The 111,424-nt window shown below is 73.2% G+C and carries 103 protein-coding genes, 4 tRNA genes, 1 other RNA gene and 3 pseudogenes (2 of these 111 cut by a window edge); 61 read left to right on the top strand and 50 right to left on the bottom strand.

All coding sequences use genetic code 11. The features are described from left to right. Nucleotides 1-1,351 carry the 3' portion of an FG-GAP repeat protein gene (locus AB0M28_RS00835; protein WP_365395471.1) on the top strand. 20 nt of this gene lie to the left of the window's left edge, so the window shows 1,351 of its 1,371 coding nt (coding positions 21-1,371); the start codon falls outside the window, past its left edge; it ends in the stop codon at nt 1,349-1,351. 20 nt (nt 1,352-1,371) lie between these two features. After that, on the top strand, nt 1,372-2,106 hold the full coding sequence (locus AB0M28_RS00830) for a hypothetical protein (RefSeq protein ID WP_365395468.1): 735 nt from the start codon (nt 1,372-1,374) through the stop codon (nt 2,104-2,106). Nucleotides 2,107-2,174: 68 nt separating this feature from the next. Here AB0M28_RS00830 and AB0M28_RS00825 read toward each other — a convergent pair whose 3' ends face one another. After that, nucleotides 2,175-2,927, bottom strand: a complete 753-nt coding sequence (locus tag AB0M28_RS00825) for an SDR family oxidoreductase (RefSeq protein ID WP_365395465.1) — start codon at nt 2,925-2,927, stop codon at nt 2,175-2,177. 79 nt (nt 2,928-3,006) lie between these two features. Here AB0M28_RS00825 and AB0M28_RS00820 point away from each other — a divergent pair, with 79 nt between their 5' ends. Further along, entirely contained in the window at nt 3,007-3,597 is a 591-nt protein-coding gene (locus AB0M28_RS00820) for a TetR/AcrR family transcriptional regulator (RefSeq protein WP_365395462.1), read from the top strand. A gap of 16 nt (nt 3,598-3,613) precedes the next feature. On the opposite strand, the gene AB0M28_RS00815 is transcribed toward AB0M28_RS00820, so the two are convergent. After that, nucleotides 3,614-4,564 carry a bifunctional DNA primase/polymerase gene (locus tag AB0M28_RS00815; protein WP_365395459.1) on the bottom strand — a complete coding sequence of 317 codons (951 nt, stop codon included), beginning with the start codon at nt 4,562-4,564 and terminating at the stop codon, nt 3,614-3,616. Nucleotides 4,565-4,782: 218 nt separating this feature from the next. On the opposite strand from AB0M28_RS00815, the gene AB0M28_RS00810 reads away from it, so the two are divergent. The 7 genes and pseudogenes from AB0M28_RS00810 to AB0M28_RS00780 all read left to right on the top strand — a co-directional run bounded on the left by AB0M28_RS00810 (nt 4,783) and on the right by AB0M28_RS00780 (nt 12,418). Further along, the gene (locus AB0M28_RS00810; RefSeq protein WP_365395456.1) at nt 4,783-5,079 is read left to right on the top strand and encodes a hypothetical protein; all 297 of its coding nucleotides are present in this window, start codon (nt 4,783-4,785) and stop codon (nt 5,077-5,079) included. A 147-nt stretch (nt 5,080-5,226) separates the two neighbouring features. Further along, nucleotides 5,227-6,135: pseudogene (locus tag AB0M28_RS00805) on the top strand (OB-fold domain-containing protein); the annotation flags it as partial. 590 nt (nt 6,136-6,725) lie between these two features. Further along, nucleotides 6,726-7,898 (top strand): lipid-transfer protein, encoded by a 1,173-nt coding sequence (locus tag AB0M28_RS00800; RefSeq protein WP_365395454.1) that lies wholly within the window; start codon nt 6,726-6,728, stop codon nt 7,896-7,898. Between the two features lie 36 nt (nt 7,899-7,934). Continuing rightward, nucleotides 7,935-8,852: a DUF1906 domain-containing protein gene (locus AB0M28_RS00795; RefSeq protein ID WP_365395451.1), complete on the top strand. Its 918-nt coding sequence runs from the start codon at nt 7,935-7,937 to the stop codon at nt 8,850-8,852. 148 nt (nt 8,853-9,000) lie between these two features. Then, nucleotides 9,001-9,549 (top strand): SigE family RNA polymerase sigma factor, encoded by a 549-nt coding sequence (locus AB0M28_RS00790; protein ID WP_365395448.1) that lies wholly within the window; start codon nt 9,001-9,003, stop codon nt 9,547-9,549. A 126-nt stretch (nt 9,550-9,675) separates the two neighbouring features. Beyond that, nucleotides 9,676-10,503 (top strand): DUF1906 domain-containing protein, encoded by an 828-nt coding sequence (locus AB0M28_RS00785; protein ID WP_365395445.1) that lies wholly within the window; start codon nt 9,676-9,678, stop codon nt 10,501-10,503. 265 nt (nt 10,504-10,768) lie between these two features. Next, nucleotides 10,769-12,418, top strand: a complete 1,650-nt coding sequence (locus AB0M28_RS00780; protein ID WP_365395442.1) for a long-chain fatty acid--CoA ligase — start codon at nt 10,769-10,771, stop codon at nt 12,416-12,418. A gap of 170 nt (nt 12,419-12,588) precedes the next feature. On the opposite strand, the gene AB0M28_RS00775 is transcribed toward AB0M28_RS00780, so the two are convergent. Then, nucleotides 12,589-13,566 (bottom strand): GNAT family N-acetyltransferase, encoded by a 978-nt coding sequence (locus tag AB0M28_RS00775; protein WP_365395439.1) that lies wholly within the window; start codon nt 13,564-13,566, stop codon nt 12,589-12,591. Between the two features lie 97 nt (nt 13,567-13,663). Between AB0M28_RS00775 and AB0M28_RS00770 the strand changes: the two genes are divergently transcribed. Then, nucleotides 13,664-14,596 carry a LysR family transcriptional regulator gene (locus tag AB0M28_RS00770; protein ID WP_365395436.1) on the top strand — a complete coding sequence of 311 codons (933 nt, stop codon included), beginning with the start codon at nt 13,664-13,666 and terminating at the stop codon, nt 14,594-14,596. Between the two features lie 18 nt (nt 14,597-14,614). Here the strand turns inward: AB0M28_RS00770 and AB0M28_RS00765 are convergent, their stop codons facing one another. Beyond that, entirely contained in the window at nt 14,615-14,863 is a 249-nt protein-coding gene (locus tag AB0M28_RS00765) for a hypothetical protein (RefSeq protein WP_365395434.1), read from the bottom strand. 717 nt (nt 14,864-15,580) lie between these two features. Here AB0M28_RS00765 and AB0M28_RS00760 point away from each other — a divergent pair. The 3 genes from AB0M28_RS00760 to AB0M28_RS00750 all read left to right on the top strand — a co-directional run bounded on the left by AB0M28_RS00760 (nt 15,581) and on the right by AB0M28_RS00750 (nt 18,308). Beyond that, nucleotides 15,581-16,495, top strand: coding sequence for an RNA polymerase sigma factor SigF (locus tag AB0M28_RS00760; protein ID WP_365395431.1), 915 nt, complete (start codon nt 15,581-15,583; stop codon nt 16,493-16,495). 223 nt (nt 16,496-16,718) lie between these two features. Next, nucleotides 16,719-17,588 carry an RNA polymerase sigma factor SigF gene (locus AB0M28_RS00755; RefSeq protein WP_365395428.1) on the top strand — a complete coding sequence of 290 codons (870 nt, stop codon included), beginning with the start codon at nt 16,719-16,721 and terminating at the stop codon, nt 17,586-17,588. A gap of 60 nt (nt 17,589-17,648) precedes the next feature. Continuing rightward, on the top strand, nt 17,649-18,308 hold the full coding sequence (locus tag AB0M28_RS00750; protein WP_365395426.1) for a hypothetical protein: 660 nt from the start codon (nt 17,649-17,651) through the stop codon (nt 18,306-18,308). Between the two features lie 36 nt (nt 18,309-18,344). Here AB0M28_RS00750 and AB0M28_RS00745 read toward each other — a convergent pair whose 3' ends face one another. Beyond that, nucleotides 18,345-18,581: a hypothetical protein gene (locus AB0M28_RS00745; RefSeq protein WP_365395423.1), complete on the bottom strand. Its 237-nt coding sequence runs from the start codon at nt 18,579-18,581 to the stop codon at nt 18,345-18,347. A 106-nt stretch (nt 18,582-18,687) separates the two neighbouring features. Here AB0M28_RS00745 and AB0M28_RS00740 point away from each other — a divergent pair, with 106 nt between their 5' ends. Continuing rightward, entirely contained in the window at nt 18,688-20,223 is a 1,536-nt protein-coding gene (locus AB0M28_RS00740; RefSeq protein ID WP_365395420.1) for an MDR family MFS transporter, read from the top strand. Nucleotides 20,224-20,311: 88 nt separating this feature from the next. Beyond that, nucleotides 20,312-20,968, top strand: a complete 657-nt coding sequence (locus tag AB0M28_RS00735; protein WP_365395417.1) for a response regulator transcription factor — start codon at nt 20,312-20,314, stop codon at nt 20,966-20,968. 18 nt (nt 20,969-20,986) lie between these two features. Here the strand turns inward: AB0M28_RS00735 and AB0M28_RS00730 are convergent, their stop codons facing one another. From AB0M28_RS00730 to AB0M28_RS00720, 3 genes are read right to left on the bottom strand one after another with little or no spacing between them, the layout of a single operon-like run. Further along, a complete protein-coding gene (locus AB0M28_RS00730; RefSeq protein ID WP_365395414.1) occupies nt 20,987-21,739 on the bottom strand; it encodes an ABC transporter permease in 753 nt (250 codons plus the stop codon). Then, nucleotides 21,736-22,620, bottom strand: a complete 885-nt coding sequence (locus AB0M28_RS00725) for an ABC transporter ATP-binding protein (protein ID WP_365395411.1) — start codon at nt 22,618-22,620, stop codon at nt 21,736-21,738. The genes AB0M28_RS00730 and AB0M28_RS00725 overlap by 4 nt, the downstream gene beginning before the upstream one ends. Then, a complete protein-coding gene (locus AB0M28_RS00720) occupies nt 22,617-23,138 on the bottom strand; it encodes a VTT domain-containing protein (RefSeq protein ID WP_365395408.1) in 522 nt (173 codons plus the stop codon). Before AB0M28_RS00720 ends, AB0M28_RS00725 begins: the two co-directional genes overlap by 4 nt. Nucleotides 23,139-23,393: 255 nt before the next feature. Between AB0M28_RS00720 and AB0M28_RS00715 the strand changes: the two genes are divergently transcribed. Further along, on the top strand, nt 23,394-25,016 hold the full coding sequence (locus AB0M28_RS00715; protein ID WP_365395405.1) for a histidine kinase: 1,623 nt from the start codon (nt 23,394-23,396) through the stop codon (nt 25,014-25,016). Between the two features lie 12 nt (nt 25,017-25,028). Here the strand turns inward: AB0M28_RS00715 and AB0M28_RS00710 are convergent, their stop codons facing one another. Further along, on the bottom strand, nt 25,029-25,793 hold the full coding sequence (locus tag AB0M28_RS00710) for a TetR/AcrR family transcriptional regulator (RefSeq protein ID WP_365395402.1): 765 nt from the start codon (nt 25,791-25,793) through the stop codon (nt 25,029-25,031). A 295-nt stretch (nt 25,794-26,088) separates the two neighbouring features. Between AB0M28_RS00710 and AB0M28_RS00705 the strand changes: the two genes are divergently transcribed. The 5 genes from AB0M28_RS00705 (at nt 26,089) to AB0M28_RS00685 (ending at nt 29,330) form a co-directional block, all read left to right on the top strand. After that, nucleotides 26,089-26,964 carry an LLM class F420-dependent oxidoreductase gene (locus AB0M28_RS00705; protein ID WP_365395399.1) on the top strand — a complete coding sequence of 292 codons (876 nt, stop codon included), beginning with the start codon at nt 26,089-26,091 and terminating at the stop codon, nt 26,962-26,964. A 163-nt stretch (nt 26,965-27,127) separates the two neighbouring features. Continuing rightward, nucleotides 27,128-27,221: transfer RNA gene (locus AB0M28_RS00700), tRNA-Ser, on the top strand. A gap of 250 nt (nt 27,222-27,471) precedes the next feature. Beyond that, nucleotides 27,472-27,544 (top strand) — tRNA-Arg (locus tag AB0M28_RS00695). A gap of 515 nt (nt 27,545-28,059) precedes the next feature. Further along, a complete protein-coding gene (locus AB0M28_RS00690; RefSeq protein ID WP_365395396.1) occupies nt 28,060-28,434 on the top strand; it encodes a hypothetical protein in 375 nt (124 codons plus the stop codon). Next, nucleotides 28,431-29,330: a UTP--glucose-1-phosphate uridylyltransferase gene (locus AB0M28_RS00685; RefSeq protein ID WP_365395393.1), complete on the top strand. Its 900-nt coding sequence runs from the start codon at nt 28,431-28,433 to the stop codon at nt 29,328-29,330. The genes AB0M28_RS00690 and AB0M28_RS00685 overlap by 4 nt, the downstream gene beginning before the upstream one ends. Nucleotides 29,331-29,365: 35 nt before the next feature. Here AB0M28_RS00685 and AB0M28_RS00680 read toward each other — a convergent pair whose 3' ends face one another. After that, entirely contained in the window at nt 29,366-30,514 is a 1,149-nt protein-coding gene (locus tag AB0M28_RS00680; protein WP_365395390.1) for an epoxide hydrolase family protein, read from the bottom strand. Nucleotides 30,515-30,793: 279 nt separating this feature from the next. Between AB0M28_RS00680 and AB0M28_RS00675 the strand changes: the two genes are divergently transcribed. Continuing rightward, on the top strand, nt 30,794-34,537 hold the full coding sequence (locus AB0M28_RS00675) for a PAS domain-containing protein (protein ID WP_365395387.1): 3,744 nt from the start codon (nt 30,794-30,796) through the stop codon (nt 34,535-34,537). 119 nt (nt 34,538-34,656) lie between these two features. Here AB0M28_RS00675 and AB0M28_RS00670 read toward each other — a convergent pair. From AB0M28_RS00670 to AB0M28_RS00655, 4 genes are all read right to left on the bottom strand, one after another. Then, nucleotides 34,657-34,743, bottom strand: a tRNA-Ser gene (locus AB0M28_RS00670). 10 nt (nt 34,744-34,753) lie between these two features. Then, nucleotides 34,754-35,317 (bottom strand): tRNA adenosine(34) deaminase TadA, encoded by a 564-nt coding sequence (tadA, locus tag AB0M28_RS00665; RefSeq protein WP_365395650.1) that lies wholly within the window; start codon nt 35,315-35,317, stop codon nt 34,754-34,756. Next, nucleotides 35,314-35,871: a hypothetical protein gene (locus AB0M28_RS00660; RefSeq protein WP_365395384.1), complete on the bottom strand. Its 558-nt coding sequence runs from the start codon at nt 35,869-35,871 to the stop codon at nt 35,314-35,316. Before AB0M28_RS00660 ends, tadA begins: the two co-directional genes overlap by 4 nt. Before the next feature lie 234 nt (nt 35,872-36,105). After that, nucleotides 36,106-36,300, bottom strand: coding sequence for a hypothetical protein (locus AB0M28_RS00655; RefSeq protein WP_365395381.1), 195 nt, complete (start codon nt 36,298-36,300; stop codon nt 36,106-36,108). 209 nt (nt 36,301-36,509) lie between these two features. On the opposite strand from AB0M28_RS00655, the gene upp reads away from it, so the two are divergent. Further along, complete coding sequence (upp, locus tag AB0M28_RS00650) at nt 36,510-37,145, top strand: uracil phosphoribosyltransferase (protein ID WP_365395378.1); 636 nt, start codon at nt 36,510-36,512, stop codon at nt 37,143-37,145. A 37-nt stretch (nt 37,146-37,182) separates the two neighbouring features. Here the strand turns inward: upp and AB0M28_RS00645 are convergent, their stop codons facing one another. Both AB0M28_RS00645 and AB0M28_RS00640 read right to left on the bottom strand, forming a co-directional pair. After that, nucleotides 37,183-37,845: a LytR C-terminal domain-containing protein gene (locus AB0M28_RS00645; protein WP_365395375.1), complete on the bottom strand. Its 663-nt coding sequence runs from the start codon at nt 37,843-37,845 to the stop codon at nt 37,183-37,185. Nucleotides 37,846-37,933: 88 nt separating this feature from the next. Next, nucleotides 37,934-38,230, bottom strand: a complete 297-nt coding sequence (locus tag AB0M28_RS00640; RefSeq protein WP_323378157.1) for a type II toxin-antitoxin system VapB family antitoxin — start codon at nt 38,228-38,230, stop codon at nt 37,934-37,936. 279 nt (nt 38,231-38,509) lie between these two features. On the opposite strand from AB0M28_RS00640, the gene AB0M28_RS00635 reads away from it, so the two are divergent. Beyond that, nucleotides 38,510-40,075: a helicase HerA-like domain-containing protein gene (locus AB0M28_RS00635; protein WP_365395370.1), complete on the top strand. Its 1,566-nt coding sequence runs from the start codon at nt 38,510-38,512 to the stop codon at nt 40,073-40,075. Nucleotides 40,076-40,131: 56 nt separating this feature from the next. On the opposite strand, the gene AB0M28_RS00630 is transcribed toward AB0M28_RS00635, so the two are convergent. Continuing rightward, complete coding sequence (locus AB0M28_RS00630; protein ID WP_365395367.1) at nt 40,132-41,673, bottom strand: M28 family metallopeptidase; 1,542 nt, start codon at nt 41,671-41,673, stop codon at nt 40,132-40,134. Nucleotides 41,674-41,845: 172 nt separating this feature from the next. Further along, the gene (locus AB0M28_RS00625; protein WP_365395364.1) at nt 41,846-42,457 is read right to left on the bottom strand and encodes an HhH-GPD-type base excision DNA repair protein; all 612 of its coding nucleotides are present in this window, start codon (nt 42,455-42,457) and stop codon (nt 41,846-41,848) included. A gap of 165 nt (nt 42,458-42,622) precedes the next feature. Here AB0M28_RS00625 and AB0M28_RS00620 point away from each other — a divergent pair, with 165 nt between their 5' ends. From AB0M28_RS00620 to AB0M28_RS00590, 7 genes are all read left to right on the top strand, one after another. After that, on the top strand, nt 42,623-43,174 hold the full coding sequence (locus AB0M28_RS00620; protein ID WP_365395361.1) for a histidine phosphatase family protein: 552 nt from the start codon (nt 42,623-42,625) through the stop codon (nt 43,172-43,174). Nucleotides 43,175-43,284: 110 nt separating this feature from the next. Continuing rightward, nucleotides 43,285-44,904 carry a peptide-N4-asparagine amidase gene (locus tag AB0M28_RS00615; RefSeq protein WP_365395358.1) on the top strand — a complete coding sequence of 540 codons (1,620 nt, stop codon included), beginning with the start codon at nt 43,285-43,287 and terminating at the stop codon, nt 44,902-44,904. A gap of 207 nt (nt 44,905-45,111) precedes the next feature. After that, nucleotides 45,112-45,627 carry a SigE family RNA polymerase sigma factor gene (locus tag AB0M28_RS00610; protein WP_365395355.1) on the top strand — a complete coding sequence of 172 codons (516 nt, stop codon included), beginning with the start codon at nt 45,112-45,114 and terminating at the stop codon, nt 45,625-45,627. Continuing rightward, on the top strand, nt 45,624-46,610 hold the full coding sequence (locus tag AB0M28_RS00605; RefSeq protein ID WP_365395352.1) for a hypothetical protein: 987 nt from the start codon (nt 45,624-45,626) through the stop codon (nt 46,608-46,610). Before AB0M28_RS00610 ends, AB0M28_RS00605 begins: the two co-directional genes overlap by 4 nt. 150 nt (nt 46,611-46,760) lie before the next feature. Further along, a complete protein-coding gene (locus AB0M28_RS00600) occupies nt 46,761-48,023 on the top strand; it encodes a histidine kinase (RefSeq protein WP_365395349.1) in 1,263 nt (420 codons plus the stop codon). Next, entirely contained in the window at nt 48,020-48,703 is a 684-nt protein-coding gene (locus tag AB0M28_RS00595) for a response regulator transcription factor (RefSeq protein ID WP_365395346.1), read from the top strand. Before AB0M28_RS00600 ends, AB0M28_RS00595 begins: the two co-directional genes overlap by 4 nt. 146 nt (nt 48,704-48,849) lie before the next feature. Next, the gene (locus AB0M28_RS00590) at nt 48,850-50,952 is read left to right on the top strand and encodes an MMPL family transporter (protein WP_365395343.1); all 2,103 of its coding nucleotides are present in this window, start codon (nt 48,850-48,852) and stop codon (nt 50,950-50,952) included. Here the strand turns inward: AB0M28_RS00590 and AB0M28_RS00585 are convergent. The 3 genes from AB0M28_RS00585 to AB0M28_RS00575 all read right to left on the bottom strand — a co-directional run bounded on the left by AB0M28_RS00585 (nt 50,931) and on the right by AB0M28_RS00575 (nt 53,004). Next, a complete protein-coding gene (locus AB0M28_RS00585; protein WP_365395340.1) occupies nt 50,931-51,431 on the bottom strand; it encodes an HPP family protein in 501 nt (166 codons plus the stop codon). The two genes, AB0M28_RS00590 and AB0M28_RS00585, sit on opposite strands and share 22 nt — an antisense overlap. 107 nt (nt 51,432-51,538) lie before the next feature. Continuing rightward, on the bottom strand, nt 51,539-52,399 hold the full coding sequence (locus AB0M28_RS00580; RefSeq protein ID WP_365395337.1) for an alpha/beta hydrolase: 861 nt from the start codon (nt 52,397-52,399) through the stop codon (nt 51,539-51,541). A 146-nt stretch (nt 52,400-52,545) separates the two neighbouring features. Then, complete coding sequence (locus tag AB0M28_RS00575) at nt 52,546-53,004, bottom strand: GNAT family N-acetyltransferase (protein WP_365395334.1); 459 nt, start codon at nt 53,002-53,004, stop codon at nt 52,546-52,548. A gap of 139 nt (nt 53,005-53,143) precedes the next feature. Here AB0M28_RS00575 and AB0M28_RS00570 point away from each other — a divergent pair, with 139 nt between their 5' ends. The 6 genes from AB0M28_RS00570 to AB0M28_RS00545 all read left to right on the top strand — a co-directional run bounded on the left by AB0M28_RS00570 (nt 53,144) and on the right by AB0M28_RS00545 (nt 61,159). After that, nucleotides 53,144-54,487 carry a radical SAM protein gene (locus AB0M28_RS00570; protein WP_365395331.1) on the top strand — a complete coding sequence of 448 codons (1,344 nt, stop codon included), beginning with the start codon at nt 53,144-53,146 and terminating at the stop codon, nt 54,485-54,487. 82 nt (nt 54,488-54,569) lie between these two features. Then, nucleotides 54,570-55,208, top strand: coding sequence for a hypothetical protein (locus AB0M28_RS00565; protein ID WP_365395329.1), 639 nt, complete (start codon nt 54,570-54,572; stop codon nt 55,206-55,208). A gap of 44 nt (nt 55,209-55,252) precedes the next feature. Further along, nucleotides 55,253-56,416: an AAA family ATPase gene (locus AB0M28_RS00560; protein ID WP_365395326.1), complete on the top strand. Its 1,164-nt coding sequence runs from the start codon at nt 55,253-55,255 to the stop codon at nt 56,414-56,416. Further along, nucleotides 56,413-57,093 (top strand): hypothetical protein, encoded by a 681-nt coding sequence (locus AB0M28_RS00555; RefSeq protein WP_365395323.1) that lies wholly within the window; start codon nt 56,413-56,415, stop codon nt 57,091-57,093. The genes AB0M28_RS00560 and AB0M28_RS00555 overlap by 4 nt, the downstream gene beginning before the upstream one ends. Then, the gene (locus tag AB0M28_RS00550) at nt 57,090-58,733 is read left to right on the top strand and encodes a hypothetical protein (RefSeq protein WP_365395320.1); all 1,644 of its coding nucleotides are present in this window, start codon (nt 57,090-57,092) and stop codon (nt 58,731-58,733) included. Before AB0M28_RS00555 ends, AB0M28_RS00550 begins: the two co-directional genes overlap by 4 nt. Further along, nucleotides 58,730-61,159, top strand: a complete 2,430-nt coding sequence (locus tag AB0M28_RS00545; protein WP_365395317.1) for a bpX6 domain-containing protein — start codon at nt 58,730-58,732, stop codon at nt 61,157-61,159. The genes AB0M28_RS00550 and AB0M28_RS00545 overlap by 4 nt, the downstream gene beginning before the upstream one ends. Here AB0M28_RS00545 and AB0M28_RS00540 read toward each other — a convergent pair. Beyond that, on the bottom strand, nt 61,134-61,706 hold the full coding sequence (locus AB0M28_RS00540; RefSeq protein WP_365395314.1) for a TetR/AcrR family transcriptional regulator: 573 nt from the start codon (nt 61,704-61,706) through the stop codon (nt 61,134-61,136). The genes AB0M28_RS00545 and AB0M28_RS00540 overlap by 26 nt on opposite strands. 117 nt (nt 61,707-61,823) lie before the next feature. On the opposite strand from AB0M28_RS00540, the gene AB0M28_RS00535 reads away from it, so the two are divergent. After that, complete coding sequence (locus tag AB0M28_RS00535; RefSeq protein ID WP_365395311.1) at nt 61,824-62,237, top strand: organic hydroperoxide resistance protein; 414 nt, start codon at nt 61,824-61,826, stop codon at nt 62,235-62,237. Here the strand turns inward: AB0M28_RS00535 and AB0M28_RS00530 are convergent. After that, nucleotides 62,186-63,289, bottom strand: coding sequence for a PP2C family protein-serine/threonine phosphatase (locus AB0M28_RS00530; protein ID WP_365395308.1), 1,104 nt, complete (start codon nt 63,287-63,289; stop codon nt 62,186-62,188). The genes AB0M28_RS00535 and AB0M28_RS00530 overlap by 52 nt on opposite strands. A 233-nt stretch (nt 63,290-63,522) precedes the next feature. Continuing rightward, on the bottom strand, nt 63,523-64,005 hold the full coding sequence (locus AB0M28_RS00525; RefSeq protein ID WP_365395305.1) for a VOC family protein: 483 nt from the start codon (nt 64,003-64,005) through the stop codon (nt 63,523-63,525). A 175-nt stretch (nt 64,006-64,180) separates the two neighbouring features. Between AB0M28_RS00525 and AB0M28_RS00520 the strand changes: the two genes are divergently transcribed. Further along, on the top strand, nt 64,181-64,849 hold the full coding sequence (locus AB0M28_RS00520) for a pyridoxamine 5'-phosphate oxidase family protein (protein ID WP_365395302.1): 669 nt from the start codon (nt 64,181-64,183) through the stop codon (nt 64,847-64,849). Between the two features lie 39 nt (nt 64,850-64,888). Then, complete coding sequence (lpdA, locus tag AB0M28_RS00515) at nt 64,889-66,292, top strand: dihydrolipoyl dehydrogenase (RefSeq protein ID WP_365395299.1); 1,404 nt, start codon at nt 64,889-64,891, stop codon at nt 66,290-66,292. Between the two features lie 408 nt (nt 66,293-66,700). Here lpdA and AB0M28_RS00510 read toward each other — a convergent pair whose 3' ends face one another. Beyond that, a complete protein-coding gene (locus tag AB0M28_RS00510; RefSeq protein ID WP_365395296.1) occupies nt 66,701-67,015 on the bottom strand; it encodes a hypothetical protein in 315 nt (104 codons plus the stop codon). A 718-nt stretch (nt 67,016-67,733) separates the two neighbouring features. Then, nucleotides 67,734-68,435, bottom strand: coding sequence for a winged helix-turn-helix domain-containing protein (locus AB0M28_RS00505; RefSeq protein WP_365395293.1), 702 nt, complete (start codon nt 68,433-68,435; stop codon nt 67,734-67,736). A gap of 64 nt (nt 68,436-68,499) precedes the next feature. Between AB0M28_RS00505 and AB0M28_RS00500 the strand changes: the two genes are divergently transcribed. Beyond that, nucleotides 68,500-69,303 carry an isocitrate lyase/phosphoenolpyruvate mutase family protein gene (locus tag AB0M28_RS00500; RefSeq protein ID WP_365395290.1) on the top strand — a complete coding sequence of 268 codons (804 nt, stop codon included), beginning with the start codon at nt 68,500-68,502 and terminating at the stop codon, nt 69,301-69,303. Here the strand turns inward: AB0M28_RS00500 and AB0M28_RS00495 are convergent. The 4 genes from AB0M28_RS00495 to AB0M28_RS00480 all read right to left on the bottom strand — a co-directional run bounded on the left by AB0M28_RS00495 (nt 69,246) and on the right by AB0M28_RS00480 (nt 72,873). Beyond that, nucleotides 69,246-70,337: an MFS transporter gene (locus AB0M28_RS00495; RefSeq protein ID WP_365395287.1), complete on the bottom strand. Its 1,092-nt coding sequence runs from the start codon at nt 70,335-70,337 to the stop codon at nt 69,246-69,248. The genes AB0M28_RS00500 and AB0M28_RS00495 overlap by 58 nt on opposite strands. A gap of 175 nt (nt 70,338-70,512) precedes the next feature. Beyond that, nucleotides 70,513-71,775 (bottom strand): ATP-dependent Clp protease ATP-binding subunit ClpX, encoded by a 1,263-nt coding sequence (clpX, locus tag AB0M28_RS00490; RefSeq protein WP_365395284.1) that lies wholly within the window; start codon nt 71,773-71,775, stop codon nt 70,513-70,515. A gap of 108 nt (nt 71,776-71,883) precedes the next feature. Further along, complete coding sequence (locus AB0M28_RS00485; RefSeq protein ID WP_365395281.1) at nt 71,884-72,468, bottom strand: YdeI/OmpD-associated family protein; 585 nt, start codon at nt 72,466-72,468, stop codon at nt 71,884-71,886. A gap of 36 nt (nt 72,469-72,504) precedes the next feature. Further along, nucleotides 72,505-72,873 carry a MerR family transcriptional regulator gene (locus AB0M28_RS00480; RefSeq protein ID WP_365395278.1) on the bottom strand — a complete coding sequence of 123 codons (369 nt, stop codon included), beginning with the start codon at nt 72,871-72,873 and terminating at the stop codon, nt 72,505-72,507. Between the two features lie 72 nt (nt 72,874-72,945). On the opposite strand from AB0M28_RS00480, the gene AB0M28_RS00475 reads away from it, so the two are divergent. Both AB0M28_RS00475 and AB0M28_RS00470 read left to right on the top strand, forming a co-directional pair. Then, nucleotides 72,946-73,695, top strand: a complete 750-nt coding sequence (locus AB0M28_RS00475) for an aldo/keto reductase (RefSeq protein WP_365395275.1) — start codon at nt 72,946-72,948, stop codon at nt 73,693-73,695. Nucleotides 73,696-73,797: 102 nt separating this feature from the next. Then, nucleotides 73,798-74,721, top strand: a complete 924-nt coding sequence (locus tag AB0M28_RS00470) for an NADP-dependent oxidoreductase (protein ID WP_365395272.1) — start codon at nt 73,798-73,800, stop codon at nt 74,719-74,721. An 11-nt stretch (nt 74,722-74,732) separates the two neighbouring features. Here AB0M28_RS00470 and AB0M28_RS00465 read toward each other — a convergent pair whose 3' ends face one another. Next, nucleotides 74,733-75,731: a DUF5937 family protein gene (locus AB0M28_RS00465; protein ID WP_365395269.1), complete on the bottom strand. Its 999-nt coding sequence runs from the start codon at nt 75,729-75,731 to the stop codon at nt 74,733-74,735. Nucleotides 75,732-75,806: 75 nt separating this feature from the next. Here AB0M28_RS00465 and AB0M28_RS00460 point away from each other — a divergent pair, with 75 nt between their 5' ends. Then, nucleotides 75,807-76,991: an MFS transporter gene (locus AB0M28_RS00460; RefSeq protein WP_365395266.1), complete on the top strand. Its 1,185-nt coding sequence runs from the start codon at nt 75,807-75,809 to the stop codon at nt 76,989-76,991. A 52-nt stretch (nt 76,992-77,043) separates the two neighbouring features. Here the strand turns inward: AB0M28_RS00460 and AB0M28_RS00455 are convergent, their stop codons facing one another. The 5 genes and pseudogenes from AB0M28_RS00455 to AB0M28_RS00435 all read right to left on the bottom strand — a co-directional run bounded on the left by AB0M28_RS00455 (nt 77,044) and on the right by AB0M28_RS00435 (nt 83,389). Further along, the gene (locus tag AB0M28_RS00455) at nt 77,044-77,952 is read right to left on the bottom strand and encodes an SGNH/GDSL hydrolase family protein (protein WP_365395263.1); all 909 of its coding nucleotides are present in this window, start codon (nt 77,950-77,952) and stop codon (nt 77,044-77,046) included. Nucleotides 77,953-78,149: 197 nt separating this feature from the next. After that, nucleotides 78,150-80,693 (bottom strand): hypothetical protein, encoded by a 2,544-nt coding sequence (locus tag AB0M28_RS00450; RefSeq protein ID WP_365395260.1) that lies wholly within the window; start codon nt 80,691-80,693, stop codon nt 78,150-78,152. Nucleotides 80,694-80,937: 244 nt separating this feature from the next. Continuing rightward, a pseudogene (locus tag AB0M28_RS00445) lies at nt 80,938-81,205 on the bottom strand (MMPL family transporter); the annotation flags it as partial. A 133-nt stretch (nt 81,206-81,338) separates the two neighbouring features. After that, entirely contained in the window at nt 81,339-81,863 is a 525-nt protein-coding gene (locus AB0M28_RS00440; protein ID WP_365395258.1) for an ATP-binding protein, read from the bottom strand. A gap of 74 nt (nt 81,864-81,937) precedes the next feature. Further along, nucleotides 81,938-83,389 carry an alpha/beta fold hydrolase gene (locus AB0M28_RS00435; protein WP_365395256.1) on the bottom strand — a complete coding sequence of 484 codons (1,452 nt, stop codon included), beginning with the start codon at nt 83,387-83,389 and terminating at the stop codon, nt 81,938-81,940. Between the two features lie 164 nt (nt 83,390-83,553). Here AB0M28_RS00435 and AB0M28_RS00430 point away from each other — a divergent pair, with 164 nt between their 5' ends. Next, complete coding sequence (locus AB0M28_RS00430) at nt 83,554-84,540, top strand: winged helix-turn-helix domain-containing protein (RefSeq protein ID WP_365395253.1); 987 nt, start codon at nt 83,554-83,556, stop codon at nt 84,538-84,540. Between the two features lie 36 nt (nt 84,541-84,576). On the opposite strand, the gene AB0M28_RS00425 is transcribed toward AB0M28_RS00430, so the two are convergent. Together AB0M28_RS00425 and AB0M28_RS00420 are read right to left on the bottom strand one after the other, a co-directional pair. Continuing rightward, nucleotides 84,577-85,485, bottom strand: coding sequence for an NAD(P)-dependent oxidoreductase (locus AB0M28_RS00425; protein WP_365395250.1), 909 nt, complete (start codon nt 85,483-85,485; stop codon nt 84,577-84,579). 52 nt (nt 85,486-85,537) lie between these two features. Further along, nucleotides 85,538-85,984 carry a nucleoside deaminase gene (locus tag AB0M28_RS00420; protein ID WP_365395247.1) on the bottom strand — a complete coding sequence of 149 codons (447 nt, stop codon included), beginning with the start codon at nt 85,982-85,984 and terminating at the stop codon, nt 85,538-85,540. A 94-nt stretch (nt 85,985-86,078) separates the two neighbouring features. Between AB0M28_RS00420 and AB0M28_RS00415 the strand changes: the two genes are divergently transcribed. Then, entirely contained in the window at nt 86,079-86,528 is a 450-nt protein-coding gene (locus tag AB0M28_RS00415; RefSeq protein ID WP_365395244.1) for an Lrp/AsnC family transcriptional regulator, read from the top strand. A gap of 9 nt (nt 86,529-86,537) precedes the next feature. Here AB0M28_RS00415 and AB0M28_RS00410 read toward each other — a convergent pair whose 3' ends face one another. Next, nucleotides 86,538-87,176 carry a dihydrofolate reductase family protein gene (locus AB0M28_RS00410; RefSeq protein WP_365395241.1) on the bottom strand — a complete coding sequence of 213 codons (639 nt, stop codon included), beginning with the start codon at nt 87,174-87,176 and terminating at the stop codon, nt 86,538-86,540. 175 nt (nt 87,177-87,351) lie between these two features. On the opposite strand from AB0M28_RS00410, the gene AB0M28_RS00405 reads away from it, so the two are divergent. Next, nucleotides 87,352-88,608 (top strand): serine/threonine-protein kinase, encoded by a 1,257-nt coding sequence (locus tag AB0M28_RS00405; RefSeq protein WP_365395648.1) that lies wholly within the window; start codon nt 87,352-87,354, stop codon nt 88,606-88,608. A 30-nt stretch (nt 88,609-88,638) separates the two neighbouring features. Here the strand turns inward: AB0M28_RS00405 and AB0M28_RS00400 are convergent, their stop codons facing one another. From AB0M28_RS00400 to AB0M28_RS00385, 4 genes are all read right to left on the bottom strand, one after another. Further along, the gene (locus tag AB0M28_RS00400) at nt 88,639-89,223 is read right to left on the bottom strand and encodes a TMEM165/GDT1 family protein (protein WP_365395238.1); all 585 of its coding nucleotides are present in this window, start codon (nt 89,221-89,223) and stop codon (nt 88,639-88,641) included. A gap of 291 nt (nt 89,224-89,514) precedes the next feature. Beyond that, nucleotides 89,515-92,055: a polysaccharide lyase family 8 super-sandwich domain-containing protein gene (locus AB0M28_RS00395; RefSeq protein ID WP_365395235.1), complete on the bottom strand. Its 2,541-nt coding sequence runs from the start codon at nt 92,053-92,055 to the stop codon at nt 89,515-89,517. 175 nt (nt 92,056-92,230) lie between these two features. After that, a complete protein-coding gene (locus AB0M28_RS00390) occupies nt 92,231-92,527 on the bottom strand; it encodes a hypothetical protein (RefSeq protein ID WP_365395232.1) in 297 nt (98 codons plus the stop codon). Nucleotides 92,528-92,620: 93 nt separating this feature from the next. After that, nucleotides 92,621-93,163: a GNAT family protein gene (locus tag AB0M28_RS00385; RefSeq protein ID WP_365395229.1), complete on the bottom strand. Its 543-nt coding sequence runs from the start codon at nt 93,161-93,163 to the stop codon at nt 92,621-92,623. Nucleotides 93,164-93,353: 190 nt separating this feature from the next. On the opposite strand from AB0M28_RS00385, the gene AB0M28_RS00380 reads away from it, so the two are divergent. Further along, nucleotides 93,354-94,325 carry a pyridoxal-phosphate dependent enzyme gene (locus AB0M28_RS00380; RefSeq protein ID WP_365395227.1) on the top strand — a complete coding sequence of 324 codons (972 nt, stop codon included), beginning with the start codon at nt 93,354-93,356 and terminating at the stop codon, nt 94,323-94,325. 16 nt (nt 94,326-94,341) lie between these two features. On the opposite strand, the gene AB0M28_RS00375 is transcribed toward AB0M28_RS00380, so the two are convergent. From AB0M28_RS00375 to modA, 3 genes are read right to left on the bottom strand one after another with little or no spacing between them, the layout of a single operon-like run. Next, nucleotides 94,342-95,430 (bottom strand): ABC transporter ATP-binding protein, encoded by a 1,089-nt coding sequence (locus AB0M28_RS00375; protein ID WP_365395224.1) that lies wholly within the window; start codon nt 95,428-95,430, stop codon nt 94,342-94,344. Then, on the bottom strand, nt 95,427-96,287 hold the full coding sequence (modB, locus tag AB0M28_RS00370) for a molybdate ABC transporter permease subunit (protein ID WP_365395221.1): 861 nt from the start codon (nt 96,285-96,287) through the stop codon (nt 95,427-95,429). Before modB ends, AB0M28_RS00375 begins: the two co-directional genes overlap by 4 nt. Then, the gene (modA, locus tag AB0M28_RS00365; RefSeq protein WP_365395219.1) at nt 96,284-97,108 is read right to left on the bottom strand and encodes a molybdate ABC transporter substrate-binding protein; all 825 of its coding nucleotides are present in this window, start codon (nt 97,106-97,108) and stop codon (nt 96,284-96,286) included. Before modA ends, modB begins: the two co-directional genes overlap by 4 nt. Nucleotides 97,109-97,415: 307 nt before the next feature. On the opposite strand from modA, the pseudogene AB0M28_RS00360 reads away from it, so the two are divergent. Continuing rightward, nucleotides 97,416-97,658 (top strand): annotated as a pseudogene (locus AB0M28_RS00360) (hypothetical protein); the annotation flags it as partial. A 40-nt stretch (nt 97,659-97,698) separates the two neighbouring features. Here AB0M28_RS00360 and AB0M28_RS00355 read toward each other — a convergent pair. Together AB0M28_RS00355 and AB0M28_RS00350 are read right to left on the bottom strand one after the other, a co-directional pair. Continuing rightward, entirely contained in the window at nt 97,699-98,094 is a 396-nt protein-coding gene (locus AB0M28_RS00355) for a helix-turn-helix transcriptional regulator (RefSeq protein WP_365395216.1), read from the bottom strand. A 342-nt stretch (nt 98,095-98,436) separates the two neighbouring features. Continuing rightward, nucleotides 98,437-98,521 (bottom strand) — tRNA-Ser (locus AB0M28_RS00350). 108 nt (nt 98,522-98,629) lie between these two features. Here AB0M28_RS00350 and ffs point away from each other — a divergent pair. The 9 genes from ffs to AB0M28_RS00305 all read left to right on the top strand — a co-directional run bounded on the left by ffs (nt 98,630) and on the right by AB0M28_RS00305 (nt 107,810). Next, nucleotides 98,630-98,726, top strand: an RNA gene (ffs, locus tag AB0M28_RS00345) — signal recognition particle sRNA small type. 98 nt (nt 98,727-98,824) lie between these two features. Then, nucleotides 98,825-101,140: a DNA polymerase III subunit gamma and tau gene (locus AB0M28_RS00340; RefSeq protein ID WP_365395213.1), complete on the top strand. Its 2,316-nt coding sequence runs from the start codon at nt 98,825-98,827 to the stop codon at nt 101,138-101,140. A 210-nt stretch (nt 101,141-101,350) separates the two neighbouring features. After that, the gene (locus tag AB0M28_RS00335; RefSeq protein WP_365395210.1) at nt 101,351-101,689 is read left to right on the top strand and encodes a YbaB/EbfC family nucleoid-associated protein; all 339 of its coding nucleotides are present in this window, start codon (nt 101,351-101,353) and stop codon (nt 101,687-101,689) included. Between the two features lie 115 nt (nt 101,690-101,804). Next, on the top strand, nt 101,805-102,404 hold the full coding sequence (gene recR / locus AB0M28_RS00330; RefSeq protein ID WP_365395207.1) for a recombination mediator RecR: 600 nt from the start codon (nt 101,805-101,807) through the stop codon (nt 102,402-102,404). Further along, nucleotides 102,397-103,059: a DUF5063 domain-containing protein gene (locus AB0M28_RS00325; protein ID WP_365395204.1), complete on the top strand. Its 663-nt coding sequence runs from the start codon at nt 102,397-102,399 to the stop codon at nt 103,057-103,059. Before recR ends, AB0M28_RS00325 begins: the two co-directional genes overlap by 8 nt. 204 nt (nt 103,060-103,263) lie before the next feature. Next, entirely contained in the window at nt 103,264-104,538 is a 1,275-nt protein-coding gene (locus tag AB0M28_RS00320; RefSeq protein ID WP_365395201.1) for an aspartate kinase, read from the top strand. Between the two features lie 436 nt (nt 104,539-104,974). Next, a complete protein-coding gene (locus AB0M28_RS00315) occupies nt 104,975-105,574 on the top strand; it encodes a SigE family RNA polymerase sigma factor (protein WP_365395645.1) in 600 nt (199 codons plus the stop codon). Next, nucleotides 105,571-106,653, top strand: coding sequence for a hypothetical protein (locus AB0M28_RS00310; protein ID WP_365395198.1), 1,083 nt, complete (start codon nt 105,571-105,573; stop codon nt 106,651-106,653). The genes AB0M28_RS00315 and AB0M28_RS00310 overlap by 4 nt, the downstream gene beginning before the upstream one ends. Before the next feature lie 335 nt (nt 106,654-106,988). Then, a complete protein-coding gene (locus tag AB0M28_RS00305) occupies nt 106,989-107,810 on the top strand; it encodes an SURF1 family protein (protein ID WP_365395195.1) in 822 nt (273 codons plus the stop codon). Here the strand turns inward: AB0M28_RS00305 and AB0M28_RS00300 are convergent. Further along, nucleotides 107,740-109,563 (bottom strand): prolyl oligopeptidase family serine peptidase, encoded by a 1,824-nt coding sequence (locus AB0M28_RS00300; protein ID WP_365395192.1) that lies wholly within the window; start codon nt 109,561-109,563, stop codon nt 107,740-107,742. The two genes, AB0M28_RS00305 and AB0M28_RS00300, sit on opposite strands and share 71 nt — an antisense overlap. Before the next feature lie 62 nt (nt 109,564-109,625). Between AB0M28_RS00300 and AB0M28_RS00295 the strand changes: the two genes are divergently transcribed. Both AB0M28_RS00295 and AB0M28_RS00290 read left to right on the top strand, forming a co-directional pair. Then, entirely contained in the window at nt 109,626-110,456 is an 831-nt protein-coding gene (locus AB0M28_RS00295; RefSeq protein ID WP_365395189.1) for a class I SAM-dependent methyltransferase, read from the top strand. 50 nt (nt 110,457-110,506) lie between these two features. Next, the gene (locus AB0M28_RS00290; RefSeq protein WP_365395187.1) at nt 110,507-111,121 is read left to right on the top strand and encodes a hypothetical protein; all 615 of its coding nucleotides are present in this window, start codon (nt 110,507-110,509) and stop codon (nt 111,119-111,121) included. A 9-nt stretch (nt 111,122-111,130) separates the two neighbouring features. On the opposite strand, the gene AB0M28_RS00285 is transcribed toward AB0M28_RS00290, so the two are convergent. Beyond that, nucleotides 111,131-111,424, bottom strand: the 3' portion of a protein-coding gene (locus AB0M28_RS00285) for a TetR/AcrR family transcriptional regulator (RefSeq protein ID WP_365395184.1). 363 nt of this gene lie beyond the right edge of the window; 294 of the gene's 657 nt are visible here — the last part of the coding sequence; its start codon lies beyond the right edge, outside the window; its stop codon occupies nt 111,131-111,133.

Raw genomic sequence — 111,424 nt, 5'->3', positions numbered from 1 at the left:
AGTGCTCGTGTCCCTTCTGATCGCCGGGGCCGGTCCGGTGCTCGCCTCGCCTGCCGGTGCTGTCGGGGCGCGGTACGCCGACGACTTCAACGGTGACGGCTATCACGACCTCGCCATCGGGACCCAGTACGGCTTTCCGAGCGGCGTCGACCGGGCCGGCTTCGTCAGCGTGGTCTACGGGTCGGCGACCGGGCCCGGCCCTTCCGAGCCCGCCGCGATCAGCCAGAACAGCGTCGGCGTCCCCGGCGCCGCGGAGCCGGGCGACGAGTTCGGGGCAGCCTTCACCAGCGGCGACCTGGACGCGGACGGTTACGCCGACCTCGTGGTCGGCGCCCCGTACGAGGACGTCGGGAGCGTCCGGGACCAGGGCATGACGACCATCCTGTGGGGCAGCCCGACCGGACTGAGCGGTGGCGCCGGCGTGGCCGACAAGGCCCCCGTCATCGACGGCTATTTCGGCGACGTGCTGGCCGCGGGGGACTTCACGGGCGACGGCTACGCGGATCCCGCCGTGGTGCAGCGGGGGTTCACCCTGCGCCTGTACAAGGGGCCGTTCGCCCGCACCGGCGTACCCAAGGCCGTCATCACCAAGAAGCTCACCATCGGTGCGAACAGGGCGGTCGCCGGAAGGATCAACAGGACCGGGGGTGTTGATCTGGTGACGGTGAACGCGAAGACCACGCAGGTCCTCCTCGGCACCTCGACCGGCTTCAGCGCCACCGCCAAGACCGCGACCGGTGGTCAATCCGTCACGGTCGGGGACTTCGACAAGGACGGCTACGGCGATGTGGCGGTCGGGAGCAGCTGGGCCGCCGTGGGGAGCACCGCCGGGGCCGGCCGGGTCGGGATCGCCTACGGCTCCTCCTCCGGACTGAGTACGACGCGCAGCCCCTGGAGTGTCAGCCAGTCGTCGAGCGGAGTGCCCGGGACGCCGGAGCAGAACGATCACTTCGGCTCCGACGTCTCCGCCGGTGACGTCACCGGCGACGGATACGCGGACCTGCTGATCGGTGTCAGCTCGGAGGACAACCGGGGCGGGGCGACCGTCCTGAAGGGATCGGCGGCCGGGCTGAGCGGATCCGGAGCCTCATGGATCTCGCCGGACGCGGCGGGTATGCCGTACGCCTACGGCACCGACTTCGGCAACAGCGTGCGGGTCCGCGACACCAACGGCGACGGCAGGCCGGACGCGGCGATCGGCGACTACAGCGCCTACGGGTGGCGCGGCGCCGTCTGGTCGCTGCCCTCGAACGCCACTGGTCCCTCCACCACGGGCTCGGAGATCATCCACGCGCCCGGTGCCGCTGCCGGCAGCGACCTGTCCATGGAGTTCGGCATCCTGCTCGGCTGAGTGGGGCAGAGGGAGGGCTGATGAAGGCATGGGTCGTGTTCCGGGATTCCGCCGGGCGCGTGCTCACCACGGAGGACCTCAAAGGGTTCACCGGCACCGTGAACTGGGAGGTCACGGGCGGCGAGGCGGTGCCGGCGCAGGCGCGCGGGCTGCATCAGCAGGCGCGGGAGGCCGGCGGGCGCGGTGACTACGAGCGTGCCCTCGTGCTGCTCGAGCAGGCGCAGCGCCTCGCTCCGCGCTGGCCCTATCCGTCGTACGACGCGGCCTTCACGGCGCTGCTGCAGGGCGACGCGGCGAAGGCCGAGGAGCTGTACGGGCAGGTGGACCGTCTCGCGCCGCGCGGGTTCTTCACCTGCAAGGCCACGCTCGACCTGCTCCGGCGGGAGCGGGCCGGTGAGCTCTTCGACGGCTTCACCCGTGCCTTCGTCCAGCTCGAGTGGATCGGTGATCCCGCCGAGAAGCTGGCGATACTGCAGGGCATCGCGACCCGCTTCCCCGGGCTCCCGCAGGTGTGGAAGGAGCTCGCGTCGCTGACCACCGACCCGGACGACCAGCGCCGCGCGATCGAGAACGGGCTGGCGGGCGGTCCCGACGCCGACACCCGGGGCACGCTGCTGATCAGCAGGGCGCTGCTGCTCGACCGGAGCGGTGACCGGGACGGCGCGATACGGCTGTTGGGCCGGATCGCTCTCGATCCCTCGTCGACCCTGGGGACGGAGAGCCTGTCCAAGGCCGTGCTGGCTCGCTTCTTCTGACCCCGAGGGGTGAAGTCCCTCTGGAGGGGGGCCAGGTGTGTCCGCGCGCCGTGATCCCCGCGACAGCCCTACAGGAGTGCCCCTCCCGTGGCGTCGAGCCGCTGACCGGTGAGCCAGCCCGCGTCGTCGGAGGTGAGGAACGCGACCACGCCGGCCACGTCGTCGGGCGCCCCGACGCGGGCCAACGGCGAGCGGGCGGCGGTGGCTTCGCGCGCCGCCTCGTCGCCGCGCAGCCACCAGGCGTTGAGATCGGTGTCGATCGCGCCGGGGTTGACGGCGTTGACGGTGATGCCGCGGGGGCCGAGTTCCTTGGCCAGGGTCGTGGTGAACACGTCGACTCCGGCCTTCGACATCGCGTACGCGATCAGCTGGGGCTCGGTCTTGCCGAGGGTGTAGCTGGTGGAGATGTTGATGACGCGGCCACCGTCGCGCAGCCGGCCGAGCCCGAGCTGCGTGATGAAGAACGGCGCCCTGGTGTTGACCGCGAACGCCCGGTCGTACGTCTCCGGCGACGTGTCGGCGATACCGCCGATGTCCGCGATACCCGCGTTGTTGACCAGGATGTCCAGCCCGTCCGCGTGTGAGTCGAAGGCCGACCACAGCGCCTCGACGTCGCCCGGGACGCCGAGTTCGGCCTGGATGAGGAAGGCCGACCCGCCCGCGTCCTCGATCGCGGCGGCGGTCTGCTTGGCCGCGGCGGCGTTCGCGGCGTAGTGCACTCCCACCCGCGCGCCGTCCCGCGCCAGCCGTTCGGCGATCGCCCGTCCGATGCCCCGGCTGCCCCCTGTGACCAGAGCGACCTTGCCTGTCAGCGCACCCACCACGCCACATCCATTCTCTAGCGATCGTTAGAGAATTGACTGTAGCGGCAATCTCTAGCGATTGCTCTAGAATTCGGGGATGGCGAGTGCGAAGCGCGGCCGACCCCGCTCGTTCGACCGGGAGGCGGCCCTGGACCAGGCTGTGCGGCTGTTCTGGTCGCAGGGCTACGAGGCGACCTCGATCAGCGATCTGACGAAGGCGCTGGGCATCGGTGCGCCGAGCCTGTACGCCGCGTTCGGCGACAAGAAGGCGCTGTTCGACGAGGTGGTCGAGGCGTACGGCATCCGTTACGGCGGGTTCATGGCCCGTGCGCTGACCCAGGAGCCCACCGCGAAGCGGGCCGTCGCGCGGCTGCTGCACGAGGCGGCCGACGAGCACACCCGGGACGGCCGCCCGCGCGGCTGCATGCTGCTGTGCGCGGGCGAGAACACCAACACCGCGGACGTGGCCGAACGGCTTCGGCGGCTCCGCGCCCGCAACGCGGCGGTGTTCGAGCAGCGCATCCGGGTCGACGTCGAGGCGGGCGAACTGCCCGCGGACACCGACCCGGTGGCGCTGGCCATGTACACGGTGTCGGTGATGCAGGGCATGTCGCAGTCGGCCCGCGACGGCGCGAGCCGGCAGGAGCTGGAGCGGGTGGCCGCGCTGGCCATGAACGCCTGGCCCTGATCCGCCCCGCGAACGGTCACCGGTGATACCGCGCTGCCGAGGTCACCGTTGCCGTCGCCTCGCGCGGCGTGAGCCCCGTCGTCACCGCCGCGGCTATCAGGGCCTGCGCCGTGTCCTCGCCGTGGCCCGATTCGTAGGCGCGGCAGGCTGCCCAGAAGAGGCGGGCGTTGCGTTCGCCGGGACGGGAGTCCTTGACGAACCGGATCAGGGCGTCGGCGCGGTTGTCCCAGGCGCCCGTGACCGGGGGCGGGGGGTCGGGGCGGCTTAACGGTTCCGTGAGGAGGGCGAGGAGCGGGGCGGGGGCCGGCGCGGGGTGCTGGGCCGAGCCGGGGGCCAGGCGGTAGGAGCCCGCGAGGGTCAGGGAACCCGGGCCGACCAGGTAGCCGCCCGTGCCGCGGACGTCGATGCCGGGGGCCAGCCGGGACGCCGAGTTGGGGACCCGGGCCGTGGAGGGGTTCGTCAGCCAGAGATGGCGGCCGCCGCTCGGGGTGAGGACCGTGACCGTGGCCGGGACGCGGAAGCCGTGGTCGTCGGCCAGGGTCTGGAACGCCGCGAGGCTGTCGTTCCCTGTCTTGACGTCCAGGTCGATGCCGATGACGAGCAGCGGCGGCCGGCAGCAGGCGATGCCGTAACCCGTGGCCCAGGGGGCCGCGGCGAAGAGGGTGCGGATGGCGTCGGGGTCGGTGGTCGCGTCGTGGACCCCGTGGCCGATCAGACCGCACTCGCCCCGGCAGGGGATGCGCGGCCACTCGGAGCGGTGGGGGGAGGGGACCGCGGGCTGCTTGGCCCGGGACAGCGGGAAGACCGGGAGGCCGCGGGCCGCGGCGATCAGCGCGTTGGTGCGCGCTTGGGTGTGCGCGTCGGTGTGCGGGTGCGCCTGCGCGTCGGTGTGCGCGTGCGCACGCGTCTCAGGGTGCGGGTGCGCGTCGGGACGCGCCGGGTCGTGGGCAGAGGCGGATCCGTCCATGCTTCTATATTCGTACGGATGTTCGATGACCGGAAGTGGTGAGGACCCGCTGGGTTTACCGGGTTTCGCTCACGCTTGCGGGGGATTCGAGTCGTCTGGGCCGATAAGACTCGGATCCAGGGGCAGGGATGTGTCCGCGACGTCGTCCACAGCACCGGGGAACGGTCGGCCACCGGCCCCGGACCAGCACCGACTTCCGTCCTTGGGAAGGAATTACCATGGCAAGCATCCGCACCGCCCGTGTCATCGCCGCCGTAGCCTCGATCCCCCTCGCAGCCGCGATGTTCACCGGTGTTGCCCAGGCGGACAACGGCTCCTTCGCCGACGAGTTCTCCAACGCGGCCAACGTCGGCCAGTTCGGCGGCGTCGGCGGCAACAACAGCGGCAACAGCTCGCAGTCGCAGCAGGTGGCCCAGGGCGGCGGCTCCAATGAGAGCAACTCCGCGAACATCCAGGGCTGGGGCAACTCGGTCGACCAGAGCGACACGACCGTCTCCTTCGGCTACCTCTGGTAGGCCGGGAGCCGGAGCTCACTCTTCGGGTCTTGTGCGCTCAGTGCGGCCGCGTCCCCCTCGGGGGGCGCGGCCGCGCCGCGTTCGCCCCGGGCGTGCCGGTCGCGGGGCATTGACAGTTGACCGCATCTGACGGACAGTCAGATTTCGATGAGCCAGGACCAGGAGTACGACAAGCTGTACGAGCGGCTGAAGGCGTTCGAGGGCCTGCCCGCCACCGTGGCCGGCGTCGGCCCCGACCCCGTCAACGCGCCCATGATCCGGCACTGGTGCGAGGCCCTCGGTCATCCGCTGCCGGCCGACGGGAGCGCGCCGGAGACCATGCTCCAGGTGTGGACGATGGGCGGACTGCGGGGCAACACCAGCCGGTCGGCGCCCTGGGAGGAGCTGCTGCGGCTGGCCGAGGACGAGGGCTTCACGTCCGTCGTGGCGACCGACTGCGAGCAGGAGTACGTGCGGGCGCTGCGGCCGGGGGACAGCGTCACCTTCGACTCGGTGATCGAGTCGGTCTCGCCCCGGAAGAACACCCGGCTCGGCACCGGGTACTTCCTCACCACGCGCATGGAGATCCAGGTGGACGGCGAGCCGGCCGGTGTCCACCGGCTACGCGTCTTCAAGTACGCGCCGAAGGGGGCCGCCACGGGGCGGCGGCCGGCGGCCACCCGCCCCCGGCCCGTGGTCAACCGGGACAACGCCGGCTACTGGGAGGGCGTCACCCGGCACGAGCTGCTCATCCAGCGCTGCACGGCCTGCGGCCGCCTCCGCTTCCCGTGGCTGCCCGGGTGCAACGGCTGCGGGTCAGCGGAGTGGGACACGGTACGGGCCCAGGGGACGGGGACGGTCTATTCGTACGTCGTGATGCACCATCCGTCGTTCCCGGCGTTCGCCGCGGGCGGTACGGGGGGTCCGTACGCGGTGGCGCTGGTGGAGCTCGCGGAGGGCGTGCGGGTGATCAGCAGCGTGGTCGGTGTGCCGTACGACGCCGTACGCATTGGGATGCCGGTACGGCTGGAGTTCGCGGAGGTGGAGCGGGGGTTGGTGCTGCCCGTGTTCCGGGCGGAAACCGCGGAGGCGGGGTCCGATGCAGGGGCAGAGGGAGAAGCGGGGGCTGCCGGCGCAGGGGAGCCGCGCGACGCACCGGAGCCCGGGCGGCGGCGGAGCGAAAACGCCGGCCCGGGGGTCCCTCCCCCCCTCCCCCCAGGAGTCCTCGAACCGCTCTCCCTCCCCGTCACCCGCACCCTGATCATCTCCGGCGCCCTCGCCACCCGGGACTACCAGGACGTTCACCACGATCCCGAAGCCGCCCGGGACCGCGGCTCCCCGGACATCTTCCTGAACATCCTCACCACCACCGGCCTCGTCGGCCGCTACGTCAAGGAACGCCTCGGCCCCCGCGCCCTCCTGCGCTCGGTCCGCATCCGGCTCGGCGTACCCGCCCACCCGGACGACGACCTGACCCTGACCGGCACCGTCACCCAGGACCCACCCGGCACCCTGCCCCACGCCCCCACGACCACCCCCCTCCGAACACTCCACATCACCGGCACCAACTCCCTCGGCACCCACGTCACCGCCGAGGTGACCGCCCACCTCACCCCCGAAGCGAACCCCGCAGCGCCCCCCGAAGCGACCCCCCAGGAGCCCCGCCCATGACCCTCCGCCGCCCCGACTCCCTCGGCGGGCGGGCCGCCATCGCCGGGATCGGCGCCACCGAGTTCTCCAAGGACTCCGGGCGCAGCGAGCTGAAGCTGGCCGTCGAGGCCGTGCACGCGGCCCTCGACGACGCCGGGCTCACCCCGGGGGACGTCGACGGCATGGTCACGTTCACCATGGACACCAACCCGGAGATCACCGTCGCCCAGGCCGCCGGCATCGGCGAACTCAGCTACTTCTCCCGGGTCCACTACGGCGGCGGCGCCGCCTGCGCGACCGTCCAGCAGGCGGCCCTGGCCGTCGCGAACGGGCTCGCCGACACCGTCGTCTGCTACCGCGCCTTCAACGAACGCAGCGGCCGCCGCTTCGGCTCCGGCGTCACCCACCGCGAACCCTCCGCCGAGGGCGTGGCGCTCGGCTGGGGCCTGCCCTACGGCCTGCTCACGCCCGCCTCATGGGTGGCGATGGCGGCCCAGCGCTATCTCCACGTCCACGGGCTCACCCCCGACGACTTCGCCCCCGTCGCCGTGACCGCACGACGCTATGCGGCGACCAACCCCGCCGCGTACTTCTACAACCGCCCCATCACTCCGCACGATCACGCCTCCTCCCGCTGGATCGTCGAACCCCTGCGCCTCCTGGACTGCTGCCAGGAGACCGACGGCGCCCAGGCCCTCGTCGTCACCACCCCCGAGCGCGCCCGGCAGCTGCGCCGTCCCCCCGCCGTCGTCACGGCCGCGGCCCAGGGCGCCGGGCGCGCCCAGGAGCAGATGACCTCTTTCTATCGCGAGGGTCTGACAACTCTCCCCGAGATGGGCGTCGTCGCAGGTCAGCTATGGCGGACCAGTGGCCTGACGCCCCGCGACATCGATGTGGCGGTCCTCTACGACCACTTCACGCCGTACGTGCTGATGCAGCTGGAGGAGTTCGGGTTCTGCGCGCCCGGCGAGGCGGCGGACTTCGTACGGGCCGACGCGCTGCCCCTCAACACCCACGGCGGCCAGCTCGGCGAGGCGTACCTGCACGGCATGAACGGCATCGCCGAAGCCGTCCGCCAGCTCCGCGGCACCGCCGTGAACCAGGTCGAGGGCGCCGCGCAGGTGCTGGTCACAGCGGGTACGGGCGTTCCGACGTCCGGGTTGGTCCTGTCCGCGGACGGCGTGTCGTAGCGGGCGCCGGGATGCGGCCTGCCTTGACTCTGCACCATGCCGCGACCTGCTCCGCTCGCCCGAAGATGCCTGCCCGCCCTGATCGCGGTCATCGTCACCCTCCTCACCGGAGCGGCGCCCGCCCCACCGCTCCCGTCTGGGGCCCCCGCCCTCGCCGACCCCCGCGCCCAGGGCGCCCACGTCCACCAGGGCCTGGCCTTCGACACCTGTCTCACCCCGCCGCTGTCCACCATGCGCGCGTGGCGGGCATCCCCGTACGGCGGCCGCGGCCGGGGCTGCCCCCGCCAGCCGCATCTCACCGCCGGCTGGCTGCGTCAGGTGCACGCGATGGGCTGGCGCGTCCTGCCGGTCTACGTCGGCACCCAGTCGCCGTGCGTCCAGGCGCCGTACAAGCGGCGCTACCGGCTCACGGGCGACCCCGTGCAGACCGGGGCGCGCGAGGGGGAGGACGCGGTGCTGCGCGCCCAGCGGCTGGGGATGCGTGAGGGCAGCGCGCTCTATCTGGACATCGAGAGCTTCGCGCCGGTCGACGGCGTGTGCGGCCGGCGGACGCTCGACTTCGTACGGGCCTGGAGCGCCGCCGTGCGTGAGCGCGGCTGGCTCCCGGGGATGTACAGCAGCGCCGAGTCGGGCGTGGCGATGATCGAACAGGCGCGGCGCGACGGGGTGTCGGGGCTGCCGGAGGTCGTGTGGTTCGCGCGCTGGCACGACCGGGGGCCGGCGCTCGAGGCCGAACCGGTCCTCGCCCGCCGGGCGTGGTGGCCGCACCGCCGGATCCATCAGTACGCGGGGGAGGTCACCGAGAAGTACGGCGGCGTCGAACTGACCGTCGACCGCAACGCCGTGGACGCCCCGGTCGCCATCGTGCGGGCCGCGCGGGCGCCCGTCTGGGAGGAGCTGCGGAAGGAGCCACGGAAGGAGCCGCGGAAGGATCTCCGGCGGGGGAGGAGATAGCCCTCCAGGGCACGCCCTGAGGGGATCCCTCATCCGCTGCTCCGACTCCAGAAGGTGTAGTGGACCGGTGGTCTAGTCCCTGAGGGGGACGTCGTATCACGACCTCCGGCCGATCCGCCGCCCCCGGTCCGCTCCTAGCGTGGTGTTCATGACCGTCACCACCATGCGCAGGGCCAGCACCGCCGAACCCGCCCAGCCGACGTTCACCTCGTACGTGGCCGAGCGGGGCCCCGTGCTGCTGCGCACCGCGCGCTCCCTGACGGCCAACCCGGCGGACGCCGAGGACCTGCTGCAGACCGCCCTCACCAAGACGTATCTCGCCTGGGACCGGATCGAGGACCCACGTGCCGTGGACGGCTACGTCCGGCGCGCGCTGCTCAACACCCGCACCTCGGAGTGGCGCCGGCGCCGGGTGGACGAGTTCGCGGCCGGCGACGAGCTGCCCGAGCCCGATCCCCTGCCGGTCGTGGACCCCGCCGAGCGGCAGGCGACGCACGACGCGATGTGGCGGGCGGTGCTGAAGCTGCCGGCGCGGCAGCGGGCGATGGTGGTGCTGCGCTATTACGAGGACCTCACCGAGGTGCAGACCGCCGAGGTCCTCGGGGTCTCGGTGGGCACGGTGAAGAGCGCCGTCTCCCGCGCCCTGGCCAAGCTCCGCGAGGACGCGGCGCTGGAGGAGCTGGTGACGGCCGCGTAAGGGCCCAGGCCAAGGGCACGCCGCGCAGCGCCCCGCGCCGAGCGACCGGACCGACCCGCGGGCCATCCGGGGGACCGCCCCGCGCGCCTCCGCGGACGCGCCGGAGGCGGACCGTTGACTGCCCCCATGCGTGATGAAAGGCAGTTCATCGGAAAAATCGCCCCCGCGCTCCTCACCGCCCTCGCCCTGATCGGCGTCACGGCGGCAGCGGCCAGCGCGCACGAGGGCCCCCGCGCCGCCTCGGCCCGGATCTTCGACGGCAAGGCCTTCGACACCTGCGAAGCCCCCTCCCGCGGCGCCATGCGCGCCTGGGCGCAGAGCTCCCCGTACCGGGCGGTCGGCATCTACGTCGGCGGCGTGAACCGCGCCTGCAAGACGCAGCCGAACCTCACCCGGGGGTGGATCCGCGACACCGCCCGGATGGGCTGGCACCACCTGCCCCTGTACGTCGGCTCCCAGGCCCCCTGCATCGCCACCCCCCACCACCGCATCGGCTCCGAGCCGCGGGCCCTGGGCAGGCGCGAGGGACGCGACGCCGTGGACCGTGCGGCGGCGCTGGGCATCGCCACGCACTCACCGCTCTACCTGGACGTCGAGGCGTACGACATCGGCGACCGCGCCTGCGCCCGGGCCACGCTGTCCTTCGTACGGGCCTGGAACCGCGAGGTGCGCAGTCACGGCTACATCCCGGGCTTCTACTCCAGCTCCGGCTCCGGCGTCGCCGCCATGGAGCGCGCCCGCCTGGCCGGTGTGACGGACCTGCCGACGGTGATGTGGTTCGCGCGCTGGGGCACACCGCCGGCGCTCGCCGCCGAACCCGCGCTGCGGGCCGAGGCGTGGCGCCACCGGCTGCACCAGTACGCCGGGGATGTCCGCGAGTCGCACGGCGGCGTGACGCTGACGATCGACCGCAACGTGGTCCGCGCGCCGGTGGCGGTCTTCGCGGGCGGCTGACGGGGGTGGCTGACGCGGGCGGCTTACCGGGATGGCTGACGCGGCGGCTGACGCGGCCCGCGAGGAGGGGCACGGCGTGCGCCGCCCTGTGTGAATGCCCCGCTCCCCCTGTGCGCACGCCAAGCATCTGCCGCCGGGTGGGCCGAGGGGTAGTGACAAGCCTTCCGCAGGTCAGCAGAATCAGCGCCATCGATTACCGGTGCGTAACCGCCCGGTGAACCCTCGCGCTCGACCTGACGCCCGACCTCGCCCCAGGGAGGCCCCCGTGCTGAGCACGATGCAGGACGTACCCCTGACCGTCTCGCGGATACTGACCCACGGATCGACCGTCCACGGCCGCTCCCGTGTGATCACCTGGACCGGGGAGGGCGAGCCGCACATCCGTAGCTACGCCGAGGTGGGCGCCCGTTCCGCCCAGCTCGCGCACGCGCTCCGCGACGAGCTGGGCGTCCAGCCGGAGGAGCCGGTCGGCACGCTGATGTGGAACAACGCCGAGCACCTCGAGGCGTACATGGCGATCCCGTCCATGGGCGCCGTGCTGCACACCCTCAACCTCCGGCTGCCCCCGGCCCAGCTCGCGTGGATCGTGGGCCACGCCGCCGACCGCGTGGTCATCGCCAACGGCACCCTGATCCCGCTGCTCGCGCCGCTGCTGCCGCATCTGAAGTCCGTCGAGCACGTCGTCGTCGCCGGCCCCGGCAACCGTACGCCGCTCGAGGGCGCGGCGGTCCAGGTCCACGACTACGAGGAGCTGATCGCCGGCCGCCCGGAGAGCTACGACTGGCCGCAGATCGACGAACGCGAAGCCGCCGCTCTGTGCTACACCTCCGGCACCACCGGCGACCCCAAGGGCGTGCTGTACAGCCACCGCTCCGTCTATCTGCACTGCATGCAGGTGAACTCGTCCGAGTCCTTCGCCCTGACGGCCGCCGACATCGCGCTGCCCGTGGTGCCGATGTTCCACGTCAACGCCTGGGGGCTGCCGCACGCCGCGTTCATGGCGGGCACCTCGCTGCTGATGCCCGACCGCTTCCTGCAGCCGGCCCCGCTGGCCGAGATGATCGAGCGGATCCGGCCGACGATCAGCGGCGCCGTCCCCACCATCTGGCAGGGCCTGCTCGCCGAGCTCGACGCCCGGCCGCGCGACGCCTCCTCCCTCTCCCGCGTGATCATCGGCGGTTCGGCCTGTCCGCCCGCCCTGATGGCCGCCTTCGAGGAGCGCCACGGCATCCGCCTGGTGCACGCCTGGGGCATGACGGAGACCTCGCCGCTGGGCTGTGTCTCGCATCCGCCGGCGGGCCTGTCCGCCGAGGAGGAGATGGGCTACCGGATCACCCAGGGCCGCTTCCCCGCCTCCGTCGAGGCGCGGCTGGCCGGCCCGGACGGCACGTTCCAGCCGTGGGACGGGGAGTCGGCCGGTGAGCTGGAGGTGCGCGGGCCGTGGATCGCGGGCGCGTACTACGGCGGCGCGCAGGGCGAGGCGTTCCGCCCCGAGGACAAGTTCAGCGAGGACGGCTGGCTGCGTACGGGCGACGTCGGCACGATCACGCCGGACGGCTATCTGACGCTCACCGACCGGGCCAAGGACGTGATCAAGTCCGGCGGCGAGTGGATCTCCTCGGTGGAGCTGGAGAACGCGCTGATGGCCCACCCGCAGGTCGCGGAGGCCGCGGTGATCGCCGTACCGGACGAGAAGTGGGGCGAGCGCCCGCTGGCGGCCGTGGTGACGGTCGAGGGCGCGGCGCCCGGGTTCGAGGAGCTGCGGTCCTTCCTCGGCGAGCGGATCGCCAGGTGGCAGCTGCCGGAGCGGTGGACGGTGATCGAGGCGGTGCCGAAGACGAGCGTGGGGAAGTTCGACAAGAAGACCCTGCGCGCGCAGTACGCCGAGGGGGAGCTGGACGTCACCACCCTCTGAGAGCGGCGGGAAAAGCGAAGCGCCGGCCGGCACCCCCACGCGCCGGCCGGCGCCTCTGTCACCCGGGCGTCCCCACACCCGGGCCGTCTTCTCACCCCCCGTGAGCTCCTCACCCCCGTGAGGTCCTCACCCCCGCGAGCTCTCCCCCCGGCAGCCCCCCGCCGCGACGCTCACAGCCGCAGCTGGTACTCGTGCGTGTCCCGTTCGTGCCGCAGCCCCAGCTGCTCGTTGACCGCCAGCATCGGGCCGTTCTGCTCGGCGTTGTCCGCCTCGACCTCGCGTACGCCCGGATAGGCGTCGTGCAGCCAGCGCAGCATCTCCGCCTTGACCCACACCCCGAGGCCGTGGCCGCGGTGCGCCGGCACGACCGCCGTGTCGTACTGCCGGGCGCGCGGCTGCGACCCCCCGGGGATCACGACCTCCGTGTACCCGGCGATCTCCGCCCCGTGTACGGCGGCGGCCGTGAGCAGTACGTCGCCGCGCCGGGCGATCACCTCGGCCATCTCCCGTACCCGCGCGGCGCTCCAGCCCTGGGTGCCCAGGTCCAGCTCGCCCAGCGGCATGTCGGCCATCGCGGCCTTGGCCCGCGCGAGGGCGGCGGCGTGCCGGTCGGGGACCGTCCCCCGCCAGCGGACCAGCTCGTAGCCGTCCCGGCCGGCGCCCACCAGCTCCTCCAGCCACGCCCGGTGCACCCCGTCCATGGCGAGCACCAGATGGCGTACGGTCAGCACCTGCTTGAAGCCGTGCCGCAGGAAGAACGCCTCCGCCGCGGTCCCCGCCGGTACGGCGCACAGCAGCGTCCGCCGCCCCCCGTCCCGGCACGCCCCGGCCGCGGCCGCCAGCAGCGCCCCGCCGAGCCCCCGGTCCCGGTCCGCGGGACGTACGTGCAGCGCCAGCTCCGCCACGTCCTCCATGCCGGGAGAGGTGAACAGCCGCACCCCCGCGACGGCTGCCACCTCCCCGTCCGCCCCCCTGGCCTGCCAGCAGCGCAGCACGCTGTCCAGACCCGGATGAGCGAGCCGGCCGCGGATCTCGCCCACGGAGGGCGGCGGCACCTGCGGCAGATCGTGAAGCAGGGAGGCTGTGATCACGCCGTGCCAGGCCTCAGCCTTGGCTTCGGATGCGGAGATCTCGGCCGGTGCGCTCATGATCTCTACCATTTCCGCAGATCAGGGCTGGATCAAGGGCGAATCGCGGATGGTTGAATAACCGCCTGGTTATCAGTCGGGTCGAGGGGTTACGGCAATGGAGCTGCGGGACATCGAGATCTTCCTGACCCTCGCCGAGGAACTGCACTTCGGCCGCACGGCGGAGCGGCTGCACGTCTCCCAGGCGCGGGTCAGCCAGGCGATCGCGAAGCAGGAGCGGCAGATCGGCGCGGCCCTGTTCGAACGCACCAGCCGCCGTGTCGCCCTCACCCCCATCGGCACCCGCCTGTACGCGGACCTGGGCGCCGGCTACCGGCAGATCACGGACGCCCTGCAGACCGCCGCCGACGCCGCCCGCGGTGCGACCGGGGCGCTGCGGCTGGGCATCATGGGCCCCATCGCCCATGACATCGCGCAGGTCACGGCGCTGTTCCGGGCCCGCCACCCGGGCTGTGAGCTGAGCTTCCGCGAGGCGCACTTCTCCGACCCGTTCGGGCCCCTGCGGGCCGGCGACGTCGATGTCCAGGTGACGTGGCTGCCGGTGCGCGAGCCGGATCTCACCGTGGGCCCGGAGGTGCTCGTCGAACCGGTCGCCCTCGCCGTCGCGGTGGACCACCTCTTCGCCGGCCGGGAGTACGTGGAGCTGGAGGATCTGGGCGACTGCGTGCTGATGCAGCCGACGTATTCCGTACCCGACTACTGGCTGCGCACCCTGCGCCCGGAGCGGACGCCGTCCGGACGTCCGATCAGGTTCGGCCCGCGGGCGGGGACCATCCAGGAGGCGTTCGCCGCGGTGGCCGCGGGGCTGTGCGCCACCCCGGTCTTCGCGCCCGCGACGCGGCACTATCCGAGGGCGGACATCGACTTCATCCCGCTGCGCGGGGCGGAGCACTCCCACTGGGCGCTGGTGTGGCGTACGGCGCACGAGACGGAGCTGGTCCGGGCGCTGGCCCGCACCGCCGAGGACGCCTGCCCGGTGCCGCTGACCCCGGGGGCGTACGGGCCGCGGGCGGTGCCGCCCGCGGGCTGAGGGGGCGCTGGGAGGGGCTCAGGCGGCCTTCCCGAGCCGCAGCACCAGCTCGCGCTCGCGGGCGCGCAGGCGCTCCATCTCCGCCTGCTGCTCCGTCGTCCAGGCGGGGCTGGCGACCAGCTCGGCGCGGAGCCAGCCGATGTCGTCCGTACGGCCGGGTGAGGGGTCGGTGGACCAGGGGAGGGTGCGCCACAGCGCGGCCAAGTCGGCTCGTACGCGGGCGAGTTCCGCCTCCGTGGGCTGAGGGTCCTGCGTTGGTTCGACCACGCGCCCAATGATACTGCTGTTCGAATTTGAGGCGCAGGCGAATAGCCCTGAGACGGAGCCGGAGGGCGGGGAGGGCAGGGCCGGGGGGAGCGGCATCGGGGGGACAAGCCGCTCCCCCCGATGGGGACGGCCTTCCAGGCCCTCACGCGCCACTCGGGGGGAAGTGCGGCGCGCGCCGGCCACGCAGGGGAGGCCGTCCCGGCCCGCCGGAGTTCCTGCCAGACCCGGTGGGCACGTATCCATGGTGGCCCCCGCTCGGCCGTTTGTGGGGCTACGAAAGGCCTGTGCCGAGGGGACTTTGGTCCATAAATTCCAGGTCAGTCGTTAGACTCACTCGCGGCGCGGGGACGGTGCTGTAAGGCCGCCGGGGAGGATGGGGAGCACGCCATGGACGTGAAGAAGGTAGCGACATACATACTGGTGGTGTTTGTCGTGTACACCATTATCACCTCGCCCCAACGCTCGGCGGAGCTGGTCGGCATGGGCTTCGAGGGTGTCGCGGACGCCGCGGAGGGCATCGGCGACTTCATGTCGGAGCTGGTCAACTGACCCCGCCCGGAGCGTCCGGCGGCAGCCGGTCCCGGCCCCGTATCAGACACACCCGGTCAGCCCAGCCTTGACGACCGGCGCGCGGCATGCACGCCGAACGCGCCCTCAACTAGCCGTCAACACGGTGATTTACGGTGCTTGCACACAGTGCACATCTCTTGTGATGCTATGACCGCTTTTCCCGTTTTGCCCGAGAGGTCGCACGGTCATGCCGTGATACCCGGGCCGAGGCTAGAAGAAGGGGTGGTCCGGTCCGTGTCGACCAGCGCCGCGCCGCCCGCCCCCGGGCCCCGTACGCCGGATCCAGCCGGTTCGAGGCAGCGGCCCACGGACACCCGGGCGCTGACCCAGGTCCTCTTCCAGGAGCTGGGCCTGCTGGAGCCGGGCACCCCCGAGCACAGCCGGGTGCGCGCCGCGCTGATCGAGGCCAACCTCCCGATGGTCCGGTACGCGGCGGCCCGCTTCCGCAGCCGCAACGAGCCGATGGAGGACGTGGTCCAGGTCGGCACCATCGGCCTGATCAACGCCATCGACCGCTTCGATCCCGGCCGGGGCGTGCAGTTCCCCACCTTCGCCATGCCCACCGTGGTCGGCGAGATCAAGCGCTACTTCCGCGACAACGTCCGCACCGTCCACGTGCCGCGCCGGCTGCACGAGCTGTGGGTGCAGGTGAACGGCGCCACCGAGGACCTCACCACCCAGCACGGCCGCAACCCCACCTCCGCGGAGATCGCCGAGCGTCTCGGCGTACCGGAGGAGGAGGTGCTCGCGTGCCGGGAGGCGGGGCGGGCGTACCACGCCGCCTCGCTCGAAGCCGCACAGGAGGGCGAGAGTTCACCCGGTCTGCTCGATCGCCTCGGCTACGAGGATCCGAACCTCGCGAGCGTGGAGCACCGGGACCTCGTACGGCATCTGCTGGTGCAGCTGCCGGAGCGCGAGCAGCGCATCCTGGTGCTGCGTTACTACAGCAACCTCACGCAGTCCCAGATCAGCGCCGAACTGGGCGTTTCCCAGATGCACGTGTCCCGTTTGCTGTCCCGGAGCTTTGCGCGACTGCGATCCGCAAACAAGATCGAGCTGTAACCGGGACGGGTGGAGACGGGTGGACCCGTCCGGACCGGGGGGCCTCTCCAGCTGCGCAGATATGTCGACTTGGCGCTACAGCGTGTTGCCGACTTGTGACATTCTGCTGGAACCGTGTTTGCCGCGACCCAGCCTCCGGTATTCAGGATGAGGCTGGACTGATGGGGCGGTTGCCCGCCCGCATCGGCCGGCTGCGAACCGACCGCGACCTCAAGGGGGTGGCATGTCCGTAGAACTGGGCAGCTCCAAGGTGCTCACCGATGTCGAGACGACGGCGCCGGTGCTGGGTCCCCAAGACCTCCCGGCCGTCTCCGCCTCCGGGCGGACCGACGCCATCGACACCCGCACGCTCTCGCGCTCCCTGTTCCTGCGGCTCGCCGAGCTCGACAAGGACAGCCCGGAGCGCGGCTATGTCCGCGACACCCTCATCGAACTCAACCTCCCGCTGGTCCGGTACGCGGCGGCGCGCTTCCGCAGCCGCAACGAGCCGATGGAGGACATCGTCCAGGTCGGCACCATCGGCCTGATCAAGGCGATCGACCGCTTCGACTGCGGCCGGGGCACAGAGTTCCCAACCTTCGCGATGCCGACGGTCATCGGCGAGATCAAGCGGTACTTCCGTGACACCAGCTGGTCGGTGCGCGTGCCGCGCCGGCTGCAGGAGCTGCGGCTGGCCCTGACCAAGGCGTCCGACGAGCTCTCCCAGAAGCTCGACCGCTCGCCGACCGTGCCCGAACTCGCCCGCTATCTCGGGGTGTCGGACGAGGACGTGGTCGACGGCCTGGCGGTCGGCAACGCGTACACGGCCAGCTCGCTGGACTCGCCGTCCCCGGAGGACGACGGCGGCGAGGGCTCCCTCGCGGACCGTCTGGGGTACGAGGACACCGCGCTGGAGGGCGTGGAGTACCGCGAGTCGCTGAAGCCGCTGCTGGCGCGCCTGCCGGCGCGGGAGCGGCAGATCATCATGCTCCGGTTCTTCGCCAACATGACGCAGTCCCAGATCGGCGAGGCGGTCGGCATCTCGCAGATGCACGTGTCGCGACTGCTCACCCGCACGCTGGCGCAGCTGCGGGAGGGGCTGATCTCGGACTGAGCCAGGGCGGGGCATCGGACCCCTGGTCATTGCTGACGGTCCGTCAGTACAGTGGCCCGCATGGCTGGTATACGACCTGACCGCCGCGGAGCGCATCCCCGCTCGGCGGCGGTCCGTCGTGCGGCGGCCGTATGCGTCCTGCTGGGCGGAATGCTGCTGGCCGGCTGCAGTGCGTCCGACAGCCCCGGTTACGCGGCCGTCGGCGCCGGTACGCCGCCGGAGACGGGTGTGGGCGGGGCCGTACGCCCCACCGACCCGGTGCGGATGGTGCCGCTGGAGACCCCGGCCGCGCGCAGCCCCGAGGCCCGGGAGTCCGGGGAGGATGACGCCGGGGAAGGGCCGGGCGGCGGCGAACCCTCGGCCCCGGAAGCCTCGGGCACCCCGGCCCCCAGCGCCTCTGCCGCGACCGCGCCCGCCGAACTCACCTGGACCGCACCGAAGCTCGCCGACACCGAGGAACGCTGGTGCGAGCAGGTCACGATGACCTTCACCAACTCCGGCGGAGCACCGGTCATCGAGGGCACCGTCACCTTCGGCACCCACATCATCGGCGCGCTGGGCGTCGACTGGGCGACCGTCGAATCCGCACACGCGCTGCCCGCGCCGATCGCCGGCGGGGCGACGGTGTCGAAGACCTGGACCGTCTGCGTCGACTCCTGGCGGGTGCCGCTCGGCATGCGGGTGGAGACCCGGGACGCCGACGTCGTGTGGAAGGGCTGAGCCGCGTCAGGCCTCAGGCGTCACGCCCAGAACGCTTCAGGAGAGCGCGAACCAGGCCGCGCCCGCCAGCACCGCGAGTACGACGATCACGCCGACGATCAGCCCGACGCGCGAGCCGCCACTGCTGCTGGTGGTGCCGCCCTGCACCCGCCCGCCGCCGCCCGCCGCCGGGCGCTGCGGGGCACCCTCGTCGACGAAGGCGCGGAACATCTGCGTGTTGCCGGCCGGGTCGTAGTTCGGGTCCGGAGTCTGACCATGGGGATTGTGAGCCATGGGCCCGCACCCTAGCGAACGGGTGTGGTGGCTGGCCAGGCCAGTGGTTGCCAAAGGCAACCAAAACGGATATCGTTGCTTAGTGCAACAAACAAACTCCTCCCCCATGACCCACCGTCAGATCATGGAGGCGCTCTCCGGCCTCCTGCTCGGCATGTTCGTCGCGATCCTGTCGTCCACGATCGTCACCAACGCCCTGCCCGAGATCATCGCCGATCTGCACGGCACGCAGAGCTCGTACACCTGGGTGGTCACCGCCTCCCTGCTGGCGATGACCGCGACCACCCCGCTGTGGGGCAAGCTCGCCGACCTCACCAGCAAGAAGCTGCTGGTCCAGCTCGCGCTCGTGGTCTACGTCACCGGCTCCGTGATCGCCGGCCTCAGCCAGAACACCGCGATGCTGATCACCTGCCGCGTCGTGCAGGGCATAGGCGTGGGCGGTCTCACCGCCCTGTCCCAGGTGATCCTCGCCGCGATGATCTCCCCGCGCGAGCGCGGCCGCTACAGCGGCTACCTCGGCGCCACCTTCGCCGTCGCCACCGTCGGCGGCCCGCTGCTCGGCGGTGTCATCACCGACACCGAGTGGCTGGGCTGGCGCTGGTGCTTCTACGTCGGCGTGCCCTTCGCCGTGATCGCCCTGATCGTGCTGCAGAAGACCCTGAAGCTGCCGGTGGTCCGGCGCGAGAACGTCCGCATCGACTGGTTCGGCGCCGTGCTGATGAGCGGCGCCGTGTCGCTGCTGCTGATCTGGGTGACGCTCGCGGGCGACTCGTACGACTGGCTGTCCTGGCAGACGGGCGCCATGGTCGGCGGGGCCGTCGTGCTCGCGCTGCTCTTCCTGTACGTGGAGTCCCGTGCCGCGGAGCCGATCATCCCGCTGCGGCTGTTCCGCAACCGCACCATCTCGCTGGCGTCCGCCGCGAGCCTCTTCGTCGGTATCGCGATGTTCGGCGTCACCGTCTTCCTCAGTCAGTACTTCCAGCTGGCGCGCGGCGAGTCGCCGACCATGTCCGGCGTGCTGACCATCCCGATGATCGCCGGCCTGTTCATCTCCTCCACCGTCTCCGGGCAGGTCATCACCCGCACCGGCCGCTGGAAGGCGTGGCTGGTCGTCGGCGGCGTGCTGCTCACCGGCGGGCTCGGGCTGCTCGGCACCATGCGGTACGACACCCCGTACTGGCATCTCGCCGTCTCCATGGCGACCGTCGGCCTCGGCGTCGGCATGATGATGCAGAACCTCGTCCTCGCCACGCAGAACCAGGTCGCCCCGCAGGACCTCGGCGCCGCGAGCTCCGTCGTCGCGTTCTTCCGCTCGCTGGGCGGCGCGGTGGGTGTGTCGATGCTGGGCGCGCTGCTGAGCAACCACATCGCGGACTACGTGCGCGACGGCATGCTCCGGATCGGCGCGCGGCCGAGCGGCGGTTCGTCCGCCATCCCGGACCTGGACACGCTGCCGCATCCGGTGCGGATCGTGGTGGAGAGCGCGTACGGGCACGGTGTCGGCGACGTGTTCCTGTACTCGGCGCCGGCCGCGCTGCTGGCGCTGGTGCTGGTGGTGTTCATCAAGGAGGTCGCCCTCGGCACGCGCAGCGCGCTGCAGCAGACGGCCGACCAGAAGACCCCGGTGGGCCAGGCGGGATGACGCGCTGCCGATGACGTCCGCCGGACCGCCACCGGCGGACGTCCACCGGATCACGCCTTCGGCCCGACCGAGGAGTACGGTCGAAGGCGTGATCAAGGTGCTGCTCGCGGACGACGAGGCCATGGTGCGGGCGGGGGTGCGGGCCATCCTCGCCACCGCGCCGGACATCGAGGTGGTCGCCGAGGCGGGCGACGGGCGCGAGGCGCTCGAACTCGCCCGCGCCCACCGGCCGGACGTCGCCCTGCTCGACATCCGCATGCCCGGCCTGGACGGGCTCGGCGCGGCGGCGGAGATCCGGCGGGCCGTGCCGCAGACGGCCGTGGTGATGCTGACGACGTTCTCCGAGGACGAGTACATCACCGGCGCCCTCGACGGCGGTGCGAGCGGTTTCCTGCTCAAGTCCGGTGATCCGTACGAGCTGATGGCCGCCGTCCGGGCGGTGCACGGCGGGGCGTCGTACCTCTCGCCGAAGGTCGCGCACCGGGTGATCCAGCAGATGAGCGGCGGCCGGCTGAGCCGGCAGACCGCGGCCAGGGAGCGCCTCGCGCAGCTCACGCCGCGCGAGCGCGACGTCCTCGCGCTGGTGGGGGCGGGGCTGTCCAACGCGGAGATCGGGGAACGGCTGTTCCTCGTCGAGGGGACGGTCAAGGCGTACGTGAGCGCCGTGCTCGGCCGCCTGGAGCTGAGGAACCGCGTCCAGGCGGCCGTGCTGGCGTACGAGGCGGGGCTGGTGCCCGAGGAGTGATCCGCCGCGGCGTCGCGCTCAGGCGTCGCGGGACCTCAGGGCCCGTACGCCCGCCGCGAGTCCGCCGGCCGCCCAGGCCAGCAGGACCAGTACGTACAGCACGTCGCCCGTCATGAAGCGCTCGCCGGCCGCCGTAGGGGTGAAGTCGGCGGCGGTGGCGAGAAATTCGGCCTCCAGCGAGTCGGCGAGCATCAGCAGCACCGACGGCAGCACCATCAGCAGCCCGAACAGCACCGCCACCGTCCCCGCCGACCGCCGGATCACCGTGCCCAGGCCCAGGGCCAGGACGGCCACCAGCGCCGTGTGCACCCCCATGGCCAGCACCGCCCCGGCCGTCGGCGCCGCCTCGAAGTGCCCGTACTCCTCCAGCATCGGCGCGCTGGTCGCCACCCCGAGCGCCCCGACCGGCAGTCCTACGGCGAACCCGGCCGCCGCCACCACGGCCGCCTTGGCCGCCAGCAGCCGCTCCCGCGACGGGGTGCACGCGAGCGTCACGCCGATGCCGCGGGTGGCGAACTCGCTCGTCACGGACAGCATGCCGAGCGCCCCCAGCACGAACTGCGTGCCGTACGCCGTGGCCGCCACGGCCATCGAGTACGCGGCGATCGACCCGGGTTCGGTGCCCAGCCCCTCCGCGTTGTTGGCGGCGGTCAGCGCGCTCATCGGGGCGATGACCAGCATGGTCAGCACGGCGCCGCCGGCGAACCACCAGGTGGAGCGGACCGAGCGGAGCTTCAGCCACTCGGAGGCGACGGTGTGGGTCAGGCTCATGCTTCGGCTCCGTACTCGACGCTGTGGGCGGTCAGTTGCATGTACGACTCCTCCAGCGAGGACTCCACCGGCCGCAGTTCGTACAGCGGCAGCCCCAGGTCGTACGCCAGGGACCCGACCTGCTCCGGGGTCGGGCCGGTCACCGTCAGCTCGTCGGGGCCGGTCCAGCGGGCGTCCAGCAGGACGTCGGCGAGCGGCTGCAGCCGGGGGCCGCGGACCCGGACACCGGCGCCCGTGACCAGGTGCTCCATCGGTTCGTCGGCGATGAGCCGGCCCCTGCCCAGCACGATCAGCCGGTCGGCGGTGCGCTCCATCTCGCTCATCAGATGGGACGAGACGAAGACCGTCCGCCCCTCCGCGGCTAGGTCCCGCAGCAGCGTGCGGATCCACCGCACGCCGTCCGGGTCGAGGCCGTTGACCGGCTCGTCCAGCATCAGCACCCGCGGATCGCCCAGCAGCGCGCCCGCGATGCCCAGCCGCTGGCTCATGCCCAGGGAGTACGTCCCGGCGCGCCGCCCCGCCGCCTGGGTCATCCCGGTGATCGCGAGGACCTCCTCCACCCGGGCGTACGGGATGCCCTGGCTCAGCGCCATCGCCCGCAGATGGTCGCGTCCGGTGCGCGCCGGGTGGACGGCCCGGGCGTCGAGCAGGGCGCCGATCGTGCGCAGGGGGTGGCGGAGTTCGGCGTACGGGCGGCCGTCGACGAGGGCCGTGCCGGAGGTGGGGGTGTCCAAACCCAGGATCATGCGCATCGTGGTGGACTTGCCGGCGCCGTTGGGGCCGAGGAAGCCGGTGACGGTGCCGGGGCGGAGCTCCAGGGTGAGGCCGTCCACGGCGGTCTGGTCGCCGTAGCGCTTGGTCAGGGCGGTCAGGGTGATCATCGGGCTCCCTCGGGGGTGTGCTTGCGGCGGCGGACATGGCGTACGACGACCTCGTGCCCGACGGTGATCGAGAAGGCGAGGCCCAGGCCCAGGGCGACGCCCTTGAGCGGCTCGTGTTCGAAGGCGGCGCCGCCGAGGTAGCCGAGGCCCGCCGAGTAGCCGGCCCAGGTGGCGGCGGCGACCGTCGCGTACGCCGTGAAGGTGCGGCGGGGGAAGCCCGTCGCACCGGTGGTGAGCGTGGCGGCGGTGCGCCCGCCCGGGATGTAGCGCGCCACGACGAGCACGAGCCCGCCGCGGTCGTCGAGCAGCCGGCCGATCCGCTCGTACGCCCGGTGCGTCCGGCTGCCGGGCCTCAGCCGGCGGAAGACCCTCGGCCCGGCCCGGCGGCCGATGGCGTACGAGATGTGGTCGCCGGTCAGCGCGCCGAGGGCGGCGACTGGGACGACCAGGGCGAGCTGCGAATCGCCGGTCGAGGCGGCGAAGACCCCCAGGGTGATCACGAGGGTCTCGCTCGGCACGACCGGGAAGAACCCTCCCCCAAGCTCTCGGCTCCGCTCGAGCAGGGGGTGCCCCCATGCGCGGCGATGCCGAAGAGCGCGAGGTAGACCCAGGGGGTCGTGACGATGCCCTCGACGGCCTGGAGGATGGCGTCGTTCATGGTCCCGAACGTAGGAATCCGGGGGCGGCGCGGGCTGCGGACGATCGTCATCGGAAGGTACTGACTTTCGTCAGGTGTCCCGGCGGTGCGGGCGGCGTAGCGTGATCGTCATGCGGTGGCACGGACGTACGCGATGACCTGGCGGGACCGGCCGGCCTGGGCCAGGTCGCCCGTCGCGGCGGACGTGCTGCTGTGGATGGTGATCACCGCGCCGGTGTTCACCTCCGACGGGCTGCCGGGGGCCGCGCAGGCGGCCGGCCTGCCGATGCGGTGGGTGCAGCTCGCCGCGGTGCCGCTGCTCGCGCTGGCCGTGGCGGCAGCCCGGCGGCATCCGGTGGGGGCGGCGGCGGTGCCGGCGGGGCTGGGGCTGGCGGCGACGCCGGAGCTGTTCACCAACAACTACCTCCTCGCCCAGCTGGTGCTGGCGTTCCTGATGGGGCGGCGCACCGCCGGGATGCGGCCGGGGCTGGTGTTCGCCGGGGCGGTCTGCCTGGCGGGGCTGGTGCTGTCCCTCGCGGTGCCGGGACTGGGCCTGGCGACGTGGTTCACGGTCGTCGCCACGGTGCTGATGACGATCGTGCTGCCGTGGCTGGCGGGGCGCTACGTACGCCAGCACGACGAGCTGGTCCGTACGGGCTGGGAGCTGGCCGAGCGGCTGGAGCGCGAGCAGGACCTGATCGGCGACCGGGTACGGCTGCTGGAGCGCTCGCGTATCGCCGGGGACATGCACGACTCGCTCGGCCACGAGCTGAGCCTCATCGCGCTGCGGGCCGCGGCCCTGCAGGTGGACCCGGGGCTGTCGGGCGGGGCCCGGGACTCGGCGGGGGAGCTGCGGGAGTCCGCCGCTGCGGCCACGGAACGGCTGCGCGAGATCATCGGCGTCCTGCGCGAGGACGGGGCCGCGGCGCCCGTCCTGCCGTCGGGCGACACGGTGGCGGACCTCGTCAGACGGGCCGCGGCCTCGGGGATGGAGGTCTCGCTGGCCGGATCCTTCGGGGGACCGGCCGGCTCATCGGGGGAGCGGCTGCCGCCGATGGCGGACCGCGCGGTGTACCGGGTGGTGCAGGAGGCCCTGACGAACGCCACGAAGTACGCGCCGGGCGCCGCCGTCACGGTGACCCTGTCCCGGGACGAGACGGCGGACGAGGCGCTGGTGACCGTCGTCAACGCCGCACCACCCGCTGGCCCGCTGCCGTCGGCGGCCGGCTCCGGCTACGGGCTGGTCGGCCTCGACGAACGGGTACGGCTGGCGGGCGGCCGCCTCGCCGCCCACCCGGTGCCCGGCGAAGGCTTCACGGTCACCGCCCGCCTGCCCCTCACGGCGGGCGCGGCGGTGGCACCGCCCGGCCCCCGGCGCTCCCAGCAGGAGCTGGCGCGGGCGCGGCGCCGGGTACGGCGGAGCATGCTCGACGCGATCTGGGTGCCCCTCGCGGCGGCGGTGGCGCTGCTGCTGCTGATGTTCGGCTTCAACACGTACACGTCGTACCGCTCGGTGCTGCCGGAGTCGGTGTACGCCGATCTGCGCGTCGGGCAGCCCCTCTCGTCGTTCGAGGACCGCCTCCCCCGCTACGAGGCGGACGACAACGAACGCCCCACGGGCGCGCCCCCCGACCCGCGGGGGGCGGACGAGTGCCGCTTCTACCGGACCCGGACGTTCTCGCTGGATCCGGCGTACCGGCTGTGCCTCAGGGATGGGCGGCTGGCGAGCAAGGACGTGGTCCGGATCGTGGTGCGGTGATCGCCGGGGGGCCTACCGACCTCCCACACTCCCCGTCCCCGACCTGCCCATTTCCGTGATCCCCGCAATCGCGCAGTCGAGCGCGAACTCGAAATCCCGCTCCCGCAGCACCCCGACCGCGCCCTCCCCCCGCGCCTGGACGGTCGCGAGCGACACCGCGTACTCCGAGCGGCCCGCGAGCCGGGCCATCACCTCGCCGTGGAGCTCGTCCTCGCTCACCCCCAGCGAACGGCACCGCTCGCGCCAGCGCCCCTCGACCGTCCCGAACCCGTACGAGAACTGGAACAGCAGCGACAACGCCCCCAGCCACGACCGCGCCGGCAGCCCGGAGTCCCGGATCGCCTCCTGCGCGCACTCCGCGAACGCCAGCGCCCGCGGACCGATGTTGAGGTACTCACCGGCCAGCGGCGACACCCACGGATGGGTGACGAGCATCCGCCGGTGCTCGCGCGCCAGCTGCCGCAGCCGCTCGCGCCAGTCGACGTCGTCCGCGGGCAGCCGGATCTCCTCGTGGACGTGGTCCAGGGCCAGTTCGAGCAGCTCGTCCTTGGTGTCGACGTACCAGTACACGGACATCGCCGTAACCCCGAGCTCGCCGGCGAGCCGCCGCATGGAGACCTTCGCCAGCCCCTCAGCGTCCAGCAGCCGGACCGTGGCCTCCACGATCTTGTCCAGCCCCAGCCCGTGCGGCTGCCCGCCGCTCGCGTGCCGGGCGGGCGGGCCGCTGAGCCAGACACTCGAACCGGAGTCGCGGGCCTTGCGGCGGTCGGACGCCATGATGCGCCTCCTCGGGGTGGTACAGGACCGTCGGACGGCCGCCGGCACCGGCGCCCGTTCCCCCCATATCCGATGCTATGCCCGGTACGGCGGGCGCCTTCCCCAGGCGGAGGCAGAGAGACCGAAGGCTGCCCGAACGATGGACGCGAACGCATGGGCTTGACGAGGGACGCGAACGTATCGGCCTGACGAGGGACGCGAACGCATCGGCTTCACGAGGGACGCGAACGTATCGGTCTGACGATTACCCTCGTGCGCAAGGAACAACCGACCACACCCCACAGGTTGCACCGACATGAGCGACGAGCGATTCGGCCGTATCGGCCTCTGGAGCAGCGCCCTCCGCCAGGACGATCCCGCCCTCCGCGGCGAGATCCTCGAGACCGCCGCCGAGCTGGAGGAGCTCGGCTACGGCACGCTCTGGCTGGGCAGCAGCCCCGGCGTCGAGCACGCGGACCGCATCCTGAAGGCCACCCGGCGGATCCGGGTGGCCACGGGCATCCTCAGCATCTGGCAGCACGAGGCGGCGGCGGTGGCCGCCCAGTACGACACGGTGAACGCCGAGTACGACGGCCGCTTCACCCTGGGCCTGGGCGTCAGCCACGCCCCGCTGACCTCCGCCTACAACCGCCCGTACTCCGCGATGCGCGACTACCTCACCGTGCTGGACGAGGCCCCCGTACCCGTGCCCGCCTCGGGGCGGGTGCTGGCGGCCCTCGGCCCGAAGATGCTGGAGCTGGCCCGCGACCGGGCGGCCGGCGCGCACCCGTACCTGGTGACGCCGGAGTACGTGGCCGAGGCCCGCGAGATCCTCGGCGAGGGCCCGCTGCTCGCCCCCGAGCTGAAGGTGGTCCTGGCCGCCGACCTCGGCGAGGCCCGCGCCACGGCCCGCGCGTACCTGCGCTACTACCTGACCCTGCCGAACTACACCGACAACCTCACCCGCCTCGGCTTCACCGACGACGACTACGCCGGCCACGGCAGCGACCGCCTGATCGACGCGGTCTTCGCCCTGGGCACACCGGAGTCGATCGCCGCGCGCGCCGAGTCGTACTTCCGGGCCGGCGCCGACCACCTGGCCCTGCAGGTGGTGACGGCCACGCCGTCCAAGGACCTTCCGCGCGCAGAGTGGCGCACGCTGGCGAAGGTGCTCCCGCTCGCCGTGGAGTAGGCCGAGGTACCCACCGCGGTGTAACCCGGTGGTGCCGCCGCAGGGCTTTGCCCCGGCGCCCTTCCCCCGGGTACGGTAGGGGCGATTGGCAGCAGCCCGTGGTGCTGTGCCATCATCTGCTCACACCTCCGAGTCGCCCCCGGGCGACACCAGGCGGTGTGCTGGAGGCGTCGCCTAGTCCGGTCTATGGCGCCGCACTGCTAATGCGGTTTGGGCTTTACCGCCCATCGAGGGTTCAAATCCCTCCGCCTCCGCCACCAGGTCAATGAGACCGCGAAGCCCCGGCCACTCGGCCGGGGCTTCTTCGCGCTCAGCACCATGACACCGCACCGCCGCACCCACGCCCGCGAACCCGGTCCGCGCCCCCGCCGACCCACCCCGCCCGAAGGCCCCCATCCGGGCATTTGCGCAGGTCAGACCGGCTGCAGTAATCGGATTTCGCCTCCGGCCGCAGGTCATGTAATGTTGTTCCCGCAACGCCGACCGGCCAACAAGCCGGGAAGTAAAGCGCTCGTAGCTTAACGGATAGAGCACTTGACTACGGATCAAGAGGTTGCAGGTTCGAATCCTGCCGAGCGCGCACAGTTCAGAGACCCCCCGGGATCATCCCGGGGGGTCTCTGGCGTCTGTCCTGTCATCAACGCGGATGCTCCGGCAGCTGCGGATCGCTCAGCTCGGGCGGCCTCGCCCCGGGAGGGTTGCCGAGCCGGTTGAGGGCCAGATAGCCCTGAGCCAGGATCATGCGGACCTCACTCGCCGGTGCCCTCTTGGCCCACCTGTAGGACAAACGGGCAAGTCGGAAGTCCACGCGCTCCGTCACTGTGCTTGTGCGCGGGTCGCAACCGCTCCCGGTACGACGATCCATGCCAGGGGTGATCCCGGCCTGGCCCCGGCCGCTCCGGCCGCCGCCTGGGGCGCCCCCATGCCGAACGCGCCCGTTCCCAACTATCCATGTCATGGTGTCGATCCGCTCCGACCGCAGGAGTCCAGGAACGCGAGTCGCGACCGGCCCGAGGATGCCCGCATTGTCGATGGGCCTGGTGATGCCTGACCATGCCGGGATCGGGCAAACCTCTGCACGACTTCAGGAGGACCGTGGACGTGCACGACCACTGCTGCGAGTCGATGGCGCGACGGCTGGAGTGGAGTTGCACCCTCCACGATGACGCCTTCGCCTGCCCGGACGCGCTGATCAGCTTCAGCTCGAGGTACCAGGAGTACGGGATCATCGTCCATGACGGCGGCACCGCGGTCATCGGAATCGGGTACTGCCCGTGGTGTGGTCGGCGTCTTCCGGAGTCGCAGCGGGACAGGTGGTTCGACGAGCTGGAGAAGCGCGGGATCGACCCCTGGGAAGACGACATCCCCGAGGAGTTCCAGAGCGACAGCTGGCTCAGGCTGCCGGACGGAGAAACCGGGGCCGTCCCGGGAGGGGCGGGTTGCGGTGGGCCGGTAGGGTGCCCCGCATGAGCGCCACCATCAGGCGGGCTGTGATTCCCGCTGCGGGGCTTGGGTCGCGGTTGTTGCCGTTGACCAAGGCCACGCCCAAGGAGATGCTGCCCGTCGGGGACAAGCCCGTGATCGAGCACACCGTGCGCGAGCTCGTGGCCTCCGGGATCACCGACATCACCATCGTGGTGTCCGGTGGCAAGTCGCTGATCCAGGAGCACTTCCGGCCCAACCCCGCGCTCGTCGCCCAGCTGCGCGCGGACGGCAAGACGGCGTACGCCGACGCCGTGGAGGAGGTCGGCGAGCTGTCCCGGCTCGGCCACATCACCTACCTCGACCAGCACGGGCCGTACGGCAACGGCACCCCCGTGCTGAACGCCGCCCGCAACTTCGGCGACGAGCCGATGCTCGTGCTGTGGCCCGACGACGTCTTCGTCGCCGACGTGCCGCGCGCCCAGCAGCTGATCCGGGCGTACGAGGCCACCAGCTGCCCCGTGCTGGCGCTGATGCCCATGGAGCCCACCGACTCGCAGCGCTACGGCGTGCCCGTGGTCCGCGAGGACCTCGGCGAGGGGCTGCTGCGCATCAGCGGTCTGGTGGAGAAGCCCAAGCCCGCCGACGCCCCCTCGGCGTACGCCGCGATCGGCGGGTACGTGATCACGCCGGGGATCGTCGACGAGCTGCGGGAGCAGACCAAGCGCTGGTACGAGCACCGCACCGGCGAGATCTACCTCACCGACGCCATCAACGCCTACGCCGGCACCCGTGCCGTCTACGGCCAGGTCATCCAGGGCCGCTGGTTCGACACGGGCAACCCGCAGGCGTACCTCACCGCCCAGTTCGCCGCGGCCCTGGCCGACCCGGAGTACGGCCCGCCCCTGCGCCGCCTAGCGCAGGAGCTCGGCGACGGCGCTTAGGGCGGCGCGCACCCGGCAAGACCCGAGAACAGGCCCTAACCGCGCAGTTCCCGGAAGAACCGGCGTATGTCGGACACCAGCAGATCGGGTGCGTCGTGGGCCGCCCAGTGGCTGCCGCGGTCGAACTCCGACCAGGAGACGATGTTCGCGTGGTCCCGCTCCGCGAACTTGCGGACCGGGCGGAAGTCGTACGCGAAGCTCGCCAGGCCCGTCGGGGCCGTCGTGGGCCCGGTGGGGTGCTCCGCGTGCCGGTCCTCGTAGTAGAAGCGGGCCGACGACGCGCCCGTGTTGGTCAGCCAGTAGATCGTCGCGATCGTCAGCACCGTGTCCGGGTCCACCGCCGTGCCCAGCAGCTGGCCGATCCAGGCGAGCTGCCCGGCGGGGGAGTCCGCCAGGGCGTGCGCCAGGTTCTGCGGCTTGGTCCCCTGCAGCTCGGCGTACGCGGACATCTCGGAGTTGAACGTCTGCAGGAACTGCAGCAGGCCCATCTCCTGCTCGGTCAGCCCCTCGAACTCGCCCGGCGTGCCGTCGGGGAAGGAGAACAGCTGGTCGACGTGCACGCCCAGCACGCTCTCCGGGTTCTGCCGGCCCTGCTCGGGGGCGATCAGCGCGCCCGCGTCGTTCCCGTGCACCCCGTACCGCTCGTAGCCCAGGCGCCGCATCAGCTCGGCCCAGGCGGCCGCCACGCGGTGCCTGTTCCAGCCGGCCTCGCGGGTGGGGCCGGAGAAGCCGAAGCCGGGGATGTCCGGGATGACGACGTGGAAGGCGTCCGCCGGGTCGCCGCCGTGTGAGGCGGGGTCGGTCAGCTCGTCGATCAGCCCGGTGAACTCCACGAACGTGTTGGGCCAGCCATGGGTGAGGATCAGCGGCGTGGCGTCCGGCTGCGGGGAGCGGACGTGGACGAAATGGATGGTCTGGCCGTCTATCTCCGTCGTGAAGTGCGGCAGCTTGTTGAGCCGGGCCTCGTGCTCGCGCCAGTCGTACGCGGTACGCCACCGCTCGACGAGGTCCTTGACGTACGACAGGGGCACACCGCGCTCCCAGCCCGGCGGGACGGGCCCGGTCTGGACCGCCGCGGGGTCGGGAGGCAGCTCGTCCGCCCAGCGGGTCCGGGCGAGACGTTCACGCAGGTCGTCGAGATCGGCCTGCGGGATGTCGATCTGGAACTGCTTGATCTCGGACATGTCTCTACCCTCCCGCGCCCGGCAACCTCCGGCAACATCCTGTGGATAAGTGCGAGGACGGGCTCCGGACCTGGGCATATGCCAGCGCCGAAGGACGGCACCGGGGTGCGGCGGAGTAAGCCGTGCGCCCGCGCGCGCCTGCCGGGCGAGTGACGATTGTCATCCGCCGTCCCGCCCGCAACCCATGGCCGTAGAATCCTCTCCAGACACGGCACGGGGCCGCGGGCGGGTTGAGCGCGCGGGTGTCGGTGGGATGCGGTCACAAGGAGGAAGTTCGTCGTGAGCAGCCGGCCATCCCGAGGCGCTGCTCGCCTCGCAGCCATACTCGACGCCCTCCCCGACGCGCTGCTGCTCGTGAACACGAACGGCACCGTGGTCGCCGCGAACCCGGTCGCGCTCGAGACCTTCGAGACCCCGGGTACGGCGCTGGTGGGGCGGGGGCTTCTCGATCTGCTGCCCGATTTCGACCCGAAGCGCATCCCCGGTTCGATGCGCCGTCCCGAGACCGAGGGCGAGGGCCGCACCCCGCCGACCCGGATGACCGCCCGCCGCACCGACGGCGAGACCTTCATGGCGGAGGTCACCAGCAAGAACCTCGAGGACGGCGAGTCCCCGTACGCCGGCGAGCAGCACTACACCGGTGACGAGTTGCTGATGCTCGTCGTCCGCGACCTCACCGGCACCCTTGACACCGAGGCCGAGCTCGCCCGCCAGCGCCGGCAGACGGAGATGATCCTGCGCGCGGCGGCCGAGGGCGTCATAGGCGTCGACACCGAGGGCCGCATCGTCCTGGTGAACCCGTCCGCCGCGCAGATCCTCGGCTACCGGGCCGGCGAGCTCGGCGGCCAGGAGCTGCACCCGCTGGTCCACCACTCCCGTACCGACGGCAGCGACCTGCCGTACGAGGAGACGCCGCTCGCCGACACCCTGCGCTCCGGCCGCAAGCACCGGGTGCGGGGCCAGGTGCTGTGGGCGAAGGACGGCAGGCCGGTGCCCGTCGACATGACGAGCGCCCCCGTGCGCGACGGCGACCAGCTGGTCGGCGCGGTGCTCGCCTTCACCGACCGGCGGGCGCTGGACGCGCTGGCCGCCCGCGAGGCGCAGCTGCGCGCCGTACTCGACGAGGGGCTGCGCGGCCCGCTGGAGCAGCTGCGCGCCGAACTCGGGGCGCTGGCCGCGGACTCCGCCGGCCAGCTGTGGCCCGAGGCCAATCAGGTGCTGCACCATCTGGCCGCCGGCTACGGCCGGATGACCACCCTGATCGAGAGCGTGCTCGGCTACCAGCTCGTCGACGCGGGCAAGAAGAAGCTGAAGCTCGGCGACGTCTCGCTGGACGGCGTCGTCAACGACGCCATGGAGCGCGCGGTCGAGCTGATCGGCCCCGGACGCGCCCAGTTCGTCGTCCACGCGCCCGCCATCGCCGTACGGGTCGACGAGGACCGGCTGGCGCAGGCCCTCGCCCATCTGGTCGCGGACGTCGCCGGCGTGGACGCCACCGGCCGCGCCCCGGTGACGGGCGGGACGGGCGACTCGACGATCGTGGTCGCCGCCGCCCAGCGCGGTGATGTCGTACGCATCGAGGTGCGCGGCCCCTTCAGCGGCGGCAACCCGGTGCACGAGCCGCTGGCGCGGGGGATCGTACGGCTGCACGGCGGCGTCCTGCAGACGCACGACATGCCGGGGGTCGGCGGCAGCGGTTACGTCGTGGAGGTGCCGGTCGGCGGGGTGACCGGGCCGGTGGCGCCGCCGCGGCAGCGGGACCGGGGCGGTGAGACGACCGTGATGCCGGAGCCCGCGCAGCATCAGCGGGGGGCGGCTTCCTCGTCTCCCTCTTCCTCTCTCCCTTCCTCTTCTTCTCCTTCTGTTCCTTCCGCTTCTTCCGTCTCCTCCGATACGCAGTCGGGTGGGCGGCGGCGTCGTACGGCGGTGCCCCAGGACGCGTCGGAGAGCGGCGAGGTGCTCATGCCGGCCGCCTCTTCGGACGGCGAAGCGCCGTCCGGTGGGCGGCGTCGGCGGGCGGCGGGTGAGTCGCACGAGGAGGCATCGGACCAGGCGGGGCGCGGACGCCGACGGCGGGCGGCCGCTTCGGCGGAGACACCGGCGGGCGGGACGCTCCTCGACGGGACGCCCGTACAGGAGGCGGAGGCCGCTCCGGCAACCCCGTTGCCGGGCCCTGCGGATGACGCCGGGACGCCCCCGCAGGGCGTGCCCGCCGGGACCCCGCCGCACGGTGTGCCCACCGGCACGCCGCCCCATGGCGTACCCGCCGGGACGCCCCCGCACGGAACGAGCAGCGGACGGCGTCGGCGGCCCGTGGGCACCGGTCCGGCGACCGTGGCGCAGCCGCAGGCCGCCGCCGCGACACCGCCGCCGCCCGCTGGACGCAGGCGGCGGGGCGAGGGCGGTCAGGCAGGGGAGCCGTCGGCCCCTGCGACGGCCACGGCGCTGGCCGACAACGGTCCCGAGGGCGACGACTGGTGGGCCGAGGACCCGGCGAACAGCGCGGCCGCGCTGGACCTGCAGGGCGGTTCCGCTCCCGCTCCCGCCGCCGCCCGTCCGGCCCCGAACCGGCGCACCCGCCGGGCGCTGTCGACGGACGTCGCCGAGCGGCGCGTACCGGAGCAGGCGACCGCGCCGGAGGACGACGAGCAGCCGGTCGCGCGTACGCCGATCGCGATGCCGGCCGCCGCGGAGGAGTCCGCGCGGCCGCAGCTCGCGGAGCCGTCCCGCACCTTCGCCATGGAGCCGGTGCCGCCCGCGCCCCCCGCGGAGCCGGAGCCTGAGGCGCAGGAAGAGGGCGAGGCGGAGCAGCCCGAGGCGGGTGCCCAACCGGACCCGCAGCCGCCCGTCCAGGCCGTACAGCCGGTCCAGGCCGTACAGCCCGTCCAGCCGGAGCCCGACACCGAAGAAGAGACCGACGCGACCGGCGCCCGCCGTTTCGCGCGGGCGGTGCCCCGCCCGACGCCGCCGCCGCTGCCGCAGGCGCACCCGGGCTCCATCAGCGTCCGCACGCTGGGGCACGGTGTGTCGTTCACCGACCAGATGTCGGGCCGTACGGAGGGCGCCGGCCGCCGCCGGCTGGGCACGCCCCCGCACGGCACCCCCGTACCGCAGGCCCGCCCGCATCCGCAGCAGCCGGACGAGCGCAGCCAGCGCAGGGACGCCATAGGGCGGGCGTTCTCCATCGAGACGACGGACAGCTCCCCGGTCGAGGGACCGGAGCCGCTCGACGCCCCGCACGGGGTGGTCGAGGTGGCGCCGGAGAACGGCGCGCCGCCCGTACCCCTGGACGACGAGCTGCCCCCGGAGCCGCTGGACAACCCGCGCCGCCTGCTGGTCTGGCCGGAGCCCGACGGGGCGACGGCCGAGGCGCTGACAGGCCGCGGCTACCGTCCGGTCGTCGTCCGCTCCCGCGAGGAAGTGGACGCGCAGATCGAGGCGTACCCGGCGGCGCTCTTCGTCGACCCGCTGACCGGTCCGATCACGCGTACGGCGCTGCAGTCGCTGCGTACGGCGGCGGTGGCCGCCTCCGTGCCCGTGCTGGTGACGGCGGGCCTGGGCCAGGCGACGCGGGAGGCGGCGTACGGGGCGGACCCGGCGGTGCTGCTGAAGGCGCTGGCCCCGCGGGACAGCGACCAGCACCCGCCGCGGGTGCTGCTGTTCGAGGAGAACCCGGACATCACGGCGGCCCTGTCGGCGGCCCTGGAGCGGCGCGGCATGCAGGTCGGCCACGCGGCCGAGGACGAGGCGGCGGTCGAGCTGGCGACCCAGATGCGGCCGAACCTGGTGGTGATGGACCTGATGCAGGTGCGCCGCCGCCGGGCGGGCCTGGTCGACTGGCTGAGCGCGAACGGCCTGCTGGCCCGTACGCCGATGGTGGTCTACACGTCGGTCGACATCGACCCGCACGAACTGCCCCGGCTGCGCTCCGGCGAGACGGTGCTGTTCCTGGCGGAGCGCTCCACGAGCGCGGAGGTCCAGGGCCGGATCGTGGACCTGCTGTCGAAGATCGGCACCAACTGAGCACGTTGTGCCGTACGCCGATGGGCGCCCCGGTCCGCTGCGACCGGGGCGCCCATCGGCATACGGCACGGAGAACGACGAAGGGCCCGGCTCGTGTGAGCCGGGCCCTTCGCGAAGAGCGGTAGCGGAGGGATTTGAACCCTCGGTGGAGTTGCCCCCACACTCGCTTTCGAGGCGAGCTCCTTCGGCCGCTCGGACACGCTACCGCCGGAGAGCTTAGCTCACCTGGGGGGCAGAACCGAAATCGGGGGTCTGGGGGGAGGCCGGGGAGCGGAAGAACGTGCGCAGGAGTGTGGCCGACTCCGGGGCCAGGACGTCGCCGATCACCTCCGGGCGGTGGTTGAGGCGGCGGTCGCGCAGGACGTCCCAGAGGGAGCCCGCCGCGCCCGTCTTCTCCTCCACGGCGCCGTAGACCACCCGGTCCAGGCGCGCCAGGACCGCGGCGCCCGCGCACATCGTGCACGGTTCGAGTGTGACGACCAGGGTGCAGCCCGTCAGGCGCCAGCTGCCGAGCGCCGTCGCGGCGCGGCGGATCGCCAGGACCTCCGCGTGCGCGGTCGGGTCGGCGGTGGCCTCGCGGGCGTTGCGGCCGGCTGCCAGGACCGAGCCGTCGGGGCCCAGAACGACCGCTCCGACCGGCACGTCGCCGGTCTCGAGCGCCGCCCGGGCCTCGGCGAGGGCGAGCCGCATCGGCGCCGCCCAGGGGGCGCGTACCGGGTCCGCCGCGGTGTCGTGCGGCTCGGCGGACCCGGGTCCGCCCGCGGGGTCGGGGGGCGTCAGCGGACCGTCTCCAGTACGTCGGCCGCCCCGAGCGCCTCGGCGATCTCGCCCAGCGCGTCGTCGGTGAGGGCGAGCAGCTCCTTCTCGCTCACCCCCAGGTCGTCCAGCAGACCCGCGTCGCCGGCCGGACCCGCCGGTACGGCGGCCGCGGCGGCGTCCGTGGTCTCCTCGTCCTCCTCCTCGTCGTCGACCTCCGCGGGATCGTCGTCCTCGATGTCCAGTTCGACCAGATCGTCGAGGGCGGCGTCCTCGGCCGCGGCGGCCTCCGGGTCGCGGCCCAGCAGTTCGTCGGTGAGCAGCAGCTCCCCGTACGAGCTGCGGCTGGCGGCGGCGGCGTCCGAGACGAAGATGCGAGGGTCGTCCTCGCCGTCGACCCGGACGATGCCGAACCAGGCATCCTCCTGCTCGATGAAGACCAGCACCGTCTCGTCGTCGTCGGCCGCGGACTCCCGGGCCAGATCGGCCAGATCGGCCAGCGTCTCCACGTCATCGAGCTCTGTGTCGCTCGCTTCCCACCCGTCTTCGGTGCGCGCGAGCAGTGCGGCGAAGTACACCGTGACTCTCCCACTGGTCCTAGGTGTGCTGGGCCGGGCGGCTGGAAACGGGTTGTCTCGCTCCTCCGGGATCGCAACGCTGCAGCCCCCGGCAGGCCCGCCCACCTCCGCATCGTGGCAGAAAGTTCCCGCTCGCGCGGGGTCTTCGGCGTTGCGTCGTGAAGGAGAAAGGTTGCGAATCAGTAGCCGTGGCCTGGGGGATGCCTGTGGCGGGCGGGGCCGGACGGCTCCCGGTCACCAGCGGAACGTGCGCATCCGCATCTGGTGCCTCATCCGTTCCGCCCGGGCCCGGCGGGGCTGGACGCGTGCCCGCAGCTCCCGCGCCTCGTGCAGTTCGCGCAGGAACACCGCCCGCCGGCGCAGCCGCTCGCTGCGCGTCTCGGGGAGCGGGCGACCGCTTCGCAGATCGACGGACGGCACGGACGGCATGCGGGCACCGCCTTCACAACGGACACGGGTCCGGAAGGGCGCGGACCTACGGGTGGACACAAGCCTTCCCTCCACTGTCCCCCCGTACACGTGTCCGATGCCAGCGGGCGGCCGGGACCTCCCGTGCCGTCTGATGCCACCGCGGCGGACGGCGGTCCGCACCCGGTGCTGGGGAGCGCTCCCGCCCGTGCCTCGGCTACTGTCATGGCATGCGGATTCACGTCGTCGACCACCCTCTCGTCGCTCACAAGCTGACCACGCTGCGTGACGAGCGCACCGACTCCCCCACCTTCCGCCGGCTCGCCGACGAGCTGGTGACCCTGCTGGCGTACGAGGCCACCCGGGACGTGCGGACCGAGCAGGTCGACATCGTCACCCCGGTGACGGCGACCACCGGCGTGCGGCTGGCCCGTCCGCGTCCCCTCGTGGTGCCGATCCTGCGCGCCGGTCTCGGCATGCTGGAGGGGCTGGTACGGCTGCTGCCGACCGCCGAGGTGGGCTTCATGGGCATGATCCGCAACGAGGAGACCCTGGAGGCCAGTACGTACGCCACCCGCATGCCCGAGGACCTCTCCGGGCGGCAGGTGTACGTCGTGGACCCGATGCTCGCCACCGGCGGCACGCTCATCGCGGCGATCCAGGAGCTGATGAAGCGCGGCGCCGACGACGTGACCGCGATCTGCCTGCTGGCCGCCCCGGAGGGCGTGGAGGCCATGGAGCGGGCCCTGGCGGGCACGCCGGTCACCGTCGTCACGGCGGCGCTGGACGAGCGGCTCAACGAGCACGGCTACATCGTCCCGGGCCTCGGCGACGCGGGGGACCGGATGTACGGCGTGGTCGACTGACGTACCGCCGCCGACCGGCGGGGCGGTCGTCCAGTCCTCAGCAGCCCGACGGTTTCGGCGCCGGCTTCGCGAGCGCCGCCAGCGCCGCGTCCGCCGTCGACTTCGGGGCGAGCCTGGCGAAGGCGTCGCCCAGGATCAGGTCGATGACCTGTTCCTTCCGGTCGTCCGCCTTCACCTCGGCGGCCGGCAGCTGTACGGCGACGACCTTCAGGGCCGTCTGGAGCGCGCTCTGCGGGCCGAGGACCACGCCCGCGCCCTTGACCCGCTTGTCGTACGCGGGCGGCGCGTTGTCGACCTCGCCGATCTTGAAGCCGCGCTTCTTCAGCTCCGCGGCGGTCTGGTCCGCCAGCCCCGAACGGGTGGTGGCGTTGAGCACGTTGACGGTGATCGTCCTGGGCTCGGGCAGCGGCCGGGCGCTCTTGTCCCCCGCGGCGTCCGTCCCGCCCGCCTTCCCCGCGGCGGCGGTCGTACGGGCGGCCGGGCACACGGTCTTCTTCGCCGCCTGGTCGCCCCGTCCGTCCGTACCGCCGCCGAACGCGTCGACCAGCTGCACCGCGCCCACGCCGACGAGGGCGAGCAGGGCGACGGCGGCGGTCAGCAGCAGCACCGTGCGGCGGCGCCGGGTGCGGCGCATCCGGGGGTACTTGGTGCCCTTGATCCGGTACTCGCCGCCCATGCCGGGGGGCGTCAGCATGCTCATGGGGCGCAGCGTAGTGCGCCCTGACAGACATGCCTACTAAACGATCAAAGGGTTGGCGCGATGCCCCCCGAACGGGGCAACGGCGTGGTCAGTCCAGCTCAAGCACGCGTGCGTGCAGCACCTGGCGCTGCTGCAGCGCGGCGCGCACCGCCCGGTGCAGACCGTCCTCCAGATAGAGGTCGCCCCGCCACTTCACGACATGGGCGAAGAGGTCGCCGTAGAACGTGGAGTCCTCCGCGAGCAGCGTCTCGAGATCCAGCTGCTGTTTCGTGGTCACCAGCTGGTCCAGGCGGACCGGGCGCGGTGCCACGTCCGCCCACTGCCGGGTGCCCTCCCGGCCGTGGTCGGGGTACGGCCTCCCGTTTCCGATGCGCTTGAAGATCACACGGAAAGCCTACCGGGAGCGGGGCCCGGGGCGCAGCAGTGGTGCAGGGATGGGAAGGTGACGAAACGGGCGTAGTGGTCCGCGTTCCGGAATTCGGCGCCCGGTTCGCGGGGCGCCGCGGGGTGTCAGTGGAGGACGGTCATGACGCAGAACGCAGGGCCGGCACCGGATGCCGGGGACGGCGCCACCCCTTCGGGGGACGCGGCGCGGGTTGACGGGGCGCCGGTTGACGGGGCGCCGGTTGACGGGGCGCCGTCCGGCGCGGGTGCCCCAGTCGCTATGGCGGCCCCGGACGTGGACGCCCCCGCCGCCGAGATCGCCGCCGGTTACGCCTTCGACGGTCCGGCCCTCGACCTCGGCGCCCTGCTCTGGGACGGGCAGTGCCTGCCCGGCGTACAGATCCGCGTCCCGCTGTCCATGCTCAACCGGCACGGGCTGGTCGCGGGCGCCACCGGCACCGGCAAGACCAAGACCCTGCAGCTCCTCGCCGAGCAGCTCAGCGCCAACGGCGTCCCCGTCTTCCTCGCCGACGTCAAGGGCGACGTGTCGGGCGTCTCCCGCCCCGGCACCCCCGACCCGAACGTCGACAAGCGCGCCGCCGAGGTCGGCCAGAGCTGGGAGCCGCAGGACTTCCCGACCGAGTTCTACGCCCTCGGCGGACTCGGCCCCGGCATCCCCGTACGCGCCACGGTCACCGGTTTCGGCCCCACCCTGCTGGCCAAGGTCCTGGGACTCAACCAGACCCAGGAGCAGTCCCTGGGCCTGGTCTTCCACTACGCCGACACCAAGGGCCTGGAGCTCGTCGACCTGAAGGACCTGCGCGCCGTCATCGCGTACCTCACCTCCGAGCAGGGCAAGGCGGAGCTGAAGGAGATCGGCGGGATCTCCACGGCCACCGCAGGGGTGCTGCTGCGCACGCTCACCGCCTTCGAGGCGCAGGGCGCCGCGGTGTTCTTCGGGGAACCGGAGTTCGACACCAGCGAGTTCCTGCGTACGGCGGCCGACGGGCGCGGCGTGATGCACGTGCTGGAGCTGCCCGCCGTACAGGACAAGCCGGCGCTGTTCTCGACCTTCCTGATGTGGCTGCTGGCGCGGCTGTTCCAGGATCTGCCGGAGGTCGGCGACGTCGAGCAGCCGAAGCTGGTGTTCTTCTTCGACGAGGCGCATCTGCTGTTCAAGGACGCCTCGAAGGCGTTCCGCGAGTCGATCGTGCAGACGGTGCGGCTGATCCGGTCCAAGGGGATCGGCGTGTTCTTCGTGACGCAGACGCCGAAGGACGTGCCCGAGGACGTGCTCGCCCAGCTCGGCAACCGGGTGCAGCACGCGCTGCGCGCCCATACGCCGCTGGACCAGCGGGCGTTGAAGGCGGCGGTGAAGACGTTCCCCGTCTCGCCGTACGACCTGGAGGAGGTGCTCACCACGGTCGGCACCGGTGAGGCGGTGGTGTCCGTGCTGGGTGAGAAGGGCGCTCCGACGCCGGTGGCCGTGACGCGGCTGCGGGCGCCGCAGTCGCTCATGGACACCGTCGGGGACGCGGCGATCGACCAGGCGGCGCGGGAGTCGTCGCTGTACGCGCGGTACGCGGAGGCGGTCGACCGGGAGTCGGCGTACGAGAAGCTGGAGGCCGCCGAGCGGGCGGCGCAGGATGAGGCGGAGCGGGCGGAGGCGGAGGCCGCGGCGCAGAAGGCGGCCGAGAAGGCCGCGCGGGAGGCGAAGGCGGCGGCGCCGGACGGGCTGGTCGACCAGGTGGTGAGCAGCGGGATCTTCCGGTCCATCGCCCGGTCGATGGGCACCCAGATCGGGCGGGAGATCACCCGGACGCTGTTCGGTACGCGGAGGCGGTGAGGGCCCGGGCGAATCCGCCCGGGCCCTCACCCTGTCACCTTGTCACTGCCGTGCGGTTACTGCGTGACCTCGTGCTCGTCGTCGTGCAGCCCGCCGCCGCTGCCCGCCGTGCCGTTGGTGGGGACGAAGTCCACCGGCTCGGTGAGGGAGCTCAGGTCGTGGGCGTACAGGCCGGTGCTGTTGGCGATGACGTCGATGTTCGCGTCGAACGCGGTCATGTTGATGTTGGCGATCGTGTCGCACGCCTGGTGGTAGCAGTGGTCGTACGAGACGTCCGCCGTACCGCCGAACTTCTGCGCCTGGGCCGCCGTCTTCACGCCCTCCGCGCCGGTGAACGTGCCGCCCGACGGGATGCCGGCGATGTTGATGAACGGGCCGTAGTCCGAGCGGCCGGTGAAGTCCGTGCCCTCGTGCGGGTAGCCCTTGCCGTCCATGAAGTCCGTGATCGTCCGCTCCAGCTGCGCCGAGCCCTCCGGGCCGGCGCCCGCGCCGACGCCGTCGGAGTTGTCGCCGTCGTAGACGAACAGGCCGTAGTTCGGCGACGCGATCATGTCGAAGTTCAGATAGAGCTTGATCTTCGCGCGTTCCGCGGCCGAGGCATTGTTCACGTAGTACGTCGAGCCGACGAGGTTCAGCTCCTCGGCGGACCACCAGGCGAAGCGCACCTTGTTGCGGGGGCTCTTCTCGCTCTCGGCGAGCTTGCGGGCGACCTCGATCAGGCCGGCGGAGCCGGAGCCGTTGTCGTTGATGCCGGGGCCGGCGTTCACGGAGTCGAGGTGCGCGCCGAGCATGACGACGTTGTTGGGGTCGCCGCCCTTCGTCTCGGCGATCACGTTGTTGGTGACCGACCGTTCCACGGTCACCTGCAGGTCCAGGTTGACGGTGACGGTGCCCTGTGCGGCGGCCGCGGCCAGCGCCTCGCCGTCCGCCGTGCTGATGCCGCCGGTGGGCAGCTGGACGGCGGGGGCGTCGCCGAGGGTGCCGTTCAGCGGGCCGGGGGCGTTGTTGTAGATCAGGGCGCCGGCGGCGCCGGCCGCGGCGGCGTTGGCCTGCTTGATGAGGAAGGTGCAGCCGCCGCGCTTGATGAGCGCGATCTTCCCCGTGTAGTCGCCGTCCGCGAAGTCGTCGGGGTCGCAGCCGTGGCGACCGTCGTCCTCGAGCGGGTTGACGGTGATCGGGGCGGTCAGGCCGCCCGCGGGGGTGGACTTCGAGAAGGTCATCGCGAAGATGGGCACGCTGCGCGGGTCGGGCGAGACGACGGAGAGGGTCTCCTTCGTCGTCACCGAGGTGTAGAACTCGAAGGGCTGGTACGTGACGTCGTAACCGGCCTTCTTCAGCTGGCCGTAGACGTACGCGGCGGAGGCGTCGTGGCCCGGCGTGCCCGCGGCGCGGGTGCCGCCGTTGGCGTCGGCGATCTCCTGGAACTTCTGCAGGTGCTTGTACGCGTTCTTGGCCGTGGACTCGCTGACGAGCCTGGCGGCGAGCCGTCGGGCGTCCTTACCGGGGTCCGCGGCGGTAGCGGAGCCGGCACTGGCGACGAGCAGGGGCGTGGCCAGCGCGGCGACCGCCAGCGCGGCGGTGATTCTTCGAGAGCTCAACGGATGTCCTTCCGGGCAAAAGGGCAGCAGAACCTGTCCGGCGTGCGGGAGGGCCTGTCCGAGAAGCGAACAGTGAGGGGGAACCTAGCGACTCGTGCGGCTGTGCGGAAGGGTTCGGGTGGGTCACTTGTCGTGTTTCTGGACCCCGCCGGCCTACTTCGCCCCCGCTCGTCTACTTCGCTTCCTTGGCCGCCTTCGTTTCCTTCGCCTCCTTGGCCGCCCGCTTCGCCTCCTGTTTGAAGGCCCGCACCTTCGTCAGCGACTCCGGCCCCGTGATGTCGGCGACCGAGCGGAAGGACCCGCGGTCGCCGTACGCGCCGGCGGCCTCCCGCCAGCCGGGCGGCTGTACGCCGAGCTGCTTGCCCAGCAGGGCGAGGAAGATCTGCGCCTTCTGCTTGCCGAAACCGGGCAGGGCGGTGAGGTTCTTCAGCAGCTCCGCGCCCGTCTTCGCGTCCCGCCACACGCCTTCGGGGTCACCGCCGTAGTGCTCGACCAGGTACTGGCACAGCTGCTGGACCCGTTTGGCCATCGAGCCCGGATAGCGGTGCACGGCCGGCTTCTCCTGCAGCACCGCCGCGAACGCCTCGGGGTCCATGGCGGCGATCTCGTGCGCGTCGAGGTCGTCGGCGCCCATCCGGGCGGCGATCGTGTGGGGCCCGGAGAACGCCCACTCCATCGGGATCTGCTGGTCGAGGAGCATGCCCACGAGGGCGGCGAGCGGGCTGCGGCCGAGCAGCTCGTCCGCTTCGGGATTCTGGGCGAGATGGAGGTCGGTGCGCTTCATGGGGGCATCCTCCCGGACGGGGGTCCGGGTGCCCGGCAGGCCCCTTCGGCCCAGGCGTGTTGTCGGTGACGCTCCGTGTCGGACACCCGGGTGACCCGGCATGTTGTCCTGATCTAGGTCCACCCGGCCGCTGCGCATCCAGCCGTACGCCCGTAGCCTGAACGCATGGTCGACAAGGAGGCGTTGCCCCCGCCCCGAGCAGGGCGCCGGCGGCTCGTGGTGCTGAGGCATGCCAAGTCCGCCTGGCCCGAGGGCGTGCCCGACCCGCAGCGGCCCCTGGCCGACCGCGGCCGGCGGGACGCCCCCGCGGCGGGGAGGTGGCTGCGCGCGGCGGGATTCCGGCCCGACCTGGTGCTGGTATCGCCCGCCCGGCGGACCCGGCAGACCTGGAACCTCGTCGCGGACCAGCTCGACGAGCCGCCGGAGGCGGTCCTCGAGCCGCGGCTGTACCACGCGGAGGCCGAGGCGCTGCTGGAGGTCCTGCACGAGCTTCCGTCCGGGGCGGGCTCGGTGCTGCTCGTCGGCCACAACCCGGAGCTGCAGGAGCTGGTGCTGGGACTGGCCGGCAAGGGGGGCGGGAAGTCGCTCGCGCTGGCCCGGGAGAAGTTCCCGACGTCGGCGATCGCCGTGCTGGACTGGAAGGGCGGCTGGCGCGATCTGGCGTGGGGCGGGGCGCGGCTGCGGAGGATGGCGGTGCCGCGGGGGTTGCCGGGGTAGGTGGTCCTGTCCCGTGTCGGTTCTGCGGTGGTCGCGCGCCGATCCCGCGTCGGTTCGGCCCGTTTTCGTCGTCTCCCCGAATGATCCAACTGGCAGTAGGCTCCGCCCGCATGAGACGACACATCATGTCCATGCTTGCCCCCTTGGCGGCTGCGGGACTGCTCCTGACCGGGGGCCCCTCGGCGGCCGCCGCCACCGCGCCCCCGGCGGAGTTCGGGACCGACTGGCACGACCCGGTCACCGCGGCACCGCCGGTCGACAGGCCGTCCGGCCGGTCCTGCACGGTGACCCTCGCCGAGGCGCAGTTCCGGAACTTCACGCCGTACAAGGGGACGTACACGCCCCCGGCGGACTGCGGCAGCGACTGGAGCAAGGTCGTGCTGCGGATGGACGGCAAGGTGAAGGGGCGGCAGTACGACCGGCTGGGCTATCTGACGGTGGGCGGGGTGGAGGTCTTCAAGACCTCGACGCCCGAGCCGTCGGCGGACGGTATCGAGTGGAGCGTGGAGAAGGACGTCACGCGCTACGCCGCCACCTTCGCCGGTCCGCAGCCGGTGGAGATGCTGATCGGGAACGTCGTCAACGAGACGTACACCGGCGTCCTCGACGTCAAGGTCACCCTCACCTTCTACGCGGGGCAGAAGGCCGACGCCCCGGACCGGGTGCTCACCCTCGCGGGTGCCCGCAACGAGGGCACCACCTACAGCGGCGACCTGACGACCCCGCGCAACAGCGAGCGGATCGTCGCCGAGGTGTACGCCACCGGGTCGGGCGGCGGCTGCGAGGAGTTCTGGTACACGACGGTGCCCGACGCGCACCCCTACTCCTGCAAGGCGTCCGACGGCCCGTACCGCGAGGTGCAGATCCGGGTGGACGGGGAGCTGGCCGGCATCGCCGCGCCGTATCCGCACATCTACACGGGCGGCTGGTCGAACCCCTTCCTCTGGTACGTCATACCCGCGCCGCGCGCCTTCGACATCCAGCCGGTGCGCTACGACCTGACGCCGTTCGCCGGGCTGCTGAACGACGGGCGCCCGCACCGGGTGGAGGTCTCCGTCCTCGGCGTGCCGCAGGGCCAGTCCGGCTGGAGCCTGCCGACGAACGTGCTGGTGTGGCAGGACGCCGGATCGTCCGTGGTGACGGGCGGTCTGACCGCTCACCGGACCGCGCAGCCGGAGGTCTCCGACGAGTTCACGTCCGGTGACCCCGAGCTGACTCTCGAGGCGAAGGGTTCGCATGCCCTGACCGTCTCCGGGTACGTCGACACCTCCCACGGGCGGGTCTCGACGACCGTCGACCGCACCCTGTGGAACGCCTCCGACCACACCTGGACCGAGGGCGAGAACTACGACGAGCTGTCCGCGCTGTGGCGGGACACGGAGAAGGTGACCGTGGCGGCCGGCGGCCGCACGACGGTGACCTCGACGGCCCGTACGTACAGCATGGACGGGACGATCACGGTCGACTCCGCCGACCGGCTGCGGACCGTGATGGAGCTCGCCGACCGCGCGGCCACCTCGGTGGTACGGGACGGGGTGACCGTCTCCTCGTCGCGGCTCGACGACACCTATGACGGCGACGCGTCGTGGACGCTGGGCGTGCCGCGGGAGGAGCGGCACGCGGTGGGGACGTCGCGGGAGCACTACCGGCTGACGGGCACGGACGGGTGCTACGACCGGGTGGTCGCGACCGTGCAGGGGTTCCTGACGGAGGACCGGGCGGGGTGCTGAGGCGCTCGGTGGTGTGACGGGGGCATGAGGCCCTCGGTGGTGTGACGGGGGCGTGAGGCCCTCGGTGGTGTGACGGGGCATGAGGCCCCACGTGACGGGGCGGCTCCGGGAGTCCGGGGCCGCCTCTCGCGTTTCTCTCCGGAGAGTTTTGCTTGGCGGGCAACCTGATCGGCGAAAAAGGTGGTCTGGAGGGCGAGGGGGTGCTGAATGCGATCTGAGGATGAGGCGCACTTCCAGGAATTCGTCCGGGCCAGATGGCCCCGCCTGGTGCGCACGGCCTATCTCCTGACCGGTGACGTGCACGACGCCGAGGACCTGGCGCAGATGGCGCTGGCCAAGGCGTACCGCTCGTGGCCGCGGGTGCGGCGCAGCGACAACGTGGACGCGTACGTCCGGCGGATGCTGGTGAGCTGCAACAGCGACCGCTTCCGCAAGCGGCGCGTGCGTGAGCGGCTCACGGACATACCGCCGGACGGGCCGGCGCGGCAGGACACCGAGTCGCGGACCGAGGAACGGCAGCTGCTCATGGCCGCGCTCGCCGAACTGCCGCCGCGGCAGCGGGCGGTGGTCGTGCTGCGCTACTGGGACGACTACTCGGAGGGGGAAGTGGCGGAGATCCTCGGCTGCTCGCCCGGCACCGTCAAGAGCCAGGCCGCCAAGGGCCTGGCGAGACTACGTACCGTTCCCGGCCTGGCGGCCGCACGCGGGGGAGGTGTGCTGTGAGCAACGATCCGATCGACGGGACGCCGGGACGCGGGGACACCGGCGGCGGCGATGAGTCCTCGGCCCTGGAGGAGCTGCTGCGCCGCGAACTGGCGCGGAGCGCGGGCGGTATGACGCCGGGGCCGACCCCGTACGGTGCGATCGTCCGCCGGGGGCGGGCCGGGCGTCGCCGCCGGAGGGCGGCGCTGGGGGCGGGGCTGGCGCTGCTGGCAGCGGCGCCGGGGGTGGCCATCGCCCTGCAGCACGGGCCTGGGCGCGGGGCGCCTTCGCCGAAGCCGCCGGCTGCGTCGAGTAGTCCGACAGTGCCGGCCCTGGGCTTCCGGGGTCCTGCCTCGCCGGGGCAACTGGTCGACGGTGTGAGCCTGGAGGAGGCGCGGCGGGTGGCATCGACGTGCTGGGCATCGCAGTCCCACGAGAACCCCGACGGAGGCGAGTACACCCCTGCCGACCTGCGCATCCTCTTCGCGATGCCGAGTGACTACCTTCACAACTCCGCCAGACGACTGGTGATGCCGCACCCCGAGGCGTATCCCGAACGCCGACCGGCCGTGACCGTCGTCCTGGTCGATGACAACTGGTCGGTCCAGGAGGTGTGCACACTGCCAGGCGGCGACATCAGATGGGCGGGCAGTACCAAAGGAAGCCTGACCAAACCCGGGACACTGCGTCCGGTGGGCGGACCGGTCGAGCCTGAAATGAATGGCTTCGGGCAAATCGCTCGATTTTCGGATCCCGCGGCGGATCGTCCCGGCCGGTGGGTCGGCACGGGCGCTGTCGACGACTCCGTGGCCCGGGTGACGGTCACCTATGGCAGCGACACCCGGGAGGCGATCCTGGATCACGGGTGGTACGTCGCCACCGGGGAGTTCGTGGAAGAGGCGGACAGGTGGCCCCGGGTCAGGGGATACGACGCCGCCGGCAAGCTCATATACGACTCCGCGGACGACCCCGAGGTCCGCAAGTGGGGGACGGGGGAGGGGTGACACCCCGCATGTCCGGTGGTGTTGGCGCTCCCTCGCCCGGCCATGGGGCTCCCTCTCACGGCCGAGGGATATCCCTCGCACCGGTGAGGACTGGTGACCCGCGGTGAGCTGATACTGGCGGCGCACGCCTCCCGTCCCGAGGAGTCGCTCATGGTCACTCCCTCCCCATCCCACCAGTCCGCCTCGTCCCTCCAGGGAGCCTGGTCTCCCTGGGTGCGGCGGCTGAGGGGTGCCAACCCCTACGTCTTCGACGGGGCGTTGGCCGCCCTCGTGCTGGCCGCCGCCTCCGTGCAGTTCCTGTTTCCGGAGAAGGACGACGACTCGCCCGTCACCTGGGCCGGCTGGCTGCTGGTGCTGGGTACGGCGCTCCCCCTGGCGTGGCGGCGGCGCGCTCCGTACGCGGTGACCTGGGCGGTGACCGTGTGCACGGTCGCCATGGCGCTGCACCACGCGCCGCCGCCGGATGTGAGTTACGGCGGGCTCGTCGCCCTGTACACGCTGGCCGCGCTGGGGCGGCCGTGGCAGCGGCGGTCGATGGTGGCGGGCTGGCTGGCGGGGGCGTCGTTGACGCTGTGGCATATGGAGCACGCGGAGACGTTCGAGTACGCCTTTCATCTGCTGACCATCGCCAGCGCGTACGGGCTCGGGGTGCTGGCCCGGCTGCAGCGGGCGTACACCTCCGCCCTGGAGGACCGGGCGCGCCGGCTGGAACGGGAGCGGGAGAGCGAGCGGGCCCGGGCCGCGGCCGAGGAACGGGCCCGGATCGCCCGCGACATGCACGACATCCTGGCGCACGCGGTGAGCCTGATGGTGGTGCAGGCCGAGGCCGGTCCGGTGGCGCTGCAGCATGACCGGGCGCGGGCGGAGGCGGCGTTCGACGCCATCGCTTCCTCCGGGAGGGACGCGATGGGCCAGCTGCGGCGGATCCTCGGCGTGCTGAAGGGGGAGGAGGTGTCCGTCCAGCCGCAGCCGACCGTGGCCGGGCTGCCGGAGCTGGTGCGTCAGGTGAGGCGGGCGGGGCTGCGGGTGGAGCTGAGGTCCGAGGGGGAGGTGCGGGCGCTGGATCCGGACGCGGAGGTTGCCGTATACCGGGTCGTCCAGGAGGCGTTGACCAATACCCTCAAGCACGCGGGCGCCTCGGCCGTCGAGGTGCGGCTCGACTGGGGGGACGGGGAACTGGTGGTCACCGTGGTGGACGACGGGGCGGGCGCTCCCGGGCGGCAGCCCGGCGCGGGCGGCGGCCAGGGGCTGGTGGGGATACGTGAGCGGGCGACGGCCTGCGGGGGTTCGGCGGCGGCCGGCCCGGGACCGGACGGCCGGGGGTTCCAGGTCACGGCACGGCTTCCGGTGCCGTCGAACGGTACCGCCGGGGCTCTAGGTGCTCCTGGTGCCCCGGTCGTCGGGCGCGGGTGAGTATCCGGGTGGTCGTCGCGGACGACCAGGAGCTGGTGCGATCCGGGTTCAGCATGATCCTCGACGCCCAGCCGGACATCGAGGTGGTGGCCGAGGCCGGGCACGGGGCGGAGGCGGTGCAGGCCGTGCGGCTGCACGGGCCGGACATCGCGCTGCTCGACATCCGGATGCCGGTGATGGACGGGCTGGAGGCCGCCCGGCGGATCTGCGAGCACAGCGGGTGCCGGGTGATCATGCTGACCACCTTCGACCTCGACGAGTACGTGTACGAGGCGCTGTACGCCGGGGCCAGCGGTTTCCTGCTCAAGGACGTGCGCCGGGACGACCTCGTGCACGCCGTGCGGGTCGTCGCGGCCGGGAACTCCCTGCTCGCGCCCTCCGTGACCCGGCGGCTGGTCGCCGACATCATCCGGCGCCGCCACGCCCCGGGCGCCGGCGCCGGTCGCGCGCCCGACGCCCGGCTCGACGGGCTCACCGCGCGCGAGCGCGAGACGCTCATCCTGCTGGCCCGGGGGCTGTCCAACGCCGAGATCGCCGCCGGTCTCGTGGTCAGCGAGCACACGGTGAAGACCCATGTCAGCAATGTGCTGAGCAAGCTCGGCCTGCGTGACCGGGTGCAGGCCGTGATCTGCGCGTACGAGACGGGTCTGGTCGTCGCGGGGGAGCCGGACGACGACTGAACTCCCTCCCGCGAGGGAGGCGGAGCGCCCCCTCCCCCGTGCGGGCGAGACCGTAGGACCGCTCCCTCCGGCGATCCGCCGGCACCCCTCCACGGACGACGCTCAAGGACGTCACCACAGTCCAAGAGCCGTCCCGGGAGGGGCAGATGTTAACCGCACTGGCCAAGGCGGCCACCCGCCGCCCGATGACCGTCATGCTCGTCTGGCTGCTGATGCTGCTCCTCGGCTTCGGTATCGGCACCCGCGTCTTCGAGGATCTGACCGCCACCGTGGAGGAGGTGCCGGGCAGCGAGTCCGTACGGGCCGAGGAGCTCATCGGCGAACTCGCCCCGGACGGTGCGACGGTCACCGGCGTCGTCGCAGGCACGGACGTCGACGACGCGACCGTCCGCGCCCAGGTCGGCCGGGCGGTCGCCGATCTGCGCCGGCACCCGGGGATCGCCCAGGTGCCCGATCCGTACACCGCCGAGGGCCTGCGCGCCGACGACGGCCGCGCCCTGCTGATCCCCGTCACCCTCAAGGGCGGCCTCGACGACGATGACGAGGAGGAGACCGTCGGCGACGCCGCCGACCGTATCGCGGAGATCGACGCCGCGCCCCAGGTGTATGCCAGCGGTGGGCCGCTGCTCGGCGTACAGATGGGCGGGCGGGCCCAGGAGGACGTGGCGAAGGCCGAGTTGATCACGTTGCCGGCCGTGCTCGTCCTGCTTCTGCTCATCTTCGGCGGGCTGCGGGCCGCGCTGCTGCCGCTGATCGTCACGGTCGGCGGGGTGGCCGGGGCGTTCCTCACGCTCTACGGGTTCAGCCAGGTCACCGACATCTCCGTGTACGCCGTGCAGATCGTCACCATGCTCGGCCTGGGCCTCGCCGTGGACTACGCGCTGCTGCTGGTGGTCCGCTTCCGCGAGGAGCGGCGCACCACCGACGACGTGGCCGAGGCGGTGCGGCGCACGGTGGCCAGGGCCGGGCGGACGGTGCTGTTCTCCGGGCTGACGGTGGCCGTGAGCCTGGCCGGGCTGACGGTGTTCCCGAGCCCGTTCCTGCGCAGCATGGGCCTGGCGGCGTCGGCCGTGGTCGTCGTCGACATGCTGGCCGCGCTGACCCTGCTGCCCGCGTTGCTCACCCGGTTCGGCCACCGGATCAGGCCGGCGAAGTCCGAGCGCGGCGGGGCGCTGTTCGCCCGGCTGGCCCGCTTCTCGGCCGCCCGCCGCCTCACCGTGCTCGGCACCGTCGGTGCCGGCCTGGTCGTCCTCGCGCTGCCCGCGTTCGGGATGCACACGGCGGTCGGCGACGCCCGCTCGCTGCCCCGCGGGACGGAGGCGCGCGGCCTGTACGACACGGTCGCGGACCACTACCCCCAGGGCACTGCGATCAGCCCCGTCCGGGTCGTCCTGCGCCCCGGCACGGACCCCGACTGCGAACCCAGGTTCCGTGCCCTGCCCGGGATCGCGGCCGCCTCGGCCCGGACCTTCGACGACGGCACGCGAGTCCTGGAGCTCACCCCGGAGGGCCACGTCGACGGCCCCGCCGCCACCCGTCTGGTCCGCGAGATCCGCGAACTGCGCGGCGACGAGCCCGTCGAGGTCACCGGCGTCGCCGCCAAGCTGGTCGACTTCCAGTCCTCGCTCGCCTCGCGCGCCCCCTGGGCGGTCGCCGTGGTCCTGCTCGGCATCACGGCGCTGCTCTTCGCCTTCACCGGCTCGCTGCTGATCCCGTTGCGCACCATCGCCACCACGCTGCTCAGCCTCGGTGCGGCGCTGGGCGCGGTCACCTGGGTCTTCCAGGACGGCCATCTGGCGTCCTGGCTGGGCGGCGAGGGCCTCGGCGCGCTCAACCTCACCGCCCCGCCGCTGATCGCGGCGATCGCGTTCGGGCTGGCCATGGACTACGAACTGTTCATCCTGGCCCGGATGCGCGAGGAGTACGAGGCGACCGGTGACGCGGCCGGGTCCGTCGTCGAGGGCCTCCGGCGCTCCGGCCGCGTGGTCAGCTCCGCGGCGCTGCTGCTGGCGGTGGTGTTCGCCGGGTTCATGACGGGTGGCTTCTCGCCGATCCTGCAGATCGGCCTGGGGCTGACGCTGGCGGTGCTGGTCGACGCCACGGTGGTCCGGATGCTCCTCGTGCCCGCCACGATGTCGCTCCTGGGCCGCCGCGCCTGGTGGGCGCCGGCCCCGTTGCGCCGGCTGCACGGCCGGATCGGGGTCCGGGAGGAGTCCGCCGAGACCCCTCAGCGCCAGTACGCCGGATAGCGGCGTCCCGGCAGCAGCCGGCCGAGCAGCACACCGCCGGCGATGACGACCGCGGAGGCGGGCAGCACCGGGTTGAGCAGGAACTCCGGTGCCGGACCCGTCAGCCCCACCAGGGCCGCGGTCGCCGTCGCCGGCGGATGCGGTGCGCGCAGGAGCAGCATCGGCGCGGTGGCCAGGCCCGCCGCCAGCGCCGCCGTCCACACCGACGGCCCGGCGACCGCCGTGACCCCCAGCGCGAGCGTCCCGCCCGCCAGATGCCCGACGACGATGCTGCGCGGCTGGGCGAAGGGCAGGGCGGGCGCCACCGCCACGATCGCCGCGCTGGCGGCGAACGGCAGGGCGAACAGCGCCATATCGGTCGCCGCGGCGGCCGCGGCGAGGAGGAAGAGGCCGGCGGTGGTGGCCACGGTGGCGAGGGCTATCGCCGACACGGGGGGTCTCGCGGGCACGCCGGATTGAGGGGTGGGGGCGGTGGTCATGGGAGTCTCCGGGAGGTTGGCGGGCCCCGCCCGCGGAGGGCGGGCGGGAGCCGTGCGCGTAACAGGTTCGAGTAGAGGGCCGAGAGGACCGCGTAGCAGGACCCCCGTCAGTCCGCCAGCTCCCGCAGGAAGCCGCGGATCAGCCCCGCGCTCTGCGTGAGCCGCGTCGTCAGCGGGAAGTGGCCGGCGTCCAGCAGCTGGATCCGGGCCTCGGGCACGTCCCGGGCGAAGGCCCGCGCGCCCTCCGGCCCGAAGATCTCGTCGCCCCGCCCCCACACCGCCAGCACCGGCGGCCGGTGCTCCCGCAGGTACTGCTGCCAGTCGGGGTACTGCCCGGGGTTCGTGCCGTAGTCCAGGAAGAGCGCGAGCTGGATCTCCTGGTTGCCGGGCCGGTCCAGCAGCGCCTGGTCGTGCAGCTCCAGCGCCGGGTCGACCAGCGAGGGGTCCGGTACGCCGTGGGTGTACTGCCAGTGCGTCGCCTCGCGGGTCAGCAGCCCGCGCAGCGCGTCGCCGTGCTCCGCCGACGGGTCGGCCCAGTAGGCCCGGACCGGCTCCCAGAAGGGCGTGAGGCCCTCGTCGTAGGCGTTGCCGTTCTGGGTGACGATCCCGGTGATCCGCTCGGGGTTCCGCAGCGCGAGCCGGAAGCCCACGGGGGCGCCGTAGTCGTGGACGTAGAGGGCGTGACGGGTCAGCCCCAGCCGGTCCACGAGCTTGCCGACGATGTCGGCGAGGTGGTCGAAGGTGTACGCCCACTCGCCGGCGGACGGCGCCGAACTGAGCCCGAACCCGGGGTAGTCGGGGGCGATCAGATGGAACTCGTCGCCCAGCTCCTCCATCAGCCCCCGGTACGCGACGGAGGAGGTGGGGAAGCCGTGCAGGAGCAGCAGCGTGGGGGCGGCCGGGTCGCCGGCCTCCCGGTAGAAGACCTGCAGGCCGTCGATGTCCGCGGTGCGGTGGCGGATGGTCATCGGGGTTCTCCGTCCGGTGCGGGGGATCGCCGTGGCGATCGTGTCTAACCTCTTAAAGTTCTTTAGACGGTTAGATCATTCCGCGACCGGCCGGATTTCTTCCACGAGTTGTGGAGGGAAGCCCTCCGCTCCGTCGCCGGGAGCAGCTACCGGCGCAGCTCGGACAGCCGGCCGCCGAGCGCGATCTCGATCACGTCGCCCGGCAGCGGATAGCGCTCGATCTCCGCGAAGCCGCGGTTCAGGGCGAAGCGCAGACCCGCCTCGTTCTGCTCCAGCACCAGCGTCTCGACCACCGCGGCGCCCAGCTCCGCCGCCTTCGCCAGCCCCCGCCCGTACAGCTCGGAGCCGTAGCCCCGGCCGCGGTGCGCGGGCAGCACCCGGGCGATCACCGTCGCGACCTCCGGGTCGTCCGACGGGGGCCGGACCGTGGCGCAGCCGACCGGCGTGTCGCCGAGCCAGGCGACCTCCAGATGGTTGCGGCGGCTGCGCTCGCGGATCTCGTCCGCCGTGAGCTGGTGGTTCGGGATGATCGTGTTGTGGACGAGCCGCCACGCCGCGACGAGCGCGTCCTGGCCCTCCACCTGCTCTATCCGTAGCTGCGACACGCGCCCACCCAAGCCCGCCGTACGGCGGCGCGTCAACCGAAAACAGGCCCCCCTGTCGGGAGCCGCGGCTCGAACGCGTTCAATGGAGGGGGAGAAACGCAGACACAGCAGGCAACGAGAGTCCGCCAGGAGTCTGGGGATGGAGCAGCGCATGGAGAGCCTGAGCCGCACCGCGGTCATCGAGGACCTGATGGAGCGCTTCCCGCACGTGCCGCGGGAGGCCGTGATCAAGGAGGACCTCCTCCGGGGCGGGATGGCCTTCGACGAGTCCGCACTCAGCGGGGGCGACGACGGTGACGTCAAGCCCAAGTCGTACTTCATCTTCTCCTTCGACCACCGCACCCTGCCCGAGCTGGGCGCCGCCGCGCTGAACCGGCCGCCGGAGGAGATCGTCCTCACCGGCGGCTCGTACGACATGCGCCGCACGGTCGTCTCCGTACGGGTGAACCCGGAATCGCCGTACCGCGTCAAGGCGGGCGAGGACGGCAGCCTCGGGCTCTACCTCGACGGCGCCCGCATCGCCGACGTCGGCCTGCCGCCGATGCCGGACTACTACCGGCACAAGCTCTCCAACGGGAAGTCCGTGATGGAGGTGGCGCCCACCATCCAGTGGGGCTACCTGATCTACCTCACCGTCTTCCGGGTCTGCCAGTACTTCGGCGCCAAGGAGGAGTGCCAGTACTGCGACATCAACCACAACTGGCGCCAGCACAAGGCCGCCGGCCGCCCGTACACCGGGGTGAAGCCCTCCGACGAGATCCTCGAGGCGCTGCAGATCATCGACCGGTACGACACGGCCCGCACCTCCACGGCGTACACCCTCACCGGCGGCGCGATCACCTCGCACATCGGCGGGCAGGACGAGGCCGACTTCTACGGCTCGTACGCCAAGGCCATCGAGGAGATGTTCCCCGACCGCTGGATCGGCAAGGTCGTCGCACAGGCGCTGCCGAAGGACGACGTCAAGCGCTTCCACGACTACGGCGTGAAGATCTACCACCCGAACTTCGAGGTCTGGGACAAGCGCCTCTTCGAGCTGTACTGCCCCGGCAAGGAGCGCTACGTCGGCCGCGAGGAGTGGCACAAGCGGATCCTCGACTCGACGGAGGTCTTCGGCGCGGAGAACGTCATCCCCAACTTCGTCGCGGGCGTGGAGATGGCGGAGCCCTTCGGCTTCACGACCGTCGACGAGGCCATCGCCTCCACGGAGGAGGGCCTGAACTTCTTCATGTCGCACGGCGTGGTGCCGCGCTTCACCACCTGGTGCCCCGAGCCGACGACCCCGCTGGGCAAGGCGAACCCGAACGGCGCGCCGCTGGAGTACCACATCCGGCTGCTGGAGACGTACCGCGCGACGCTGGAGAAGCACGGGCTGTCCTCGCCTCCCGGATACGGGCCGGCGGGGCCGGGGCGGGCAGTCTTCTCTGTGAGCTCGTTCATGGATAGCCTCGCGCCGAACGAGGAGGCGGAGGTCGCGGTCTGAGATCGCGGAACCGGGGCGGTCCGGTACGCGACTTACCTTCCGGCAGCAAGCACATGATCCGGCGGGCACGGCGGGGGGAATCGTGGGGCGTATCGACTACAACAGGCGGGACGGCAGACCGGACCGCCCCGACCTGTCCTGCCCGCGCTGCGGGCGGGACGACAAGGTGGCCGCGGTCCCGGCGGTGTACCGGGACGGGCACCGCCGGGTGCGGGTGCGGGACAGCGACGGCGACACGTCCGTACGGACCGAGGCGTCGCTGCTCGCGAAGGAGCTCACGCCGCAGCCCGAGCCGAGCGGATGGTCGTGCCTGGTCACAGGACTGGGCATCCTCGCGGGGCTTGCGACGGTGGGCACGTTCATCGCCTATCTGGTCACCAGCGACGACAACGACTCGGCAAGCGGCGGATTCAGCGGCTACGACGGGTTCGCCGACGCGGACGGCGGGTCCGGAGGGGTGCCCGGCTGGATCCCGTTGACGGCCTTCCTCGCGGCGGTCGCCCTCATCGCCCTGGCCGTCCACCTGCGGAGCCGGTTCCGCCGCGACACCGCGGGACGGCCCGCGGCCGAGGCGCTGTGGGAGCGGGGCTGGTACTGCAAGCGCTGCGGCACGGTGCACTTCCAGGGCGATCCCCGCGCGCGCAGCGTGTCGGAGTTCCGCCGCGAGGTGTGGACGGCCGGTGGGTACGGGCACCTCGCCGACCGGTTCCGGGTGGTGTGAAAACCGGTGGGGGAGAAGGGAATCCGGCTCCTACACTCCCGTCCGTGGAGCTGACAGCCGACGCCCGTGCCGTGCGCGAGGCCATAACCGCCGCGCGGTACGGGCTCGTCGACCGCGAGACCGTGACCGAGACCGTCGTGCTGTGCGCCGTGGCGCGCGAGCACCTGCTCGTCGTCGGCGCGCCGGGCACCGCCAAGTCCGAGGCGGTACGGCGGGTGGCGCGGCACTTCGGGGGGCGGCTGTTCGAGTATCTGCTGGGGCGGTTCACCGAGCCGAACGAGATCTTCGGGCCGGTCGACCTGCGGCGGCTGCGCGAGGGCGTCGTCGAGGTGGAGACGGCCGGGATGCTGCCGGAGGCCGATGTCGCCTTCCTCGACGAGGTGTTCCTCGGCTCCTCAGCCATCCTCAACACGCTGCTCGGGCTGCTCAACGAGCGCACCTACCGGCGCGGCAGCACCGAACTCGCCGTCCCGTTGCGGGTCTGTGTCGCCGCCTCCAACACCCTGCCCGACGATCCGGCGCTGGCGGCCTTCGCGGACCGGTTCCTGGCCCGGGTGTTCGTGGAGCCGGTCGCGGACGCGCGGCTGGAGGAGCTGCTGGAGACGGGCTGGTCGGCGAACGGGTTCCAGCCGAAAGGCGCGGACCGTCCACAGGCTGTGGGCGGCGCGGGGCTGCTCCCCGCCCTCGACCGGCTCGCCGACGCCGCACGCGGCTGTGACCTCGACGGCGTACGGCTCCAACTGGCCACCGCCGTACGCCGGCTGCGCGGCGCCGGCGTGCAGCTCACCGACCGGCGCGCCGTGCGCAGCCAGCGGCTGATCGCCGCCGCGGCCGTGCTCGACGGGCGGACGGCCGCCACCGACGCCGACCTGTGGGTGCTCCCGCTCATCGCCCCCACCGCCGACGCCCAGGCCCTGGCCCGCGACACCCTCGCCGATCTGCTGGGCGAGGCCCGCAACGCGAGCCTGCTGCACACCGCCGAGGAGCTGAGCCGCGGTCCCGGGGCGCGGGCCGCGCGGCTCGCCGCCACGGGGGCGGAACTCCTCGCGGACCTCGGCCTGCCCCCGTACGACCGCGACGCGCGGCTGCGGGTGGAGGCCACGCTGCGCGAGGTCGACGCCTCCTTCGCCGCGGACGCGTTGCCGGAGGGACTGAGGTCGGTACGTGACCGACTGGCCGCCGCGGTGGCGGCGCAGACGGCGCCATGAACGCCATCCCGGGCGCGGCGCCGGGTCCCAGCGCGGCGCCCGGCACCGGGCCCACCGCCGAACGCCCCGCGGCGGCAGCGGCGTTCACCCCCCGCCTGGTCCCCCGCGAGCCGCCTCTGCCGGCCACCGCCGTGGCAGCCCACGGCTCCGCTGCCGTCGCGCTCGCCGACGCCGTACGGCGCGGACTGGCCGACGGCCGTACCGCTCGGCTGCGCGCCGCGGCGGCCGACGGCTGGCTGCTGGTCCTCTCCGACGACGTGGGCGGCGCCGACCTCCCCTGGGCGGACGGCGTGCACTGGCTCGCCCACGAGCACGGGCTCTACCTGCCCGCGCACCGGAGGGTGGAGCCGCACCCCGCGCTCGTCGCCCGGGCGGCGGCCGCCCGCGCCCCGCGCGGCCACACCCTGATCGCCCTGCTCCCGGGCGTCCTGCTGTGCGCCGCGCCGCCGCAGCGGCCGGTGACCGAACGGGACTTGGCGGCCCTGACCGCCACCGACGGAGCCCCCGGCCCAGAAGGGGCTGCGCCGGGCCACGGCGCCCCTGCCCGGCAAGGGCCGGTACGGTCCGCTGCCCCCGCCCCGGAGGGGACGGACGGATCCGCTGCCCCCGCCCCCGTGCCGCCGGACACCGCCCAACCGGCCCTCGCACCTCTGGAGTCCGGGGAGCCCACCCCATGAGGCTCCCCCCGCACCTCGCCCCCTGGGCCGCCCAGCTCGCGCTGCTCGACACCGCCTGCGCGACCGCCCTCGGCCCGGTCGTCCGAGGCGTCGACGCGCTGCTCGGCGGTGAGCCGCACACCGCACGCCCGCACGGCGAGCACGACGGGTACGACGGGCTGACCAACCGCGGCCACCCCGAGCGCCTGCTCATGTCGGAGTGGCTGCTCGCCGAGGAGGCGCCGGAGGAGTTCCTGCGCCGCGCCGCCCAGCGCGAGCTGCTGCATCTGGCGCCCGCCCACAAGTCCCGGGCCCGGCGCGGGCGGATCGCCGTCCTCGCCGACACCGGCCCCTCCCAGCTGGGCGCCGCGCGCCTGGTCCAGTTGGCGGCGCTGCTCGTCGCCCACCGCCGGGCCGAGGCCCGCGGGGCCGGTCTGCTGCTCGGCGTACTGGGCGGACAGCCCGGCGCCTGGCACGACGGTGAGCTGCCCGGACAGCTGTCGGCCTGGCTCGGGGAGCGGTCGCCGTTCGAGCCCGACCCCCTGCGGATCGCCGACTGGGCAGAGGGCCTCGACCGCGACGACGAGCTGTGGATCCTCGCGGGCGGTCCCCTGGCCGCGCACCCCGCCGTCCGCCGACACCGGGTGCTGCGGACGGCGGAGGCCGCCTGGTCGGACGCCGGCGCCACCGCCGTGACGGCCCGCCTGGACGGCCACGAGATACGCCTCCCGCTGCCGGAGCCCGCGGTCTCCGTACGCATCCTGCGCGGCGACGGCTGGCGCCGCGCCACCCCGATGGTCCCGCGCGCCCTGCCCGGCGCGGGGGACGGTCCGCTCGTCTTCCCGGGCAACGGGCCGCGGCTGGCGATCGGTTCGTATGACCCGCCCGAGCTGGTCACCGTGGCGCTGCCCCGCGAACCGGACCACGCCGTCCACGCCCTCCCGCGCCGTCACCCGCTGCCCGGCCGGCCGCTGGCCGCGTGCCAGTACGGGCGGCGGCTGCTGGTGCTGGTCCGCACCGGTCCGTATCTGCGTCTGCACACCGTCGGCCGGCCGCTCCCGGTCGCCGACGAGTTCCAGGTGACGGCCCGCGACCTGTACCCGGACGACCACGACGCGGCCGAGCTGGAGCCGCTGCTGGGCGACGAGTACGGCCTGCTGCTGCGCCGTGCCGGCACCTGGTGGCGGCTGCGCTGGCAGGGGCGGCCCACCGAGGCGCCCGAGATCCTCTGGGCGCTGCCCGGTGAGGCCCCCCGGGAGGTGAACCTGGCGCACCGCCCGGGTTCGCAGGCGGCCGGTATGCGGATCGTGCTGGGCCCGCAGGGGACGTACGCCTGGTCGCCGGACGGCCGGGAGTGGCGCTTCTCGGCGCCGGACGGCGACCATCCCGCCTCCCGCCGGTCGGAGGCGGGCGAAGTGGTGCACGGGGCAGTGCTGCTGGCGGGGCACGCCCATCTGGTGACGCGCTCGGCGGCCGGTCAGCTGCTGCGGCTGCGCGGCCCGGTGCGCGACGCGGTCCTCACCCGGTGGTCGGGCTCCCCCGACCCGCCCGCCGTACACCCGAGCCGCCCGCTGGTGGCGGTACGGCGGCCGAGCGGGTCCGTCGAGGTCGGTGACGTCCTCACGGGCAAGCCCCTGCTGGTGCTCAGGGGGCGCTCGTGAGCGCGGTGTTCCGGGGCCGGACCGAGGCCCGCGCCCTGCTGCTGGCGACCGCGCTGATCGGCGAGGCGGAGGCCCGCGCCCGGGTGCTCGCCCTGTGGCGCCCGGGTACCACGGTGCACCGGCTGCCGGGCGGCGACTGGCTCGTGACCCTGCCCGAGCCCCTGTCCGTACGCGCCGAACACGCCCCGGGGCTGCCGCTGACGGGCCCCGAGGTGCCGCAGGACGGCGAGCCGCGCCGGTACGACACGGGGGCACTGCCCGCGGTCGACCCGGCCGACTGGCTGGACCTGTCGGCCTTCGCCGTCGCCCCGCTGACCCCGCTCCAGCCCCCCGCACCGCCGCCGACTCCCGTCGCGGAGCCCGAGCCGGCCGCCGACCCCGACATCCGGTCGGCCGCGAGGGTGGGGGAGCCCGACGCGCGGATGCTGCGGCTGCTGGAGCAGGAAGCACCCGGCGCCGGTGCCGAACAGGGTCCCCTCCTGCGACTGCTCGCCGCCTCCCCGGCCCTCGGCTGGCTGCTGGACCGCCAGCGCCGGTACCTGGACCGGCTCACCACCCTGTTCGAGGGCCGCAGTTGGGAGGACGCCCTGCGCAGCGCGGTCCCCCTCGGCGGCCCCGCCGGCGGCCGTGTCAGCCTGGGCCTGCCCGGGCAGCGGCTCGGGCCGCTGCGCCCGACTCCGGTGCGGGGCCCGGCCGGGGGCTCCATGCCGTACCAGGAGGGCCTGTACGACAAGCTCGCCCGGCTCTACCGCGAGGCCGCCGAGGCGCTGGAGCGCCAGGGCCGCGTCGACGAGGCGGCGTTCGTGCTGGCGGACCTGCTCGACGACGCCCCCGCCGCGGTCGCCCTGCTGGAGCGCCACGGCCGGCTGCGGCTCGCCGCCGAACTCGCCGAGGGCCGGCGCCTGGCCCCCGAGCTGGTCGTACGGCTGTGGTGGCGGGCCGGCGACCGCGGGCGCGCGCTGCGCGTCGCCCGGCTGCGCGGCGCGTTCGCGGCGGCCGTGACCCGGCTGGAGCGCACCGACCCCGAGGCAGCCGCAGCGCTGCGCCAGGCGTGGTCCGCCGACCGGTACGCGGCCGGTGACACCGCCGGCGCGATCGAGGCCGCCTGGCCCGCCGAGGAGCTGCGCGCCGGTGCCGTCAGCCTGGCCCGCCAGGGCCTGGACACCGACGCCGCGCACCGCCCGCTGCTGCTGGCGTACGCCCTGGCCCGCACCCCGGACCCGGCCCACGCGGCCGAGGCCCGCGCGCTGCTCGCCGGCCGCCACCCCGACGAGGCGGAATGGCACGACCAGCGCGCCTTCCTGCGCACCCTCGCCGCCCTCGACCCGCAGGACCGCGCCCTGGACGCCGAGTTGTGCTCCGCCGGGCTGCGGGCCGTACTGCGCGCCGCCGCGCACGAGACGGACGCCGACGCCCGGTCCGCCCTGATCCGGCGGCTGCGCGGGCGCGCCGACCCGCTGCTGTCCGCCGATCTCGCCCCCGCCCCGCCGCTGCCGGAGCGGACCGTGCCCCGCTTCGCCGCCGAACGCCGCCCGGGCGGGCTGCCGTTGAGGGACGCCGTCGCCCTGTCCCGTACGACGGTGCTCACCGCCCACGGCGAGCTGGGCGTCCGCCTCCTCGGCCGCGACGGCCGGATCCGCGCCGCCTGGGACGTCCCCGCCCACCGGCTGATCACCGCCGACCACGGCGGCGCGGCGCTGCTGGCGACGCACCGCGGCGAGGTCACGGACCTCCACCGGCTGGACCTGGCGACCCGCCGGGTCCGCCACTGGGCGGCGCTGCGCGTGACGGCGCTGCCCACGTCGTACGACGGCGGCGTGCTGGCGGTGGCGGACGAGGACGGACTGGCGTTCCTGGAGACCCGCGCCGCCCCGCCCCGCGCCCTGTGGCGCGAACTCGACCGCGACCACACGGTCCTGCGTCTGGCCCGCACCCCCGAGGTGCTGTCCGCGGCGGTCCTCGTCCCGCCCGCCTTCGGGGACGGCGCCCCGGTCCCGCAGATCTGGGTCTGGGAGCTGCCGGGCCTCACCCTGCGCGCCCGCGCCGACCTGCCGGCGCCGCCGCTGAACCTGCTGGCCGGCGGTCAGACCCTGACCGTGGACCGCTCGCAGTCCGGCGCACGGCTGGTGGCCGCGGGCCGCGACGGCACCACGCTGGGCCCGCTGCCCGCTCACACCCGCGCGTTCCTCACCGACGGCGACACCCTGGCCCTCGAACTCGACGAGGAGTCCGCGCTGTCCGTCACCCTCGTCCACCGGCGGGGCGTAACCCCGTGGGCGGGCGTGTCCTTCCCGCCCGGCGGCGAGGTGCAGCGGGTGCGGGTGCACGGGGAGCTGGTGACGGTGTACGACGAGGAGGGCCGGATCGTCGTCGTGGACGCCGCGAGCCGCACCCAGGTGCTCAGCCTGCGGACGCCGCAGGTGTGAGGACGCGCCCCACCGCGTCCGGGACCAGCTTGCGTAGCCGCACCGGATCGTCCAGGTCGAAGCCCGCCGCCAGCCCGTCGCGCAGGACGAGCAGGATGTCCGCCGTACGGTCCGGATCCGGATGCCCGTCGGCGACCAGCAGATCCCGCATCCGGTCGCGGAACCAGCGCCTGTACGCCGCCACCGCCAGCCGGACCGGATGCGCGGGATCGGGGAACTCGGCGGCGGCGTTGAGGTACACACAGCCGCGGTACGCGGGGCTCGCGGCGGCCTCGCCCAGATAGGTGTAGACGCTCATCAGCCGCTCGCGCGGCGGTCCGGACGCGGTGAACAGCGCCTCGCCGGCCTCCCGGTGGCGCCGGGCCTGGTCCTCCACATAGGCCGTGACCAGCTCGTCCTTGGACTTGAAGTGGTGGTAGAAGGTCGCCTTCGCCACCGCGGCCTCGGCGATGATCCGGTCGACGCCCACGGCGTGCACGCCCTCGGCGTAGAACAGCCGGCTGGCCGTGTCCAGGACACGGGTGCGGGCGGGGGTCTTCGTGGCCATGCCTTGACGGTACCAGACAGGTCTGTCTAGTATCTGGTTCGAAGCAAGGCAGACAGACCTGTCTGTTCAGTGATGGGGCTGTCCGTCCAGTGACGGATACCGACGGAAGGAACCTCCATGAGCGCCCTGTACACCGCTGTGGGCACCGCGACCGGCCGCAAGGGACGCGGCTTCACCTCCGACGGGAAGCTGGACGTCCAGCTGGACCTGCCCAGGGAGCTGGGCGGCGGCGACACGGGCACCAACCCCGAGCAGCTCTTCGCCGTCGGCTACGCGGCCTGTTTCGCCAGCGCGATGGGCGCCATAGCGGGCAAGAAGAAGCTCGACGTCTCCGAGGTGTCCACCACCGCCGAGGTCGGGCTCGGCTCCGACGGCAACGGCGGCTTCGAGCTCGCCGTCACCCTGCGCGTGGAGTTCCCCGACCACTTCGACGAGGCGGTGCGCCGCGACCTGGTGGAGACCACCCACCAGTTCTGCCCCTACTCCCGGGCCACCCGCGGCAACATCCCGGTCGAGATCGTCGTGGAGTGACCACCGGCCGCCCGCCGGTCCGGGTCGGGCTCCTCGGCCTGCTCGCACAGCACGAGCAGTATGTCGTCCGCCCGCTCCGGGCCGCGGGCCCGGTCCACGGCCAGCGCCTCCATCCGCTCCAGCGCGTCCGCCGGCAGCGGCTCGCCCAGCGCCTTTCCCGCGTACTCCAGCAGCGGGAAGGGCGCGTCGGCGTACTCGGCGGGCTCCGTGAGCCCGTCGGTGTAGAACAGCAGCCGGTCGCCCGCCTGGAAGCGCACCCGCTGCAGGTCCGGGTCCGGCCACAGCCCCAGCGGCGGGCTCGGGGCCGCCGGCTCCAGCAGCTCCACCCGCCCGCCGCCCGCGCGGACCGGGGCCGGATGGCCGCAGTTGGCCAGCACGACCTCGCCCGGCCGGAACTCGGCCAGCACCAGGGTGACGAAGTCCTCCGGCCCCAGCTCCGGCCGCACCCTGCTGTCCAGCGCGCGGGCCAGCTCCCGCAGGTCCGGGGCGCTTCCGGCCAGGTCCCGGAAGCCCGCGACGGCCGTCGCCGCCAGCCGCATCGTGCCCAGGTCGTGGCCGCACGCGTCGGCGACCATCAGCCGCGCCCCGGACGGCCCCGACACCGCGGCGTACACATCACCGCAGAACACGGACTGCCGCACCGCCGGGCGGTCGCGGAGGGTGAACCGGACCCCGTCCAGGGTCTCGGGTAACGGGCGCACGATCGCCTCCTGGGCCGCCCGTGCCACCTGGGTGATCTCGGTCAGCGAGGCGTTGAGCGCGGTGTGCAGCGAGGCGGCGTACACCGTCAGCGGGCACACCGCGCACAGGCCGGCCGCGCTCAGCGGGGATCCCGCGTCCAGCCCGGGCCAGACCTCCGGCCACAGCAGGGCGCCGCACAGCGGGCCCAGCCCGCAGAGCAGCGCCCAGCCGGCGACGACCGCGGTGCGGCGCCGGTCCAGACGCAGACACGCCAGCACGGGGCCGAGGAGCACCACGATGGTGGCGCGGCACTCGGCGACCTCGATGTTCAGCACGGCGGACGCCGTACACACAGCCAGTGCGAGCAGCATCCAGCAGTTTGGTCCCCGCCACCACGGATGGGCACCGTTCACGGCGGACCTCCCTGACCCATGCGGAGCAGGTCACTCTGCCGCAGACCGGCCCTTGGTTTCCACTCGATGCCCCAAGGCGAACGGAAGGGGTCACTTGTGCGCGCATTGCGTGTGATCGCGTCCGGTTGCAGGGGTGATTTTGCGCTTACGCCGTGAGCGCTCCCGGCGGCGGGCCGTGACCCCCCGTCACCTCACGCCTCCCGGCCCGCGTGTGCCGCGCGCAGCTGCTCCAGGTCGAGCTTCTTCATCCCGAGCATCGCCTGCATCGCCCGGGCCGACTTCTGCGGATCCGGGTCGCGCACCAGCTCCGTGAACTCCGCCGGCACGATCTGCCAGCTCAGCCCGTACTTGTCCTTGAGCCACCCGCACGGCCCCTCCTCGCCGCCGTCCGCGGTGAGCGCCGCCCACAGCCGGTCGACCTCGGCCTGCCCGTCGCAGTCCACCGACAGCGAGACCGCCTCGTTGAACGTGAACTCGGGACCGCCGTTGAGCGCGATGTACCGGGTGCCGGCCAGCTCGAACTCGACCGTCATCACGGTGCCGGCCTCCCCCGGGCCCGCCTCGCCGTAGCGCTGGACGTCGGTGATCTTCGAGTCGGGGAAGAGGGAGGTGTAGAACTCCGCCGCCTCCTCGGCCTGGGTGTCGAACCAGAGGAACGTCCTGATCTTCTGCATGGCCCACTCCTTCGGGTGTGGCGGCCCCCGCGCATCGGGTGCGGCGGCCTCCGGTACAGGGGTAGACGTACGCCCGCCCGGATACTCATCGGCGCGCGTAATGCGCTGGCGGCGGATGCCCCGGTCGGCGTACAAAGCGTGATCGGCACTGGATGAGCACAGGGGAGAGCAGCACATGACCACCGACGAGCTGCCCGTCACCGACCGGACCCGGCTGCGCCGCCTGCGCGAGAAGGGCAGCCGCAGCCGTGCGGACCTGGACGCGGTGCTGGCGGCGGGCTTCATCTGCCACCTCGGCGTACTGGTGGACGGCTCACCCCGGGTGATGCCGACCGCCTACGGCGTCGACGGCGACACGCTCTACCTCCACGGCTCGGTGGCGGCCCGCAGCCTGCTCGCGGCCCCGGACGCGGAGATCTGCGTCACGGTCACTCACCTGGACGGCATAGTCCTGGCCCGCTCGGTCTTCGAGCACAGCTTCGACTACCGCAGCGCGATGGTCTACGGCGTCCCCCGTCCGGTCACGGACCCGCGGGAGAAGCTCCGCGGTCTGCGCACGCTCACCGAGCAGTGCGCCCCGGGCCAGTGGGAGTACGCCAGACAGCCCTCGCGCAAGGAGCTGGCGGCGACGACGCTGCTGGCCCTCGAACTCACCGAGGCCTCGGTGAAGATCAGCGCGGGCCCGCCCGACGACGGCGACTCCCCGGACGCGGCCCTCGGCCTGTGGGCCGGCAACCTCCCGGTGACCTCGTCCTTCGGCACCCCGGTGCCGGACCCGGCGCTGCCCCCGGGCATGGAGCCGCCGGCGCACATCAGGGCCCGGGCGGGAGGGGCGCTGGGGTGACGCCGCCCGGCTCCGCCCGCACGCCCTAGTCTGGAACGCATGACTGCACACTTTGACGTCGTAGTGCTCGGCGCGGGCCCGGGCGGGTACACCGCCGCGGTCCGGGCGGCGCAGCTCGGCAAGAGCGTCGCCGTGATCGAGGAGAAGTACTGGGGCGGTGTCTGCCTGAACGTGGGCTGCATCCCCTCCAAGGCCCTGCTCCGCAACGCGGAACTGGCGCACATCTTCACCAACGAGCAGAAGACCTTCGGCATCCAGGTCGAGGGCAAGGTGAGCTTCGACTACGGCCAGGCGCACAAGCGCAGCCGCACGGTCGCGGACGGCCGGGTGCGGGGCGTCCACTACCTGATGAAGAAGAACAAGATCACCGAGTTCGACGGGCGCGGCACCTTCACCGACGACCACACGCTGCAGGTCGCCCTCACCGGCGGCGGCACGGAGACGGTGACGTTCGACAACTGCATCATCGCGGCGGGCGCGACCACCCGGCTGGTCCCGGGTACGGCGCTGAGCGAGCGGGTCGTGACGTACGAGGAGCAGATCCTCTCCGACTCCCTCCCCGAGTCCATGGTGATCGTCGGCGCGGGCGCGATCGGCGTCGAGTTCGCGTACGTGCTGCACAACTACGGCGTCAAGGTCACCATCGTCGAGTTCCTCGACCGGGTGGTGCCGCTGGAGGACGCGGACGTCTCCGCGGAGCTGGCCAAGCGCTACAAGAAGCTCGGCATCGACGTCCTCACGAGCACCCGGGTCGACGGCATCGACGACTCCGGCCCCAAGGTGCGGGTGACGGTCACCGGCAAGGACGGCCAGAGCCAGGTGCTGGAGGCCGACAAGGTGCTGCAGGCCATCGGCTTCCAGCCGCGGGTCTCCGGTTACGGCCTGGAGCAGACCGGGGTGAAGCTGACCGACCGCGGCGCCATCGAGGTCGACGGCGTCTGCCGGACGAACGTCCCGCACATCTACGCCATCGGCGACGTCACCGCCAAGCTGATGCTGGCCCACGCGGCCGAGGCGATGGGGGTCATCGCCTCGGAGACGATCGCGGGTGTCGAGACGATGGAGCTGGACTACGTCATGATCCCGCGCGCCACCTACTGCCAGCCGCAGGTGGCGTCCTTCGGCTACACCGAGGCGCAGGCGCGGGAGAAGGGCTTCGACGTCAAGGTCGTGAAGTTCCCGTACACCGCGAACGCGAAGGCCCACGGGCTCGGCGAGGCGGTGGGCTTCGTCAAGATCATCGCGGATGACCGCCACGGCGAGCTGCTCGGCGCGCATCTGATCGGCCCCGAGGTGACGGAGCTGCTGCCGGAGCTGACGCTGGCCCAGCAGTGGGACCTCACGGTCCACGAGGTCGGCCGCAACGTGCACGCGCACCCGACGCTGGGCGAGGCGGTCAAGGAGGCGATCCACGGTCTCGCGGGTCACATGATCAACATGTGACGGGACCGGCCGGGGGTTCTTCCGGGGGGACACCCCCGAACCCCCGGCTGCCGTCGAGCGCCGCGCCGACGGCCGGGCTCCCCGGGGGGCGTCACGCGCGCGCTGCGCGGGCAAGCGCGTCAGCGCAGGCAGGACCCCAGCGGTCCCGACCGCCCCCACCGGGAGGGCGCGGCCTGAGCGGGTGCGGCCCGGTCCCAGGCGGCGCGTCGCACCGGCGAGTTCAGGGTGCCTTGCGGTGCGTCGACCAGCCGGCCGAGGGCCTTGCCCCGGCGGGGGCTGCGTCGAGCACGCGGCCCGTGCCGCTCCGCCGCACCCACTCCCGCTCGCCCGCCACCGGCTCCGCAGCGGCGCCACGCCCCGGTGCGCGGCCAAGCCTCCCGACGGCTCCGGCCACTGATGCGGCTGGCCTCAGGCGGCGGGCCCTTGCAGTACGTCGAGCAGTCGGCCGAGGACCTTGCCCCGGTTGGGGTTACGGGCGATGGCGCGGCCCGTACCGATCCGCCGCAACCGCTCGCGCTCGGCATCCGCCGGCCCCGCAGGGCGCCCCGCGCCCCGGCGCGTGGGCGGGCCTCCGTGCGCGGGACCGCCTCCGGCCGACGGGCGGGCAGCGGACGGCCGGGCTCGGGCGGCGGGCCGCGTCGGCGCGGTCAGGGTGTCCTGCGGTACGCCGATCAGCCGGCCGAAGCCCTCGGCGGGCGCGCGGCCTGTGCCGATCCGTGTCACCCGGCCCTGCTCGGCTGCCGCCGACCCCGCACGAGCGCCACGTGCCCTGTGCGCGGGCAAGCCCCAGCGGCTCCGGTCGCCGGTGCGAACGCTTCAGGCGGCGGGCCGCGGTGTCGTCAGGGCGTGCTGCGTTAGGGCCAGCAGCCGGGCGTGGGCTTCCGTGCGGGTGGAGGTCACGGCGGGCGCGCGGCGTGAGCCGATCCGTGTCACCCACTTCTGCTCGGCCGCCGCCCGCTCCGCAGGAGCGCCACGTGTCCCGGTGCGCGGGCGGCTCGTGCGGGCAAGTCCTCAGCGGCTCCAGTCGCTTGGGCGGCCAGCCTGCGGCGGTGGGCCCAGAGTGTCCTGCGGTATGGCGAGCAGCCGGTCGAGGGCCTCCGCGTCGGCGGGGGTTACGGCGGGCGCGCGGCCTGAGCCGATCCGGTGTCACCGGCCCTGCTCGGCTGCCACTGGCTCCGCGGGGCGCCCCGCGCCCCGTGCGCGGGCAAGCCCTCGGCGGCTCCGGTCGCTGGGGCGGCTGGGCTCGGGCGGCGGCTGCGTCGGCGTCGTCAGGGCGTGCTGCGTTAAGGCCAGCAGGCGGGCGGGGCTTCCGCGCCCGTGGGGGCACGGCGGGCGTGTGGCCTGAGTCGATCCGTCTCGCGCACTCCTGCTCGGCCGCCGCCCGCTCCGCAGGAGCGCCACGTGCCCCGGTGCGTGGGCGGCTCCGGTCGCCGGGGTGGGCTCAGGTGGGCGGTCGCTGCGGCGTGGCCAGGGCGTCCTGCGGTAGCGCGAGTAGACCGGTGAGGGCCTGTGCGCCCGTGGGGGTCACCGCGAGGGCGCGGCCGGTGCCGATTCGGCGTACCCAGTCGCGTTCGAATGCCGCTGTGCACAGGGCCGCGCCCAGCACGCCCGCCAGGTGTGGTCTGCGTTCCGTCCAGTCGAGGCAGCTGCGTACGAACGGGCGCCGTCCTCCGGCCGGGCGGACGCCGAACGTGTCCGCCAGCCACTCCAGGCCCCGGGGCGTGACCGCCAGGCCCGCCGAGTCGGCGACCAGGCCCCGCGCCACGAGTGCGTCCGCGAGTGCGACGCCGAGTCGTCCGGCGAGGTGGTCGTAGCAGGTGCGGGCGCGGGCCTCGGCGTGCTGCCGCCCCGCCTCGCGCAGCGTGCGCGGGGTGTCGCCGCCCGGGGCGAAGGACGCGAGCGCCTCGACGAGCGCTGCCGCCTCGGGTCCGGCCAGCCGGACGTACCGGTGCCGGCCCTGCCGTTCCTCGGCCAGCAGACCGCCCGCGACCAGCCGGTTCAGCTGCTCGCTGGTGGTCGCCGCGCCCACCCCCGCGTACCGCGCCAGCTCGCCGGCCGTCCAGGCCCGCCGGTCGAGCAGCGCTTGGCAGAAGGCGGCCCGGGTGGGGTCGGCGAGCAGTGCGGCGGTGTCGGCGAGAGGCATACGGCCATGATGGCGCGGGGACACTTCGGCCGCCGCCGAACTGTCCCGGGCCCAGGATCGGCGTATGACGACTCCCTTCGCCCGTCTCCACCACCGGGCCGAGCCCCTCCTCCTCCCCAACGCCTGGGACTACGCGTCCGCGGCGGCGCTGGCAGCGGCCGGGTTCCCCGCGGTCGGCACCACCAGCCTGGGCGTGGCCGCCGGCGCCGGGCTGCGCGATGGGACCGGGGCGGCGGCGGACGCGACACTCGCGCTGGCGCTCGCGCTGGGAAGGGGCGGGTTCGTGTTCAGCGTCGACGCGGAGGGCGGTTTCAGCGACGACCCGGACGAAGTCGCCCGTACGGCGAGGGAGTTGTGGGCCGTCGGAGCCGCCGGGATCAATCTCGAGGACGGGCGGGACGACGGCACCCTCACCGACCCCGCGTTGCACGCGGCGAAGGTGGCGGCCGTGAAGGCGGCCGTTCCGGAGCTGTTCGTGAACGCCAGGACCGATACGTACTGGCTGGGCCGGGAGGAGGACGGGACGGGGGAGAGGCTCGGGGCGTACCGACGGGCGGGCGCGGACGGCGTGTTCGTGCCCGGTGTGACCGAGGCCGGGGCGATCGGCGCCCTGACCCGGACCCTCGACGTCCCGCTCAACATCCTCTACACGCCCGCCGGCCCCTCCGTCCCCGAGCTGCGCGCCCTCGGCGTACGCCGGATCAGCCTCGGCTCGCTGCTGTACCGGCGGGCACTCGGCGACGCCGTCGCCACCGCGCGGGCCGTACGGGACGGGCTGCCGTGCCCCGCGGCGCCGGGCGGCACGCCCGGCTACGGCGAGGTCCAGGCCCTCCTCAGCACCGGCGCGAGCGCCGACGCCACGACGTAGGGCAGGGCGAGGACGGCGAAGGCCGTCGCGTGGGAGGTGGGCGCGGCGGCCAGCGCGTAGCCGCCGTACACGCCGATCGTCGCCAGATCCGTGGCCAGGCCCGCGAAGGACGTGAGCGTCGCCCGCGCGGGGCCGGTGATCCGCTCCTGCAGCCGGGCGTCGGCCACCACCCCGGCCAGCTGGAAACCGCAGAACGCCACGCCCACCAGCACCATCCCGGCCGGATGCCGCACCCACGCACCGAGTGCCAGCGCGGCTCCGCAGCCGCCCAGCAGCCAGGCCAGGCGCCGGCCGCCCGGCAGGCGCTCCGACCACCGGCCGCCCAGCAGACCGCCGGCCGTCGCGCCGGCCCAGACGACCAGCAGCAGCCAGGGCACGGCCGTGTCCGCGGCGCCGGTCTCGCGGGCGAGCAGCGGCGTGTACTCGTCCAGGGCGCCCCACACCGCGGCGACGGCGGGGATCAGCAGCACGGCGCCGCGTACGCGGGAGCTGCGGCGGAGTTCGGCGAACGCGGACCGCAGGGGCGGCTCGTCGTCCCCGTCACCCCCGTTCCGTACCGCCGGGAACCGCCCGGCCACCGCTGCCGTCAGCAGGCACGCCGCGACGCTGGCCGCGCCGACCGCGGCGTAACCGCCCGCGCCCAGCACCGGGCCCGCGAGGCCCGTACCGGCCATCACGCCCAGCAGCCCCGCCGCGCGGGCGCGGCCCATCGTGCGGGCGTACGCACCGGCGCGGCCCAGCCGGGCCAGCTCGTCGTGGACCAGCGCCTCCAGCGCCCCGGACGCGAGCGCGCCCTTGGCGCCCCACAGCACGAAACCGGCCGCGAAGGACCAGTAGCCGGGGGCCAGCACCCACAGTGCGAAACCGGCCGCGGTCAGCAGCGGCCCGATTACCAGCGGCAGCCGGCGCGACACGGCGTCGGCGAAGGCCCCGGCGGGCACCTCCAGCAGCAGCCCGGTCACGGACCACAGCACGAAGAGCGACGAGAGACGGCCGATGTCGAGCCCCGCGTCGGCGAACAGCAGCGCGTACACGGGGTAGAGCAGGACGAAGTCGTCCAGGAAGGAATAGGCGTACAGCGCGGCCGTCAGCCGTCGCGCGGCCCGCCGTGGCTCGGGATCAGGTGAGGATCAATGTCGCCAGGTCATACCCAGAGCGTAACGCGGACCACGCCCCGCGGTCCCGCCGAAGCCCCGGGCCGGTGGCCGCTCAGGCCGACTTGTCGCGGGCCTCGTCCGCGTCCGACGGGCGCTGGCGGGGGACCAGGGTCGGGTTGACGTTCTGCCGGACCGTATCGCGGTCCACGACGATCTCGTCGACGTCGTCCCGGCTCGGCACCTCGTACATGAGATGCTGGAGGACCTCCTCCAGCACCGCCCGCGCCGCCCGCGCGCCCGTACGGCGCAGCAGGGCCTGTTCGGCGATGGCCTCCACCGCGTCCTCGGTGAACTCCAGCCGGACGCCGTCCAGTTCGAAGAGCCGCTGGTACTGCCGTACCAGCGCGTTGCGCGGCTCGGTGAGGATGCGGACGAGCGCGTGCTTGTCCAGCCGCTCGACCTGGGTGATCACCGGCAGCCGGCCGACGATCTCCGGGATCAGGCCGAACTTCAGCAGATCGTCGGGGAGTACCCGGGAGGAGTCAGGCTGCGCGGCCGGCGCGGTCAGTGCGCCGAAACCGATCGAGCGGCTGCCCGCCCGGGCCTCGACGATCTCCTCCAGCCCGGCGAACGCGCCGCCCACGATGAACAGCACGTTCGTCGTGTCGATCTGCGTGAACTCCTGCTGCGGATGCTTGCGCCCGCCCTGCGGCGGCACGTTGACCACCGCGCCCTCCAGGATCTTCAGCAGGGCCTGCTGCACGCCCTCGCCGGAGACGTCGCGCGTCAGCGACCGGCTGTCGCCCTTGCGGGCGATCTTGTCGAACTCGTCGAGGTAGATGATCCCCGTCTCGGCCCGCGTCACATCGCCGTCGGCCGCCTGGATGAGCCGGAGCAGGATGTTCTCGACGTCCTCGCCGACGTACCCGGCCTCCGTCAGCGCGGTGGCGTCCGCGATGGCGAAGGGCACGCCCAGCAGCCGGGCCAGGGTCTGTACGAGATGGGTCTTGCCGCAGCCCGTCGGACCGACCAGCAGGATGTTGGACTTGCCCAGTTCGACGGGGTGGTCGGTGCCCGCGGCGCGGATGCGCTTGTAGTGGTTGTAGACCGCCACCGACAGCGCCCGCTTCGCGTCCTCCTGGCCGATGACGTACGTCGAGAGGAAGGCGTGGATCTCGCGCGGCGCGGGCGCCTGCGGCAGCGGTTCGCCCTTCGCGTCGCCGAGTTCCTCGGTGATGAGCTCGTTGCACAGATCGACGCACTCGTCGCAGATGCAGATCCGTCCGGGTCCGGCGATGAGCTTCCGCACCTGCTTCTGGGTCTTTCCGCAGAACGCGCAGGACAGCAGGCCGCCGTCGTCACCCATCCGTGCCACGGATTCCTCCCGGAGCCTCGACTGCACCGCATTCCATCATGCCAGCGCCAAGGGGGTGCCCGGGCCCGTCGGCCCAGGTCGACTTTCGGCCGCGAACCGGGCGTTACGTCAGGATCGGGGCCCCTTGTCGCCCGCGGCCAGCCGGGCGACGGCCCGCTCCAGCTCCTTCTGCCGCGCGGCGGGGGTGCGCGAGCGCAGCAGGCGCACGATCACGGCGTAACGCTCGGTCCTGTTCAGGGAGTCGAAGAAGGCGCGCGCCCGGTCGTCGGCCGCGAGGGCCGCCGCCAGGTCGGGAGGCACCGTGGCGTTGGCCTGCGACTCGTACGCCGCCTCCCACCGGCCGTCGGCCTGCGCGGCCCGCACCTCGGCCAGCCCCGCCTCACGCATCCGGCCCGCCGCGGTCAACACCTCGACCCGGGCCACGTTCACCTTCGACCACTGGCTGCGCGGGCGGCGCGGGGTGAGCTTCTGCAGATAGTGGACGTCGTCCAGGGGGCGGCGCTGACCGGTGATCCAGCCGAAGCAGAGATACACGTCGAGCATCGTGTCCGGCTGGACGGAGGGGATGCCGCTGGACTTCTTGGCGATCTTCACCCAGATGCCGTCGGACCGGCCGTGGTGCGCGTCGAGCCACGCCTCCAGCGCGTCGGGGCCGTCGAAGAAGCGGATCTCCAGGCCGTCGAGGGTCTCCATCCGGCCCACGGTAGCCGGACCCGGTGCGCCGCGTGGTCAGGCCGCCGCCTCCAGCGGGGCCAGGCGCTGCGAGTCGGCGAGGAGCGAGGCGAGGGAGTCGCGGGTGGTCGCCAGCTCGGCCAGCCGCGCCTCGAGTTCGGCGAGCCGGTCGCGCAGCCGGTCGGCCATGCAGTCGCCGACCGTCGTGCCGCAGTTCTCGACGCACGGCAGGACCTCGCGGATCGTCCGGGTCGGCAGGCCCGCGTCCAGCAGCAGCCGGATGCCGGTGACGACCTCCGGCGCGCCCTCGTCGTACGAACGGTGCCCGCCGGAGGTGCGCCGGGACTCCAGCAGGCCCTGCTCCTCGTAGTAACGCAGCAGCCGCACGCTCACCCCGGTCCGGGTGGACAGCTCGCCGATCTTCATCTGTGATCCCCCTCACATCCGCTGGAACCTCACATGGATGTGAGGCCCTAGCTGTGTTGTCCGGGGAGGTTGGTGACGCGGCCGGCCGCGATCGCCCTGCTCCGCAGGGCCGCCGAACTCGGCGTCAGCCTCTTCGACACCGCCGACGCGTACGCCCTGGGCGCCGGCGAGGAGCTGCTCGCCGAGGCGCTGCACCCGTACGGGGACTCGGTCTTCGTGTCGACGAAGGTCGGCGTCGTACGACCCGCCCCGGACGCGTGGGTGCCGCTGGGGCATCCGGCGTACCTGCGCCAGCAGGCCGAACTCAGCCTGCGCAGGCTCCGGGTGGAGCGGATCGACCTGCTGCACCTGCACCGGCTGGATCCGGCGTACCCCGTCGCCGACCAGGTGGGCGCGCTGGCGCGGCTGCGCGAGGAGGGCAAGGTCCGGCACATCGGCCTCTCGGAGGTGACCGTGGAGCAGCTGGAGGAGGCGCGGCGGACGGCCCCGATCGCCGCCGTGCAGAACCTGTACAACCTGGCGGCCCGCGACCACGACGACGTCGTCGACCACACGGCGGCGCACGGGATCGCGTTCCTGCCGTTCTTCCCCGTCGCCATGGGCGGCCACGCGGGGCCGGGCGGCCCGGTGGCGTCCGTCGCCGCGGAGGTCGGCGCCACCCCCGCGCAGACCGCGCTGGCCTGGCTGCTGCACCGGTCGCCGACGGTGGTGCCCATCCCGGGGACGGGCTCGGCGGACCATCTGGCGGAGAACGTGGGGGCGTTGGACGTGAAGCTGACGGAGGAGCAGCAGGCCCGGCTGTCGGCGTCGTCGCACGGATGAAGGGCTGGGGTGACGGGGGTCGGCCCGGACGGGTCACCCCGTCCGTCCCCCGTCCGGCCCACGCCGGGAAGCCTGCCCCCGCCCGCACGCGTTGGGCAGCGTATGAAGGCAATCGCACTGCAGGAGTACGGCTCCGCCGACGATCTCGCCCTGGTCGACCTGCCCGAGCCGAAGGTCGGCCCGGGCGAGGTCCTCGTCCGCGTGAAGGCCGCCGGGGTGAACCCCGTCGACTGGAAGCTCGCCGCGGGCAGGCTCGACCCGCTGATGGAGACGGCGTTCCCGATGATCCCCGGCTGGGACGTGGCCGGGGTCGTGGAGCGGGTGGGCCTGGACGCCGACGACTTCGCGCCCGGCGACGAGGTGTACGGCTACGTCCGCAAGGACTGGGCCCAGAAGGGCGCGTACGCCGAACTGGTCACCGCCAACGTCCGGCTGCTGGCCCGAAAGCCCCGCACGCTGAGCTGGGAGCAGGCCGCGGGGGTGCCGCTGGCCGGGCTCACCGCGTACCAGTCCATCCAGCGCATCGGTCTGACCAGCGAGGACACCGTGCTGACCCATGCCGCGGCCGGCGGTGTCGGCTCCGCCGCCGTGCAGATCGCCCACGCGCTCGGCGCCCGCGTCATCGGCACCGCGAGCGAGCGCAACCACGACTTCCTGCGCTCGCTGGGCGCCGAGCCCGTGACGTACGGCGAGGGCCTGGCCGACCGGGTGCGCGCGCTCGCCCCGGACGGGGTGGACGCGGCGCTGGACTTCGTGGGCGGGGACGCCGTGGACGTGTCGCTGTCCCTGCTGAAGGGCGACAAGTCCCGCCTCGTGTCGATCACCGACCCCTCCGCGAAGGAGAAGGGCGGCCACTACGTGTGGGTGCGCCCGGACTCCTCCGACCTCACCGCGCTCGCGCAGCTCGCCGACGAGGGACGCTTCACGGTGAGCGTGGAGCAGGCGTTCCCGCTGGAGCGGGCGGCGGAGGCGTGGCGGCTCAGCGAGTCGGGGCGGGTGCGGGGGAAGGTCGTACTGACGGTCTGACGGTCTGAGCCCTACGCCGCCACCGCCGACGGCGTCAGCAGCGCGTCCGCCACCGCCGTCCGCGCGTACAGCACCGACCGCCCCGCGCGGTGCGCCGTCACCAGACCGGCGTCCCGCAGGGCGGTCAGGTGCTGCGAGACGCCGGCCGCCGACAGCCCGAAGTGCCGGGCCAGCGCCGACGTCGACGCCGGGGTGTCCAGCTCCTGCAGCAGCAGCGCGCGCGAGCGCCCCAGCACCCCGGCGACGGCGTCCACCGCGCACGGCCGCGGCTCCCACAGCGTGCCGACGCCGCGCGCCGGGTACGCGAGCTGCGGCGGATCGGGCTCCACGGAGACCGTCAGCACCCGGGACCAGGCGAAGGCGGTGGGGATGAGGATCAGCCCGGAGCCGTACTCGCCGCGGGTCAGCCCGCAGTGCCGCCGTACCAGCCGCAGGGAGCCGTCGTCCCAGGTCACGGACTCGTGCAGCTCGCTGAGCACCTGACCGGCGCCGTGCTCGGCGACCTGGCGGGCGCGGTGGAACAGATCGGCCTCCAGCGCCTGGCGGATCCGCGCCCAGTACGGGGCGAGCGCCAGCTGCCAGTACGTCTCGATCTCGGCGGCGACCTTCTCCAGCATCGCGGCGGGCTCGTCGTGCAGCAGCCGGTAGCGGGGGGTGCGCTCCAGTCCCGGATCCTCCCGTGCCAGCTTGGCCAGCTCCGAGCGCACCCGCTCGGCCGGGGTGCGGCGGATCGCGTCGAGCTCCGACTCCAGGGTCGGGAAGGGGCTCTGCGGGGCCGGGTTCAGCAGGTCGGCGGCGTAACTCGTGGGCGGCGCGAGGAGCGCGAGCCAGCCGCGGTCCAGGCCCGTCTCCGCCAGCCGCGGCCGCACCTGCTCCAGCCAGCGGCGGTGGACGGGCGGCTCGCCCGGCGCGCGCAGCATCCGGTAGCTCGTCAGGACCTCCCACATCGGAGAGGCGGCGAACCGGATCTGCGCCATGTCCGCCGCGGAGAAGCTCAGCCAGGTTTCCACGTCACGCCCCCTCATCGGATTCGGTCCCAGCTTAATCAATAGGAGGGACCCCGGTAAGACCCGCAGGCTTACGGCATGTTCTCCACCTTCCGCGGACTGCCGCCCACCGTCTGGACCATCTTCGCCGGCACGATCGTCAACCGGCTCGGCTTCCTCGTCAGCCCCTTCCTGGTCTTCTTCCTCGCCGACCGCGGTATCACCGGCACCGAGACCACGTACGTGCTGGGCGCCCTCGGCGCCGGCAACCTGCTCGGCCCGGCGCTCGGCGGACTGCTCGCCGACCGGATCGGCCGCCGCAGCACCATGCTCATCGGCCTGACCGCCGCCTCGGCCGCCCAGGGCGCGCTGTTCGTGGCGCCCGGGGTGGCCACGATGGCCGCCGCGGCGCTCGCGCTCAGCGCGTCGGGCGCGCTGGTGGGGCCCGCGTCGTACGCGCTGATGGCGGACTCCGTCGAGGGGGAGGCCCGGCGCCGGGCGTACGCCCTGTTCGGCTGGGGCGTGAACATCGGCACCGCGGTGGCCGGCGTGCTGGGCGGCTTCCTCGCCGCGCAGGGGTACTGGCTGCTGTTCGCCGTGGACGCCGCGACGATGCTGGCCTTCGCCGCGCTGGTGGCCGTCCGGATCAGCGAACCGCCGCGCACCGAGGCCCCGTCCGGCGCGGGCATCGGCTACGGGGTGGTGCTGCGCGACCGGCTGATGCTGCTGCTCATGCCCGTCTTCGGCATGCAGCTCTTCGTGTACTCCCTCACCGAGGTCGCCCTCCCGCTGGCCATCCAGGACTCGGGCCTGTCGCCGGCCGTGTACGGCGCGATGGCGGCGACGAACGCGGTGTTCGTCGTGGCGCTCCAGCCCTTCGCCACCTCCCTCCTCGCCCGGCTGCCGCAGCTGTACGTGCAGTCGGCGGGCGGTGTGCTGATCGCGGTGGGCGTGGCGCTGACCGGGGTCGCGGACAGCGTGGCGGGGTACGCCGCGTCGGTGGTCGTGTGGTCGCTGGGCGAGGTGATCGTCGCGGGCATCGCGGCGAGCGTCGTGGCGGGGCTCGCCCCGGAGCACGCCCGCGGCCGCTACCAGGGCGCCTTCCAGTGGGTCTGGGGCGTGGCCCGCTTCTCCGCGCTGACCGCGGGCGTGGCCCTGTACACCACCGCGGGCCCGGCGGTGCTGTGGTGGACGGCCCTGGTGGGCGGCGTGGGGGCCGCGGTGGCGACCCTGGCGCTGGTGCGCGGGGTCAGGGCCCGTACGGAGCACGCGCTGGCGGCGTGAGGGCGGCGGGGCCGGCCGGTACGAGAACGCCGGCCGGCCCCGCCCGGGGTTGTCAGACCCGGTTCAGCACGCTCATCGCCTGCGTCGCCATCGCCGCCTCTCCGGCGGCGTTGGGGTGTACGGGGACGATGTTCGTACCGAAGAGCACCGGCTCGATCCACCGGGTGCCGATCGCCTTGCACGCGTCGTGCCCCTCCGAGGCGGCGGCCATGTCCACGAAGGTGGCGCCCGTCGCGGCGGCTGCCTGCTTCACGGCGGCGTTCAGGGTCGCCTGGAGGTCGCGCAGGTACGGGATGTCGCCGCGGGCGATGGGCATCTTGGCGTAACAGGTCCAGTCGAAGGCGGCGGGCACGATCCACGGGTAGCCGAGGATGGCGACCTCCGCGTTCGGCGCCTTGGCGCGGATGGCGCGCAGCGACTCGGTCAGCCGGGGCAGGGTGGTGCCGGTGATCTGGTCGGTGAACGTGCTGCCGTACAGGTCCTCGCACGGGCTGCCGAAGCCCAGCGTGACCACGCCGGCCGAACCGCAGGCGAGGATGGCGTTGATGAAGGTGTTGTTGTCGTTGCCGCCGATGGTGAGCGTGACCACGTCCGTGCCGGTGCCGAGCGCGTCGAGCTGCGGGCCGACGCCCGGGTACTGCGACTCGGTGAAGTCCTTGGTCTGGGCGCCGCCGCAGGTGACGTCCTTGAGGCTCGCGCCGGTCCGGCCGGCGATGACGTGCGGGTAGTTGAGGATGGAGCGGGCGCACAGCAGGGAGGCGGCGGGGTCCAGGGGCAGGACGCCGGAGCCGGCGCTGTAACTGTCGCCGAGGGCGACGTAGTCGACCTGCTCCGTGGCGGTGGCGGTGGCGGTCGCCGGAACGGTCAGCGAGAGGGCGGCGACGAGGCCCGCCAGCGAGGTGACGGCAAGTCTGCGGGCTCGCGAACGGGACCGGGGACGGGGGCGTGCGCGGAACGTCATCTGATTCTCCATTCGAATCCGACGTGCGGGGGCGATCCGTGCAACGGCCGTCTGGAGCTCGAAGTTACTGCGACGTCACATCGAAGTTACTGACGGGTTTTATAACTGGTCAATAGGCCGGGGGCGAGTTTTTGTGCGCGTACACGCAACAGGGGCGCCGGAGTTGATCCGGCGCCCCTGTGATCGGCGGGGTGGCGTCACCTCACGTCGACGTAGTCCCCTGCGGTGGTGAGCGGGGGCGTGCCGGCGTCACCGGGGTAGTGCACCCGCCAGAAGCCGTCCCTCCAGGCGGTGGCCGTGTAGGCCACGTGCCCGGTCGCGTCGGTGGTCATGGTCCGCACGGTCCGGTAGGTCGACGTGCCCGCCTCGCGGTACTGGACCAGCAGCGTCCGCCCGGCCGCGTTCGCGTAGACGTCCCGCTGCCAGTCGGCGATCTGGAGCTTGCCGTAGACCTTGAACAGGCGGCCCTTGAGCACCGGTTCGGGGGTGGCGTCGACCTTCACCGCCCCCTCGCGCAGTACCCGCGGGCTCTGCACGGCGAGCTGCTCGGTGTACGACACGCCGTCCGCGGACTCCGCCCAGGCGGCGAGCTTCCAGGTGCCGGCGAGGGAGTTCCGCAGCAGCCAGCGGGGGTGGATGTAGGCCATCTCCGAGGTGCAGGTCGACGTCGTCGCGCTGACCGGCTTGCACGTCGCCGCCCAGCTTTCGAACAGGTAGCCGTCGGGCGCGCTGTACGAGCCGTGGTAGAGCACCGCGCCCGCGCGGGCGACACCCGCGGGGTCGGTGGCCGTGAACGTCACGTAGAAGTGCTGCAGCGCTCCCGGGGTCAGCCGGACCGCGCTGCCGCCGTTGACCTTGACGTTGCTGATCCTGGTGGCCCCCACGGTCCTGGAGGCGGGCGAGGCGGGTCCGGCGAAGGCGCGGGTGATCGTCCGGCGCAGGCTGCCGCCCTCGTCGTTGACGGCGGTGACGCGCAGCGAGATGTAGGCGGCCGTCGCGGGGACGGTCAGCACGGCCTCACCGGCGGAGACGGGAAGCGCCTGCCAGGTCTGGCCGTCGTCGGCCGAGTACTCGACGGCCGTCACCGTCTCGGCGGCCGTCTGCGACACCCGCGTGGCGGCGGTGGCCGCGATGTGCACCTGCCCGCCGGCGGGCGCGGCGTTGCGGGTGTCGAGACCGTCCAGGGTCAGCCCGAGATCGATGAGCGGCAGGCCGCCGGTCGTGGAGCCGGAGGACGGGAAGGTCCACTCGCTCCGCAGCATGGCGGACAACCGGGTGTAGCCGGTGCGGTTGTTGACGGTCTGGGTGAGCCGGTACTCCGCGGGCTCGGCGGGCAGGGGGGTGGAGACCGCGGAGTCGCCCGTGCCCAGGTCGTCCGCGGCGGCATACGTCACGCCGCCGGAGGTGAGCCGGAAGGAGTTCTTCGTCGCGAAGTCGAACCCGTACCGCCCCTCCGCGTCGGCCAGGACCGCACGCTCGGACAGGAGCACGGTCCCGTCGGCGCGCCGGGTGGACCCGCCCAGGGCGGCGAGGCCCGGCTGGAACGGGGCCTGTCCGAGCGTTTCGCCGGGGGATGTACCCGCCGGCAGCGTGCGTTCCGCGGCGTTGTAGCCGAGCCCGCCGTAGAAGAAGCCGCGGCCGAAGGCGACGCCCGGGGTGATGTATTCGGTCACGGTGCCCGGCGCCGGGACGAAGCCGCCGATGTAGACACCGGTCCAGTCGCCCGGGACCCTCGGCGCGCTCTGCAGCCCGGCCTGGGTGCGGGCACCCGGCGCCCGCACCGTGGTCGAGGTCTTGGCCAGCGCGGACGTGGCGACCTGGACCACGGGCGTGCTCGGCACCGTGCCCTTGAAGGAGTGCGTGAGGTCGTAGAGGTACGGGCTCGGCGTGGCGGCGGTGGCGCCGCTCGCCCCCAGCATCTCGTGCATGTGGAGCGTCAGCCCGGCGACGGAGAACGGCGTGACGTAGACCCTGCCGCCCGCGAACCCGGCCTGGCGCCCGTTGGGGCCGGAGATCCACACGGCCTTGTCCATGGTGGTGGCCGACGTGTTGTCGCTCACCTTGATCGCGGCCTCTTTGGCGGCCCTCTCGTCGAACGTCACGGTGACGCCGCTCGTGGCGACCCGGAACGTCCGCGTCATCAGATAGCTGGGGCGCTGCCAGTCGCTGTGCAGCGCGATGCCCACGTAGTCGCCGGGGGGCAGGCTGACGCTGGCGGTCGGGCTGTAGTAGGTGGACTCGACCGGGTACGCCGTCCACGTGGTGCGGTTCCAGACGTAGAAGTTCCCGGTGACCACGTCCGCGTTGGTGATCGTCAGCTTGACCGGGTAGGTGGCCGCGTACGTCGTCGCCGACGGCTCGTCCGGCGCGTCGATCGCCACCTCCGTGGCCGCCACCGGCTCGCGCAGCCCCGTGGGCCGCACCTGGAGCTTGCCGTCCTGGGTGGCGAAGGCGTAGCTGCCGGAGGCGTCGCCGCCGGCCGGCGTGACGCGGAAGTCCGCCGCCGGCGAACCCTTTCCGCGCGGCAGCACCTCCAGCCGGTCGCCGTTGGCGAGCCGGGCGCCGCGCACCCCGTCGGCCTGTCCGGACACGACCGTGCCGACGCGCCGCGGCGTCCCCGGATCGGCGCCCTGCGCGGACGCGTTCCAGCCGAGCAGGGCCAGCAGCGATACGGCCGCGGTGCCGGCCGCGGCGGCCCTGCGCCCGAGGCGGACGCGGGCAGGGCCGGGTACGGAAGTCACAGGAATCTCCCCCCAGAGACGGCGCTGCACTCAGCTGCCGTGTACGTAATGCGGCACATCCTACGATCGCCGCGACCCCGTGACGAGGGGGTGTCCGCCGCACGGCGAAGGCCCACCGTCCGGGGGACGGGCTTCGCTTCGGCCGACGGATATCAGTTCTCCGTACGGGTCTCCGGCGACACTTCGGCAGCCGGCGGACCGGCGGCGCCGGGAGCCACCCGGCGTCGCGGCCCAGCAGCTGCATCACCGGGCCGTTGAAGCCCGGGCCGCATCCCTCGGCCAGCAGGTCGTACGCCTGCCGGCGCCGGCAGCGGACGCCGCTGCACCCGGGTCACCGGCGCCCGCCAACGGGCCCCCTCCGCCTTGCCCTTGGCCTCGGCCTTCGCTGCGCGCTTGAGGACCTGCCGCTGGATCCGCCGCCCGAAGAACGCGAGCAGCGCGGGCAGCAGGACGAGCGAGGCGGCCATCGTCACCAGCACGGTCAGCGCCACGGCCTGCAGCGAGTCCAGTCCCCGAGGGAGGGTTCGGCCTCCGGCGTCGGGCAGCGGTGGCCACCTCGCGTACGCCCAGGGTTGCGGGCGGGGGGTGGGGGCGTACGCCTGGGGTTGCGGACGCGGGTCGCGCTTCGCGGGTGCGGCCGGGCGGTCAGACCAGGGACGGCCAGCGGTCGCCGGCCCATTCGAGCCACCCCGGCCACCCCGCGGGGGGAGGGTCGATCTCCCGGCCGTCGAGCTCCGAGGCGTCGGGCTCCTCGAACGACGCCCGCCAGGCCACGAGGTCCGCCTCGCTCATCGGAAAGGTCTCGTGCGGCGTGGTGGACTGGCGGCGCGCGACCCGGGCGCGCTGGGTGTCGGGGTCCACCGGCAGGTACACCAGGTGGCAGGACGCGCCCACGGACGCCACCAGCCAGCGGATCGCGGACCTCTCGTCGCGGGACCAGACCCCGAAGTCCAGCACCACGTTCGTTCCCAGCCGCAGTGCCTCCAGGGCGAGCCTGAGCAGCCGGCCCTCCAGCACGGCCCGCTTCCGGCCCGCGGTCGATTCGCCGAACAGCGGGATCATCCACTCGTCGGGCGTCAGCCGCAGCGCGGCGTGCTCCTCGGCGAGCTGCCGGGCCCTCGTGGTCTTACCGGCCCCGGGCAGGCCGACGGTCAGGTAGAGCGCGCTCACACAGGGATCGTTCACGGAAGCCGGACGGAGGACAACTGCATTCCCGAGCGACACTCCCGCGCGCCGCCCGGGGGTCAGGAGTCCCGCAGGAACGCGAACACCGCCTCGCGGCCCGCGTCCGTCGTGGCGCGGCTCTGCACCGAGTGGGCCGCGCCCGGGATGATCGCGACCTGGGCGTGCGGGGTCAGCTTCTGCTGGTCGTACAGCCACTCCACCGGGGTGGACAGATCGCGGTCGCCCGCCAGGAGGAGGACCGGTACGCCGGGGAGGCGGCGGGCCTCCGCGGGCAGGGCGGGGGCCGGGGTCGCGGGCCAGTGGAGGCAGCTCAGCATGGAGCCCAGGCCCTTGGCCGTGGCCGCGTCGAACGGGCCGTAGTCGGCCGGGGTGAGCCCGGCCGCCGCCTTGTCCAGCGCCGCGGCGCGGTCCTCCTCGGGGGCGTCGGACCTGCCCCACGGATAGCGGCCGTCCAGGCACAGCGTCGCCGCGTGCAGGCCCTGGCTCAACTCCTCCGCCGTGGCCGCGCTGCCCTGGCGTACGCCGGCCGTCAGCGCCTGCAGCATCGCCGGGTCGCCGTTCGCCGCGCGGTCCAGGGCCGTGATCATCGCCGCGTAGTCCGCGTCCACGAAGCCCCAGGTCGTCAGGGTGTCCAGGACGTCCACCCCGTTGCCGTACCGGCGTACCACCGTCGCCAGGTCCGCCGCCGGGTCCGTGGTGCAGCCGATCGCCGCGCACGCGGCGTCGAGCACGCGCGGCGCCGCGCGCATCGCGGCCAGGTCCATCGGGTCGTAACCGGTCTGCGGCACCACCGAGTCGAGCACCAGCCGCGCGACGCGCTCCGGGTGCGCCAGGGCGTACCGGGTCGCCGTGTACGTGCCGTACGAGACGCCGTCCAGCGTCATCCGGCGTACGCCCAGCGCCTCGCGCAGCGCCTCCAGGTCGGCGACGGTGTCGTTCGTCCCGTAGAAGCGGCGGTCCGGGCCGAGGGCGGCGCCGCAGTCCCGCACCGCCGCCTCCGTGGGCGGGGTGAGGTCCGAGGAGCCCATCTGCTCCTGCAGCTGCGGGCATTGGAGCGCGTTCCCGCCCGTGCCCCGCTGGTCGATCATGACGAGCCGGTAGTCGTCCAGCACCGGCGCCATCAGCCGGCTCAGCCGCTCGACGTACGGCACACCCGGCTGGCCCGGGCCGCCCGTCAGGAACAGCAGGACGCCCTTGGGCGCCGACGCGTTGCCGGCCATCGCCACCTTGAGGCCGAGGGTGCCGGGCGTCGCGCCGCTGTGGTCGAGCGGGACGGTCAGCGTGGCGCAGGTGAAGCCCGCGACCGCCGTGCAGGGCGCCGCGCCGGAGAGTCCCCCGTGCTCTCCGGCGGGCGGCGCCCCCGTCTCCCCGGCCGCCGACGGGCCCGACCCGTCCTGGGCCGCCGACATGGCCGTTCCCGGCAGCAGCAGCGCCCCCGTGGCGGCCAGTGCCGCCGCCGTGAGCGCGCGCGTCCACCGTCTCCCCTGGAGCCGTTCGCGTCGTCGTCGCATCCCCCGCACTCCCCGCTCTCTCCCGGTGCCCGGGCGTCGCGCGGCCCCGGGAGCGGGCGCCGCGGATCATCAGAGTGCGCCGAGCGGGCCGTGCGCGGCGAGCATCCGTGCCACGATTCGAGGAGGTTCGAACCGGAGCGTGTGAGCGGGGGCGGGGGAAGGCCGTGATCGAACTCGTCGTGGACGCCGCCGGGCTGGCCCGTTCCCGGTTCGCCGTCTCGCCGTTGCACGAGGTCGCGACGACGCTGCTGCCGTGGGGGCTGGAGCCGGGCGCCGGCGCCGGGCCCTGGGTCGCCCGGGCCCGGCGGGTGCTGCGCCGGGCGCGGCTCCCGCTGCTGTCGGCCCTGGCGCTGGACGCGGGCGGCTATCTGCCGGACTTCCTCAGCCCGCACCCCGACAGCCCCTCGCCCTCCGTGGAGGAGGAGCTGGAGCGCGTCCGCACCACCCCGCCCGAGCGCGTCCTGGACGAGCTGGCCGCCCTGCGGGCGGGGCGGCCCGACACCGGGCTGGCGGCGGCCGAACTGCCGCCGGTGGTGCGGCGGGCCGTGGACCGCGGCGGCCGGTACGTCGCCGGGCAGGCGGCGCGGGAGCTGCGCTGCTACTGGGACCTGGCGTTCGCCCCGCACTGGGACGCGGCGAAGGCGGCGCTGGAGAGCGAGGTCGACCGGTGTGCCGGGGTGATGGCCCGGCGGGGCGCGGCCGGACTGTTCGACTCGCTGCACCCGGACATCCGCTGGGAGGACGGCAGGCTGTGCGTGGAGAGCCGGTTCACGGTCCGGGTGGCCGTGCCGCTGGTGATCGTGGTGCCGTCGCTGGTGGCGCCCGGGCCGGGCGTCGCGGTGGACCCGGTGTGCGGCGGGCTGCGGCCGCCGATCCTCGCCGTTCCGGTGCGCGACCGGTCCGCCGCGCCGGTGCCCCCGTCCGCGGAGCTGGCGAAGCTGCTGGGCCCCACCCGCGCCGCCCTGCTCGCGGCGCTGGGGCGGCCCGCGTCGACGAAGCAGCTGGCGGCGGTCCAGTTCCTCAGCCCGGCGACCGTCTCGTACCACCTGGGCGTGCTGCACGACGCGGGGCTGGTGACCCGGGCGCGCAACGGGCGGACGGTGCTCTACCGGCGTACGGCGGCGGGGGCGCGGCTGGCGGGGAGCCGGTGACGGGCGGGGGCGCCTCAGGTCCCCAGCTCGCAAAAATCAGGCCCCGGGCGCCTTGTCGAAGCTCGCGAAGTACGCCGCCGCCATGTCCTCCGCCCCGTGCCCCTGCGCCTCGGCCCGGGCGAGGCGGGCCTCGCTCGCCTCGGCGACGTCCAGGCGCAGCTCCGCGCGGCGGGCGGCCTCGACGATGAGGCGGGCGTCCTTGACGGCGGTGGAGACCGCGAAGGACGCCGGGGACAGCCGGTCCTCGAGGATCAGCCCGGACTTGGCCCGCAGATAGCCCATGTCGAGCGGCCCGCCGCCGATCGCGTCGAAGAAGCTCTGCGGGTCCACGCCCAGCCCCTGCGCCAGGGCCAGCACCTCGCCGGCGGCGGAAGTCACCGCGAGCACCCAGCTGTTGGCGACGAGCTTCAGCCGCGTCGCGGACCCCTCGGCCCCGTCCTCCCCCGTCCACAGGACCCGTGAGCCGATCGCGTCGAAGACCGGCAGGACCGTCTCGCGCCCGTCGGCGGGACCCGCGGCCAGCACCAGCAACTGCCCGTCCTCCGCGGGCTTGCGGGTGCCGAGCACCGGCGCGTCGTAGAAGGCGAGCCCGTGCTCCCGCGCGAAGCCCGCCAGCTCGCCGACGGCCTCCACACCGGCCGTCGACGCCTGCACCCACGCGGTGCCCGGCCGCAGCGAGGGCGCCGCCTCGCGCAGGGCGTCGAGGGCCGCGGGTCCGTCGTACAGCATGGTGAGGACGACGTCCGCGCCCTCGGCCGCCTCGGCGGGCGTGTCCGCGACGTGCGCGCCGTCGGCGGCGAGCGGTTCGGCCTTGGCGCGCGTGCGGTTCCAGGCCCGTACGGAGTGTCCGGCGCGGGCGAGGTTGCGGGCCATGGCGGCGCCCATCACGCCGGTGCCCAGAACGGCCACGGTGCGGTGGGTGCCGGTCGGGTGGGAGTCGGTCATGAGTCGCCTTCCTGAGGGGCGGTGAGCGGGTCGTCGGCGGTCACGGTCGCGGTCAGGGCGTGTAGTACGCCGACACCGGCACCCGCGCCTCCTCGTAGAGCCACGGCCCGTCCTGCGGCACCTCCGGGAAGCCGCCGCCGGGCTTCAGCCCGTCGAGCTGCCGCGACGACAGGGCGTACACCACCCGCCCCAGCCCCGAGCGGGCCAGCGCGCCGGTGCACATGGGGCAGGGCTGGCAGCTGGTGTACATGGTGGTCGACGCCGCCTCGGCGGCGGGCAGTTCGCGGGCCGCCCAGCGGGCCAGCTTCAGCTCCGGGTGGGCGGTGATGTCGTCGTCGCTGCGGACCGTGTTGTACGACTCGGCGAGCACGGTTCCGTCCGCCCCGACCAGCAGCGAACCGAAGGGGGCGTCCCCTTCGGCCACGCCCCGGGCGGCCAGGGCGATGGCCATGCGCAGGTACTTCTCGTCGTCGGCGGTGGGGGCGGGCGTCGGGCTCATACGCAGCAGGCTAACGAGCCGGAGCCGTCCTCCGGAAGAGAACATCCACGGCGTTCCCGTGATCAAGCCGGGGATTCGCCGGTAGTCTGCGCGGATGGCCGAGAATCTCGACGCGACCGACTGGGCGCTGCTGGCCGAGCTGCAGCAGGACGCCCGGGTCTCCTTCACCGAGCTGGCCCGCCGGGTGAGCCTCAGCGCCTCCGCGACCACCGAGCGCGTACGCCGGCTGGAGGCGCTCGGCGTCATCACCGGCTACCAGGCGGCCGTCGACCTGGAGAAGGCCGGCTACCCCGTGCTGGCCGTGGTGCGGCTGAAGTACCCCGGGAACCGGCACCGGCCGCTGCACCGACTGCTGGGCGAGCGGGCGGAGATCCTGGAGTGCCTGCGTACGACGGGAGACGACTGCTACACGCTGAAGGTGGCGGCGGCCTCGATGGCGCATCTGGAGCAACTCGTGGACGAACTCAACGGCTTCGGCTCCACCACGACCAGCGTCGTCTACAGCCGCCCACTGCCCTACCGGGGCCCGCGCCGTCCGGCCTGAACCGGTCCCTCAACGCCGTACGACCGTCACGTGGACGACTCCCGAGGAGCCGTCGAGCCCGGCGACCCGGTAACCGGCGATCCCCTCCGCGACGTCGTCCAGCAGCCGCTCCCCGCGGCCGATGAGCATCGGGGCGATGACCAGGTGCATCTCGTCGACGAGCCCCGCGCGCAGATACTGCCGGATGGTCGCCGCGCCGCCCCCGATCCGTACGTCCCTGCCGCCCGCCGCCTCGAACGCCCGCGCCAGTACGGTCTCCACCGGCTCGTCGGTGAAGCGGAAGGTCGTCCCGCCCTCCATCGGCAGGTCGGGGCGGAGGTGGTGGGTGTGGACGAAGACGTCGGTGTGGTACGGCGGGTTCTCACCCCACCAGCCGCGCCACGACTCGTCCTCCCACGGGCCGCGCTGGGGCCCGAACATGTTCCGCCCCATGATCGTGGCGCCGATGTTGTCGTCCCCGCGGACGAAGTGGTCGACGTCCGTGCCGGTCTTCCCCGCGGCGGCGTCCGCGCTCGCCGAGACGAACCAGCTGTGCAGCTCGTCGCCCCAGCCCACGCCGTCGCCGAACGGGGCGTCCAGCCGCTGGTTCTCGCCGGCCATGAAGCCGTCGAGCGAGATGGTCACGTTGTGTACGCGGAGCTTGGGCATGGTCGCTTCCTCTTTCCGGTGTCGGCTTCTCCGTCACCTTTCCGGTGTCGGCTTCTCCGTCACCCTTGCGTCGAACGGGCCGGACGCGGATCGACACCCCGTCCGACACTTTTTCCGGGCCCTCCCCGCCATACTGGAGCCCGGCGTCACGCAAGGGGGGCAGGCGGCGGTGGAGATGCCTGAGCGGGTCGGCGGTTACGCCGTGGAGCGGGAGATCGGTGCCGGCGGCATGGGCACCGTGTACCTGGCGCGTTCGCGCGGCGGGCGGGCCGTGGCCGTCAAGGTGGCGCGGGCCGAGCTGGCCTCCGACGCGCACTTCCGCGAGCGGTTCCGGGCGGAGGTCGAGGCGGCGCGCAGGGTGGGCGGCTTCCACACCGCGCCGGTCGTCGACGCCGACCCGGACGCCGAGGCGCCCTGGCTGGCCACCGCGTACGTCCCCGGGCCCACGCTCGCCGGGCTCGTGCAGACGCACGGGCCGCTGGACGAGGCCCGGCTGCGGCAGCTGGGGGCGGCCCTCGCGGAGGCCCTGCAGGCGATCCACGGCTGCGGGCTGGTCCACCGTGATCTGAAGCCCGGCAACATCATCATGGCCGCCGACGGCCCCCGCGTCCTCGACTTCGGCATCGCCCGCGCCATGGAGTCCGCCCGGCTGACCACCACGGGGCTGGCCTTCGGCACGCCCGGCTTCCTGGCGCCCGAGCAGGCGCTGGGGGCGGCGGTCACCGGGGCGGCGGACGTGTTCGCGCTGGGAGCGGTGCTGGTCGCGGCGGCGGGCGGCAGCGCGTTCGGCGAGGGGACGCCGATGGGGCTGATGTACCGGTCGGTCCACGAGCCGCCGGACCTGACGGCGGTGCCGGAGGGGCTGCGGGAGACGCTCACGGCCTGTCTGGCGAAGGAGCCGGAGCTACGGCCGACGCCGGGGGAGCTGCTGGACGCGATGGCGCCGGTGGGGACGGTGGCGGCGCCGCCGCCCGTGCCGGTGGTACCGCCGCAGCCGGTGTACGGGCCGTCGACCCCGCCCGCCCCCAATCCTTACGGGCAGCCGCAGCCCGGCCCGTACACGCCCACCCACGTCCCGGGCCCGTACGCACAGCCGGCCCCCGGCCCGTACACCCCCACCCACGTCCCGGGGCCCGCACGCGACGACGACATCAGCTTCGTCGCCGTCGACTCGAGCGGCGGTGTGCTCGTCGACGCGGGCGGGGTCACCTTCCAGTCCGGGCGCTCCGGATGGGCCGGGCGGGAGGGCTACCAGTTCGGGTGGGACGAGATAGGCGCCGTGCAGTGTGCGCCGGAGCCCGGCAACTGGCTGCGCGTCACCGTGATCACCCGCGCCGGGGCGGCGTACCACGCGCTGGTGCACGCCCGCCGGGGGTCCCGGCTGCGGGAGTGGCTGGAGGACCTGCCGCTGGTGGTCGACTGCTTCCTCTGACCGGCAGCGGGGTCGCGGCCGCGAGCGCGGTCAGCCGGTGAAGACCTCCACCAGCGACCACACGGCCAGCGCCAGCATGCACAGGCCGCCGATCCGCTGGACCGTGCGCAGCGGGACGCGCTTGGCGATGAAGCGGCCGGCGAGCAGGGCCAGGGCGGAGACGGACATCAGCGCGGCGGCGGAGCCGATGGCGACGGACCAGACGTCGTTGGCGGCGGCCAGGTTGGCCGTGGTGATCTGGGTCAGGTCGCCCCACTCGCTGATGAAGACGGCCATGAACGCCGTCGAGTACACCGGCCAGAAGCCCTTGACGGTCTTCGTACCGGCCTCGTCGCCGTGCTCGTCGTCGCCGCCGCGCAGCAGCAGGAACGCGCCGAGGCCGAAGAGGGCGGCGGAGACCAGCTTGACGCTCCAGCCGGGCAGCAGGCCGATGACGCTGCCCGCGCCGACGGCGATGGCCACGTGCACGATGAACGCCGTCGAGGTGCCGAACCAGACGTACAGCGGACGCATCCGCGTCCCCATCGCCAGCGAGGCGAACATGGTCTTGTCGGGCAGCTCGGCGAGGAAGATCAGGCCGAAGGCGGTGACGATCGCCAGCGGGTCGAGGTGCATTCCGGGGCGGCTTTCTGTGTACGGCCGGGCCCCCGGACCCATGCGAAGCGCCTCGAGGCGGCGACGGGAGGACCGGTCGGCCCGGCACAGCGGACCACGCGCGGTGCGCGCGTGGCTGTGCCTGGCCGAAGGTCTCGCCCGTCCGCTGCTTCTCGTACGGACCCGGCCACCGGGAGCCGCGAGGCTCCAGTGTGTCGACGACCGGTTTGCAGGGCTACTCCCCTTCGCAGGGCTCCAGGATAACCCGGGTCCCCCGCACCCCGCCGTGACCGGGCTCACCCCCCGGGGCGCCTACCGGAGCACCGCCTGCAGGCTCGCGCCGTACGCCCGCGCCGTGTCGTACTCCACCAGCGTCCCCTCCGCCGTGCGCCGCACCCGCACCCGCTCGTCCGCGGAGGCGGCCGACAGCCACCGCCCGCGCAGCAGGACGGACAGCGACTCGCGGTCCATCGTCGGATCGGCGGCGGCCACGGTCGTCAGCCCGCCCTGCGCCCTGCGCACCAGCACCGACGCCGGTCCGTCGACGCTCACCCCGGCCGCCTCGTGCCGTCCGGATGTGAAGGAGGACACGGCGATCAGCCCGAGGCCGGTGTGCTTGACGGCCTGCAGCCGCACCGTGTTCGCGACGACCGTCAGCGGACCGCCCTCGTACGACCGCAGCCGCGCCTCGTCGGCGCCGGGGGCGATGGCGTACGCGTACGAGGCGGGGGGCGCGCCCGCGGCCTCGTCGAGGGAGATGCCGAAGACGCGCTTGGTGACGGCCGTGTCGGGGTTCGCGGTCCGTACGACGCGGCGGCTGCGGGTCACCTGGGCATGCTCGACGCGCACCGGCCGGTCGGTGAGGAAGACGTACCCGACGGCCGTGCCCTGGGTGGCGTTGGCGTACCGCAGCCAGCGCGGGTCGCCGCTGCCGCCCGGCGTCCAGGCGGAGCCGTCGTGCCGTGCGCCGGTGACCGTGACCTGGTCGGCGGGGGCGGCGATCCGGGCGTCGACGGAGGTGGTCACCGCGCGTCCGGCGTCGTCGCCGACGCCCGCGGCCAGCACCACGATCTCGTCGTCCAGCAGGAACCAGGACTTGACGGCGTTCGCGTTGCGGTAGACGACGAAACCGGCGGGCAGCGCGTCCTGTTCGGCCCAGGAGACGTCGCTGGACTGGATCAGCGAGGCGGCGGCGTACGCGCCGAGGGTCACCCCGCCCGAGTGCCGGTTGGTGCCGCGCGGGAAGTAGACGTACTTGTTCTGCGACTCGGAGGACGAGGTGAAGTTCAGCGGGTGCGAGGGGTTCTCGTACCACGCCGTCCCGTACAGCTGCGGAACCGTGCGCCGCTCCTCCACCGGCGCCGTCACTCCGGCGAGGGCGTACGGGGAGACGGCGGTGTAGTAGTCGACGCCGAACGCCTGGGTCTGGTCCTGGCCGGTGAGATACAGGTAGTGCGCGCCGTCGCCCTGGAACCAGGGCATCAGGTTCTCGCCGCTCATGTACTCGTACTTGCTGATCCGGTCGGAGCTGCGGGCCAGCGCGAAGGCGAAACCGGGGCGGCGGTGGACGGTCTTGTCCATGGCGTTGAACGCGGTCGTGCGCGAGGCCGCGCCCAGATCGGCGGCGGGCACGGCGGCGTCGGCGAGGATGCCGGTGTAGCGGACGATGCTGAGCGGCGAGACGAAGCTCGTCGGGTCCAGCGCGGCACGGGAGTTGGCCCGGACGAACTTCACCCAGCCCTTCAGCGCCGTCGCCTCCTCGCCCTCGGAGTAGTCGGCGAGGTCGACGACGGCCTCGACGATGACGGCCACGTCCTGGTAACCGGTGGTGGTGCGGGAGACGGCGCGGCCCTTGACGATCTCCATCATCCAGCCCTCGAAGATCAGCGGGGCGAAGCCGCCGCGGACCCAGTGCTGCACGACGGGCACGAGGGCGCCGCTGTCGACGTAACCGGTGCCGTCCAGGATCTTCAGCGTCTGTACGACGCGGGTGAGCAGGCCCTTGCCGTACGAGCCGGTGTACGCGACCGAGTGGTGCTGGATGAACGAGCCGTCGGCGTAGTGGCCGTCGGTGTTGCCGTGCTGCAGGGCGTAGGGGTCGATGGTGGCGAAGACGGTGAGCTGGTCCTCGAGCGCCTTGCGGACCCGGGCCTCGCCCGCGGCGCCGAGGAGGGCGCCCTGCAGGATGCGGTTGGTGGTGATGTCGGCGAGGTTGGCGCCGGTGTGGAAGCGGGAGTCGAGATCGACGTCGCCGTCCTTGCCGTTGCGCAGGTAGGCGTCCATCGAGGCGATGTACGTCGGTATCAGCGCGGGGCTGTACGCGGCGGCCTCGCCGGCCAGGAGGGCGAAGGTCTTGCAGGCGCTCTGGGAGATGCCTATCTCCCAGTTGAACCAGTTGCCGTAGTAGCCCTTGGACTGGTCGCCGTAGTACGTGTCGTGCAGCCACTGGAGCTTGTCGAGCACCCGGTGCTGGATGCCCGTGTTCTCCGCGAGGTCGGCGGATACGCCGGGGGTGCGGGTGGCGAGGGCTATCTCGTACAGCTGGCGGTAGGTCGTGCTGAGGTTGGCGTCGTTGGTGCCGAGGGGGACGCCGGCGAAGAGTTCGCCCGGGCCCGTCGCCCGGTCCATGGCGGCCAGGTTGGTGCGGGCGGTGGCGGCGATCGCGGCCAGCTTGGCGGCCACCTCGGGGCGGGCGTTGGCGGCGGGGGTGCCGGCGAACATCGCGACGGTGTTGGCGATCACCCCCGCGCCGCCCTCGGCGGACTCGGCGGCGGAGGCGAACCTCGGCGGCACGGCCGCCAGCACACCGGCGGCGGACAGTGCGGCGAGCAGTCGTCTGCGGGTCATTTCCATGGTGCCTCCCCGGCCGGGCAGTTGATCCGACGGGCGGAGTCAAGCAGAGCCGGGGAAGCGGCGGCAAGCGCTTGTTACGGGGATCGCGCGGGGCTGGCGGGCGTCATTGGTCTGGAGCGGTGACGGGATGGGGGCCTGCGGTGCCGGGACGGGGGCCCGCGGCGCCGGGCGACCGTCAGTGTTCGTCCCAGTGGCCCTCGTGCTGCGCGTGGCGGTGGCCGTCGTGGATGAAGTCGACGTGGTCGCCGTGCGGCACGGAGATGTGCCCGCATCCCTGCTCGTGGCGGTGGCCGTGGACGTCGTGGACGGTGTGGGCCGCCGTCTCGCACTCGTCGGCGTGGCCCGCGTGCAGGCGGTGCAGATGGCCGTCGTGGGCGTAGTCGACGTGGTCGCCGTGCGGGATGGCCGCGTGGCCGCAGCCCGCGCCGTGGGTGTGGGGGTGTTCGGTGTGGGGAGCGTGTGTCGCCGGCATGGCGCCTCCTTCCGCTCCCGTCCATAGTGCGACCGCGGCGCGGTGCCCGCACGTCCACACCGTGCACGGTGCGGACGTGCGGGCCGGAGGCGCTCAGCCCCGCAGGTCCGACTTCCAGTCCTCGGCGAGGAGCCCGAGCAGCACCTCGTCCAGGAACTCCCCCAGCACCCAGGCCGAGGAGCGCAGCACGCCCTCGCGGACGAAGCCGTTGCGCTCGGCGGAGCGCAGCATCGCGTCGTTGTCCGCGAGCGTCTCGATCTGCAGCCGGTGCAGGCCGCGTACGACGAAGCCGTAGTGGCACAGCACCGCGACCACGTCGGTGCCGTAGCCCATGCCGCGCGAGGACGGCAGCAGCCCGAGCCCGATGTGCGCGGACCGGCTGTGGTTGTCGATGCCCCACAGCGTCGCGGTGCCGACCAGCGTGCCGCCGTCCAGCTCCACCACGGAGAACGGGACGACCGCGTCGTTCTTGTCGTCCCCCACGAGCCGCGGGTCCTTCGACCCGGGCGTGATCGGCCGCCACGGCGCGCCCTCCGCCCGCGAGCCGTTGACGACGTCGTCGTAGAGCTCGGCCAGCAGGACGGGGATGTCGTCTTCGTGCCGGGCCCGCAGCCCGACCTTGTTGCCCTTCAGCATGAGGGCTTCTTATCCGACCGGGCCCACCGGCGGCAAACGGCGTGGCGGGGCACGAGAGGGCCGCCTACGATCCGGGCATCCGCGCCGGACGGGTGCGGCGGCTGGTCGGGTCGTCATCGCCGTGGACCGCCGCTGGACGGCTCGGCCCCGACGGGCGGTTCGCGAACGCCTATCGCGTCCTGGGAGAGATATGACCGCACCGTTGCTGCACACGCGCTGCCCCGAGCTCGTACGAACGCTGCCGTTCCACCGGCTCGGCGACGGCCCGACCCCGGTGCGCCGGCTCACCGGGACGGCCCGCGACGACCTCTGGTGCAAGGACGAGAGCCGCTACGGCTCGGGCGGCTGGGGCGGCAACAAGGTCCGCAAGCTGGAATGGCTCCTGCCCGAGCTGCGCCGGCGCGGCACGCGCACCGTCCTGACCGTCGGCGCCACCGGCACCAACTGGGGCCTGGCGGCGACGCTCTACGCGCGCGAACTCGGGATCGACACCGTCCTCGCCCTCATCGACCAGCCCGAGGACGAGCACGTGCGCGAGCAGCTGCACAGACTCCGGGCGTCGGGCGCGGCCATCCACCGCACCCGTACGAAACCACGGACGATCGCCGCCCTCCCGTGGCTGTTCCTGCGCCACGCGCACGGCCTGCGGCCGCCCGCCTACCTCCCGCCCGGCGGCTCCGCGCCGATCGGGGTGCTCGGCTACGTCGAGGCCGGCCTGGAGCTCGCGGCGCAGGTGGCGGCGGGCGACCTGCCGGAGCCCCGGCACATCGTCACCCCGGTGGGCTCGGGCGGGACCGCCGCGGGGCTGGCACTGGGCTGCGCGCTGGCCGGACTGCGCTCACGGGTGCTCGGCGTCGTGGTCAACGACACCCTGCCGCTCGCCACGAAGGACCTGACCCGCCTCGCCGACCGCACCGCGACCCTGCTGCGCAGACGCGGCGCCTCCTTCGACCTGCCACCGCTGCGCCTCGTCTCGACCCGCACCCACCTGGGCGACGGCTACGGCCACCCCACACCCGAAGCGTCCGCCGCCGCGGAGGCCGCCGCGTCCGCCGGCCTGCGGCTGGAACCCGTGTACTCCGCCAAGGCGTTCGCCGCCGCCCTGACGGCCGCGGTGGACGGCCCGGCGCTGTTCCTGAACACGTACGGCCCGCGGGGGTGACCAGCCCCGGCCGGCGTCAGGCGGGGTAGGCGTGGGTCTGGGCCGCCTTGATCGTGGCCCAGACCGTGGCACCGGGGTGGAGGCCGAGTTCCGCGGCGGCGACGGTGGTGAGGTCCGCGGCGAGGGGCAGCTCGCCGGTGAGGTCGGCGCGGATCTGGTCGCCGTGGGTCTCCAGCCCGGCGACCTCGCACTGCCAGAGGTTGCGGGCGCTGGAGGCGGTGGGGCGGTCCCGGTGGAGGGTGACGGCGCTGGGCGGGAAGGCGACGTAGACCGGTCCGGTGAGGTCCTCGGTGGTGGTGATCACCGGCCCGCCGCCGACGTGGACGGTGTGGCCTGCCGCCCGGCCCTGGTAGAGGTTCAGGCCGACCAGGTGGGCGATGTAGTCGGTACGGGGGTGGCGGGCGATGTCGGACGGCGTGCCCTGCTGGACGATCCGGCCGTCCTCGATGACCACGAGGCGGTCGGCCAGCACCATCGCGTCCAGCGGGTCGTGGGTGACCAGGACGGCGACGGCCTCGAACGCCTCCAGGTGGCGCCGCAGTTGGGCGCGGACCTCCAGTCGGGTGCGGGCGTCGAGCGCGGCGAGCGGCTCGTCGAGGAGGAGCAGGCGGGGGTGGGTGGCCAGGGCGCGGGCGAGGGCGACGCGCTGGGCCTGGCCGCCGGAGAGGCGGCGCGGTTTGACGGCGGCGTGGCCGGCCAGGCCCATGCGGTCCAGCCAGGCGGCGGCCTGGGCGCGGGCTTCGGCCTTGGTGGCGCCGTGGCAGCGGGGGCCGAACGCCACGTTGTCCAGGGCGGTCAGGTGCGGGAAGAGCAGGTAGTCCTGGAAGACGACGCCGACCGGGCGGGACTCGGGCGCGGTGCGGTCCAGCGAGGTCCCGTCGAGGGTGAGGTGCCCGGCGGTGAGCGGGGTGAGTCCGGCGAGCGCGCGCAGGGCGGTGGTCTTGCCGGCGCCGTTGGGCCCGAGCAGGGCGACGACGTCGCCGGGCGCGGCGGTCAGTGCCACGTCGAGGCGGAAGGAGCCGCGGTCGACGACCAGACGGGCGTCCAGCCCCTCCGCCTGCAGGGTCGCGGAGGGGAGGGCGGCGGTCTTCTCGGTGTCGGTCATGACGTGGTCATCCAGCGGTCGCGCAGCCCGGCCAGCACCGCGACGGACACGGCGAGCAGCACCAGGCTGAGGGCGATCGCCGCCTCGGGGTCGCTCTGGAGGGCCAGATAGACCGCGAGCGGCATGGTCTGCGTACGCCCGGGGAAGTTCCCGGCGAAGGTGATCGTCGCACCGAACTCCCCGAGCGCGCGGGCCCACGCGAGCACCGCGCCCGCGGCGATGCCGGGGGCGATCAGCGGCAGGGTGACCCGGCGGAAGGCGGTGAACCGCGAGGCGCCCAGCGTGGTGGCGGCCTCCTCATAGCGGGGGTCCGCGGCCCGCAGCGTGCCCTCGACGCTGATGACCAGGAACGGCATCGCCACGAACGCCTCAGCGATCACGACGCCGGTGGTGGTGAACGGCAGCGTGACGCCGAACCAGTCGTCCAGCCACCGCCCGACGACGCCGTTGCGGCCCAGCGCCATCAGCAGCGCCACACCGCCGACCACGGGCGGCAGGACGAGCGGCAGGGTGACCAGGGCCCGTACGAGACCCCGCCCCGGAAACTCGACGCGGGCCAGCAGCCAGGCCAGCGGCACCCCGAGCACCAGGCTCACCGCGGTCGCGGCGGTGGCGCAGACCAGGGACAGCTGCAGCGCCTGCCACACCTCCGGACTGGTCAGCAGCTCCGGCAGATGCCGCCAGGGGGTGCGCAGCAGCAGCGCGACGAGGGGCAGTACGAGGAACGCCAGGCCGATGACCGCCGGCACCAGCAGGGGGAGCGGCACGCCCGGGCCACCGACGACCCGGGCGCGCCGGCGCCGCGGACCGCCCCGGAGGGTGTCGGCCGCGGCACCGGTCTCGTCGAGCGGGGTCACGGCTGGAGGAACCCGGCCCCGGTGAGGACCTGCCGGCCCTCGGCGGACTGCACGAGGGCGATGAACGCCTGCGCAGCCTCGGCGTTGGGGGCGTCCTTGAGCAGGACGATCGGGTAGTCGTTGACGGCCTGCGACGCCTCGGGGAACTCAACGCCCTCGACCTTGTCACCGGCCGCCTTGACGTCGGTCTTGTACACGAGCGCCGCGTCGGCCTCCTTCAACTCGACCTTGGTCAGCGCGGACTTGACGTCCTGCTCGTAGGAGACCGGGGTGAGCTCCAGCCCGCTCGCGTCCAGGGCCTTCTGCGCGGCGGCGCCGCACGGCACCTCCTTGTCGCACAGCACGACCTTCAGCCCGGACCCGGTCAGGTCCTTCAGCGACGCGATGCCCTCGGGGTTGCCGGGCAGCGTGGCGATCTCCAGCTGGTTGCGTACGAACGTCGCGGGCTCGCCGGAGGCGCCGCCCGCGTCCGTGACTACCTTCATCGTCTTGGGGCTCGCGGCGGCGAAGACGTCGGCCGGGGCGCCGCTGGTGATGCCCGCGGCGAGGGAGTCGCTGCCGCCGAAGTTGAAGGTGACCTCGGTGCCGGGGTGCGCGGCCTCGAACTGCTTGCCCAGCTCCGTGAAGCTCTCCTTCAGCGAGGCGGCTGCGAACACGGTGACCGTGCCGGACAGCTTCGGTGAGGTGGAGGACGACGGGGAGTCGTCGGAGCCGGCTGCGGAGTCGCCGGAGGAGGCGCAGGCGCTCAGCGCCAGCAGAGCCGCGGTAGCCGTACCGGCCACCTGCAGGATCCGGCGGGTCCGGCGCGTGGAACGGGTCATCACAGTCTTCTCCTTCGCACGGCGGTCTTCCTCACGGTCTCTCGACGACCAGGCGCCTGAGCATGACAGGAGGATACTGCCGCAGGTGCAAGGTGAAAATCTTCTGTCGCATCGCACAAGCCGTAGCTGTTCCGAGATGGCTTGGTATATGCGTTTGTACGGCAGGGCTGCCCGGGTACGGTCAACCGGGAGGTGGTCACCCGTGCCTCAGTCCGTATCCACTGCCCGATCCACTGCCCGGAACGCCGCGGCACTGACGCCGCAGGTCGCCCTGACCGGCGATCTGGCCCGGCCGGGCCCCCTGACGATGCCGGAGCTGCGCGCCTTCACCCAGCACCGCACCCAGGTCTCCTTCGAGTGCGCCGGCAGCGGCGTACGCAGCCACACCTTCACCGGCCCGCTGCTGCACGACGTGCTCTCGGCCGCGGGCCCCGGCTTCGCCGCCGGGGAACGGCGGGACCGCCTGCGGTTCCTGATCGCGGTGCGCGGCGCGGACGGGCACCACGCGGTCCTGTCCTGGGCGGAGATCGACCCCGACTTCGGCCGGAGCGGGGGCCGCGCCGACGGCGGATCGCGGCTGATCCCCGCCGTCAGACCCGGTCGATGTGCACGTTCGTGGACTTCACCCGGGCGGTGGCCTCCATCCCGACCTCGAGCCCCAGCTCCTCCACCGCCTCGCGGGTGAGGAGCGAGACCAGGCGGTGCGGCCCGGCCTGGATGTCGACCTGGGCCGCCACGTCACCCAGCTTGATCGCCGTAACGATGCCCGGGAACGCGTTGCGGGCCGAGGTGTAGGAGGCGTCCTCGCCGTCACCCGCACCACCGGCGATCTCCACGGAGAACGCGGCCAGATCCGCCCCCGCGATGAGCCGACGCCCACTGTCATCCCGGTGGGTCGCCACCCGCCCGGCATCCGCCCACCGCCGGGCGGTATCCGGACTCACCCCGAGCAGTCGGGCAGCCTGCCCGATCGTGTAGGACTGCATGCGCGCCAAGATAGGCCATCCCGAACAGGCACCCCGAAGCCCACACCACACCGCCCCGCCGCCGACGCATCACGGCCGAACCCTCGCTCGCCATACGCGTCCGACACCCGGCCCAACTGGCCATCACCGTCGACGCAGTCCATCAGGGACGTGCTCGGCATCGGGGTTGTAGCGCCAGGTCCAGCCGCCGCTCACCCGGCGTGCGCCTGGCGCTTCACAGCCGGCGCCCTGTTTGCCATGAATACCTGATCCAGGTGAGACCGGGACCAGGACCGCGGCACGCACGAGGGCCCCGACCGGAAACCCGGTCGGGGCCCTCGTTTCGCCTGTTCAGGCGGAGTGCGGAGGATACGAGATTCGAACTCGTGAGGGGTTGCCCCCAACACGCTTTCCAAGCGTGCGCCCTAGGCCACTAGGCGAATCCTCCGTGGAGAACATTACAAGACGTTGAGGGGTGCTCGCGAACCCGATCCGGGGAGGTCCGGGAGGAGCGGGGGGAGGGGTCTGGAGCGGGCCGGGGATCGGGTAGGCTTGGGCTTGCCCCTCACGTGGCGCTATCTCGCTGAACTCCCCCAGGGCCGGAAGGCAGCAAGGGTAGGTGGGCTCTGGCGGGTGCGTGGGGGGCGCTTGCTTTTCCCGGCCGGTTCCTCCCGTCGGTTCCTCCCCGCCGGAGGGCCGTGGTTTCTGTGGTGGAGCTCACTTGTCGGCGGGCACCGATATCGTCGGAAGCGTGTCGCAGCTAGCCCTCTATCGCCGTTATCGCCCCGAGACCTACGCCGAGGTCATCGGGCAGGACCACGTGACCGGTCCGCTGCAGCAGGCGCTGCGGAACAACCGGGTCAATCACGCCTATCTCTTCAGCGGGCCGCGCGGCTGTGGCAAGACCACCAGCGCGCGGATCCTGGCCCGGTGCCTGAACTGCGAGCAGGGGCCCACGCCCACGCCGTGCGGTGAGTGCCAGTCGTGCCGGGACCTGTCCCGCAACGGGCCCGGGTCGATCGACGTCATCGAGATCGACGCCGCCTCGCACGGTGGCGTCGACGACGCCCGTGAGCTGCGGGAGAAGGCCTTCTTCGGGCCCGCGGCCAGCCGGTACAAGATCTACATCATCGACGAGGCCCACATGGTCACCTCGGCGGGCTTCAACGCCCTGCTGAAGGTCGTCGAGGAGCCGCCGGAGCATCTGAAGTTCATCTTCGCCACGACGGAGCCCGAGAAGGTCATCGGGACGATCCGGTCGCGGACCCACCACTATCCGTTCCGCCTGGTGCCGCCCGGCACCCTGCGCGACTACCTGTCCCAGGTGTGCGCGGAGGAGCAGATCGCCGTCGAGGAGTCCGTGCTGCCCCTCGTCGTACGGGCCGGAGCGGGCTCCGTGCGTGACTCCATGTCCGTCATGGACCAGCTGCTGGCCGGGGCGACCGAGGGCGGTGTGACGTACGCCATGGCGACCTCCCTGCTCGGGTACACCGACGGATCGCTGCTCGACGCCGTCGTGGACGCCTTCGCGGCCGGGGACGGGGCCGCGGCCTTCGAGGTCGTCGACCGCGTCATCGAGGGCGGGAACGATCCGCGCCGGTTCGTCGCCGATCTGCTCGAGCGGCTGCGCGACCTGGTGATCCTGGCCGCTGTGCCCGACGCGGGTGAGAAAGGTCTCATCGACGTCCCCGAGGACGTGCTGGAGCGGATGCGCGCGCAGGCCGACGTCTTCGGCGCCGCGGAGCTGAGCCGTGCCGCAGACCTCGTCAGCGAGGGGCTCACGGAGATGCGCGGCGCCACCTCGCCGCGGCTGCAGCTGGAGCTCATCTGCGCCCGGGTGCTGCTGCCCGCCGCCTACGCCGACGAGCGGTCCGTACAGGCGCGGCTGGACCGGCTGGAGCGGCAGGCCCAGTCCGGTACGCCGATGCCGGCACCGGCCGTCGGGTACGTTCCCGGGCCCGAGGCACACCGGTCGGGACCGGACGCCGCCCGCGCCGCGATCGCCGAGCGCGGGGGGCCCGTACAGCCTGGTCAGGCCGGGCAGCCTGATCAGGCCGGTCAGGCCGCACACCCCGGACAGCCCGGTCACCCCGGACCGTCCGCACAGACCGGTCAGTCCGCACCCCCCGCACCCCCCGCCGCCCCCGAGCCTCCGCCCGAGCCCGCCCCGCCCGTACGCCAGGCCCCCCAGCCCTCCCAGCCCCCCGCCACGGGCGGCCCGGGCCCGGCGCAGCAGGGGCGCCGCCCCGGCGCCTGGCCGTCCGCCGCCGCGCCCGGCACCGGCGCGTCCGGCGGTGGCGCGCCCCAGGGCGCCGCGCCCGGTGGCCCCGGTCAGCCCGGCCCGGACCAGGGCGCCGCGCGCCCCGGTGCCTGGCCCACCGCCGCCGCGCCCGGCGCGGGTCCGCAGGGGAGCGCCCCCGCCCCCCAGAGCGCGCCCCCCGCAGCACGGCCCACCGCCGCGTCCGCCGCCCCGGCGGCCCCCGCACCCGCAGCGCCGCCGCCCGCCGCCAGTCCGCAGGGCGGCGCGGCCTCCGTACGCCAGATGTGGCCGGACATCCTGGAGGCGGTCAAGAACAAGCGCCGCTTCACCTGGATCCTGATCAGCCAGAACGCCGTCGTGTCCGGCTTCGACGGCACCACGCTGCAGCTCGGCTTCGCCAACCCCGGCGCCCGGGACAGCTTCGCCGGCGGCGGCAGCGCCGAGGTGCTGCAGGAGGTGCTCGCCGAGCGCTTCGGCGTGCAGTGGAAGGTGGAGGCCATCGTCGACCCCTCCGGCGGATCCGGACCCGGAGCCGGGGGAGGCGCCGCCGCGCCGATGCGCCAGAGCGCCCACGCACCGGCCCCCGCCCAGGCCCCGCCGCCCGCCGCCGCGCCGCGCCCGCCGATGCCGCCGGCCGCCGCCCCGCCCCCCTCCTACGGCGAGCCCGAACCCGGCCCCCCGCCGCCCCCCGAGGAGGACATCCCCGAGGACGACGATCCCGACCTCGACGAGTCGGTCCTCTCCGGCCACGACCTGTTCGTACGCGAGCTGGGCGCCACGGTGATAGAGGAGATCCCGCACAACTGAGACCGGAGCCGGCAGCGCCCCCGCCTGGGCGGGCCCGAGCGACGGGGCCCCGCGACGCCGGGGCACCCCGCCCCCCGTCCGCAGTCCCTCGTCCTTACGGACCGCCCCGTGTCCTCCGTACGGCGTAGGGCGGCGCGGCCGGGGAACACGTAGGCTCGCAGTACCGGCGTACAGCCGGACCGACGCAGTCGAAGGCAGGAGCGACAAGCCGTGTTTCCCGGTGGTGGCCAGCCCGATATGCAGCAGCTGCTGCAGCAGGCCCAGAAGATGCAGCAGGACCTCGTAGCCGCGCAGCAGGAGCTTGCCGAGACCCCCGTCGAGGGCACCGCGGGCGGCGGGCTCGTCAGGGCCACGGTCACCGGATCCGGTGAGCTGACGGCCCTGGTGATCGACCCCAAGGTGGTGGACCCCGAGGACACCGAGACGCTCGCCGACCTGATCGTGGCCGCGGTGCGCGACGCCAACGTCTCCGCCCAGCAGCTGGCCCAGGAGAAGCTCGGGCCGCTGGCCCAGGGCCTCGGCGGCGGCCTGCCCGGCCTGCCGTTCTGAGTCCTGGCCGGCCGCCGACGGCCCGGCGCAGGATGGCGGGCAAACCCGCCGGTACCAACTAGCGTTATGCCCTAGGCGTTTTGAGTGAGGGCGTCCAGCAGGGAGAGCATCGATCGTGTACGAAGGCGTCGTTCAGGACCTCATCGACGAACTGGGCAGGCTGCCCGGCGTCGGTCCGAAGAGTGCCCAGCGCATCGCCTTCCACATCCTGCAGTCCGAGCCGGCGGACGTACGGCGGCTGGCGCACGCGCTGCTCGAGGTCAAGGAGAAGGTCCGGTTCTGCGCGGTGTGCGGCAACGTCGCGCAGGAGGAGCAGTGCCGGATCTGCGCCGACCCGCGCCGCGACGCGACCGTGCTGTGCGTGGTCGAGGAGCCCAAGGACGTCGTCGCCATCGAGCGCACCCGTGAGTTCCGCGGCAAGTACCACGTGCTCGGCGGCGCGATCAGCCCGATCGAGGGCGTCGGCCCGGACGATCTGCGGATACGGGAACTGCTGACCCGGCTCGCGGACGGCACCGTCACGGAGCTGATCCTGGCCACCGACCCGAATCTTGAGGGAGAAGCCACCGCCACCTATCTGGCCCGCATGGTCAAGCCCATGGGTCTGAAGGTGACGCGGCTGGCCAGCGGTCTTCCCGTGGGGGGAGACCTCGAATATGCCGACGAGGTCACGCTGGGGCGGGCCTTTGAAGGGAGGCGCTTGCTCGATGTCTGATGCCACACTTCACCAGTCCGACCAGGACCCCGACAGCTTCGCCGTGCAGATCGCCGACTCGGTCGAGTCGTTCATCGTCGCGGTGACCGAGGTCGCCAAGGGCGACGAGCCGGCGTCCGCCGTGCCGTTCCTGCTGCTGGAGGTCTCGCAGCTGCTGCTCGCCGGCGGGCGGCTCGGGGCGCACGAGGACTTCGTGCCGGACGAGCGGTACGAGCCGGACACCGGGCCGGAGCCCGACGTGGACGACCTGCGGGAGCGCTTCGCGGAGCTGCTGAGGCCCGTCGACGTCTACTCCGAGGTCTTCGATCCGTACGAGCCGCGCAAGGCGCCCGTCGCCTGCCGGGTCTCCGACGATCTCGCGGACATCGTCACCGATCTGCGGCACGGCCTGGCGCACTACCGCGAGGGGCGGGTCAGCGAGGCGCTGTGGTGGTGGCAGTTCTCCTATCTGTCGAACTGGGGCACCACCGCGAGCGCGTGTCTGCGGGCGCTGCAGTCGCTCGTCGCGCACGTACGGCTCGACCAACCGCTCGGCGAGCTCGACGGGCTCGACACGGACAGCGAGGCGTCGCTGGACGACGGGCAGCTGGAGGAGGAGGCCGGCCGCGTGATGGCGGCGGAGATCGCCGAGCCCCTCGGCCTGCGCACGGTCTAGCCACGGCGTACGGGAACGGGCGGCGTACGGAAACGGGCGCGGGCGCCGTCCGGGAGGGCGCGCGCAACCGGCGCCCGTCCGTGTGACCCGCGCCACCATTGCGTGTGGCCGTCTCACTGGGTGGGAAGGGAGCGCTGCTGAACCGGGCCGCGCGTCCGGTTTCAGTAGACTGAGCCGACCGACACACCTTTGCGAGGAGCGCACGTGGGCCTTGTCGTGCAGAAGTACGGCGGCTCGTCCGTAGCGGATGCCGACGGCATCAAGCGCGTCGCCAAGCGGATCGTGGAAGCCAAGAAGAACGGCCACCAGGTGGTCGTCGTGGTCTCCGCGATGGGCGATACGACGGACGAGCTGATCGATCTCGCCGAGCAGGTATCTCCGATCCCTGCCGGGCGCGAGTTCGACATGCTGCTGACCGCCGGAGAGCGGATCTCCATGGCCCTGCTGGCGATGGCGATCAAAAACCTCGGCCACGAGGCGCTGTCCTTCACGGGCAGCCAGGCCGGCGTGATCACGGACTCCGTGCACAACAAGGCGCGGATCATCGACGTCACCCCCGGACGCATCCAGGGAGCCATCGACCAGGGCGCCGTCGCGATCGTCGCCGGTTTCCAGGGTGTCTCGCAGTCCACGAAGGACATCACCACGCTCGGCCGCGGCGGTTCCGACACCACCGCGGTGGCGCTGGCCGTCGCGCTCGGCGCCGAGGTCTGCGAGATCTACACGGACGTCGACGGCGTCTTCACCGCCGACCCGCGTGTCGTGAAGAAGGCCCGCAAGATCGACGAGATCCCGTTCGAGGACATGCTCGAGCTCGCCACCAGCGGCTCGAAGGTGCTGCTCGGCCGCTGCGTCGAGTACGCCCGCCGCTACAACATGCCCATCCACGTCCGCTCCTCCTTCTCGGGGCACCAGGGCACGTGGGTGCGCAACAAGCCCGAGGGAGAAGAAGCAGGCATGGAACAGGCGATCATCTCCGGGGTTGCGCACGACACCTCCGAGGCGAAGATCACGGTCGTCGGCGTGCCGGACAAGCCGGGTGAGGCCGCGCTGATCTTCCGCTCCATCGCGGACGCGGACATCAACATCGACATGGTGGTACAGAACGTCTCCGCCGCCTCCACGGGTCTGACGGACATCTCCTTCACCCTGCCGAAGACCGACGGGCACAAGGCCATGGAGGCGCTCACCAAGGCGCAGCCGGGCATCGGCTTCGAGTCGCTGCGCTACGACGACCAGATCGCGAAGATCTCGCTCGTCGGCGCGGGCATGCGGACCAACCCCGGCGTCACGGCGGCCTTCTTCGAGGCGCTGTCCAACGCCGGCGTCAACATCGAGCTGATCTCCACCTCCGAGATCCGGATCTCGGTGGTCACCCGCGAGGACGAGGTCAAGGAAGCGGTGCGCGCGGTGCACACCGCCTTCGGCCTGGACAGCGAGACCGACGAGGCCGTGGTCTACGGCGGCACCGGCCGCTGACCGTTCCGGGAACGTACGACGGGCCGAACGCGACGTTCGGCCCGTCGGTCGTGTCCGGCCCACCGGACGCGTGTGCCGGTTTGTCCCCATGTCGATTCCGGATGTGACGGAACCGTTGGCCTAGACAACTTGTCCGGGGGACCACTTTCGATCGACTATTCAGTCCCGGCCGTCGACTGCAACCGCAACCGGCGACCGGGGCGTCTATGTCTGTGCCCAGCAAAGGCGATCGCGTTCTGGAAGCGGGCATCAGGGAAGAGTTGGGTCGCATGAGGGCATGGGGTGCATGGGGTGCATCGCGCAGAAGATTGCCTGACGCGTACAACCCTGACGGGGGGAAGCGTGTCCAACTGGCGTGGCAGAAGCACTCACGATCGCGACTCTCCCGGCCGGCCCGTCGCTGCGCCCTCAGCGACGCCCCCGGCTGCGCGAGGGGATGCCGGTGATAGCCCCCTGGCCGTCCGGACCGGCGGCTACCCCGGCGACCCCCTCGGCAGCCTCGCCGGAGGCAGCCGCCGTGGGTGCTGAGACCCTCGCGGAAGGCACGACGGTCGACCACCTCACCGAGACGTACCGGCTGCACTACCGGTCGCTGCTCGGCCTGGCCGCCCTGCTCCTGGACGACACCGCCTCGTGCGAGGACGTCGTACAGGAGGCGTTCATCCGCGTACACTCCGCCCGCAAGCGGGTAAGGGAACCTGAGAAGACCCTCGCCTATCTGCGGCAGACCGTCGTCAACCTGTCCCGCTCGGCACTGCGCCGTCGCATCATCGGGCTGAAGCTGCTCTCCAAGCCGATGCCCGACATGGCCAGCGCCGAGGAAGGGGCGTACGAGCAGCTGGAGCGGGACCAATTGATCAAGGCGATGCGCGGTCTGCAGCGCCGGCAGCGTGAGGTTCTGGTGCTGCGGTATTTCGCGGACATGACCGAGGCGCAGGTGGCCGAGACTCTCGGTATCTCCCTCGGTTCGGTGAAGGCGTACGGATCACGGGGGATAGCGGCGCTGCGAGTCGCGATGGGAGCCCCTGCATCATGACCGAACGCAAGAGCCCGGCGGACATCCCCGCTCAGCGGGGCGTCGGGAACACCTCCGGCCTGGACACACCGGGGCTGGACGAGGACGCGCTGCGCGGACTGCTGCGCGGGGCGGTGGACGACCTCGCGCCGAACCCCGGGGCGCTCGATCATCTGCGGTACGCCGTGCCCGCCCGGCGGGCGCGCAAGCGGCAGTTGGTGGTGGGCGCGGCCGCGCTGGCGGTGCTGGCGGTGGCGTCCGTGCCCGCGCTGGTGCGCAGCGGCGCCATCATCGACGGCGGGGACAAGCCCGTGACGGCGTCGAGCAACCACGCCACCCCGAGTTCGGGGAGTACGACGGGGGTCGACGACGGCCAGGAGGGCACCGAGGGCCCCTCGTCGGGCGAGAAGGGCGAGAAGGGCGAGGCGACCGCCGGCCCGGACGACGACGGTAGCTCCGCCACGGGCGGCGACACGGGGAACGTGACCCAGGCCGAGGCGCCGGCCTGCGCCTCGGGCGACATCCAGGAGGAGTACGCCCAGAGCGGCGAGCCCAACAGCGCGGGCATCGTCACCGGCGAGATCGTGATGGGCAACCGGTCGGACAAGCCCTGCACGGTGGAGGGTGTCGGCTCCGTGCAGACGGCCGCGACGGGGTCCGGCAACATCGACGTCGCGGTGCACACCGACGGCGACGAGGCGTCCGCGGTGCTGCCGCCGGCGTCCGACGCGCCGGAGACGATCACGCTGGCCGCGGGCGAGACGTACCGGGTGGCCTTCGCGTTCGTGCCCGCGCCCGAGGCGGCGCAGCAGTGTCCGGCGGACGGCGGCTCGTCGCCGAGCCCCGAGCCGACGAAGGACGCGGAGCAGACCACGGGCGGCACGGGATCCGAGACGGCGACGGGTGCGGGTGACACGCTCAACGACCCGTCCACGCAGCTGATGTACTCCGACGGCGGCACGGGCGAGGAGGCCCCGCCGGCCGAGGAGACGCCCATCCAGATCACGCACACCCCGGAGGCCGGCGGCGAGACGGCGTCGGTGACGGTCCCCGCCACGTGCGTCGGCACGGTCTACTACACCCCGCCCCTGGAAGGCTGACGGCCCCGCCGGGCGTCCCCGGGGCTCCGCCCCGGCCCCCGGCGGGTCGGGGTCGCCCGGGTCGGCCGCGCCCGCGGAAGGGAACGGGCTACGCCCCGCACCCGCCCCGCAGGGATGCGCCGTCGCGCGGATGCCCACCAGGCACGGATGCCCCCCGGCAGGGGATGCCCACCCGGCAGGGACGCCCCCCGGCAGGGACGCCCCCCGGCAGGGACGCCCCCCGGCAGGGACGCCCCCCCGGCGGGGACGCCCACCCCGCGCGCGTGCCCCGCCCCACGGAGGCACGGGCCCACCCGGTGCAAAAGCGGCGCAGACGCATCTCGTACCGTTGAGGGGTGTACCGGTTCCTGCGTACCCCTCGATGGTGGGCGATCAATCTGTTCGCCCTCCTCGCCATCCCCTTCTGCTTCTTCATGGGCAGCTGGCAGCTCGGGCGGTTCGAGGACCGGGTCGACAGCCACCAGCAGCAGGAGGAGCGCGCCGGTGAGACGACCGGCCGGGCGCGTCCCGTCGACGCGCTGCTGCCCGTCGACACCAACACCTCCGGGCAGACGGCCACCGCCACCGGCCGCTACGACAAACAGCTGCTCGTCCCGGACCGCACCCTCGACGGCAAGCGCGGCTACTACGTCCTGACCCTGCTGCGCACCGACGGCCCCGGCGCCAAGGCGCTGCCCGTCGTCCGCGGCTGGCTGCCGGGCAAGGCGGACCCCGCCGACCTGCCCGCTGCGCCCACCGGCACCGTCACCGTGAGCGGAGCGCTGCAGGCGTCGGAGACCCAGGGCGCGCCCGGGGTCAACGCCGGCGGCGGGCTGCCCGAGGGCGAGCTGGGCATGATCAGCGCCGCCTCGCTGATCAACATCGTCGACTATCCGGTGTACGACGGCTGGGTCACCCTGACCGAGGCCGACGGGGGCATGAAGCCCGTCCCGCCGACCGCGGCGCAGGGCACCGGCCTGGATCTGAAGGCGTTCCAGAACCTCGGCTACACCGCCGAGTGGTTCGTCTTCGCCGGCTTCGTCGTCTTCATGTGGTACCGCTTCTTCCGGCGTGAGCTGGAGCTCGCCCGGGACGCGGAGCTGGGACTCACACCTCCCGACCCGACTCCGGAGCCAGATGACGCAGCGCGAAATCAAGCTCCAGCCGCAACTGCTTGATCCGCTCCTCCACGACCAGCGACCCGTGCCCGGCGTCGTACCGGTACACCTCGTGCGGATGGCTGCGGTCCCGGAGCCGGTCCACATAGTTGTCGATCTGCCGGATCGGGCAGCGCGGGTCGTTCACCCCCGCCGAGATGTAGACCGGCGCCCGCACCTTGTCGACGTACGTCAGCGGTGACGACGCCTCGAACCGCTCCGGGACCTCCTCCGGCGTGCCGCCCAGGAGCGTGCGGTCCATCGCCTTCAGCGCCTCCATCTCGTCGTGGTACGCCGTGACGTAGTCGGCGACCGGGACGGCGGCCAGGCCCAGCGTCCAGTCCTCCGGCTGCACCCCGAGGCCCAGCAGTGTCAGATAGCCGCCCCACGAGCCGCCCGCCAGCACGATCCGCTCCGGGTCGGCCAGCCCCGAGGACACGGCCCACTCGCGCACCGCGCCGATGTCCTCCAGCTCGATCAGGCCCACCCGGTGCTTGAGGGCGTCCGTCCACTCCCGGCCGTACCCGGTGGAGCCGCGGTAGTTGACCCGCACCACCGCGAAACCGTGGTCCACCCAGGCCGCCGGTCCGGCGGCGAAGGCGTCGCAGTCGTGCCAGGTGGGCCCGCCGTGGATGTCGAAGACCGTCGGGAACGGCCCCTCACCGGCGGGCTTCTGCACCAGCGCGTGCACCTTGCCCCCGGGCCCGTCCACCCACACGTCCTCCACTGCCACGGACGCCGGCGGCCGCTCACCGGGCGCCTCGAGCACCACCGCGCCGCGCGTGTTCCGTACGACGGGCGGCTCGGCGGCCGAGGACCAGTGGAACTCCACCGTCCCGTCCGGCCGGGCCGACGCGCCCGACACCGTGCCGGGCGGCGTCTCGACCCTCGTCAGGGCGCCGTCCGCCAGTTCGTACCGCCAGATCTCGCTGCGCGCCTGGTAGATGTGCACGACGAGCAGCCCCGAGCCGTCCGGGTACCACTCGGCCGACACGTCCCCGGGCAGGTCGAGCCGCAGCTCCGTCAGCTCCCCGCCGACCGGATCCCAGATCGCCGGCTCCCACCGGCCGCGCCGCTGGTGCCCGATGAGCAGCCGCGAGTCCCCGGCGACCGGCGCGAAGCCCAGCACCTCCAGGCCCAGCTCCTCCGTCCCGCCCGCGGTGTCGTCGAGTTCGCCCACGACCGTGCCGTCCAGCCGCATCACCCGCAGCGCCGAGTGCATCGCGTCCCCGTGCTCGGTGTGCTCCACGGCCAGCAGCGAGCCGTCGTACGAGAGGTCGCCGACCCCCGCCGACTCCCGGTGCCGGTAGACCACGTACGGCTCGCCCGCGGGCCGTACGACGTGGATCGTCGTGCCCTCCTCGTCCGTCGACCGGCCGATCACCGCCGTGCCGTCCCGGCCCAGCGCCAGCCCCGCCGGATAGGCGGGTTCGACGCCCGGCGCGGCCGGCTGGTCCTGGCCGATCTCCGCACCGGCGAAGGGCTGGCGCATCCACACGCCGAACTCGTCCCCGTCGGTGTCCGAGAACCACCAGATCCACTGGCCGTCCGGCGTCAGCGTGCCGTCCGTCGTACCGTTCGGCCGGGCGGTCACCTGGCGTTGCTCGCCCGTCTCCCGGTCCCAGGCGTACAGCTCGAACGTGCCCGTCACGTTGGAGACGTACAACGACCTGTCCGGTGCGTCCTCGGCCCACTCGGGCAGGCTGACGCGCGGCGCCCGGAAGCGCTTCTCCCAGTCCGGCGTGGACTCAGTGCTCTCGCTCATGCCGTTCATTGTGCTTGCACGCCACGACAATCGGGTGGCGAGCGCCGTCGCCTGTGGATAACGTCCCCCGCATGTATGGATCGACCCCCGAGGACTGGCTGCAGACGAACCGGTCCATGTGGGATGAAAGAGTGCCCATCCATCTGCGCAGCGACTTCTACGACCTCCCGGCCTTCCGCGCCGGCCACGACCCGCTGCGCCCCTTCGAGCTCGCCGAGATGGGTGACGTCGCCGGGAAGTCGCTGCTCCACCTGCAGTGCCACATCGGTCTGGACACCCTCTCCTGGGCCCGGCACGGCGCCGCCCGGGTCGTCGGCCTCGACTTCTCCGAGCCGGCCGTCGACGCCGCCCGCGACCTGGCCCGCGACCTGGGCCTCGGCCAGGACCGCGCGGCGTTCGTGGCCGCCGACGTGTACGACGCGGCCACGGCCGTCCCCGACCCGTCGTACGACATCGTCTACACCGGCGTCGGAGCCCTGTGCTGGCTGCCCGACCTGGAGCGCTGGGCGCAGACCGCGGCCTCCCTGGTGGCGCCCGGCGGCTTCCTGTACGTCGCGGAGTTCCACCCGCTGACGGACGTGCTGGACGACGTCACGGGTTCGCGCGTCGAGCACGACTACTTCAACCGCGACGCCTGGATCGACGACACCCCCGGCACGTACGCCGACTTCGGCGCCGAGACGGAGCACAACCGCAGCGCGGAGTGGCAGCACCCGCTGGGCGAGGTCGTCTCCGCCGTGGCGGCGGCGGGGCTGCGCATCGACTTCCTGCACGAGCACGACACCACCCTGTTCCCGCGGTTCGCGTCGCTGAAGCGGATGGACGACGGCCGGTACCGCTTCCCGTCGGGGAGTCCGCGGATCCCGCTGATGTATTCGCTGCGGGCGTCGAAAGCGGCGTAGCCGGGGGTAGCCTCCATTGAGTTGGCCGGTACGGGGAGGGGTGGGGATCCGTGACGCTGGCGCGACTCGGGGTGTTCGGGCGGCCGCTGCTGGCGCTCGGGGCGGCGCTGGGCGCCGTGGCGGTGACGCTGGTGCTGAGGTTCGCCTGGGTCTATCTGTACTGGCGGGCCGAGCACAAGGCGTACACGCGGGGCCCGGATGACTTCGGCGGTACGCCGACGTTCGGCCAGTTCCTCGAGGCGTTCGGCAAGAGCACGGGGTACGAGACACTGGGCGCGTTCATCGCCGCGCTGGCGGCCCTCGTGGCGGGGGCGTATCTGCGCCACCGGCGCCCGGAACCCCGGCTGCGGTTGTTCCTCGGGGTGGTCATCGGCGTGCTGGTGCCCGCGGGACTTCTCGGCGCCTGGGTGTACGTCGAGCAGACCGGCGACTGGCTGCCCGTACCACCGGGTGCGTCCACGTTCGACTACGTGCTCGCCTACTGGCCGTCGGTCCTGTCCCTGGCGCTGCTGCCCGTCGCGGCGGGCGCCCTGGTGCTGTGGCGCGGCCAGGACGGGCCCGCGCCCGCCGAGGAGCCGGAACCCGGGCCGGCGGGCGAACTCGTCGAGGAGCCGCCCGCCGACGAGGGCCACGGCCACGGGCCGGTCGAGATCCTCGAGCTCTGACGGGGGCGGTCACGCCTGTTCGTACCGCCCCAGGAACATGTCCACCCCGCCGCTGATCAGCCGCTCGGTCAGGTCCGCGTCCACCGACGTGCCGTAGGCCGCGAAGACCAGGTGCGGGTAGTACAGCAGCGAGTACAGCTGCAGGACCGCCACCCGCAGGTCGGGGATCGCCAGCCGCCCCCGGTCGCACAGCCGCGTCAGCGCCTCGGCCACCGCCGGATGGTGTCCGGCCGGGTCCGCGTGCCGCCAGCCCGCGCCCAGCTCGGGGAAGCGGGGCAGTTCGGCGGCGACGAGCCGGTTGAG

This window comes from Streptomyces sp. NPDC051940 (assembly GCF_040680895.1).
Taxonomy (GTDB): Bacteria; Actinomycetota; Actinomycetes; order Streptomycetales; family Streptomycetaceae; genus Streptomyces.
Note: the sequence above shows the minus strand (reverse complement) of the source record. Positions and strands in the feature narration are given on the sequence as shown.

What these genes read in the sequence shown, in the direction of transcription:
- AB0M28_RS00620 (WP_365395361.1), top strand. Translation starts at nt 42,623, where the DNA reads ATGGTCGACAAGGAGGCGTTGCCCCCGCCCCGAGCAGGGCGCCGGCGG.
- AB0M28_RS00680 (WP_365395390.1), bottom strand. Translation starts at nt 30,514, where the DNA reads ATGTCCGAGATCAAGCAGTTCCAGATCGACATCCCGCAGGCCGATCTC.
- AB0M28_RS00705 (WP_365395399.1), top strand. Translation starts at nt 26,089, where the DNA reads ATGAGCGACGAGCGATTCGGCCGTATCGGCCTCTGGAGCAGCGCCCTC.
- AB0M28_RS00655 (WP_365395381.1), bottom strand. Translation starts at nt 36,300, where the DNA reads ATGCCGTCCGTGCCGTCCGTCGATCTGCGAAGCGGTCGCCCGCTCCCC.
- AB0M28_RS00615 (WP_365395358.1), top strand. Translation starts at nt 43,285, where the DNA reads ATGAGACGACACATCATGTCCATGCTTGCCCCCTTGGCGGCTGCGGGA.
- AB0M28_RS00590 (WP_365395343.1), top strand. Translation starts at nt 48,850, where the DNA reads ATGTTAACCGCACTGGCCAAGGCGGCCACCCGCCGCCCGATGACCGTC.
- AB0M28_RS00375 (WP_365395224.1), bottom strand. Translation starts at nt 95,430, where the DNA reads ATGACCGACACCGAGAAGACCGCCGCCCTCCCCTCCGCGACCCTGCAG.
- AB0M28_RS00505 (WP_365395293.1), bottom strand. Translation starts at nt 68,435, where the DNA reads ATGCCTCTCGCCGACACCGCCGCACTGCTCGCCGACCCCACCCGGGCC.
- upp (WP_365395378.1), top strand. Translation starts at nt 36,510, where the DNA reads ATGCGGATTCACGTCGTCGACCACCCTCTCGTCGCTCACAAGCTGACC.
- AB0M28_RS00740 (WP_365395420.1), top strand. Translation starts at nt 18,688, where the DNA reads ATGACCCACCGTCAGATCATGGAGGCGCTCTCCGGCCTCCTGCTCGGC.
- AB0M28_RS00500 (WP_365395290.1), top strand. Translation starts at nt 68,500, where the DNA reads ATGACGACTCCCTTCGCCCGTCTCCACCACCGGGCCGAGCCCCTCCTC.
- AB0M28_RS00570 (WP_365395331.1), top strand. Translation starts at nt 53,144, where the DNA reads ATGGAGCAGCGCATGGAGAGCCTGAGCCGCACCGCGGTCATCGAGGAC.
- AB0M28_RS00300 (WP_365395192.1), bottom strand. Translation starts at nt 109,563, where the DNA reads ATGAACGGCATGAGCGAGAGCACTGAGTCCACGCCGGACTGGGAGAAG.
- AB0M28_RS00380 (WP_365395227.1), top strand. Translation starts at nt 93,354, where the DNA reads ATGACCGCACCGTTGCTGCACACGCGCTGCCCCGAGCTCGTACGAACG.
- AB0M28_RS00730 (WP_365395414.1), bottom strand. Translation starts at nt 21,739, where the DNA reads ATGAGCCTGACCCACACCGTCGCCTCCGAGTGGCTGAAGCTCCGCTCG.
- AB0M28_RS00435 (WP_365395256.1), bottom strand. Translation starts at nt 83,389, where the DNA reads ATGCGACGACGACGCGAACGGCTCCAGGGGAGACGGTGGACGCGCGCG.
- AB0M28_RS00725 (WP_365395411.1), bottom strand. Translation starts at nt 22,620, where the DNA reads ATGATCACCCTGACCGCCCTGACCAAGCGCTACGGCGACCAGACCGCC.
- AB0M28_RS00455 (WP_365395263.1), bottom strand. Translation starts at nt 77,952, where the DNA reads ATGACGTTCCGCGCACGCCCCCGTCCCCGGTCCCGTTCGCGAGCCCGC.
- AB0M28_RS00410 (WP_365395241.1), bottom strand. Translation starts at nt 87,176, where the DNA reads ATGCCCAAGCTCCGCGTACACAACGTGACCATCTCGCTCGACGGCTTC.
- AB0M28_RS00830 (WP_365395468.1), top strand. Translation starts at nt 1,372, where the DNA reads ATGAAGGCATGGGTCGTGTTCCGGGATTCCGCCGGGCGCGTGCTCACC.
- AB0M28_RS00750 (WP_365395426.1), top strand. Translation starts at nt 17,649, where the DNA reads ATGGCTGGTATACGACCTGACCGCCGCGGAGCGCATCCCCGCTCGGCG.
- AB0M28_RS00460 (WP_365395266.1), top strand. Translation starts at nt 75,807, where the DNA reads ATGTTCTCCACCTTCCGCGGACTGCCGCCCACCGTCTGGACCATCTTC.
- AB0M28_RS00390 (WP_365395232.1), bottom strand. Translation starts at nt 92,527, where the DNA reads ATGCCGGCGACACACGCTCCCCACACCGAACACCCCCACACCCACGGC.
- AB0M28_RS00540 (WP_365395314.1), bottom strand. Translation starts at nt 61,706, where the DNA reads ATGGCCACGAAGACCCCCGCCCGCACCCGTGTCCTGGACACGGCCAGC.
- AB0M28_RS00795 (WP_365395451.1), top strand. Translation starts at nt 7,935, where the DNA reads ATGCCGCGACCTGCTCCGCTCGCCCGAAGATGCCTGCCCGCCCTGATC.
- AB0M28_RS00415 (WP_365395244.1), top strand. Translation starts at nt 86,079, where the DNA reads ATGGCCGAGAATCTCGACGCGACCGACTGGGCGCTGCTGGCCGAGCTG.
- AB0M28_RS00800 (WP_365395454.1), top strand. Translation starts at nt 6,726, where the DNA reads ATGACCCTCCGCCGCCCCGACTCCCTCGGCGGGCGGGCCGCCATCGCC.
- AB0M28_RS00295 (WP_365395189.1), top strand. Translation starts at nt 109,626, where the DNA reads ATGTATGGATCGACCCCCGAGGACTGGCTGCAGACGAACCGGTCCATG.
- AB0M28_RS00745 (WP_365395423.1), bottom strand. Translation starts at nt 18,581, where the DNA reads ATGGCTCACAATCCCCATGGTCAGACTCCGGACCCGAACTACGACCCG.
- AB0M28_RS00385 (WP_365395229.1), bottom strand. Translation starts at nt 93,163, where the DNA reads ATGCTGAAGGGCAACAAGGTCGGGCTGCGGGCCCGGCACGAAGACGAC.
- AB0M28_RS00775 (WP_365395439.1), bottom strand. Translation starts at nt 13,566, where the DNA reads ATGAGCGCACCGGCCGAGATCTCCGCATCCGAAGCCAAGGCTGAGGCC.
- AB0M28_RS00425 (WP_365395250.1), bottom strand. Translation starts at nt 85,485, where the DNA reads ATGACCGACTCCCACCCGACCGGCACCCACCGCACCGTGGCCGTTCTG.
- AB0M28_RS00635 (WP_365395370.1), top strand. Translation starts at nt 38,510, where the DNA reads ATGGCGGCCCCGGACGTGGACGCCCCCGCCGCCGAGATCGCCGCCGGT.
- AB0M28_RS00470 (WP_365395272.1), top strand. Translation starts at nt 73,798, where the DNA reads ATGAAGGCAATCGCACTGCAGGAGTACGGCTCCGCCGACGATCTCGCC.
- AB0M28_RS00355 (WP_365395216.1), bottom strand. Translation starts at nt 98,094, where the DNA reads ATGCAGTCCTACACGATCGGGCAGGCTGCCCGACTGCTCGGGGTGAGT.
- AB0M28_RS00710 (WP_365395402.1), bottom strand. Translation starts at nt 25,793, where the DNA reads ATGGCGTCCGACCGCCGCAAGGCCCGCGACTCCGGTTCGAGTGTCTGG.
- AB0M28_RS00625 (WP_365395364.1), bottom strand. Translation starts at nt 42,457, where the DNA reads ATGAAGCGCACCGACCTCCATCTCGCCCAGAATCCCGAAGCGGACGAG.
- AB0M28_RS00325 (WP_365395204.1), top strand. Translation starts at nt 102,397, where the DNA reads ATGTCTGATGCCACACTTCACCAGTCCGACCAGGACCCCGACAGCTTC.
- AB0M28_RS00530 (WP_365395308.1), bottom strand. Translation starts at nt 63,289, where the DNA reads ATGCTGCTCGCACTGGCTGTGTGTACGGCGTCCGCCGTGCTGAACATC.
- AB0M28_RS00585 (WP_365395340.1), bottom strand. Translation starts at nt 51,431, where the DNA reads ATGACCACCGCCCCCACCCCTCAATCCGGCGTGCCCGCGAGACCCCCC.
- AB0M28_RS00555 (WP_365395323.1), top strand. Translation starts at nt 56,413, where the DNA reads ATGAACGCCATCCCGGGCGCGGCGCCGGGTCCCAGCGCGGCGCCCGGC.
- AB0M28_RS00685 (WP_365395393.1), top strand. Translation starts at nt 28,431, where the DNA reads ATGAGCGCCACCATCAGGCGGGCTGTGATTCCCGCTGCGGGGCTTGGG.
- AB0M28_RS00785 (WP_365395445.1), top strand. Translation starts at nt 9,676, where the DNA reads ATGCGTGATGAAAGGCAGTTCATCGGAAAAATCGCCCCCGCGCTCCTC.
- AB0M28_RS00395 (WP_365395235.1), bottom strand. Translation starts at nt 92,055, where the DNA reads ATGGAAATGACCCGCAGACGACTGCTCGCCGCACTGTCCGCCGCCGGT.
- lpdA (WP_365395299.1), top strand. Translation starts at nt 64,889, where the DNA reads ATGACTGCACACTTTGACGTCGTAGTGCTCGGCGCGGGCCCGGGCGGG.
- AB0M28_RS00480 (WP_365395278.1), bottom strand. Translation starts at nt 72,873, where the DNA reads ATGAAGATCGGCGAGCTGTCCACCCGGACCGGGGTGAGCGTGCGGCTG.
- AB0M28_RS00580 (WP_365395337.1), bottom strand. Translation starts at nt 52,399, where the DNA reads ATGACCATCCGCCACCGCACCGCGGACATCGACGGCCTGCAGGTCTTC.
- AB0M28_RS00820 (WP_365395462.1), top strand. Translation starts at nt 3,007, where the DNA reads ATGGCGAGTGCGAAGCGCGGCCGACCCCGCTCGTTCGACCGGGAGGCG.
- AB0M28_RS00770 (WP_365395436.1), top strand. Translation starts at nt 13,664, where the DNA reads ATGGAGCTGCGGGACATCGAGATCTTCCTGACCCTCGCCGAGGAACTG.
- modA (WP_365395219.1), bottom strand. Translation starts at nt 97,108, where the DNA reads ATGACCCGTTCCACGCGCCGGACCCGCCGGATCCTGCAGGTGGCCGGT.
- AB0M28_RS00310 (WP_365395198.1), top strand. Translation starts at nt 105,571, where the DNA reads ATGACCGAACGCAAGAGCCCGGCGGACATCCCCGCTCAGCGGGGCGTC.
- AB0M28_RS00610 (WP_365395355.1), top strand. Translation starts at nt 45,112, where the DNA reads ATGCGATCTGAGGATGAGGCGCACTTCCAGGAATTCGTCCGGGCCAGA.
- AB0M28_RS00400 (WP_365395238.1), bottom strand. Translation starts at nt 89,223, where the DNA reads ATGCACCTCGACCCGCTGGCGATCGTCACCGCCTTCGGCCTGATCTTC.
- AB0M28_RS00315 (WP_365395645.1), top strand. Translation starts at nt 104,975, where the DNA reads ATGCCGGTGATAGCCCCCTGGCCGTCCGGACCGGCGGCTACCCCGGCG.
- AB0M28_RS00485 (WP_365395281.1), bottom strand. Translation starts at nt 72,468, where the DNA reads ATGGAGACCCTCGACGGCCTGGAGATCCGCTTCTTCGACGGCCCCGAC.
- AB0M28_RS00535 (WP_365395311.1), top strand. Translation starts at nt 61,824, where the DNA reads ATGAGCGCCCTGTACACCGCTGTGGGCACCGCGACCGGCCGCAAGGGA.
- AB0M28_RS00550 (WP_365395320.1), top strand. Translation starts at nt 57,090, where the DNA reads ATGAGGCTCCCCCCGCACCTCGCCCCCTGGGCCGCCCAGCTCGCGCTG.
- AB0M28_RS00645 (WP_365395375.1), bottom strand. Translation starts at nt 37,845, where the DNA reads ATGAGCATGCTGACGCCCCCCGGCATGGGCGGCGAGTACCGGATCAAG.
- AB0M28_RS00790 (WP_365395448.1), top strand. Translation starts at nt 9,001, where the DNA reads ATGACCGTCACCACCATGCGCAGGGCCAGCACCGCCGAACCCGCCCAG.
- AB0M28_RS00525 (WP_365395305.1), bottom strand. Translation starts at nt 64,005, where the DNA reads ATGCAGAAGATCAGGACGTTCCTCTGGTTCGACACCCAGGCCGAGGAG.
- AB0M28_RS00760 (WP_365395431.1), top strand. Translation starts at nt 15,581, where the DNA reads ATGACCGCTTTTCCCGTTTTGCCCGAGAGGTCGCACGGTCATGCCGTG.
- AB0M28_RS00600 (WP_365395349.1), top strand. Translation starts at nt 46,761, where the DNA reads ATGGTCACTCCCTCCCCATCCCACCAGTCCGCCTCGTCCCTCCAGGGA.
- AB0M28_RS00420 (WP_365395247.1), bottom strand. Translation starts at nt 85,984, where the DNA reads ATGAGCCCGACGCCCGCCCCCACCGCCGACGACGAGAAGTACCTGCGC.
- AB0M28_RS00405 (WP_365395648.1), top strand. Translation starts at nt 87,352, where the DNA reads ATGCCTGAGCGGGTCGGCGGTTACGCCGTGGAGCGGGAGATCGGTGCC.
- AB0M28_RS00810 (WP_365395456.1), top strand. Translation starts at nt 4,783, where the DNA reads ATGGCAAGCATCCGCACCGCCCGTGTCATCGCCGCCGTAGCCTCGATC.
- AB0M28_RS00815 (WP_365395459.1), bottom strand. Translation starts at nt 4,564, where the DNA reads ATGGACGGATCCGCCTCTGCCCACGACCCGGCGCGTCCCGACGCGCAC.
- AB0M28_RS00755 (WP_365395428.1), top strand. Translation starts at nt 16,719, where the DNA reads ATGTCCGTAGAACTGGGCAGCTCCAAGGTGCTCACCGATGTCGAGACG.
- AB0M28_RS00520 (WP_365395302.1), top strand. Translation starts at nt 64,181, where the DNA reads ATGACCACCGACGAGCTGCCCGTCACCGACCGGACCCGGCTGCGCCGC.